This window comes from Mesorhizobium sp. M0751 (genome assembly GCF_040320265.1).
In the GTDB taxonomy this organism is placed as follows: domain Bacteria; phylum Pseudomonadota; class Alphaproteobacteria; order Rhizobiales; family Rhizobiaceae; genus Mesorhizobium.
Genome location: NZ_JAMYPH010000024.1, coordinates 1 through 80994 on the forward strand (window position 1 = coordinate 1; position 80994 = coordinate 80994).

The 80994-nt window shown below is 60.9% G+C and carries 77 protein-coding genes and 4 pseudogenes; 32 read left to right on the forward strand and 49 right to left on the reverse strand.

Annotated features, from left to right (window positions below; translation table 11 throughout):
• Window positions 1–267: 267 nt before the first annotated feature.
• Window positions 268–351: pseudogene (locus tag NKI19_RS27645) on the forward strand (DUF2905 family protein); the annotation flags it as partial.
• A 742-nt stretch (window positions 352–1093) separates the two neighbouring features.
• Here the strand turns inward: NKI19_RS27645 and NKI19_RS32925 are convergent.
• Window positions 1094–1492 (reverse strand): DUF3072 domain-containing protein, encoded by a 399-nt coding sequence (locus NKI19_RS32925; protein ID WP_502899345.1) that lies wholly within the window; start codon window positions 1490–1492, stop codon window positions 1094–1096.
• A gap of 418 nt (window positions 1493–1910) precedes the next feature.
• Here NKI19_RS32925 and NKI19_RS27655 point away from each other — a divergent pair.
• Window positions 1911–2662: pseudogene (locus NKI19_RS27655) on the forward strand (nucleotidyltransferase family protein).
• Between the two features lie 241 nt (window positions 2663–2903).
• On the opposite strand, the gene NKI19_RS27660 reads toward NKI19_RS27655, so the two are convergent.
• Both NKI19_RS27660 and NKI19_RS27665 read right to left on the reverse strand, forming a co-directional pair.
• On the reverse strand, window positions 2904–3161 hold the full coding sequence (locus NKI19_RS27660) for a type II toxin-antitoxin system VapB family antitoxin (protein WP_352492918.1): 258 nt from the start codon (window positions 3159–3161) through the stop codon (window positions 2904–2906).
• A gap of 78 nt (window positions 3162–3239) precedes the next feature.
• The gene (locus NKI19_RS27665) at window positions 3240–3431 is read right to left on the reverse strand and encodes a hypothetical protein (RefSeq protein WP_352492917.1); all 192 of its coding nucleotides are present in this window, start codon (window positions 3429–3431) and stop codon (window positions 3240–3242) included.
• A 273-nt stretch (window positions 3432–3704) separates the two neighbouring features.
• On the opposite strand from NKI19_RS27665, the gene trbB reads away from it, so the two are divergent.
• The 11 genes from trbB (at window position 3705) to NKI19_RS27720 (ending at window position 13503) form a co-directional block, all read left to right on the forward strand.
• On the forward strand, window positions 3705–4721 hold the full coding sequence (gene trbB / locus NKI19_RS27670) for a P-type conjugative transfer ATPase TrbB (RefSeq protein ID WP_352492916.1): 1017 nt from the start codon (window positions 3705–3707) through the stop codon (window positions 4719–4721).
• A gap of 74 nt (window positions 4722–4795) precedes the next feature.
• Window positions 4796–5059 carry a TrbC/VirB2 family type IV secretion system protein gene (locus NKI19_RS27675; RefSeq protein ID WP_352492921.1) on the forward strand — a complete coding sequence of 88 codons (264 nt, stop codon included), beginning with the start codon at window positions 4796–4798 and terminating at the stop codon, window positions 5057–5059.
• Window positions 5059–5322: a VirB3 family type IV secretion system protein gene (locus NKI19_RS27680; RefSeq protein ID WP_352492915.1), complete on the forward strand. Its 264-nt coding sequence runs from the start codon at window positions 5059–5061 to the stop codon at window positions 5320–5322. The genes NKI19_RS27675 and NKI19_RS27680 overlap by 1 nt, the downstream gene beginning before the upstream one ends.
• A 10-nt stretch (window positions 5323–5332) precedes the next feature.
• Window positions 5333–7840, forward strand: coding sequence for a conjugal transfer protein TrbE (gene trbE, locus NKI19_RS27685; RefSeq protein ID WP_352492914.1), 2508 nt, complete (start codon window positions 5333–5335; stop codon window positions 7838–7840).
• A 32-nt stretch (window positions 7841–7872) separates the two neighbouring features.
• On the forward strand, window positions 7873–8586 hold the full coding sequence (gene trbJ / locus NKI19_RS27690; RefSeq protein WP_352492913.1) for a P-type conjugative transfer protein TrbJ: 714 nt from the start codon (window positions 7873–7875) through the stop codon (window positions 8584–8586).
• Window positions 8587–8597: 11 nt separating this feature from the next.
• Complete coding sequence (gene trbK-alt / locus NKI19_RS27695; protein ID WP_352492912.1) at window positions 8598–8957, forward strand: putative entry exclusion protein TrbK-alt; 360 nt, start codon at window positions 8598–8600, stop codon at window positions 8955–8957.
• Window positions 8954–10324 (forward strand): P-type conjugative transfer protein TrbL, encoded by a 1371-nt coding sequence (gene trbL, locus NKI19_RS27700; RefSeq protein WP_352492911.1) that lies wholly within the window; start codon window positions 8954–8956, stop codon window positions 10322–10324. Before trbK-alt ends, trbL begins: the two co-directional genes overlap by 4 nt.
• Entirely contained in the window at window positions 10321–11007 is a 687-nt protein-coding gene (gene trbF, locus NKI19_RS27705; protein WP_352492910.1) for a conjugal transfer protein TrbF, read from the forward strand. Before trbL ends, trbF begins: the two co-directional genes overlap by 4 nt.
• Window positions 11004–12068, forward strand: coding sequence for a P-type conjugative transfer protein TrbG (trbG, locus tag NKI19_RS27710; protein WP_352492909.1), 1065 nt, complete (start codon window positions 11004–11006; stop codon window positions 12066–12068). The genes trbF and trbG overlap by 4 nt, the downstream gene beginning before the upstream one ends.
• Entirely contained in the window at window positions 12065–13279 is a 1215-nt protein-coding gene (locus tag NKI19_RS27715) for a TraB/TrbI/VirB10 family type IV secretion system protein (RefSeq protein WP_352566546.1), read from the forward strand. The genes trbG and NKI19_RS27715 overlap by 4 nt, the downstream gene beginning before the upstream one ends.
• A complete protein-coding gene (locus NKI19_RS27720; RefSeq protein WP_352492907.1) occupies window positions 13276–13503 on the forward strand; it encodes a DUF2274 domain-containing protein in 228 nt (75 codons plus the stop codon). The genes NKI19_RS27715 and NKI19_RS27720 overlap by 4 nt, the downstream gene beginning before the upstream one ends.
• Before the next feature lie 283 nt (window positions 13504–13786).
• Here NKI19_RS27720 and NKI19_RS27725 read toward each other — a convergent pair whose 3' ends face one another.
• Together NKI19_RS27725 and NKI19_RS27730 are read right to left on the reverse strand one after the other, a co-directional pair.
• Entirely contained in the window at window positions 13787–14857 is a 1071-nt protein-coding gene (locus NKI19_RS27725; protein ID WP_502899346.1) for an ATP-binding protein, read from the reverse strand.
• 308 nt (window positions 14858–15165) lie between these two features.
• Window positions 15166–16053 carry a LysR family transcriptional regulator gene (locus tag NKI19_RS27730; RefSeq protein ID WP_352566548.1) on the reverse strand — a complete coding sequence of 296 codons (888 nt, stop codon included), beginning with the start codon at window positions 16051–16053 and terminating at the stop codon, window positions 15166–15168.
• A 365-nt stretch (window positions 16054–16418) separates the two neighbouring features.
• On the opposite strand from NKI19_RS27730, the gene NKI19_RS27735 reads away from it, so the two are divergent.
• Together NKI19_RS27735 and NKI19_RS27740 are read left to right on the forward strand one after the other, a co-directional pair.
• The gene (locus NKI19_RS27735) at window positions 16419–17384 is read left to right on the forward strand and encodes a GHMP family kinase ATP-binding protein (protein WP_352566620.1); all 966 of its coding nucleotides are present in this window, start codon (window positions 16419–16421) and stop codon (window positions 17382–17384) included.
• Window positions 17381–18427 carry a PLP-dependent cysteine synthase family protein gene (locus NKI19_RS27740; protein ID WP_352492904.1) on the forward strand — a complete coding sequence of 349 codons (1047 nt, stop codon included), beginning with the start codon at window positions 17381–17383 and terminating at the stop codon, window positions 18425–18427. Before NKI19_RS27735 ends, NKI19_RS27740 begins: the two co-directional genes overlap by 4 nt.
• A gap of 44 nt (window positions 18428–18471) precedes the next feature.
• Here NKI19_RS27740 and NKI19_RS27745 read toward each other — a convergent pair whose 3' ends face one another.
• The 7 genes from NKI19_RS27745 to NKI19_RS27775 all read right to left on the reverse strand — a co-directional run bounded on the left by NKI19_RS27745 (window position 18472) and on the right by NKI19_RS27775 (window position 24113).
• Window positions 18472–19203, reverse strand: coding sequence for an amino acid ABC transporter ATP-binding protein (locus NKI19_RS27745; protein WP_352566550.1), 732 nt, complete (start codon window positions 19201–19203; stop codon window positions 18472–18474).
• Complete coding sequence (locus NKI19_RS27750; RefSeq protein WP_352492902.1) at window positions 19200–19856, reverse strand: amino acid ABC transporter permease; 657 nt, start codon at window positions 19854–19856, stop codon at window positions 19200–19202. Before NKI19_RS27750 ends, NKI19_RS27745 begins: the two co-directional genes overlap by 4 nt.
• Before the next feature lie 104 nt (window positions 19857–19960).
• Window positions 19961–20707 (reverse strand): substrate-binding periplasmic protein, encoded by a 747-nt coding sequence (locus NKI19_RS27755; protein ID WP_352566552.1) that lies wholly within the window; start codon window positions 20705–20707, stop codon window positions 19961–19963.
• A 160-nt stretch (window positions 20708–20867) separates the two neighbouring features.
• Window positions 20868–22160, reverse strand: coding sequence for a threonine synthase (locus tag NKI19_RS27760; protein ID WP_352566554.1), 1293 nt, complete (start codon window positions 22158–22160; stop codon window positions 20868–20870).
• Complete coding sequence (locus NKI19_RS27765) at window positions 22157–22780, reverse strand: M24 family metallopeptidase (protein WP_352951257.1); 624 nt, start codon at window positions 22778–22780, stop codon at window positions 22157–22159. The genes NKI19_RS27760 and NKI19_RS27765 overlap by 4 nt, the downstream gene beginning before the upstream one ends.
• Window positions 22781–22786: 6 nt before the next feature.
• Entirely contained in the window at window positions 22787–23350 is a 564-nt protein-coding gene (locus NKI19_RS27770) for an aminopeptidase P family N-terminal domain-containing protein (RefSeq protein ID WP_352951255.1), read from the reverse strand.
• A complete protein-coding gene (locus NKI19_RS27775; protein ID WP_352566558.1) occupies window positions 23340–24113 on the reverse strand; it encodes an IclR family transcriptional regulator in 774 nt (257 codons plus the stop codon). The genes NKI19_RS27770 and NKI19_RS27775 overlap by 11 nt, the downstream gene beginning before the upstream one ends.
• Window positions 24114–24259: 146 nt before the next feature.
• Here NKI19_RS27775 and NKI19_RS27780 point away from each other — a divergent pair, with 146 nt between their 5' ends.
• Complete coding sequence (locus NKI19_RS27780) at window positions 24260–24520, forward strand: helix-turn-helix domain-containing protein (RefSeq protein ID WP_352492898.1); 261 nt, start codon at window positions 24260–24262, stop codon at window positions 24518–24520.
• A 27-nt stretch (window positions 24521–24547) separates the two neighbouring features.
• On the opposite strand, the gene NKI19_RS27785 is transcribed toward NKI19_RS27780, so the two are convergent.
• Entirely contained in the window at window positions 24548–24763 is a 216-nt protein-coding gene (locus NKI19_RS27785) for a helix-turn-helix domain-containing protein (protein ID WP_292654544.1), read from the reverse strand.
• Window positions 24764–24890: 127 nt separating this feature from the next.
• Here NKI19_RS27785 and NKI19_RS27790 point away from each other — a divergent pair, with 127 nt between their 5' ends.
• Window positions 24891–25640: an autoinducer binding domain-containing protein gene (locus NKI19_RS27790; protein ID WP_352492897.1), complete on the forward strand. Its 750-nt coding sequence runs from the start codon at window positions 24891–24893 to the stop codon at window positions 25638–25640.
• Between the two features lie 73 nt (window positions 25641–25713).
• Window positions 25714–26346 carry an acyl-homoserine-lactone synthase gene (locus NKI19_RS27795; protein ID WP_352566560.1) on the forward strand — a complete coding sequence of 211 codons (633 nt, stop codon included), beginning with the start codon at window positions 25714–25716 and terminating at the stop codon, window positions 26344–26346.
• A gap of 202 nt (window positions 26347–26548) precedes the next feature.
• Here the strand turns inward: NKI19_RS27795 and NKI19_RS27800 are convergent, their stop codons facing one another.
• Window positions 26549–27022, reverse strand: a complete 474-nt coding sequence (locus tag NKI19_RS27800; RefSeq protein WP_352492895.1) for an Lrp/AsnC family transcriptional regulator — start codon at window positions 27020–27022, stop codon at window positions 26549–26551.
• A gap of 129 nt (window positions 27023–27151) precedes the next feature.
• Here NKI19_RS27800 and NKI19_RS27805 point away from each other — a divergent pair, with 129 nt between their 5' ends.
• Window positions 27152–29542, forward strand: coding sequence for a thiamine pyrophosphate-binding protein (locus NKI19_RS27805; protein WP_352566562.1), 2391 nt, complete (start codon window positions 27152–27154; stop codon window positions 29540–29542).
• Between the two features lie 167 nt (window positions 29543–29709).
• Here the strand turns inward: NKI19_RS27805 and NKI19_RS27810 are convergent, their stop codons facing one another.
• From NKI19_RS27810 to NKI19_RS27855, 10 genes and pseudogenes are all read right to left on the reverse strand, one after another.
• Entirely contained in the window at window positions 29710–29964 is a 255-nt protein-coding gene (locus NKI19_RS27810; RefSeq protein ID WP_352566564.1) for a DUF1344 domain-containing protein, read from the reverse strand.
• A gap of 192 nt (window positions 29965–30156) precedes the next feature.
• Window positions 30157–32808, reverse strand: coding sequence for an FtsX-like permease family protein (locus tag NKI19_RS27815; protein WP_352566566.1), 2652 nt, complete (start codon window positions 32806–32808; stop codon window positions 30157–30159).
• Window positions 32805–33485: an ABC transporter ATP-binding protein gene (locus NKI19_RS27820; RefSeq protein ID WP_352566568.1), complete on the reverse strand. Its 681-nt coding sequence runs from the start codon at window positions 33483–33485 to the stop codon at window positions 32805–32807. Before NKI19_RS27820 ends, NKI19_RS27815 begins: the two co-directional genes overlap by 4 nt.
• The gene (locus tag NKI19_RS27825; RefSeq protein WP_352566570.1) at window positions 33478–34140 is read right to left on the reverse strand and encodes an ABC transporter ATP-binding protein; all 663 of its coding nucleotides are present in this window, start codon (window positions 34138–34140) and stop codon (window positions 33478–33480) included. The genes NKI19_RS27820 and NKI19_RS27825 overlap by 8 nt, the downstream gene beginning before the upstream one ends.
• A gap of 1 nt (window position 34141) precedes the next feature.
• Window positions 34142–34747: a hypothetical protein gene (locus tag NKI19_RS27830; protein ID WP_352566571.1), complete on the reverse strand. Its 606-nt coding sequence runs from the start codon at window positions 34745–34747 to the stop codon at window positions 34142–34144.
• Between the two features lie 121 nt (window positions 34748–34868).
• Window positions 34869–36227, reverse strand: coding sequence for a sensor histidine kinase (locus tag NKI19_RS27835; protein ID WP_352566573.1), 1359 nt, complete (start codon window positions 36225–36227; stop codon window positions 34869–34871).
• Window positions 36214–36890, reverse strand: a pseudogene (locus tag NKI19_RS27840) (winged helix-turn-helix domain-containing protein). Before NKI19_RS27840 ends, NKI19_RS27835 begins: the two are co-directional and overlap by 14 nt.
• A gap of 697 nt (window positions 36891–37587) precedes the next feature.
• Window positions 37588–38097, reverse strand: coding sequence for a cytochrome b (locus tag NKI19_RS27845; protein ID WP_352492886.1), 510 nt, complete (start codon window positions 38095–38097; stop codon window positions 37588–37590).
• Between the two features lie 109 nt (window positions 38098–38206).
• A complete protein-coding gene (locus tag NKI19_RS27850; protein WP_352492885.1) occupies window positions 38207–39001 on the reverse strand; it encodes a COG4705 family protein in 795 nt (264 codons plus the stop codon).
• 36 nt (window positions 39002–39037) lie between these two features.
• On the reverse strand, window positions 39038–39295 hold the full coding sequence (locus tag NKI19_RS27855) for a hypothetical protein (RefSeq protein ID WP_352566575.1): 258 nt from the start codon (window positions 39293–39295) through the stop codon (window positions 39038–39040).
• A 240-nt stretch (window positions 39296–39535) separates the two neighbouring features.
• On the opposite strand from NKI19_RS27855, the gene NKI19_RS27860 reads away from it, so the two are divergent.
• The gene (locus NKI19_RS27860; RefSeq protein WP_352492883.1) at window positions 39536–40168 is read left to right on the forward strand and encodes a methyltransferase family protein; all 633 of its coding nucleotides are present in this window, start codon (window positions 39536–39538) and stop codon (window positions 40166–40168) included.
• Between the two features lie 255 nt (window positions 40169–40423).
• Window positions 40424–40675: a response regulator gene (locus NKI19_RS27865; protein WP_352566576.1), complete on the forward strand. Its 252-nt coding sequence runs from the start codon at window positions 40424–40426 to the stop codon at window positions 40673–40675.
• Window positions 40676–40679: 4 nt separating this feature from the next.
• On the opposite strand, the gene NKI19_RS27870 is transcribed toward NKI19_RS27865, so the two are convergent.
• Window positions 40680–41222 carry a phosphatase PAP2 family protein gene (locus tag NKI19_RS27870; RefSeq protein WP_352566578.1) on the reverse strand — a complete coding sequence of 181 codons (543 nt, stop codon included), beginning with the start codon at window positions 41220–41222 and terminating at the stop codon, window positions 40680–40682.
• A gap of 39 nt (window positions 41223–41261) precedes the next feature.
• Here NKI19_RS27870 and NKI19_RS27875 point away from each other — a divergent pair, with 39 nt between their 5' ends.
• Window positions 41262–41744 (forward strand): DUF2127 domain-containing protein, encoded by a 483-nt coding sequence (locus NKI19_RS27875; protein ID WP_352566580.1) that lies wholly within the window; start codon window positions 41262–41264, stop codon window positions 41742–41744.
• Window positions 41745–41754: 10 nt separating this feature from the next.
• Here the strand turns inward: NKI19_RS27875 and NKI19_RS27880 are convergent, their stop codons facing one another.
• Both NKI19_RS27880 and NKI19_RS27885 read right to left on the reverse strand, forming a co-directional pair.
• Entirely contained in the window at window positions 41755–41886 is a 132-nt protein-coding gene (locus tag NKI19_RS27880; RefSeq protein ID WP_352566582.1) for a phosphatase PAP2 family protein, read from the reverse strand.
• A gap of 5 nt (window positions 41887–41891) precedes the next feature.
• Complete coding sequence (locus tag NKI19_RS27885; RefSeq protein ID WP_352951256.1) at window positions 41892–42557, reverse strand: phosphatase PAP2 family protein; 666 nt, start codon at window positions 42555–42557, stop codon at window positions 41892–41894.
• 225 nt (window positions 42558–42782) lie between these two features.
• On the opposite strand from NKI19_RS27885, the gene NKI19_RS27890 reads away from it, so the two are divergent.
• From NKI19_RS27890 to NKI19_RS27900, 3 genes are all read left to right on the forward strand, one after another.
• Window positions 42783–43964 carry an acyltransferase family protein gene (locus NKI19_RS27890; protein ID WP_352492872.1) on the forward strand — a complete coding sequence of 394 codons (1182 nt, stop codon included), beginning with the start codon at window positions 42783–42785 and terminating at the stop codon, window positions 43962–43964.
• A 210-nt stretch (window positions 43965–44174) separates the two neighbouring features.
• Window positions 44175–44681, forward strand: coding sequence for a hypothetical protein (locus tag NKI19_RS27895; protein ID WP_352492871.1), 507 nt, complete (start codon window positions 44175–44177; stop codon window positions 44679–44681).
• A gap of 288 nt (window positions 44682–44969) precedes the next feature.
• A complete protein-coding gene (locus NKI19_RS27900) occupies window positions 44970–45158 on the forward strand; it encodes a hypothetical protein (RefSeq protein ID WP_352566586.1) in 189 nt (62 codons plus the stop codon).
• Window positions 45159–45161: 3 nt separating this feature from the next.
• Here NKI19_RS27900 and NKI19_RS27905 read toward each other — a convergent pair whose 3' ends face one another.
• The 7 genes from NKI19_RS27905 to NKI19_RS27935 form a co-directional block, all read right to left on the reverse strand.
• On the reverse strand, window positions 45162–45479 hold the full coding sequence (locus NKI19_RS27905; protein WP_352566588.1) for a YMGG-like glycine zipper-containing protein: 318 nt from the start codon (window positions 45477–45479) through the stop codon (window positions 45162–45164).
• Between the two features lie 194 nt (window positions 45480–45673).
• Entirely contained in the window at window positions 45674–46075 is a 402-nt protein-coding gene (locus NKI19_RS27910) for a type II toxin-antitoxin system HicB family antitoxin (RefSeq protein ID WP_352493300.1), read from the reverse strand.
• Between the two features lie 4 nt (window positions 46076–46079).
• Window positions 46080–46268 (reverse strand): type II toxin-antitoxin system HicA family toxin, encoded by a 189-nt coding sequence (locus NKI19_RS27915; RefSeq protein ID WP_352566590.1) that lies wholly within the window; start codon window positions 46266–46268, stop codon window positions 46080–46082.
• Between the two features lie 669 nt (window positions 46269–46937).
• A complete protein-coding gene (locus NKI19_RS27920; protein WP_352566592.1) occupies window positions 46938–47228 on the reverse strand; it encodes a hypothetical protein in 291 nt (96 codons plus the stop codon).
• Between the two features lie 151 nt (window positions 47229–47379).
• Window positions 47380–47706: a hypothetical protein gene (locus tag NKI19_RS27925; RefSeq protein WP_352566594.1), complete on the reverse strand. Its 327-nt coding sequence runs from the start codon at window positions 47704–47706 to the stop codon at window positions 47380–47382.
• A 162-nt stretch (window positions 47707–47868) separates the two neighbouring features.
• The gene (locus NKI19_RS27930; RefSeq protein ID WP_352566596.1) at window positions 47869–48078 is read right to left on the reverse strand and encodes a hypothetical protein; all 210 of its coding nucleotides are present in this window, start codon (window positions 48076–48078) and stop codon (window positions 47869–47871) included.
• Window positions 48053–48268 (reverse strand): hypothetical protein, encoded by a 216-nt coding sequence (locus NKI19_RS27935; protein ID WP_352493294.1) that lies wholly within the window; start codon window positions 48266–48268, stop codon window positions 48053–48055. The genes NKI19_RS27930 and NKI19_RS27935 overlap by 26 nt, the downstream gene beginning before the upstream one ends.
• 134 nt (window positions 48269–48402) lie before the next feature.
• Here NKI19_RS27935 and NKI19_RS27940 point away from each other — a divergent pair, with 134 nt between their 5' ends.
• Window positions 48403–48663, forward strand: a complete 261-nt coding sequence (locus tag NKI19_RS27940) for a hypothetical protein (RefSeq protein ID WP_352493293.1) — start codon at window positions 48403–48405, stop codon at window positions 48661–48663.
• A gap of 263 nt (window positions 48664–48926) precedes the next feature.
• On the opposite strand, the gene NKI19_RS27945 is transcribed toward NKI19_RS27940, so the two are convergent.
• From NKI19_RS27945 to NKI19_RS28005, 13 genes are all read right to left on the reverse strand, one after another.
• Window positions 48927–49469: a hypothetical protein gene (locus tag NKI19_RS27945; RefSeq protein WP_352493292.1), complete on the reverse strand. Its 543-nt coding sequence runs from the start codon at window positions 49467–49469 to the stop codon at window positions 48927–48929.
• Window positions 49470–49605: 136 nt separating this feature from the next.
• On the reverse strand, window positions 49606–56064 hold the full coding sequence (locus NKI19_RS27950; protein WP_352566598.1) for an RHS repeat-associated core domain-containing protein: 6459 nt from the start codon (window positions 56062–56064) through the stop codon (window positions 49606–49608).
• A 25-nt stretch (window positions 56065–56089) separates the two neighbouring features.
• Complete coding sequence (locus NKI19_RS27955; protein ID WP_352566600.1) at window positions 56090–58927, reverse strand: leucine-rich repeat domain-containing protein; 2838 nt, start codon at window positions 58925–58927, stop codon at window positions 56090–56092.
• A gap of 52 nt (window positions 58928–58979) precedes the next feature.
• Window positions 58980–61100, reverse strand: coding sequence for an RICIN domain-containing protein (locus tag NKI19_RS27960; RefSeq protein ID WP_352566602.1), 2121 nt, complete (start codon window positions 61098–61100; stop codon window positions 58980–58982).
• 19 nt (window positions 61101–61119) lie between these two features.
• On the reverse strand, window positions 61120–63165 hold the full coding sequence (locus tag NKI19_RS27965) for a hypothetical protein (RefSeq protein ID WP_352566604.1): 2046 nt from the start codon (window positions 63163–63165) through the stop codon (window positions 61120–61122).
• Window positions 63162–64502: a hypothetical protein gene (locus NKI19_RS27970; RefSeq protein ID WP_352493287.1), complete on the reverse strand. Its 1341-nt coding sequence runs from the start codon at window positions 64500–64502 to the stop codon at window positions 63162–63164. Before NKI19_RS27970 ends, NKI19_RS27965 begins: the two co-directional genes overlap by 4 nt.
• Window positions 64499–68347, reverse strand: coding sequence for a coiled-coil domain-containing protein (locus NKI19_RS27975; protein WP_352566606.1), 3849 nt, complete (start codon window positions 68345–68347; stop codon window positions 64499–64501). The genes NKI19_RS27970 and NKI19_RS27975 overlap by 4 nt, the downstream gene beginning before the upstream one ends.
• On the reverse strand, window positions 68344–69672 hold the full coding sequence (locus tag NKI19_RS27980; RefSeq protein ID WP_352566608.1) for a hypothetical protein: 1329 nt from the start codon (window positions 69670–69672) through the stop codon (window positions 68344–68346). Before NKI19_RS27980 ends, NKI19_RS27975 begins: the two co-directional genes overlap by 4 nt.
• Window positions 69669–70742 carry a hypothetical protein gene (locus tag NKI19_RS27985; protein WP_352566610.1) on the reverse strand — a complete coding sequence of 358 codons (1074 nt, stop codon included), beginning with the start codon at window positions 70740–70742 and terminating at the stop codon, window positions 69669–69671. The genes NKI19_RS27980 and NKI19_RS27985 overlap by 4 nt, the downstream gene beginning before the upstream one ends.
• Window positions 70743–71280: 538 nt before the next feature.
• A complete protein-coding gene (locus tag NKI19_RS27990; RefSeq protein ID WP_352566612.1) occupies window positions 71281–71880 on the reverse strand; it encodes an Lcl C-terminal domain-containing protein in 600 nt (199 codons plus the stop codon).
• Between the two features lie 295 nt (window positions 71881–72175).
• The gene (locus NKI19_RS27995) at window positions 72176–72889 is read right to left on the reverse strand and encodes an SOS response-associated peptidase (protein ID WP_352566614.1); all 714 of its coding nucleotides are present in this window, start codon (window positions 72887–72889) and stop codon (window positions 72176–72178) included.
• Window positions 72890–73412: 523 nt separating this feature from the next.
• Window positions 73413–73706 carry a DUF3606 domain-containing protein gene (locus NKI19_RS28000; protein ID WP_352566616.1) on the reverse strand — a complete coding sequence of 98 codons (294 nt, stop codon included), beginning with the start codon at window positions 73704–73706 and terminating at the stop codon, window positions 73413–73415.
• Window positions 73707–75619: 1913 nt separating this feature from the next.
• Window positions 75620–76045, reverse strand: coding sequence for a YidB family protein (locus tag NKI19_RS28005; protein WP_352492784.1), 426 nt, complete (start codon window positions 76043–76045; stop codon window positions 75620–75622).
• 1040 nt (window positions 76046–77085) lie between these two features.
• On the opposite strand from NKI19_RS28005, the gene NKI19_RS28010 reads away from it, so the two are divergent.
• The 5 genes from NKI19_RS28010 to NKI19_RS28030 all read left to right on the forward strand — a co-directional run bounded on the left by NKI19_RS28010 (window position 77086) and on the right by NKI19_RS28030 (window position 79478).
• Window positions 77086–77412 carry a hypothetical protein gene (locus tag NKI19_RS28010; protein ID WP_352492785.1) on the forward strand — a complete coding sequence of 109 codons (327 nt, stop codon included), beginning with the start codon at window positions 77086–77088 and terminating at the stop codon, window positions 77410–77412.
• A 423-nt stretch (window positions 77413–77835) separates the two neighbouring features.
• Window positions 77836–78084, forward strand: a complete 249-nt coding sequence (locus NKI19_RS28015; protein ID WP_352566618.1) for a hypothetical protein — start codon at window positions 77836–77838, stop codon at window positions 78082–78084.
• 154 nt (window positions 78085–78238) lie between these two features.
• Entirely contained in the window at window positions 78239–78577 is a 339-nt protein-coding gene (locus NKI19_RS28020) for a hypothetical protein (protein WP_352492786.1), read from the forward strand.
• A 32-nt stretch (window positions 78578–78609) separates the two neighbouring features.
• Window positions 78610–79062 carry an ATP-dependent DNA ligase gene (locus NKI19_RS28025; protein ID WP_352492787.1) on the forward strand — a complete coding sequence of 151 codons (453 nt, stop codon included), beginning with the start codon at window positions 78610–78612 and terminating at the stop codon, window positions 79060–79062.
• A gap of 158 nt (window positions 79063–79220) precedes the next feature.
• On the forward strand, window positions 79221–79478 hold the full coding sequence (locus NKI19_RS28030; protein ID WP_352492788.1) for a hypothetical protein: 258 nt from the start codon (window positions 79221–79223) through the stop codon (window positions 79476–79478).
• A gap of 303 nt (window positions 79479–79781) precedes the next feature.
• Here NKI19_RS28030 and NKI19_RS28035 read toward each other — a convergent pair whose 3' ends face one another.
• Both NKI19_RS28035 and NKI19_RS28040 read right to left on the reverse strand, forming a co-directional pair.
• A complete protein-coding gene (locus NKI19_RS28035) occupies window positions 79782–79994 on the reverse strand; it encodes a hypothetical protein (protein ID WP_352492789.1) in 213 nt (70 codons plus the stop codon).
• 444 nt (window positions 79995–80438) lie between these two features.
• Window positions 80439–80720 (reverse strand): helix-turn-helix transcriptional regulator, encoded by a 282-nt coding sequence (locus NKI19_RS28040; protein WP_352566619.1) that lies wholly within the window; start codon window positions 80718–80720, stop codon window positions 80439–80441.
• A 6-nt stretch (window positions 80721–80726) separates the two neighbouring features.
• Between NKI19_RS28040 and NKI19_RS28045 the strand changes: the two are divergent.
• Window positions 80727–80894 (forward strand): annotated as a pseudogene (locus NKI19_RS28045) (transposase); the annotation flags it as partial.
• Between the last annotated feature and the right edge of the window lie 100 nt (window positions 80895–80994).

Genomic DNA, 80994 nt, shown 5'->3' on the forward strand with positions numbered 1-80994 from the left:
TTCGGCGGCGACCGCCGTCTTTCAAACAAGCTTCGGCGGCAACCAAGACGAGCGAGAGCTTCCGGTTGCGAAGTATTCTATACAGAGCGTATTTATAGTTGTGCCGTCCGTGCTCCTCGCGTGCAATAGGTTGCCCTTATTCAACTCCTCTGGATCCAAGAACTGCAATCCATGAGAAATGTTTCACCGGCTCGATAAAAAGAATGGCGCTCCCGCCTCACATATGCCGCGACCGTTGACCAGGACCGGCGCAAGCTCCAACGTGAGAACTTCACGTTTTATGCTCCGATCGGCACCGGGATTCTGATCAGCATCGTGCTTTCGTTTGTTCTGTGGGCCCTCGACCGATAGCAAGCACGGCCAGCCCGCGTCGCCGGAGGATAAGAACGACGCGGGCCGATCGGAGATATCCGACCTGGCAGCAAAAATATGAGGGAAAGAGTTTGCTGCCGGGACAGAACTTTCCCTGCGCGCCGGTGTTCCATCGCGTGAATAAAAAAAGCCCGCCGCACAGTTTGATGCGGCGGGGCCGATCAAGCGCGGTTGCACCGGGCGGGGGCTCGGGGTCGGGCATGCCCTGTGCTCGCGGATCACGGGAACTTTAGATGCATCAGGTGCAATGCGTCCACCAACCGACGGTTGGAGTTTCATTCCGAGAGCTTTCTCACAGTGCGTTTACCGGGAACCCAGGCTTGGCACGGCACGTTGCTCAGTCGCCACCTTCGCAAAGGATGCATGCAATGGCGAAAGACATATCTCGGGAGGAAGAGCAACGCGGCACCGAAAAAGTTCTCTTCTGGGGCGCTGCAATGTCCTTTTTGTGTCTCTGCTGACCGTCGCGCTGATCGGGACGTCCTGATCTGTTTCGACAGCAGGATTAGACTGGCGGGCGCGAGGTCCTGGTGAGCTTAGGCGGATGCCGGGCTGCTGCACCCTAAAAGCCGCTCCCATCCGGCGTTCGTGGTCTCGATCGCGACGCGAGCAGCAGCGCGCTGAATTCAGAAAATTAATTGCGCGGGTCACAACGGCAGCAAAACTCTCCCAATTCGACCCGCGCTGTCCCTCGCTGGATACGAAACGCCACGAGCGGACGCTACAGGCCTAACTTCTCCCGGAGTGCATCAATGCGTTTAGAAGCTTCCGCCTTGCTGAGGCCGTCAGCATAGGCGTCAGGGTCGTCGGCCTGTTCGGCCAGAGTTTTCAAATACGAGGCTTGTGCGGGAGTCATTGGGTCATCTCCGCTGATCCAATCTTGCGGGTCCTTTTCGACATTTGCCGGAGTCTCGATTTTTGGGTTGTGCCGGTCGCCCATGCTCAATCTCCCTTGATGATTACCACAATGAGAAATGATCATGATTTGTTCCGCCACATTGGTGGGCCTTCTCAGACCGTTTGCACCGATTGGTCTGCGGATCGAATACCAGAGAAGGCCGCGTTCGAGCGGCGCTTTTGCTTCACTTGCGCTGACGTAGACAAGCTGCTTCGTCGTCATATTGTTTAATTAATGCAGCTACTTCAACAGTCACAATGGAATCATGTGAGAGCTGTTGCAATCGGCCGCTCCGCCGCCTTATTGTGTCTTGCAACAGATCGGAGTTGAACGTGTGGCAACTGTTGAATTGACTGATTTTGTTGAATTAAATAACGATCAGCGCCGGGAAAAAGTCAATTCCGTCCAACGCTTCATTGCGCTCAAAGAGGCCCAAAGGAAGGCGAAGAGCTTTCGGGGATCCCTCGTTTGGCACACCGTGAACGGCATCGACCATTTGATGCGAAGCTACTACGACGCCGCTGGCGTACGACACCAAAAGGCAGAGGGTCGGCGCTCGCCGGCGAGCGAAGCTGTCAAGGCGAATTGGGAAGCAGCTCGCGCGTCCGCCCAAGAAACGCTCTCTGCGCGACAGGAGAAGATGGAGCGCCAATCTGCTGTCAATCGCGCGCTCCGGCTTGGGCGTGTTCCCCTGATCGCCGCAAGAATTATCAGGGCAATCGATAACGCCGGTCTTCTCGGGGAAGGCATTCGTATTGCTGGCACGAATGCGATCTACGCCTATGAGGCGGCGGCCGGAGTGTTCGTGGAGCCCGGAATCACATCGACGCAAGATATCGATCTCCTCATGGACTCGCGCCAATCCCTCAGGATCATGTCTGGCGTCAACGTCGAAGATGGAGCGCTCATCAACCTTTTGCGCAAGGTCGATCGGTCTTTCGAGCGTTCGTCCGCCACGTTCCCCGCGCGGTGAACCGCGACGGATACCTCGTCGATCCGATCAGACCGCACGCAAACCCGGCGTGGAAGCCGAGCCGGGAAAGTATCGGAAAGGCAAACGACGAATTGGTGGCCGCCGAGATCGCCGACTTGGCATGGTTGGAAAATGCCCCTGCTTTCGAAGCAATCGCCATCGATGAAAAAGGCGGACCGTTACGGCTCGTGGTTCCCGATCCGCGTATTTTTGCCGTTCACCAATTCTGGGTCTCAAAACGAGCTGATCGCGAGCCAATCAAGCGCCGTCGCGACCTAGGCCAAGCGCAAGTGGTTGCCCGACTGACGACGCAGTATCTCGAGCATCTCGCCTACGAAGCAAGCGAGCTTCGGGTCCTACCAAGGGCCGTTTTCGACGAGGCCCATCATTTGTTCGCGCAACCAGCGTCGCGGCGGTGAATGTCCGAGCTACATGTTGGCCCGGCTGGATTGGCCCTCAACCTCCAACCGATCGAAGAGGCGGCCCAGCAGCGCCAGACCGGAGGGACGAGAGACGCCAGCTTGTTCTACTTTGGGACCAATTGGCGTGACACCCGTTGATGCAGGCCTAGCTGCCAGAATCGAAACTAATTGAACGCTGTTACAGGGCCCAAGCTGGAGCTCCGAAGGATCGCTACAACAGCTGAGGTATCGATCACCATCAGTTGGGGATTCCATGCTCGTCATACCCGATGATCTCCTCGTCGCTGCGACTATCCAGTTCAGGCAATCGTGCCACTCTTTCTCGGATGGCGCGCAATTCTGCCAGCAGACGCTCCTGAGCGGTCCCTCCAAAGCCCAAGCGATGCAGGCGCTCGCTAAGGGCCTGATGGATGGCTGCTGTCTTGCTGATACCCTGGCGGCGCGCGAGTTCATCAGCGAGAGCCACCGTAGCCGGATTTTTGATGTTCAGGGACATGAGAAACTCCAAAAATCTACCTTTCTGGCAATTTCCACCATAGTTCTCTAGGCTCTTCAACATACCTGCAAGCCTCGCCTACCCATGCGCCGGATTGACCACGACAATCGCCAGGCAGGCGCCTGCCAAGGTGGCGACCGCCAGTCTCTCGAAGCTGCCTGTCGACTCCAATCCGACAACGGCCGATGAAAGGGCTGCCAGCCGCCAAACCTCCACCCCGGCGTGGTCATTCTCCACCGAGAACGTCTCACCGGACGGCAAAACATGCACGCCGAGCCGATCCTTGGAAACCTCGATGCCAAAATGATTTCCTAAGCGGGTTCCGCTTGCGGACTAGATATAGCCGGCTGTTCTGCTGGAGCGGCGATGGCCAGTCGGGCACCGGGTTGCTGAGCTATCGCGGCCGCGGCACCGCATTTCGCAAGTCTCTGCACGTCACGCCACGATCGCCGGTTTTGCTTGTTGCAAGGCCGGCGTTCCTGCCTTTTCTAATGATCCCCGACCGCGCCACGAACCAGTTCGTGGTGAGAAACGGGGACCGGCATGGCGACCAACTATCAGACCAACAAGGGAGCGGCATCGCGCGGCGCGCGCATGCTGCGCACCGCCCTCGGCCCGGCCATCGCACGCTTCCTTGATGATCCAGCCATTGTCGAGGTGATGCTCAATCCCGACGGTCGCCTGTGGGTTGATCGTCTCAGGGAAGGGCTCGTTGCAAGCAATGAAATACTGATCGCGGCCGACGGCGAACGGATCGTCAGGCTGGTCGCGCACCATGTCGGTGCCGAGGTGCATTCGGGCTCGCCGCGTGTTTCGGCGGAACTGCCCGGGACCGGCGAACGGTTCGAGGGCCTGTTGCCGCCTGTTGTCACGGCGCCAACCTTCGCCATCCGCAAGCCGGCAGTCGCGGTGTTTACGCTTCAGGACTATGTCGCTGCCGGCATCATGACCGAAGGCCAGGCTGACTTCCTGCAGCTTGCCGTGGAGACACGGAAGAACGTGCTGGTGGCCGGCGGCACATCGACGGGCAAGACCACGCTGGTCAACGCGCTTTTGGCGGAGGTGGCTAAAACCGCCGAGCGCGTCGTGCTGATCGAGGATACGCGTGAGCTGCAGTGTGCTGCGCCCAATCTTGTAGCGCTGCGCACCAAGGACGGTGTCGCCTCGCTGTCCGATCTAGTGAAGTCATCATTGCGGCTTCGGCCCGACCGCATCCCGATCGGCGAGGTACGGGGCGCCGAAGCGCTCGATTTGCTGAAGGCCTGGGGCACCGGCCATCCCGGTGGCATCGGCACCATCCACGCCAATTCTGCCCTTGGCGCACTGCGGCGACTGGAGCAGCTGGTGCAGGAGGCCGTCGTTACGGTTCCGCGCGCACTTATTGGCGAAACCATAGATCTCATCGCAGTTCTCGCTGGCCGCGGCTCAGCGCGCCGGCTCGTCGAGATCGCCCTGGTCGACGGGCTCGATCCGACCACCGGCGACTACCGCACCTTGGAAGCAAATCTCGAGACCACACTGACCGTGAATCACCACCCGCCCTTTGGAGCTTCAGAATGACCCCGATCCGCTTCAATTCATTGGCTATCCGCAAACTTGCCGTCGAGCTTTCGTATGCGGCGACCGCCGCGATCATGACGATTGCGCCCGCCCATGCTGCCGGTTCCTCCATGCCCTGGGAGGAGCCCCTTCAGCAAATTCTCGAATCGATTGAGGGGCCAGTTGCCAAGATTGTGGCGGTAATCATCATCATCATCACCGGCTTGTCGCTCGCCTTCGGTGACACGTCAGGCGGATTTCGCCGGCTGATCCAGATCGTCTTCGGGCTGTCGATCGCTTTCGCGGCAAGTTCGTTCTTCCTGTCGTTTTTCTCCTTCGGCGGCGGAGCGCTGATCTGATGGAGGAGGAAGTCCGTGGCTTTTTCGCGCCGGTTCATCGCGCACTCACCGAACCGATCCTGCTCGGCGGCGCGCCGCGTGCAGTCGCGATTGCCAACGGCACGCTCGCCGGCGCGGTCGGATTGGGACTTCGTTTGTGGGTCGCCGGGCTTGTCATCTGGGCCGCCGGGCATCTCATGGCCGTCTGGGCGGCAAAGCGCGATGCGCAATTCGTCGATGTGGTTCGCCGGCACCTGCGCTACCCCGCGCATTTCGGATGTTGAGGTTTTCGCCATGATGAACCTCGCGGAATACCGAAAGAAGAGTGCCAGCCTCCCCGACTATCTGCCTTGGGCCGCCCTGGTGGCGCCGGGCGTGGTGCTTAACAAGGACGGCAGTTTTCAAAGAACGGCGCGTTTTCGCGGGCCGGATCTGGACTCCGCGACGCCGGCGGAGCTCGTCGGCACAACCGCGCGGCTCAACGGCGCGCTGCGCCGGCTCGGCTCCGGCTGGGCAATTTTTGTCGAAGCGCAGCGCAATCCCGCCAGCGGCTACCCGGAGAGCCGTTTCCCGGATTGCGCATCCGCACTTTTCGACATCGAGCGTCGCGAACAGTTCGAAGACTCCGGTGTGCTGTTTGAAAGCAGCTACTTCCTCACCTTCGTGTGGCTGCCTCCGGCCGAGGAAGCGTCGCGAATGGAGAGCTGGCTCTACGAAGGCCGGGAAAAGACCGGTGTCGATCCGTGGGAGCTCCTGAAAAGTTTTGTCGATCGCACCGACCGCGTGCTCAACCTCATCGAGGGCTTCGTTCCCGAAGCTGACTGGCTCGACGATGAAGAGACGCTGAGTTACCTGCACTCAACCATTTCGACCAAGCGGCATCGCGTTCGTGTGCCAGAAACGCCGATGCATCTCGATAGCCTGCTTGTCGATCAGCCGTTGGCCGGCGGGTTAGAGCCGAGGCTTGCCGATGCGCATTTGCGCACACTCACCATCACCGGGTTCCCGACGATGACCTTCCCGGGGATTCTCGACGACCTTAATCGCCTTGCCTTCCCCTACCGCTGGTCGACGCGGGCGATCATGCTCGACAAGACCGACGCAACCAAGTTGGTGACGAAGATACGCCGTCAGTGGTTCGCGAAACGGAAATCCGTCGCCGCGATCCTCAAGGAGGTGATGACCAACGAGGCGTCCGTCCTCGTCGATACGGATGCCGCCAACAAGGCGGCCGACGCCGACGCGGCGCTCCAGGATCTGGGCTCAGATCAGATCGGCGAAGCCTATGTCACCGCCACCGTGACTGTCTGGGATGCCGACCCCTCGATTGCCGACGAAAAGCTGCGTCAGGTTGAAAAGATCGTTCAGGGCAGGGACTTCACCTGCATCGCCGAAGGCGTCAACGCTGTCGAAGCTTGGCTGGGCGGCATCCCTGGCCACGTCTATGCCAATATTCGCCAGCCCCCGCTTTCGACGCTCAACCTCGCGCACATGATTCCACTGTCCGCGGTCTGGGCAGGTCCGATCGAGGACGACCATTTTGGCGCTCCGCCGCTGTTCTTCGCCAGAACGGAAGGTGCCACGCCGTTCCGGTTCAGCCTGCATGTTGGAGACGTCGGCCACACCCTCGTGGTCGGCCCAACGGGCGCCGGCAAGTCGGTCCTGTTGGCGATGATCGCGCTTCAGTTCCGGCGTTACAAAAACAACCAGGTCTTTGCCTTCGATTTCGGTGGCTCAATCCGCGCGGCCATGCTCGCCATGAATGGTGACTGGCACAATCTCGGAAGCAATACCGCAAGCGGGCAGGGGTCTGACGATCCATTGCCCTTGCTCACTTTGACCGATCTGTCGAACGACGTTGACACTGTGTCGCTACAGCCGCTTGCCCGCATCCATCATGCGCCAGAGCGGGCCTGGGCGGCCGACTGGCTTGTCGACATTCTGCTGCGCGAGGGCGTGACCATCGCGCCGCAGGTCAAGGAACATCTGTGGTCGGCACTGACATCGCTGGCTTCTGCGCCAGTCCAGGAGAGGACGCTGACTGGCCTGTCCGTGCTGCTGCAGTCGTCGCCGCTGAAACAGGCGCTTGGTCCCTACTGTATCGGCGGTGCTTATGGCCGGCTGCTTGATGCCGAGCATGAGCGTCTCGGCGAGGCCCCCGTCCAGGCGTTCGAAACCGAGGGCCTGATCGGCACAGGTGCTGCTCCCGCGGTGCTTGCCTATCTGTTCCACCGCATCGAGCAGAGGATGGACGGCCGGCCAACACTGCTGCTCATCGACGAGGGCTGGCTGGCGCTCGACGATGGCGGTTTCGCCGACCAGCTGCGCGAATGGCTGAAGACGCTGAGAAAGAAGAACGCCAGCGTGGTCTTCGCCACGCAGTCGCTTTCCGACATCGACGGATCGCCAATCGCGCCGGCAATAGTCGAAAGCTGCCCGACGCGGCTGTTCTTGCCAAACGAGCGCGCCATCGAGCCGCAGATCACCGAGATCTATCGACGCTTTGGGCTCAACGATCGCCAGATCGAGATCATCGCCCGGGCGATACCGAAGCGCGACTATTACTGTCAAAGCCGCCGCGGCAACCGTCTGTTCGAACTGGGGCTCGGTACGGTCGCGCTGGCGCTCTGCGCCACATCGTCCAAATCGGACCAGGCCGCGATCGATCGGATAATCGCCGAGGCCGGCCGAGACCATTTCCTCGAGGCCTGGCTAGCGGATCGCGGCCTCTCCTGGGCGGCCGACCTCATCCCAGGTCTCACCAACATGATCGACCAGTCCACCGAGGAGATTTCGTCATGAATTCCATTCTTGCACGCAGCCATATTGGTCGCATGGCGGCAGCCGGCGCCATCGCGGTCGCCACGGCGCTGTCATCGGCACCAGCATCGGCGCTGATCGTGTTCGATCCCAGGAACTATGCTGAGAACCTACTTTCGGCATCGCGCGCCCTGGAGCAGATCCAAAACCAGATCACCTCCCTGCAAAACGAAGCGCAGATGCTGATCAACCAGGCGAAGAATCTCACTTCGCTGCCGACCTCGCTGCTTGGCCAGATCGAGGGTAATTTTTCCCAGATGAAGAGCTTACTCGGCGAGGCCGAGAAGCTGGCCTATAGCGTCCAGGATATCGAGAGCCAGTTTGCCTCCACTTACGCGAATTTCGGTTCGGATCTCTCCAGCCAGCAGCTTGTCGAGGGGGCGCATCAGCGGTGGCAGACCTCGGTGTCTGCCTTCGAGCATTCACTGAAAACGGGCGCCGTCGCAGTCGACAACATCGCAGGGACACAGGAGCAAACGGGTGCTCTGGTCAGCGCCAGCCAGTCGGCTGTCGGCGTGCTGCAGGCGACGCAGGCCGGCAACCAGCTCCTCGCCGTCCAGGCCAAGCAAGTTGCTGATCTCACCGCGATGCTGGCGGCACAAGGAAGGGCCGAGGCCCTTGAGCAGGCGAGGAGGGCTGCCGCGCAGGAGCAGGCGCGGGAACAGTTCAGTCGTTTCATGACGGGCAGCAGCTACAGCGCTTCATCCGTAAAAATGTTCCACGACTGAGGCGAAGAGGCATGGATCTCAAGATCGCCGCCCGGATGACATCCGTTCTCGCCCTTGGCGCCGCCATGACCGCCGCCTTCATGGCGCTGCGCGGCGACGGCTCGCAGGACGCGTCCTCCCCGCGTTCGGCACATCCGGGCGGCGAGCCGGCAAGCGTTGAACTTGCCCGATGCCGGGACATCGGAATGGCGGCGATTGGTGACGAAGCCTGCAGGAAAGCCTGGGCTGAAGGCCGCCGACGCTTTTTGCGGCCATCTCGTCCCGTAGCGCCAAACGCGGCTCCGACGATCGAAAAGGACCCAGGTCGCCTGCCGCCGCTCCAACCGCCTCGCGCGGAAGACCGGCTCGATCCGGAAATGGTGGCGCCATGAACGACACCGGCGTCATTGACCGCTTCCTCGAGACTTTCACACGCTACATCGATTCCGGATTTGGCCTGCTCGGCGGCGAGGTGGCATTCCTGACCTCCACGCTGATCGTCATCGACGTTACGATTGCCGGGCTGTTCTGGGCCTGGGGTGCTGACGAGGACGTGCTGCACCGCCTCGTGAAGAAGACGCTCTATATCGGCTTCTTCGCCTTCATCATCGGCAACTTCAATCGTCTGGCCGGCATCGTCTTCGAGAGCTTTTCCGGGCTCGGCCTGAAGGCTGGAGGTTCGGCACTTTCAGGCTCGGCATTGCTGCAGCCGGGCCGCGTCGCGCAAGTCGGCATCGATGCCGGCAATCCGATCCTCGAGGCCGCAAGCCAGCTGATGGGCTACGTCTCGTTCTTCGAGAATTTCGTCCAGATCGTAGTGCTAATGATCGCCTGGGCGATCGTATTGATCGCGTTCTTTCTTCTGGCCGTCCAGATCTTCGTCACGCTGGTCGAATTCAAGCTGACGACGCTGGCCGGGTTTGTGCTGATCCCCTTTGCGCTGTTCAACCGGACCGCCTTCCTTGCCGAAAAAGTGCTTGGCAACATCGTTGCCTCCGGCGTGAAGATACTGGTCCTTGCCGTCATCGTCGGCATCGGCTCGGGCCTGTTCGGCGAGTTCACCCAAGGCTTCGGCGCCGAACAGCCCACAATCACGGATGCGCTGTCGCTTGTGCTCGGCGCTCTGTCGCTGATGGGGCTGTCGGTCTTCGGTCCTGGCATTGCGACGGGGCTGGTTTCTGGTGCCCCGCAACTGGGCGCAGGTGCCGCCGTTGGCACGAGCCTCGTCGCTGGCGGCCTTGGCGTGGCTGGCGCTATGGGTGCTCGCGCCGGATTGAGCGGCGCAGCAGGCGCACTCAATGCTGGTGCGCGTATGTCGGCAGCAGCCGCACGCGGCGGCGCGCATCTTGCCGGCAGCGCTTCGGGCGCCTGGGAGCTTGGCGCAGCGACATCTGGACGAGACGGTGCAGGCTCGGTCGCCGCTGGCATGGCAGGTGTCGCCAGGGCTGGCGCCAGAGCTGCCGTTCGACCGGTGAGGCAGGCCATGTCGCGCGCTGTGTCGGCGCTGTCCGACAGCTATGAGGCCGGCCGCTTTGCGGCTTGGACTGCGACGAGTGGAGAGCACTCGTCGGGCACCGCTTCCTCCGGTGACTGGCCGACCACCGAGGCCAGTACCGACTCTCCGCCGGCATGGGCAAAACGCATGAAACGTAGCCAGGCCATGAGCCATGGCGCCAGCATCGCCGCCCATTCGGTCCACTCGAGTGATGATGGCGGCGGCTCGATGAATGTTTCCCTCGATCAGGACGACCGCCGATGACCCCCTTTAGACGCCCTTTCGTTCGTTACGCCAAAACGCCTCAGCCCGAGACGCCATATCAGCGTGCAGCCCAGATTTGGGACGAGCGCATTGGCTCGGCTCGCGTCCAGGCGAAGAATTGGCGGCTGATGGCTTTCGGCTCGCTCGTCCTGGCCGGCGGTTTTGCATCTGCATTGGTCTGGCAATCGACGCGCGGTTCGGTGGTTCCCTGGGTAGTTCAGGTCGACAAGTTTGGTGAGGCGCAGCTTGTCGCCCCGGCCGCCGCCGACTATCGGCCGACCGACCCCCAGATCGCCTGGCATCTGGCCCGCTTCATCGAACAGGTCAGAAGCATTCCGGCCGACCCCGTTATCGTCCGTCAAAATTGGCTGCGCGCCTACGATTACACCACGGATCGTGGCGCCACTTCTCTCAATGATTACGCTCGCTTGAACGACCCTTTTGCCAAAGTGGGCAAACTCCAGATCGCGATCGAGGTTTCCAGCGTCATCCGTGCTTCGCCCGATTCCTTCCGCGTCGCCTGGATCGAGCGCCGCTACGAGAACGGCAACCTGGCCGGCACCGAGCGCTGGACCGCAATCCTCACGATCGTGATCCAACAACCCCGCAACGCCGACCGGCTGAAAGCCAATCCGCTCGGCGTCTATGTCAACGCCATCAGCTGGTCGAAGGAGCTTTCATGATGCGTGCGGCACGTACAAGAAGATCGGCGAGACCGGCCACGGGCAATGCGCCCAAGGCACGTATATTTGCCCTGGCACTCCTGTCGGCAACGGCGCTCGCCGGCTGTGCATCGAAGAAATACATTCCGCCGCAGATCGCCTATGACGATGCGGTGCCGGCCGTGCGCAAGGTCGACCTGCCTGGTCCGGTGAAGGTGGTGGAAGTGCCGAAATCGCTTCCGCTGCCGGGTCAGTTGAAACCGGTCGACGCCGCGAAAGTAAAGCCGGAGCCGACCGATCCGAAGCAGCGGATCAGCCAGGCGAACGAGGCGGCAAGAATGCAGCCGGTTCGCGACGGGTTCGTCAATGCCATCCAGCTCTATCCCTGGAGTGAGGGCGCGCTCTACCAGATCTATGCCGCGCCCGGCCAGGTCACCGACATCGCCTTGCAGCCCGGCGAGCAGCTTGTCGGCTCCGGGCCTGTGGCCGCCGGCGACACGGTGCGCTGGATCATTGGCGACACACAAAGCGGGGCAGGGGAGCGCCAACAGGTCCATATTCTTGTGAAGCCGACACGGCCGGATCTCCAGACCAATCTCGTCATCAACAGCGATCGCCGCACCTATCATCTCGAGCTGCGCTCGACCGAAAAGACCTACATGGCCTCGGTCTCCTGGCAGTATCCGCAGGACCAGCTGATTGCGCTGCGGCGGCAGAACGCGCAGGCTTCCGCCGCACAGCCGGTTGCGTCCGGCGTCGACATCCAGAAGCTGAATTTCCGCTACCGCATCGAAGGCGACGCAGCACCCTGGCGACCGCTTCGCGCCTTCGACGACGGTGCAAAAGTCTATATCGAGTTCCCGTCAGGCATAGGGCAGGGCGAAATGCCGCCGCTCTTCGTCATCGGCCCATCGGGCGGCTCGGAACTGGTCAACTACCGTGCTCGCCAGAATTACTATGTCGTGGATCGGCTGTTTGCCGCCGCTGAACTGAGGCTCGGCGACAAAACAAGTGAGAAGCGCGTCCGCATCGTGCGCACGGACGGCAAACGTACCTCGCCCAGCACGAGGCTTTTGCGATGAGCGACCCTGCAAACGCACCCAACCAGGACATTCGAGCGGAACTGCGCCTGCGGCCCGAACCGGCGAGCGTCACGCGACTGTCGCGCAAGGTGCTGATAGGCCTTGGTGGAGTTGCCAGCGCTGCGATCCTCGGCACGTTGATTTGGGCGCTCGACACCAGACAGCGTGGGACCGAACAGCCGCCCGAGCTCTTCACCACCGAAAACCGCTCAACGGCCGACGGGCTACAGAAGCTGCCGAAGGACTATGCCGGTGTTCCGCAACTCGGCCCCGCACTGCCTGGCGATTTGGGCCGGCCGATCTTGCGTGCCCAGGAACGCGGCCAGCCGGTTGGGGCATCCAATGTCAGTGGACCGCGCACCGATCCGGGGGAGCAGCGCCGACTTGCCGAGATCGAGGCCGCACGCGTGGCGAAGCTCTTCACCGATACGAGCACGAGAGCTGGTCCGGTACGACAGGGTGCTGGCAGCAGAGTCACGGAACCGGACACCCAATCTGGTCTGACTCTGCCTCCCCGGACGCCACCGATCGATCCTGGTGCCGCGCAAAACATGCAGGATGGCAAGCTCGCCTTCGTCAATGCCGAGCCAGACCGTCGCACTGTCAGCCCCGATCGGCTCGCCGAGAAGGCCTCGCCCTATGTGGTGCAAGCCGGCACCGTCATTCCGGCTGCCCTTATCACCGGCATCCGCTCCGACCTGCCTGGCGATATCACCGCTCAGGTTACGGAAAATGTCTACGACAGCCCGACAGGATCCCATCTCCTGATCCCGCAGGGTGCGAGGCTGATCGGCCAGTACGACAGCCACGTCGCCTTCGGCCAGTCGCGCGTGCTGCTGGTCTGGAACCGGCTGATCATGCCTGACGGCACTTCAATCGTTCTGGAGCGCCAGCAGGGCGCAGATGCTGAAGGATTTTCCGGACTTGAAGACGAGGTTGACCATCATTGGGGCCAGATGTTTCGTGCCGCTGCACTCTCGACATTGCTGGGCATTGGGACATCGCTTGGGTCCAGCGACGATGAAAGCGAAATCGCCAAGGCCATCCGCGAAAGCGCGCAGGGTTCCGCCTCCGATATTGGCCAGCAGCTCGTGCGAAATCAGCTCAACGTCCAGCCGACGCTCACCGTGCGGCCCGGTTTCCCGGTTCGCGTGATTGTCAATCGCGACCTTGTTCTTGTGCCTTACGGAACGCCGAAGGATCCATCATGACCAAGCTGAGACTCTCCGCCATTCCCGATGACCGTCCGGTCAAGATCACGGTCGAACTGCCTGCCGCCGTTCATCGCGACCTTGTCGCTTATGCCGACGTGCTTGGCCGTCAAAACGGCCAGGCAATCGCAGACCCGGCAAAGCTGATCGCGCCGATGCTGGCACGATTTATGGCAACGGACAGGGCATTCGGCCGAATGCGTTCCGACACGAAGTCAGGGTAATCAAAGGCAGCGATTGGCCTGAGGGTTGTCTGCTCGGCCTGACGGTTGTCCGCACTGAGAGCAACCCGCATCTGCTCAAGATCAGCATTGTGGTCCGCTGGCGATCAAGGGCGCATCGGATGGTCTATGAAACCGGCCAGACGAACACAAAGGCTGACCGACATGTAGGTGGCCTCATCGTCAGACAACAAATGAACCGTCGACCTCACCATCGCCTCGAGCGTGGGACGAGAGGGGTCTATTGAGCCTCCGCTCTGACGGGATGAATACGAAGGCCATTCTATCATGCTTCGCCAAGCAGCGCCCGGCCTAGATCTTGCAGCGGCACCGCTTCGACGCCGTGCTGGAGCGGAAAGCGCTCCGATCCGGGAAAGACGACGATGCGCCGTACCGGCGCAAGATCCTCGCATGCCTGATGAAAACCCTTCTCCACCTTCGGCGTCAGGCTACGCTTGACTTCGATTGCCCAGAGGCGTTGCCCCGGCAACGTGAGCAGCAGGTCGATCTCCGCGCCCGCAGCCGTTCGGTAGAAATTGCTCAGCGTACCGGCGGGCGCGGCCGCGGTGAGGGTCTCGATCACAAAGCCTTCCCAGGAGGCGCCGGCCACTGGGTGCCCAAGCACGTCTTCCTGCGTGGCGAGACCAAGCAGCGCATGGGTGATGCCGCTGTCGCGAACGTAGACGCGCGGGGATTTAATCAAGCGCTTGCCAACATTGGCATGCCAGGGCTCCAGCCGGCGAACCAACAGGAGATCAACGAGGAGGTTGAGATAGGATGCGACTGTCTTGGCGTCGACGCCGAGCGCGCGGGCGAACTCGGCAGCGTTGAGCAGGCTGGCTTGGCGGTGCGCCAGCATGGTCCAGAAGCGACGCAACGTCTCGGCAGGGATGCGCGGACCGAGGAGGGGAATGTCGCGTTCCAGATAGGTGCGGATGAAATCCAGCCGCCATCGCTGGCTGGCGCGGTCACTGGTGGCCAGAAAGCTGTCGGGGAAGCCGCCGCGTACCCATAGCGGCCCAAGGTCGGCAGCGCCGACCTCGAGACCGTCGATCGGATGCATTTCGAGATAGGCAATGCGGCCGGCAAGGGTCTCGCCGGACTGCCTCATGAGATCGATCGACGCCGAACCTAAGAGCAGGAAGCGGCCGGCTTTGCGACCGCCACGCCGACCGCGGTCGATCAGCCCGCGCAGGTTCTGGAACAGGTTCGGTAGCCGGTGGACCTCGTCCAGGATAACCAGCTTGTCCTGGTGCTCGGCCAGGTAAAGCTCCGGCTCGGCAAGCCGGGCGCGGTCGGCATCCGATTCGAGGTCGAGATAGATCGAAGGACGCCGTTCGGCTATTTCCAGCGCCAGGGTTGTCTTGCCGCCTGACGCGGCCCGAGTAGCGCCACAGCGGGCATGCTGTCCAGCATCTCAGTGAGTTCTGTGCTGACGCGGCGTTCAATCATCCTTGCAATTATGGAGTACAGTTCCAGTTTTGCAAGGAAGAGGTGCGACCCCGGCAGTTCAAGCCGAGCTGGGGAAGGGGCGTTAAAAGCACGCCTTGTCGAGATTGGCGCCGAACCGATTGCACCGATGCTGATTTATGACGACAGACAGAGAGTTTGTTCGCCAGACCCAACACACTCTGAAACCGGGTGACTGTTCGGGTCGGATGACTGTCAGGACGAATACCGATCACGCAGGAATGAGATGAAGGTCGGCAGGGCAGGATTGGCGTTGTCGGGGCGCCAACGGGCCAAACTGGAGATCTGGATTGGTTTGCCGCCGAGCCGCAGCTTGCGACAGACCGCATCATGAGGAACACTGTCGGCATCTCGATCATGGATCAGAGCGACTCCAAGCCCGTTGCCGACAAGGCGCAAAAGGATGCCCGCACTGACGTGGTGTTCGACGATTGGAGGAAGCTGCACGGCGCGTCCGACAGCGTCGGCGAGCTGAAACGCTTCGCCCCTGCGCACCAGCAACGTCTCCTGGTACAACTCGTGCCACTCGATCACGGAACGGCTGGCGAGAGGATGATTTGAGGCAACAACGACAGCCAGAGTGTCTTTCCACAGCGTCAATTCGAACGCGCCGCCGGTAAACCGGGAGGAGGAGGTCACGACCACGTCGACCTGGGTGGTACCCAGAGCAGCCTCGGGCGAAGGGTAAGGACTCTCTGTCAAGCTGACGGTCACATTGGGATGAGATTGCCCGAACTCGATGATTGCATCCAAGGCTCGCCCGGCGAGGATGATCCCGTTGGAGCCGATGGAAAGTTTTTCTTGGTCATCTTTGGTGCCGGACCTGGCCAGAGTGAGCGTGTTGTCGAGCTCAAGCAGCACCGAGCGCAGACGCTCCAGGAATCGCTCGCCGACCGGGGTTGGGCCGACGCCGCGAGCATGGCGATGAAATATCCTGGTACCCACCGCGTATTCGAGATCGCGGATGCGCCGGCTGAGCGCGGTGTGATCGATCCCTGTGCGTCGCGAGGCGCGAAGAAAGCTGCCCTCTTCCGCGACCACAAGTGCATAATTGAGGGTCGCAAGTTGGATGGAACTCCGCATCTCTGCTCAAAGTCAAGTTGGCGACAAGACGCGTTTGAGCGCTTTTGGCCGCTGCGGGCTATCGCCAAATCTCAGTATTGACACAGGGTGAGCAGTCCAACCCTCCTTACAAGAACAATAATGAAGACACGGTGCATGGCGCACTGGTTTCGGAACAGTTGTCCGCATGGCCAACCGCGCTCTGCGCGTGCTGCTGTATCTAGTCTAGTATTTGACGCACGAATTGGTGGGGCGATCTTGTCCGCATCTTTGCATGGATGCCCTGCCAGTGGCACTACCAAGATTTGGCGAGTGACAGCATGGATCAGTCATACGCATCATCTGTCAATTCCAGGCGAGGAGGTGACGTGGTGACAAAGTCGGGGATGCCGAAATCCGGCGATGGGACAAATTCGAGCAACATCAACAAGGAGACTATCAGGCTGCCTCTGGCGGTAGGAGTCGGACGAGCGCACGCCCATCATGGGGAGTTCCTCCAAGGCGTCTTTGAAGGGGAAAACGGAAGGCTTTGCCGCGGGCTCGTAACCCTGCCACTCACCTCTCAAGAGTCGCTAGCGACTTTCTGGCCGCATGAACAAATTGGGATTCGACCGCGGCCTGCAAACCGGACCAAAGCGGCACGCGCGGCGGCGCTCACGCTCGAGCATATCGGAGTAGCTGAAGGAGGTGGGGAACTTACGGTCGAAAGCCCTATTATGATCGGGCATGGCTATGGCTCCTCGACTGCAGACGTCATTGCTGCAATTCGTGCGGTGGCAGCTGCAGCGGGCCTCACACTGCGCCAGTCAACAATTGCGCGACTGGCGGTGGCCGCGGAAGGCGCAAGCGACGCCATTGCCTACGGCGACCAACCCCTCCTCTTCGCCCACCGGGAAGGCCGTACGATCGAACATTTCGGCAGCGAATTCCCGCCCCTTCTCTTGGTAGGTTTCAGGGACGGCAGTGCCCGGCCGATCGATACGCTGAGCATGCCGCGGGCACGCTATGATGGTGAGGAAATCGGGTTGTTCCGGGTTCTGCGGGGATTGGCGAACCGCTCAATCCGGCAACAAGATCCCCGCCTGCTTGGACGTGTCGCAACCATCAGCGCCAGTATCAGTCAGAGGCATCTTCCCAAGGCATCCTTCAACACCGTTTTGGAAATAGCGCGGGCGCATGACGCGTGCGGTGTGCAGGTGGCCCACAGCGGCACATTGATCGGCATCCTTCTGGACGCCGCTGCGCCCAGGGCGGCCACACGCGCTGCTGAGATCGCAAGGCAGGTGAGCGGCGCAGGCCTCCGAGGCGTCCATATGTTTGCCCTTAATGCCGAAACGGGGCTAATCCAGTGAGCGCGGCGCCAGACTATTTACGCGCCTATGAGACGCCGCGATTTGCCCAACTCGCACCTAATCTCAACGCCGCCTGTTTTTCCCTCATGAAGCTGATCCCCGCCCGGTTCATGGTCGATCAGGCGGAAGCGTCAGGGCGCCTCAGGCGGGAAGGTCACATCATCGAAACGACGTCGGGCACATTCGGCCTCGCCATCGCTATGCTGGCCGCTGTTCGTGGCTATGCGCTTACACTTGTCACGGCCTCCAGCCTCATCGACCTGAAACTCAGGCGGCGTCTGGAACAACTTGGTGCCAAAGTCACGGCCATCGACGATCCTCAGGGAGACGGCAATCAGCGCGGTCGGCTCGAGTATCTTCACCAGACCCTGCAAGATAGTCCGGGCACGTATTGGCCTCGCCAATACGACAGTCCGGAAAACCGCCTTGCCTACGCGCGCCTGGCAGACCTCGTTGTTCGATCATTCGGCCGTATCGATTGCCTCGTCGGGTGCGTGGGCACTGGGGGATCGCTCTGTGGAACCGGAGGCTTTCTTCGTGAGCTCTTTCCTGATCTCAGGATGATTGCTGTCGATACCCACAGAAGCATGCTCTTTGGCCAGCCTGTCGGACGTCGCATGCTGCGCGGGCTCGGCAACAGCGTTTTGCCGGACAATGTTCGTCATGAGATGATCGACGATATTCATTGGGTGGGCGCATTGCCGGCTTACGCGATGGCGCATGGGCTGTTTCGCGATCACGGGCTCTTCATGGGGCCGACCAGCGGCGCCGCAGCCTTGGTCGGCGCCTGGTTCGCCAGGCAAAATCCGGAAGCCTCCACCGTCGTGATAATGCCAGATGAAGGGCATCGTCATTCCGATACAGTCTACAATCCGGACTGGCTCGCCGGTTTGAAGGATTGGCCAATCTCAATTCCTCTTGAACCAACTGTTCTCACCCAAATTCGTCCGGCCGAAGAGACGGCTTGGACGAGATTCCCCTGGAACCGCAGAACTTTAAACGCCGTCCTCGCAGGGCTGGGCGGCCTGTCCCCTACGCAGTGACCGGACCGAATCCAGACTAGGCGACAAACCAACATCGGCAGGAGTCAGACAGGGTGCATGACCCGGTGAAGAAAATCCCTAGTGCGTTCGTGTTTCGGACTTCGAAGGAGCTCCTTGGCCGGGCCTTGCTCGACGATCCTGCCGCCGTCGAGAAAGAGGATGCTGTCGGAAACCTCTCGCGCGAACTGAATTTCGTGCGTAACCACGAGCATGGTCATGTTCTCGTCTGCCAGCGCGCGCATGACCTGCAGGACTTCGCCGACCGTTTCCGGGTCAAGTGCTGAGGTGGGCTCGTCGAAAAGAATGGCCTGCGGGCGCATCGCCAGGGCGCGGGCGATGGCCACGCGCTGCTGCTGGCCGCCCGACAATGACGCGGGATAGGCATTCGTCTTGTCGGCCAGCCCGACGCGATTGAGCAATGCCATGGCCCGCTCGCGGACCTGGTTCCTGTTTTCCTTCAGCACGTAGAGCGGCCCTTCCATGACGTTTTCCAGCGCTGTGCGATGCGGAAACAGGTTGAAGCGTTGGAAGACCATGGAAACACGGGTGCAGATGGCGTGAACCTGCGGCGAGGCGGCATCCACCACGGTGCCGTCGATGCTGATGCGACCGCGCTGATAGGTCTCAAGTCCGTTCACACATCGTAGAAGCGTCGATTTGCCGGAACCCGAGGGCCCGATCAAACATACGACCTGCCCCTTGGCGATCTCGGCGTTGATTCCCTTGAGGACTTCATGGGCGCCGAAGGACTTGTGCACGTCATCGAAGGTGATCATCCCGTCGCCCCAAGATAGCTCTCGACTCTGCGCATAAGCAGGTTCAGCGGAACCGTCAGGCACAGGTAAAGCAGTGCCACCAAGGTAAAAACTGTCATGTTGTCGAAAGTGGACGACGCAAGCATCTTACCCTGCATGGTCAACTCCTGAACCGAAATCACCGACACAAGCGAGGAGTCCTTCAGCAGCATGATCATGTTGTTGGCGTAAGGCGGCAGGATGATCTTGACCGCCTGCGGCAGCACGACGCGGCGCATCATCATCGGACGCTTCATCCCGATCGATTTTGCCGCTTCGACCTGACCCTTGTCGACCGCCTCGATGCCCGCGCGGAAGGTTTCCCCGAGATAGCAGGAGTGAGCCAGGCCCAGCCCGATCGTGCCGGCCTGGAGCGCGGTCAGGTTGATGCCGATCTCGGGCGCGACAAAGTAGATATAAAAGAGAACCACCAGCAGTGGTATGCCGCGCACGAAGTCGACAAGCAGCTGCGTCGGCACGGCGAGACAGCGTATCCCCGATGTCCTGAACAGCGCCCATACAAGGCCGAGCGCCGTCGCCAGACACAGCGCAAGAACGGTTATCATGACGGTCAGCCAAACGCCTTGAAGAAGAAGCGGTAGATATTCCCTTGCGTGCGCGATGAAATTGGTCATGGCCGGCTTCCTCTTGGCACGTTCCCGGCCGTCAGGGCCGGTCATTGCGATGCGATCCTATGGTCCTGCCAGCCGGTGCTTGTTTCGAGCTCGAGGGGATGGCTTCAGAGGCCATATTTGGAAAAAATTCGGCTTAATTCGCCGCTTTCCTTCAGCTTGGCGATGGAGGCATTCACCTTTTCGAGAAGCAGTGGATTTTCCTTGGCAACCGCCAACGCGACTTCGCCTTTTTTCATCGGCCGATAGCCGTCGACGAGGCGAACACCCAGGTCGGGGTTTTTTGAAAGCTGATAAGCGACGATCGGGGCGTCACCAAAGCCGGCCTTGATGCGGCCCAGGACTACATCACGCATCATGTCAGCGATTGAGTCGTAGAGCTTGACTTGACCGAAGACGCCAAGCGCTTCCAGAGCATCGGCGTAGGTCGAGCCGATCTGCGCCCCGACGGTCTCACCTCTCAGCTCTTCGATCGTGTAGTTCTTGCTGTCGCCGGCAGCAACAAACATCGCCTCGCCATAGGCGTAAATCGGCGTGCTGAAATTGATCACCTGCTTGCGCTTGTCGGTTATGAACATGCTGGCGGAAATCAGATTGATCTTGTCGGTCGTCAATGCCGGGATCAGGGCTGGAAAAGCGTTTACCTGGAAGTCGGCCGTCGTGCCAAGGTTTGCGGCAATCGCGCTTGCCAGATCGACCATCGCGCCAGTCGGCTTTCGGGTTGCGGTATCGACAAACGTGAACGGCACCCCGGTTGGCGTGACGCCGACCCTGAGGGTTTCCTCAGCCATCGCCTGAGTTGCGATTGCGACGCCGAGGGCTGCGAGCCAGCCGATGAGAGTTTTGCCAAGCATGAAAATTCCCCTTTCATTATTGAATCGAGGTTCCGCTCGCCAAGCGAGTTGAATTTGCCTCTCGTGGATAGCTTTTGGAAGTCGCAATACCGTCCGGTGGCGGACGGGATCATCAGTCGATCAGAAGTCGCATCCGTCCATGATCGCCTCTATCTCCTCTTCAGGACATCCTGGTCGCGCCTTGTTCATGAGAGGACGTGAAATAGTCACGGTCCCCGGCAAGGTGTTCCCAGGCTTCTGCAACTGACCGAAACGATTGTTGTGCTTGGTCAGGGCCGGTCGAACGATCCAAATCCTTGAGTCCGCTCGCGGTTACGATGGCAACGACGCTGTCCGACCGCGCGATCGTGCCCTCCCGTCTCAGGGATTCAATAGCCGCAAATGGCGTCACCGAGGCAAGCTCGGCAAAAACCCCCTCGGTGCCCGCAAGCTGCCGCTGCATGGCTATCAGGCCGAAATTGCCGACCGGCATCGCCATGCCACCAGATTCGCGCAGCGCGTTGAGCGCCTGAAACGTGCTTCGTGTGGTGCCGATCGAGATGGCCAGCGTGTCGAAGCCCGCGGGAACCTCGGCAACCAGATCGGCATTGCCGGCAAGCGCTTTGGCCAAAGATCCGTGCACTTCCGCCGCCACGAGTCTCGGCAACCGATCGATCCTGCCTTGGCTAAGAAGGTCCTTGAATCCCGCCCAGAGCCCGGCTAGCGCGTCGCCATAGCAAACAGGCAAGGCGCACCAGTCCGGCACGGCTCCGTGCATCTGTTCGACGATCTCGTAAGCCAGGGTCTTGTAGCCCTCGATCCCGACAGGATGGCTGCCCACCACGGGGCTGTGAAACGGCGACGTCGCAAACCATCCGAGGCGCTCGGTACCAGCGGCAAGTAATGGCCAGCGATGGGATTTGTCGGCCAGGGATACGACGCTGGCGCCGTATTTGCGGATCTGCGCCAACATTGCGCCGGCGGTGCCTGAGAATGTCACAACGACGCATTTCAGGCCCGCCCGTGCAGCATAGGCGGCAAGTGAGGCCCCGGCGTTGCCCGACGAAGCAGTCGCCACGACGCGTGCACCACTCAAACGTGCCATGGACACCGCCACGGTCGAGAAGCGGTCCTTGTGGGACCACGTGGGGTTCGCGCCCTCGTCCTTGATAAGAAGCTTGGGCACTCCGAGCTGCTTTCCCAGCCTCTCGGCGCTCAGCAGCGGCGTCAGACCCTCGCCCAGCGAGATTGCATCGCTGAGCCCGCAAGGAAGCATGTCGGCATAGCGCCACAGCGAGGGGAGCGCGCCAGCCCCTGCGGAAGCGGCCGATGTCGCTCCGGACGGATCGTAGACGACCTTAAGATTGGCTGGCGCTTCACCACAGCATATCAGGCAGCCGCGTGAGTCGATTTTGGTATCGCTCGGGAACAAGGCGCCGCATCGAATACAGGAAAAACCTGCCGCGCGGCTCATGACGGCACCCGGGTGATTGCATTGTGCGTCTCTGTCAGCCGCTCCACTCCGCCCTGGCGAACAACCACCATGTCCTCCACCTGGAGTCCCCAGCGGCCGATTTCGTAGTAAGGGGTCTCCACGCACAGCACCATTCCTTCTTCCAGGACGTCGGTACTCCCCGCCGAAAGCGTCGGCACATCGTAACCATCAAGGCCGATGCCGTGGCCGACGTGATCGCGCTCGTAGTGGGCAATTCCTTCGCGCTGAACCACACGCACGACCGCCTCGAAAAGCTGTGCTGCCGGCATGCCGGGCCGGATGATATCGCAGGCATGCTGAACGCCGCGCAGCAGCGCCTGCTGAAGCCGATGCGCCTGCGGCGGCGGCTCGCCCAGCGTGGCGATGCGGGCAATGTCGGCGCGGTAGTGCCGAAACCGGCCACCGACGTCGAAGCGGATGATTTCTCCAGCGCGCAACTTGCGGTCCGACGGCTGGACGTTCATGAGTGCGCTGCGCTCGCCAAAGCCGATGCATCCCAGTACGGGCAGGGCGCCTTCCTCAACCGTCCTGACGTGAAAAGCGCGCGCCAGATCTGCTTCGGTGGCGACTTCCTGAGCGACTGCGAGTGCTTCTTGAATGTAGCGTTAGTCAATCTGGGCAAATTGGCAGAGCCGTTCGATCTCATCTGCAGTCTTTACGGCACGAACCTCGCGAAGCAACGCGGTGGCTGGTAGGAACGACGCATTGAGAAAATGGGCTCTGAGGGCTTCCAGGTATCCTGGCGCGAGCCCCGCCTCGTCTATGCCGATCCGCCCGCGGCCGAGCTGGGCTTCTTCCAGTGCCGCGATCAGAGCCGTAATGGCATCGCGATGCCTCGGCAGCTCGCGAAGCTGGAGGTGCCGTTCACTGGCGCGGTCCATGGCGGTCGAGGAACCCACATCGGCGTAAAAGTCGCCATAGCGCCGCACCTTGCTTACCCAGACGTCCTGATCGGCAACGAGGTCGAGAGTGCTGGTGCTGGCGATGATTTCAGGCGTGCCCTTGTCAGGAGCCGGCCACACCACATAGGCCTGCGGGCCACGACGGATCCATTGCGGCAGAGCCCAGAAGCCGCTCATATAGGTCACGTTTTCCGGCGTCGTCGCTATAAGGGCATCAAGCCCGGCTGCCGACATGCGTTGTTTCAGGCGGGCCTCGTTAAGCAGCATGGTGGGAATCCCGAGCCTGTTTTGCCTCCGGAAAGCCGAGGCCCGCTGAGATGCGCGCCGCAGCCCCAATTACTGCCTCTCCCACCTCGGCGATCTCCACATGCGGCCCAACAGACCGGGGGTAGGCCACGCTTATCGCCGCGGTGATCATGCCCGATGCATCGCGAAGCGGCGCGCCGACCGCGATCAGCCCGGTAAAGTTCTCGTCCAGGGAGGTTGTGTAACCGATAGACTCGCACGCTCTGATCTGAGCCACGAGCTTGTGCGGATCAGTGACGGTGCGTACGGCAACCCGCTCGAGCGGACCCCGTCCGATAATCTCGATGACCGCTTCGCCGCTCAGCTCCATCAGGAGTGCCTTGCCCAAGGCGGTGGAGTGCAAGGGGAACGTTTCGCCGGGTGACGAGCGAATGACGACCGGACTCTTGCTTTGCACGGTCAGGAGATAAATACCGCGATTGCCTCGCCTGATGCCCAGGAACGCGTTGAAGCAACCCTCGGCGGCCAGCGCCTGCAGTTCGATTTCAGCCAAGCCGACGAGGCGATCTCTGCCCAGGACCTTCCGCGCCAGCGCCAGGACGGAATGCCCGAGCCGGTAGCGCCGCGAGTCTGGCGACTGCTCGACATAGCCCTGCTCTGCCAGGGTGTTGAGAATTCGCTGCACGGCGGGAGCACTCTGCTCAAGCCGGCGGGCGAGCTCGCGCACCCCGACCGCTTCGTCCGCGTCCTTGAGCACGTTGAGAACCGCAAGGCCGCGTTTCAACGAAAGATTTCCTGTCACCGGCGTTCCTTATTTCGGAATGGCGTTCCGCAATATGATGAGAAAAGCAGCAATGGCGGCGCCTGTCAATGAAGAATGTTCACTATAGTGTGTCGTCCTAAAGTGTACGCAGCGACGACCATGCCCTCATGGACCTACGGGTGGTTGTCGGTTTGAACGTACAGAGGATCCGGCGCGCACAAGCCCTCTCTCAAGAGGAACTGTCGTTCCGTTCAGGGTTCACGCGCGCCTATCTGAGTGGTCTCGAAGCCGGCCGGCGCAATCCCACAATTCTGTCGCTTGCAAAGCTTGCCACCGCATTAAGCGTTGACATCGAGGATTTGACCAAACGGCCAGGCAAAGACGCCCCAGCCCTGACGCCGCGTACGCGACGCAGCAGAAAATCCTGACGCTCCCGCCGCCTGCTGGCCGGTGGATCACGGCGCGTTGCGACGGATGAGCTGCTCCACGTCAACTTGCAACGCCAACGCCAGTACCTCCAAGGTATCGACGGTCGGTGAGTTCTCCTCCCGCTCCAGCTTGCCGACATAGTTGCGATCAAGGCCGGCAAGGTCCGCGAGCTGCTCCTGGGACAAGCCGGTACCTTGGCGAAGCAACCTTAGATTGCGAGCAAAAACCGACCTCAGCCTCATGCGGCGAGGCAGTCAGAATGCGCCCTTTAGTGCCACCTACTATAGTAGTCAAACGTCATGCCGCAGGTTGCGGTCGGGTCCAACTTATTTATTCTTTCTTTGTCTCAGTACATTGAAGGGGCGTGAAATGTCGGCGGTTCATGGGAGCGTCTTACAGCACCAGCTAACGCAAATCTTTGAAGCAACCGCGCTGATTGATCGTGCAAGCAGCGTCGCCGAAATCATTCGGCAACTGCGCAAGAGCATCGAACGTCACGGCTATGCAGCCTGTCTCGTCACCGAATTGCCACGCCAGGACACCGGATCACTGGATGGACACATCCTTGTTAACGGTTGGCCGGGGGAATGGTACAGCCACTACATGGCTGCCGGACACTATCGCCATGACCCTTGCGTTGCTTTGTGCCGTAGTGCGATTGGGCCGTTCCTTTGGAGGGACGTCCATCACGGCCTGACGAACGGCAATGCCAGGAAGGTGATGGATGAGGCAAAAGAGTTTGGGCTTTGGGACGGGATCTGCATTCCAATCCAAGCCTCATTCGGCGATCCGGCCTGTGTAACGGTTGCCGGACGCGAAATTGATTTGGCGCCGACGGTGCGCTGCACCGTTCATGCCCTTGCGCGCCATGCCTACTCGGCTGCCGAACGACTCGTTGGCAGCTCGCTCAGGCGGCCGAGACAAAAGCTTTCCCAACGGGAGCGTGAAATCCTGCAGTGGGTCGCTGGCGGGAAGACCGCATGGGAGGTTTCCCGAATACTTGGAATTTCGGAAAACACCGTGACGACCCACCTGCGCAACATCAAGCAGAAGCTCAGCACCGCCAATGTCGTGCACGCCATCGTCGAGGCTTATCGCAGGCGCGAAATCGAACTTTAATCCATCCTCAGATCTAGGTATTTCATGGGCAATCGTCACGTGGTCGGATGGGGTTCCATCTCGAGGAACCGCAATGATTCAGGTCCACGTCGTCGACGCGTCAAACAGCTTTGCCTATCGAGGCGATCTCGACAGTTACTTCCGTCTGCGACACGAAATCTATGTCGATGAACGTGGCTGGCACGAGCTGAGGCGCCCCGACAGTCGCGAGATCGACCCCTTTGATACACCAGAAGCGATTCATCTGCTCGGCATCCAGCCGGGAAGGGGTGTCGTTGCCGGATCCCGGCTGGTGCCCAGCCTAAGACCGCATCTGATGAGCGAAATCTTTCCGCAACTTGCCGAGGGTGGCGTGCCGCGCCGACCCGATATCTTTGAGTGGACCAGGTTTTTCGTGGCCCGGGATTTTCGCGACCCCGGCCGACCCTGTCAGGCCGCCGGCGTGATCTACTGCGGGATTCTGGAATTCTGCATTCAAAGAGGCATAAGCAATCTGACCATTGTCTGCGAGGACTACTGGTTCGACCGCTTGGCATCGATCGGCTGGTGTCCAAGGCAGCTTGGATCTTCATTCAAATGCGATGACATGACCATCATCGGCGTCATGGTCGACGTCGGCCCGTCTGCCTTGGCCGCGACGCGACAATTCTACCGCATAACCGACCCAGTGCTTTGGGCCGAAACGGCACTCAAGCGGCTGGCCTGACCGCGGGCCGTCCGTTTTTGGGCGTCACGCCTCGAACGAACATGCTGCCTGGCAGACAAGTTCGCGCACGCCAGCGATGGCGTATCCGCCCGTCAGCCAAAAAAACCAATCGCAAAACCGGCCGCTGCAGTCACCACCGGGCGAAATCGTGCTGTTCGAACCGGGGAACCTAAGCGATTGACTTGCCAACGTTTAGAAAAAATCATGTCTCGACCGGCAGCCGGTTCGACCGCTTGATCTGCGCAAGCGCGAAGCTGGACTCGATCGAGGAGACGCCATCGAGCCGCGTCAGCTTTTCCTTCAGGAAGCGCTCATAGGCGTGCAAATCGCGCACCACCACACGCAGCAGATAATCGCGCTGGCCAGTCATCAGATAGCAATCGACCACCTCCGGCCAGCGTGCGATCGCCGCATTGAACCGCTTCAGCTCGTTCTCGCGCTGGCGCTCCAGCTTGATCGAGGCGAACACCGAGATCGGCAGGTCGACCATGTCCTGGTCGATCAGGGCGGCATAGCCGGTGATGACCCCCATGTCCTCCATTAGCCGGACCCGGCGGGCGCAGGGCGAGGCCGAAAGACCGACCCGATCGGCAAGCTGCTGAGCCGTCATCCGGCCATCGACCTGCAGCGCGGCAATGATCTTTCGGTCGATATCGTCCAGTCGGCGTTTTGGCATGGATAGTTACTCCATTGGTCGATATTGCCGAAACCAGCTAACGCAAGTGCCAATCTCCTGCAAGTTTAGCGACAATCGGTTTTTGCTCAGCCCTATGATTGCGACGATCGCAACCGGGAGTCTTGCAGCATGGACAAACAAAAACTGGAGGCACTTTCGGCGCTGGAGAAGAAGGTGCTCTGGCTGTCGACTTGGATGATCCATAACGCCAATCACCTGCGCGAAAACACCGACGGCCTGAAGGTTGGCGGACACCAGGCGTCCTCGGCTTCGCTGGTGACGATCATGACCGCGCTGTATTTCTTGATGCTGAGGCCGGACGACCGAATCGCGGTGAAGCCGCACGCCTCGCCGGTGTTCCACGCCATCCAGTATCTTCTGGGCAATCAGACGAGGGAGAAGCTCGAAGGATTTCGCGCCTTCGGTGGCGCGCAAAGCTATCCGTCGCGGACCAAGGATGTCGATGACGTCGATTTCTCCACCGGCTCGGTAGGTCTCGGCGTCGCGCAGACGCTGTTTGCCTCCCTTGTGCAGGATTATCTCAGCGCTCGCGACGAAAGCATGCCCGAGGGCCGCATGGTGGCGCTGCTCGGCGATGCCGAGATGGACGAAGGCAACATCTTCGAGGCGCTGCTCGAAGGCTGGAAACATGGCCTGCGCAACTGCTGGTGGATCGTTGACTACAATCGCCAGAGCCTCGATGCCGTTGTGCGCGAAGGCCTTTGGGAACGCTTCGAAAACTTCTTCAGGAATTTCGGCTGGGATGTGGTCATCCTGAAATACGGCAAGCTGCTCGAAGCCGCTTTTGCCCAGCCGGGCGGCGAGGCGTTGAAGGCCTGGATCGACGGCTGCCCGAACCAGCTCTATTCGGCGCTGACCTTTCAAGGCGGCGGCGCCTGGCGCAAGCGGCTGTTTGCCGATATCGGCGAAAAGCCGGGCCTGAAATCACTTCTCGACCGGCGATCCGATGCTGAAGTCGCCGCACTGATGACAAATCTCGCTGGCCACGACCTGCAGTGCCTGATCGAAGCTTTCGAGAGGGCGCGCGGCCACGACCGGCCGACCTGCTTCATCGCCTATACGATAAAAGGTTTCGGCCTGCCGCTCGCTGGCCACAAAGACAATCATGCCGGGCTGATGACCAAGGATCAGATGGCCGTCTTTCGCGCCTCGATGTCGATCGGTGAGGGGCGGGAGTGGGATGCCTTCGAAGGCTTGGATATTGGCAAGGTTGATCTTCGACGTTTCCTCGATGCGGTACCTTTTGCCGCGAAAGGCCGACGCCGCCGGCACGCCCAACGCATCCTGGTCCCCGATCGCCTCGGCCCGGAAGCCAAGGGCAGCGTCTCCACCCAGATCGGATTCGGCAGGATCCTGGACGAGATTGCACGGACGGGCGGGCCGCTTGCCGACGCTATCGTCACGACATCGCCCGACGTCACTGTTTCGACCAATCTCGGACCCTGGGTCAACCGGCGCGGCCTGTTCGCGCGAAGCTCGCTTGCCGACACTTTCCGCAGCGAACGCATAGCCTCGGCGCAGAAATGGGAATTCGGCCCATCCGGCCAGCACATCGAACTCGGCATTGCCGAGAACAATCTGTTCATCCTGCTGTCGGCGCTAGGGCTGTCGCATTCGGTTTTCGGCAAACGGCTGTTGCCGATCGGCACGCTCTACGATCCGTTCATCCAGCGCGGTCTCGATGCGCTCAACTATGCCTGCTACCAGGATGCGCGCTTTCTCCTTGCAGCCACCCCGTCGGGCGTCACGCTGGCGCCGGAGGGTGGCGCGCATCAGTCGATCGCCACCCAGTTGATCGGCATGGCGCAGGACGGGCTTGCGGCTTACGAGCCGGCATTCGTCGATGAGTTGAGCGTCATAACGCGTTTTGCACTGGATTACCTGCAGCGCGACGGCGACGTCGTCCAGTCGGAGCGCACCTGGCTGCGCGACGAGACCGGCGGCTCGGTCTATCTGCGGCTCTCGACGCGCCCCATTGATCAGATCATTCGAACCATGACGCAGGACCTTGAGCAGGACATTGTCGACGGCGGCTATTGGCTGCGGCCCCCGGGTCCGAATGCGGAGGTGATCGTCGCCTATACAGGCGCCGTCGCGCCGGAAGCCATCGAGGCGGTCGGCATGATGGCGGAGGATCGTCGCGACGTCGGTCTTTTGGCAGTGACTTCGGCCGATCGGTTGAACGCAGGCTGGACGGCGGCAAGCCGCGCACGCGAACGCGGCCTTGTTCATGCCAGAAGCCATGTCGAACGGCTGTTCGAGGAGCTTCCAGCCCATTGTGCGATCGTCACGGTCGCCGACGGCCATCCGGCCGCGCTCGGCTGGCTGGGCTCGGTATACGGCCATCGCACGCGAAGTCTCGGCGTCGAGCACTTTGGCCAGTCCGGGACAATCGGTGATCTTTACCGGCACTTCGGAATCGACGCCAATTCCATAGCGACAGCCGCCGACCGGATTGCTGGTGGGCGCCCCATCCGCTATCTGCGCGCGCTGGATTGACGGAAGACATTCACGGCTGCTGCAGACCGGAAGGCGAATGTCCGCCGTGTGCATTCCGAGATGTGCCGCGCGGTACCCCAGGACCGTGCCGACTGGAATTTGCTGGCTGCCGGCAAGGAATCGGGCTGGCGGGCCAGCCCGATTGTAGGCATTTCGTCTGACACCTGTTACTTGGCCTGGTGAATACTGGAAACCACTAGTTTGCCGGCCTTGGCCGAATAGGTAACGACGACCTTTTCACCGACCTTGAGTGTCTCGGCCTCAATCCCTTCCGGCAAGATGAACGTCTTGCCGTCGGACAGAGTGATCGAATCGCCACTCTTATCGACACTCGCGATGGTGCCGGTGACCGCCTTGGCGAAGGCACCGCTCGAAGATGCGAGGGCCAGTACCATTGCGGTTGCGATGACTGATTTTTTCATTTGGTTTTCCCGGTTGGTTTCGTTGCGATGCCGAAAGGGCTGTTGGCGCCAGAGCGGCAACGGTGACGATCCGGAGCGGTAGGGCTTGCCGGATCATTTCCCTCAGCGAGAGAAGATGGGATCGAGCCTATGCGGCAGAGTTTTCGGTAAGATGGCCGGGACTTTACAAATGGGTAAGTCCGGCGCGGATTGTCATAGATCCCGCAGGTGCTCAGCGTCCTGTCCGGACGAGGGCCTGGCCGACCGGATCGCGGCGACGACCGAAGCGGCGACAAGGCCGAGCACGACCCCCAGATAAGCCCAGGGAACCGAGAGCCTCTCCGGCGGGGGGTCGAACACGCCGGTCAACAGCTTCACCAGCATCCACCCCGTCAGCAAGCCCGACAGAAGCCCGAATGCGAAACCACCGACGAGGATCAGGAGGCCTTCGCTCCACAGAAAGGTCGCCAATTGCCGAGGCTTGGCGCCGATGGCGCCCAGTATCGCGAAGGGCCGGCGGCGCTCGACGAAGCCCAGCGCCAGCATCAGCCCGCCGGCGGCCGCGGCCATGACGACGGAAAACGCCAGTTCGATCGTCGTCAGTCCGCCAAGATCGACCGCGGTCAGGCTCGAGCCGATGAGATGGGCAGCCTGGCCAATGTCGGCGACCTTCAGCGACGGATCGAAGGTGAGTGCCGAAGAAGCCTGCCGCGCCAGTGCTGCAGGATCGGCCTTGGCCCGCATCAGGACGTACTCGGATGTATCCGACCCGGTCATGCGGGCCACGTAGGCGGCGTTCGCAACGAGGAAGGAGTCCTTCGGTGCTGTCGGAAATTCGCGCGCGACGCCGATGAACTTGAAGGCGACGGGATGGTACTGGTGATCCCTTGCATCGATGAGCCGCAGATTGATCGTATCGCCTTGCTGAAGCTGGAAGTCCTGCACGGTCTCTTCCGAGACCAGGACACCGTCGGGCGTGGCGGCGAGCTGGTCGAGCATGCCGGCCGCGCCGGCGCCGCTGAAATAGGCGTCGGAAAGCTTCGTTGCCCGTTCGATACGCCATGGGTCGATGCCGTAGAGATCCTGCAGGTCGGCGCCGACATAGGCGAAACGATGCTGCATGGGTTCTGCCGCGGCCGCCTCGGGCAGCGCCGCCAGCGCCGCCAGATACGGTCCGGCCGGTCTGTCCGATGTGCCGAAGACGGTGACGTCGGACCCGTTGGTCAGTTCGGCATCGATGCGTGCCTGGGCATTGTAGGTGGTGTTGAAGATCGCGGTCGACGTGGCGAAGGAGATGGCCAGCGCTGTCATCGCGATGCCGATGGTCAGGCGCCCCGATTGCCGCGACAACGCGGCTGACACGACAGCCGCAAGAGGCCCGGCGACCGGCGCAATGATCGCTCGAAGACCCCTGCCGTTGCGCGCGATAATGGCGCCCGACAGCCGCACGGTCAGCAGCGCCATGCCCAGCCAGAACAGCGCCGGCGCGATGAACGCCTTGTAGTCCACGGAGATCGCGGCGACGCCTTCGGGCGCAAGAACGATCTGGTATCCGGTGCTCGCCGACTGCGACAAGAAAAGCCCTGCGGCCGCGAGCAAAATGATGTCGAGCCACAGGCGCCGCCAAAGCGGCGTCCACGCCCTGCTGACGGTACGCCGCGCGGCACTGACAGTCGCCCAGCGCGCGTCACGCCAGGCGGGAAACAGAAAGGCGATGAAACCGACAAGCAACCCGAACAAGGCTACAAGAAGCAATGTCGGACCGCTCATGCTCGCCGTCACGTGCAGGCCTGGAGCGATGCGGCCGAAGAGCAACGCCGCGGCGATGCCGAGCGCGGTTCCGCCGACTGCGGCGATTGCGGCCTCGGCAGCGGACAGGGACAGGATTGTTCTCGTCGTCGCGCCGCGGACGCGAAGCAGCGCCTGCTCCGTGCGCCGGCGCACCGCACCGGACGAAGTGACCGCAAAGGTGAGGGCAATGGCCAGCGCGATGCCGGGCAGGCCGAGAAACAGGAACAGGACGGACGCATAAAGCGCATCCTCCCGAACCGCCCCGAGACGGGAGCCGAGATTGTCGGCGACCAGAGCCTGACCGACGACCCGTTCCTCAAGATTCCTATGCGCGCCGGTGACAAAGGTATAGGCGCTGACCGGGTCCGGCGGCAGCGCCTCATGGGCGAGCCGCACGTGCCATTGCAGCCGGGCGGTGTCGGGCCGCATTTTCTGCTGCGGGTCGAAGAGTTGCTGCCAATCTTGCTGTGGCAGCACGAGCACGTTGTCGGGCGGCGCCTGCGGAGCAGCCTGGGGCGGCAGGCCGACCGCCTGGAACAGCGAATCCGCGTCGGGAAGATCGATCACGCCGGCGACCTTGACCTCTGCCGGCGGCAGGCCGATCCGCTTGATCGAGACTGTATCGCCCGGCCCGACATGAAGATTGGCCGCCGCCTGCTGGGCAATGAGCACGCCGTCGATGGCGCCGGAAAGCGGCCGGACTTCCGCCGGAAAGGTTTTCGAATAGCCATTGTCGAAAGCAATGACCTGGCCCGATCCGGTGGTCTGCGTCGTGCCGCCGGTCTGCGATTCGAACCCGGCAACATCCGCATAGCGGAGCTGATGAACGGCCTTGACCGGCGCGTCGGCCAGCGCCTTGCCGATCAGGTCAGGATCGGCACCGGAAATCACCTGAACCTGCCAGTCGATCGGCACGGCCGATATGGCGCGCTCCGTCATCGAGGTGCTGGCGTTGGCGAGAAAAAGCGCCATCGCCGCGAGAAGCGCCACGGTCAGCGCGACGCCTGCCATGGCACCGGCGACGCGCAGGAAACGGCGGGCGAGAACGCCGCGAACCCACAAGAGGAGCATCATGCCGCCTTGTTTCTCGGCCGACCTGCGATCAGCCGGCCGTGGTCCATCGTCCACCGTGTCGCCATCCGGGCGGCCACGGCTTCGTCATGCGTTGCCACAACCAAGGCTATGTCTGTCCCGTTCAGGCGATCCAGCACTGCGTCGAAGAAGAACTGCGCCGTGATGCTGTCGAGCTGCCCGGTCGGCTCGTCGGCAAGCACGAGTTTTGGCCCTATGGCTAAAGCGCGCGCCATGGCTATTCGTTGCGACTGCCCACCGGACAATTCCTCTGGCAGTTTGTCGCCAAGCTCGCCGAGGCCAAACGATTCCAGCAGTGCTGCCGCGGTTTCGTCCGCGGCGGCGCCTTTGCCGGCCAGGATCATGGGCAAGGCGACATTCTGAGCTGCGGTGAGCGCTGGGAACAGGCTGGGCGACTGGAACACAAATCCGATCAGACGCGGCCGCAGTTCCTCGAACGGACCAAGCCCCGGCCATTCGATGGTGCCGGCCGTCGGTCTGTCCAGCCCGCCAAGAATATGCAGCAGCGTTGTCTTGCCGCTGCCGGAAGGCCCGACCAGGGCAATGCGCGCGCCTGTCGCGATCTCGCAGTCGACGTCGAGCAGCACCGTGATCCGGCCGGCGTTTCCATCATGAAAGTCCCGGCCAAGGCCTTTGCCGACAACGAGCGTCTCACTCACTGTCGATCCTCCCGTCTTTCAACCTGATGATCCGGTCGGCTCTTTGCGCCAGCGCCTTGCTGTGGGTTGCGAGCAGCGTCGCCAGTCCGGCTTCGCGTCTCGCCTCGAACTGCCCGATCAGCCCGGATTCGGTGTCACGGTCGACCTCCGCGGTCGGCTCGTCGGCAACCAGGATCGGCGGGTCCGCGGCCAGCGCCACAGCAAGGCCCGCGCGCGCCGTCTCGCCGCCCGAGAGCTCGGTTGGAAATGCCTGCGCGCGATGCGAGAGGCCGACGCTTTCCAGCAAGGCGCCAATTCGCTTCTGGTCCAGCTTTCCCGCCAGAAGCATCTGCAAACGCAGGTTCTGTTCGACGCTCAGGTGGCCAAACAGGTTGCCGGACTGCAGCAGGATGCCGAAATTGGCGGCGCGAACGCGTGCACGCTCGGCCTCCGGTCGCCGGGTCAGGCGCAGGCCGGCCACCTCGACATGGCCACCATCCGGCTCGTCCAGCCCGGTCACGCAGAACAACAAGGTGGATTTGCCGCTGCCGGACGGTCCCGTCAGGGCGACGATCTCGCCAGCCGACACATGGATGCTGATGCCACGCAATGCGGCTGTCTCGTCGTCGCCGATGTGGAAGAACCGATAGAGTTCATGCGCGTCCAGCGCGTGCATTTCATTTCCACCGGAACGAGTTGGACATCAACTGCCACTGGTCGACATTGTCCGCGCCCTTTGGCGCGTAGAGTTCGAGCGTGATCAGCTTGCCGTCCTTGAAATAGAGGTACCGCTCGTTCTCCAGGCGGACCTGCTTGTTGGTCACCGCATTTGGTTCGGAGTTGGACGTATAGACAATGCGGATTGCCGGGCCCGCCGCCAGCTTGACCTGCTTGACCGCCGTCACCCGGACGGCTCGACCGGTGGATTGGAGCTTCGGAACATAATCCGCCTTGGCGCTTTCGACGGTCGGTGCGGCGTCCGCCTTTGCCGCGGAAACAACGACGCCGTCGAGCTTGTCGACGAAGCTTGCGCCGTCGGCATTGTCCGTGCGCGCCCACCCCTCCGGCACCTTCATGGTGAACCCTTGCGGTGAGGCATAGTCGATGAAGACTTGCGTATCGGGAATATCGCCGGGAGGGTTCTTTTCCGCGGGGACGACTTTCTCGGCCGCCAACGCCGGCAGATTTCCGAAATCTGGAACGAGCGCGCCGGCAGCGCCCAGACATGCCGCAACGGTAAGGATCGGCAGAATCCGGCTGATTTTTCGATGAGCGGACATCATTTGAGCGGCCTTTCGAGCTGAACGGCGAATTCACTCACTATCGCGCGTCAAGCTTACAGGCATGTCGCCTGGTTCATACGGATTGGTAAGCTTGGAGGGCGGTGCCTAGCCAGCCGACGATTTAGCAGCGGGGGAAACTGACCACCACCGCGAGGCCGGGATGGCGGTCTTCGAGGGTAATGGATGCGCCGTGCAGATCGGCAATGGCGCGCACCAGGCTAAGCCCAAGGCCGCTGCCGGGCGTCGTGCGGCTGTTGTCCAGCCGGTAGAGCCGTTGGAACACTTTTTCGCGCTCCTCGGTTGGAATCCCCGGGCCGTCATCGCCGACTTTTACAAGAATGCGGTCATCCCTAGGGATCACTGACAATTCGATCGCCGTGCCTGCCGGGCAATGCCGCAAGGCGTTCTCCACCAGATTGGCGAACATCTGCGTCAACAATTCCCGATCGCCGTGGATCTGGCATTGTGTGCCTTGAAGGATTTTTGCCGTCAGCGACTTTCCGTCATCCTCAGCAACGTCCGCATAGATTTCGGCAATGCTCTCGACTACGCCATTGACGTCCAGATCGATGAAGCGCGCCTTGCGCGCTCCAGCCTCGATCTGGGCGATGCGCAGCAAGGCATCGAACGTCTCATTGATCTGGAGCCCTTCCGCCCGCGCGTCCGCCAAATCATCGGAAACCTCCTCGCCCAGAGCGGTCTTGTCGGCGGCGGCTTCCAAAATCATCTGCAGGCGGTTCAGCGGCGTCTTCAAATCATGCGCGATGTTGGCGCTGACCTGCTTCATGCCTTCGACCAGGGCCGACAGCCGGTCGAGCGCGGCGTTGACCTGGGCGGAAACCCCGTCGATATCGTCGCCGTTGCCAACCAGGGGAATGCGGGCGTCAAGCCGCCCATGCGACACGTCGACCATGGTGGCAGCGATACCGTCGAGGCGGCGCTGGACACGGGATGCCAGCAAGGCGCCGCCGGCCACTGCCAGACCGGTGATGATGAGGGTTCCCCAGCCAAAGCTCATCAGCACGATGGTTTCCAACTCATCGGTCTCGGACAGGTTGAAGGCGACCGTCAGATTGTTTCCGCCAACCGAACCGGACCAGGCCCGGTAGACGGTGCCGGCCGGCACGCCGGGCATAGTGGCGTCAAACATCGAGAAGCCGTCGGGAAGGTCCCCCGCGGTAAAGTTGCCGGCAAGATGATTGCCGGCCGGACCGGTCAGCGAGAACAGCTGCTCTTTCTTGGCTGAGAGCGCGGCATGGCTGTCGACCGTCGCAACCAGATCCTCCAGATCGCTTTCGGCATAAGTCGCCGCCACCACCGAATAGGTCTCCTTGATGGAATCATCGAGCCGCTCGGCAAGGTCGGCGCTCATCAGCTGATAAACGATGGCGCCCGACAGGATAAAGGCAAGCACGAATAAGAAGGCGAAGGTCAGGGCAAGCCGAAAAGGCGTACTGCGTAGCAGATTAAACCGGCGCATGCAGGCTGTAGCCGGTGTTGCGGACAGTATGGATAAGCTGCGTTTCGAACGGCTTGTCGATCTTGGTTCTCAGCCTGCTGATATGGGTCTCGACGACGCTGGTCTTGGGATCGAAATGGAAATCCCAGACGCGCTCCAGCAACATGGTCCGGGTGATGACGCGGCCTTCGCCACGCATCAGCACTTCGAGCAGCCTGAATTCCCGCGGTTGCAGGTCGATCGCCTGACCTGCCTAGTGACCCGGTGCAAGAGCAGATCCATTTCAAGATCGGCGACGCGCAAGGCGGTCTTCTGTTCGTGTGCCGCCGGCCGGCGGCCAAGGGCGTTGACGCGGGCGAGCAACTCGGAAAAGGCGAATGGCTTGACGAGGTAGTCGTCGCCGCCGGCCTCGAGGCCCTCGACCCGGTCGTCGACGCCACCGACCGAGGTCAAAAAGATCGCCGGCGTTCGAACCCCGGCGGCACGCACCGCCTTGATCATCGACAGGCCGTCCAGACCGGGGATCATCCGATCCGCGATGATCACGTCATAGGCGTCGCGTGTCGCGGCAAACAGCGCGTCATGGCCATTGGGCAGCAGATCGCAAACATGCCCGGCTTCGCTCAGTCCCTTGACTACGTATTCGGCAGTCCGTGGGTCATCCTCAACAAGGAGAAGTCGCATCTCTGTTCCGGTCTGTTGCCGAGGCTTTGTCCGCGGTGCATGCTAGCGCCGGCAGCTGCCCGCTCCTAGAATACCTATTCCTGGAATATAGGATCATCAGCCGAAAAACCCCAGCAGCGAGTTCCTGGCTTCGAAAGTCTGATCCATTTCATAGGTCCTCAGAACCGGAATGGCGATATGGCCGCACCGGATAGAAAGCCGCGCCGCGGATTTTCCTCGCCGGCCGTTGCTATCGCGGCCAAATAGAGCGCCGCCAGTCCGCCTGCTATCGGAGCCGGCCTGGCAATGGATGAGGACAGGTTTCGGGCCGACTTCATCAGTGCAATCAAGGCGAGCGACTGGTGCTGCGCCAGGTCCCTGCGAGCCGACTCGATATGCCTGATGCCGAGATCCTTCGCCGCCCGCACCGCTGCGTCAGATCATGACCGACCAGGCGCTTTACCGCGCAGATTGATGATCGTGGCGATGTGGTACTCGTCGTGGTAGGCCCTCATCTCGTCCACCGACGGCCGGGCCGATCGATGGCTTCACCGGCAACGATTGCGTGAAAATTGTCATTAAGGTGGGACGCCCCCAGGGCGCAATCCAACTGGGAAGGCAATCACGGAAATCGAAGCTGTCACCCAGGCTTTGATTGCGAACTTGTCATTGGCTGCCTTTCCGTCACGGCTTGATGCCTTCGAATTTGGTTCGAAGGTCATCTGGCCGCATCGCGTGCGGGGACAAGCATCTTGCGCAGCACGGCGTCTTTCAGAATAAAATGATGGAAGAGTGCCGCACCGGCATGAATGCAGATGAGGACCATGAACACCGGCTTTGCCCAGGCATGGATATCGCCTATCCAGCCCCAGACATGAAAGGCCAGAAGCCCGGAAACAGGAACAGCGACGAGAAGGCCGTAGAACAGCGCATGCGTTGCGCGTGAGGCGAAAGCGATCCATTTCGGCATTGTCGATTGCGGCTTGGGCGCACCGATGAAGAGGCGCACGGCCAGTCGCACGAACACCAGCAACAGAAGCGCCAGGCCGACCCAGTAATGGGCGGATCCCATGGTCTGCTCGTAGGACGACAGTTGCCGTCCGTCCGCTGCCGCATCGACGTATGTTGTCATGCTTTCCCCGAACAGGAGTTGGAACAGGACAAGCGCCGCTATCGTCCAATGCAGGCTAATCTGAAGGCTGCTGTAGCCGGATCTCTTGGAGTTCATTTTCTGTCCATGAGGTGAGCGCTGTAGCTGCCGATGCGACCCAGGCAGGAATCCGTTGACGTATTGCCGCGTTCTCGCCGCGTGCGACGGGCGTGCAGATGCTCGATTCCTAATCGGATTCGAGCAGGATCTTGTCAGCCTCGTGGGCGTGCTTCTTCAGGCTCATATAGAGAACAAGGGTGACGATGCAGCAAAGGAAGAGCATGCTGGTCAAGGTGGTGCCGAAACCTAGGCCGCCATATTCGAAGGGTTGCGAGAGCAGGTCGCCGAACGAGGCGCCAAGCGGTCGCGTCAGGATATACGCGAGCCAGAAGGCGAGGATGCCGCCCAGCTTCAGCACGTAATAGGCAAATGCGATGAGCGCGATGACGCCGGCAAACAACAGGCCCGTGGTGAGGTAGCCCATATCGAAGCTCTCGGCTACCAGGTCGCCCGCCGCAGTGCCTAGCGAGAAGGTGAAGAGGATCGCCAACCAATAGAAGACCTCGCGTTTCGTCGTGACAATCGTATGGATCGACAGTGTCCTTTCGCTGGCAAACCAGACAGCGAAGGTCGCGGCGAGCACGATGGTGAAGCAAATCGTGGTTGTTTCTAGGCGCACGCCGAAATTGTCGACGAGATTGTCGGTGACCAGCGTGCCGACCACGCTTATCAACACTACCGCCAGCCAGTAGGCCCAGGGCACGTAGCGTTTCTGCGCGAATTGCAGGACAAGCGCGACAACTAGGATGGCGGTCATGATCAGCGAGGTGACGGTCAGGCCAAGACCGAGATTGACGGCCAGATAGTCGGCCGCCGTCTCGCCCATGGTCACCGCCAACAGCTTGATCAGCCAGAAATCGACAGTGACATCCGGAACCCGGTTAACAGCAGGCGCGACACGTTGGGCGGCTGGCGAGAACATTGCTGTATCCTGTCGTTTGATGAGACGTAGGGTGGACTACTTGCCCAAGATTTTCATTGCCTGAGCGAAGAAGTCGTCGGCGCGCTTGTCGTCGTCGGCATTGCAGCGCTCGATGCCCTTGGTCTCCAGCTCGGAAACCTTGGTCTTGTCCGTATCGCCAAGTTTCGCTTCAGCCTCTGCGGCGCGCAGGGTCTTGAGCGTTCCTTCGCAAGGCGCTGGTCCTGCGGAGGCTGATGACATCGGACTGGCGATGGCAACTGCACCGAGCGCGAGGGCGAGAACCAGTTTGTTCATATAACATTTTCCTGTGTGGCGCCGGTCTTTCCGGCAATGTCGGTCAAGCTCCGGCAACTCGACCGGGAGCAGGGACCATAGGGAGGCGAGTTCGCCGGCATCTGTCCGGTGGCTTACAATTTTGTAAGAATAAGAGGAAACCCTGTTGATTGCCTCGCCATCAGCCGGCGGAAAGGGTAGTTGGTTACGCGCAACGACATTTCGGCCCATCCATAGACTTGCCAGAGCTGGGGGAAACCAATGACCTACGCCTCTCTCAAGCCGTCACCGAAGGCATTCGACCAGCACAAGCGTCTGATCGTTGTCCAGGTGGTGGCAGTCCTGGCCATAGCGCTGCTGTTGTTTGCCAAGCCGTTCCTGCGCGAAGGGTCGAGCGAGCACGAGTTCATCGAACTGCTCGGCTGCGTACTCATCCTCGTCTGCGTCGGTGGCCGTCTGTGGAGCATTCTCTATGTCGGCGGCAAAAAGAACGAAGAGTTGATTTCCGCGGGGCCGTTTTCCATGACGCAGAACCCGCTGTATTTCTTCTCGACGATCGGCGCGGTGGGCATCGGGTTGATGTATGGATCCATCGTTGCAGCCTTGGCATTGGGCCTAGCCAGTTTCATCGTTTTCCGGGTGACGGCGCGCAAGGAGGCCGAATTCCTGCTCGGAAAGTTCGGCCCCGCCTACACGGCGTATGCAGAGCGGACGCCGCGCTTCTGGCCGAACCCGCTGCTGTTTGCCGACCAGCCCGAGCGGCAGTTTTCAACAGGTGCGCTGAGGCGGACATTTTATGACGGGCTTTATTTCCTCGCCATCTTCCCCGCGATCGAGACGATCGAGTATTTCAGGGCCAGCGGCTTTCTGCTCACGTTTTTCACGCTCTATTGATCAATGCATAAGTCTGCTGTCATTCGCCCACGCTAACCGCTATCAGCTGGACATAAGAGCACCGACTAAATTTTTGGCACATCGCGCAATGCAGAGCGGAATTTACGACATCGAATGGTCATTTACCGGGAAGGGCACTAAGCGGGACGGCGGTCCGCGGAAAACCCATCTCCCAACATTGGCCAAAGCATTTTTGCCGGACCATGATGTAAGCACTCTTTCGCGATGTGGCTATCGTGCGCTGAGACGGATTAAATGCGTATCTTACTTGCGGAAGACAATCGCGAATTGTCGACATGGCTGGCGCGCCTGCTGCGGCGCGACAATTACGTGATCGATTGCGTCTTTCGCGGCGATGATGCCGATGCCGCCCTAGCAAGCCAGGACTACGCCTTGGTGATCCTCGACCTGGCGTTGCCGCATCTCGACGGCATCGAGGTGCTGCGGCGGCTGCGAGGCCGCGGCACCACGACGCCGGTCATCATTCTCACCATTGTTGGCACATAAGGAGCTAGAGAATTCTTGTCACCAGATTGTCCAGCCGGGAGTTCTCGCGGTAAGCCAATCGCACCACAACGGCACCTAAGACGCCCGTGATGGCGCCCCCGATCACGTCGGTGACATAGTGGGTGCCGATATAAATTCTCGACCAGCAAATCAGGAATGCCATGATCATGAATGCCAGCGCCCGCCGAGGCAGAGCTTGCATCGCAAAGGCCGCAACGATTGCAACGCTCGCAGTCCCGTGATCGGAGGGGAATGACCAATCTGTGCTCGGCGCAATTAACAGATGCGTCACGCCGGCATCGTAGGGCCGTATCCGGTGCACGAACAGAAGAATGAACTGGTTGATCGCTAGACCGAGCAAGAACGCCAGACCGGCCGACAAGGCCGCGTGACGAACATGGTAGCGGTCGGCCTTCGCCCACCATTGCACAACCACAGCCAACACCATGAGCGGAACGCCGATTTGTGAGGCGCCAGTCATTGCTTTATCCAGAACCGGGTGAAGCCCAGCTGCAGCGTTGATCCAGTGAGTGAGACTTGCATCCATTCTTTGTTGCTTCCGTTATTGTCGATCGCGAGGTGAATTGTGAAAGCAGTCGACGAACGCCGGATTCATCAGATTTTTGAAGTCAGCGTCTGGCTCAAGGGTGCGCACGCCCTGATCGAATGCCTTGGCGGTGTCCTGCTTTATCTCGCTACCACAGACACCATTGCCTCGTGGGTCAATGCTTTCACCCAAGAGGAGTTGATCGAAGATCCGAACGATTTCATAGCTGGCTATCTGTCGCAGATGGCAAGCCATTTTTCGATCGCCAGCAAGGAGTTCTACGCCTTCTACCTGCTCAGCCACGGCCTGATAAAGCTGCTCTTGGTTATAGGCCTTTTGCGAGGCAAGCTGTGGGCGTATCCGGCCTCCCTCGTCGCGCTCGGCGCATTCATGGTCTACCAAGTCTACCGCTATTCCTACACCCATTCACCGGGCCTGCTCGTACTGACCGTCTTCGATGCGGTCGTCATGGTGCTGATCTGGCACGAATGGGGCATAATGCGGCGGCACAAGCCAGCATAGCGACGGATTATCAGCCTCGGCCCTGTTCAATGCGCCGGACCGCAGACCAGCACAGAATGGCCCAAGCGGAGCCGACACACCAACCTGCAAGAACGTCGGTGGGGTAGTGGACGCCGAGATAGACCCGGCTCAATCCGACCATAACCGTCAGAAACACCGCAAGCGAAACGAAATACGCTTTGACGCGGGGATCGGGGTTCGCCTTGTGGCCAGCAACGCTCCAAGGGTCAGGAAACTGACGGCGGAAAGCATGGCGTGCCCGCTCGGAAAGCTCGCTGTAAAGACCCTTGTCGTGTGTATGACATCGGGCCTCGGGCGATCGAAGGCGATCTTCAGTAGCGTGCTGATGGCCTCTCCGCCAGCCACGGCGGCCGCGACCAGCACGGCGTAACTCCGCTTTCCCGTAATCACTAGATAGCCCACTGCGGTGACCGACACGAGGAACGCAAAGCTGCCGAGAGACGTAACGTCGCGCCGTCCCATTTCCTCCAGCCAAGGCGGACCAATAGGGTTGGTTGGATCATCGGCGTTGCGAAACGCCATGAGCACGGCCCGATCGAAACCGCTCGTGTCTACCTCAATAACTTCTTCTGCCAGAAGGCCAAAGCCGAGGACAAGGCCACCGGCCACAAGCACAGGGGCGATCAACCACATGGCGAGTACGAGGCGGCCTGTTCCGTGGCCCTCGCCATGGACAAGGTTCTGCTGCTTTCCTGCCGCTCCAGCTACCCGCTGAAAGCAGACAGGGAATTGATCATTGATGCGGATCAAATGCTGACCGGGACGATTGCCTTCCAGCAGGGCAATTGGCATCCAGCATCCAGCTCACGTCCGATCGATGCTTAGGCGCGGCACGTCGTTCAAGAGCAGCTCGGATTAACTCGTTCTGTAACCGAGCCTAATCGCCAATGTTAGATGATGGCAGCCAACCCCACACGCAAATCATGGGCTTGCATGTTTTCCGTAACAACCAAGCGCAAATCGTGTTCCCTCCGCACGGTTGACATTCCTCCGTCAGCCGCCATGCTGCATTGCAACATGGCCATCGAAAAGTTCGGCATGACGGAAGCATCGCGCATCGAGTGCCTTGACGGGCTTCGGGCGCTCGCCGCGATCTGGGTGCTGATCGGGCACTGCCTGCTGTTGACCGGCTGGCAGATTCCCATCCTCGGCGAACCGGATCTCGGCGTCGATCTGTTCATCATGCTGTCCGGCTTCCTAATGGTGTTCCATTACCAGCTGCGCCAGGACAAGGAGCCCTGGCAAAGGCCGGAAACCTGGCTGAAATTCTGGACCCGCCGCTATTTCAGGATAGCGCCGCTGTTCTACGTCATGCTGTTCGCTGCCCTGGCGCTTGGCCCTTATCTCTACCAATCCAGGATGGTCATCGACGAGTTCCTGCTGCGGTCGCCGCAGGCGCCCGAGCGTTATCTCGACAGCGGCCTGAAGAATATCGGCGCCCATCTGCTGTTCCTGTTCGGCCTGGTGCCGAATTTCGCCTATCGCACACCGCTGCCGGACTGGAGCCTGGGGCTGGAGATGCAGTTCTACGCACTATTCCCGGCGGTCATGCTGCTGGTGCGCAGGCTTGACTGGATATGGAGCGCCATCCTTGTCGCCGCGATCGGCAGCGCGATCGTGTTCTTGATGGGACAATTATCGGTGCATTTTCCGATGCCGTCGTTCCTGCCGCTGAAGATGCAGATTTTCCTGTGCGGGATGCTGCTGGCAGGCGTCGTTCATCGAAGGCAGAAGCGGCCCTTCGCATATCTGGCATTGGCCATGGCTCTGGCGGCGCTGCCCTTCGGCGGCGGCTACGGGCTTGGCAAGTTTTTGATGCGCGAAGCGCTCGTCGTGGGTTTCTTTGCCCTGGTTCTCTACCGGATGCTGCCGGGAATGATGGGCATCGTGGCCAGAAAGATCGCCATGACGCTCGCCAACAGGTTCTTTCATTTGATGGGTGAGCTTTCCTTCAGCATCTATCTGATCCATCTGCTGGTTCTCCAGCCGGTGGCGGCTCTGGTCATCACCCAGTTCGGCAACGAATTGTCGGCGCCAGTGCGCTTTGCGATTGTTGTTGCCGTCGTCTTGCCGGTGGTCTGCCTGCTGTCCTGGATCACCTACACGCTGATCGAAGTGCCCGGCCAGAAGATGGGCCGTTTCGTCGTGCAGCGCTTTGGGCGGAGCCCGGCGCTCGAGGCGGTCAAGCCCGGCCCATGACCAGCCGCCAGACGGGTTCGAGCTGCACCAGCCCCCTGTTATTGGGGCTGCGGGCGACGTCAATCATGCGGGCCTTGTGGGTCAAGGGATGCGCCATCTTGATGGCGAGCGCCGCCACCAGCACTTCGCTGAACCGCGCGTCCCAATCGTTGGGCTCGGCGAATTCGCCACCGATGCCGAACTGGCACTGGCGGCAAACTGAGACCGCACGTGTCGAGCCTCAAGCACATGGCGTTCATCGCGCTGAAGACCACCGGGCATGATCGGGCGAGGGGCGATCGTCGGACGCCGCGCCCTTTCGGGACGCCAGGTCGGCTACTGTGGCGAATCCCAAGTTCACCCGCTGCGCTGCGCCGGAGTGATGTGAATTTTGGCGTTCGCTACGACATTCATGTTGCCCTTTGGCCAATCGACGGCACCAAACAGTTACAGGAAAGGACGATGCTGCCTGCCTCGGCAAGGGAGGTAACTATGAATATGAAGTACAAAACAGTTCAGGAGGTGCTCCGAAAAGCGGGCATCGTCATGAGCAAGAAAGGGGAGGTTCATCGCGTAAACTTCTTCAGCGGTCTGGAAGACACCGCCTACTACACGCCAAGCCTTCGGGATGCCCTGGACAAGGGCTTGGCTATGGCGGGAGGTGCCGGAAAGATGAAACCAACCGCCTTTGCCAAGTCAGCCCAAACAGGGATCTCGACCAGCGCACGCATCGGCTGACCCTATCCAGGCAAGACATCGCCGCGTTGCGCGGCGGTGTTGTGAAACTGCAATAGCCCAAACATTGCCGTCTTCCTTGCTCGAATGGGAAAAAGACGGCTTACGAAGCGTCTGCCGCGCCATTTCCTGACGGGCGGTTGGCGTCGTGACGGCGCATGCACGAGACGTGCAACGTTCCGCCCAGGCCAAAAATCACAAGAAATCCGCAGCCGCCTTGAAGCGGCTTTTTGCCGTGGAGGCACCATGCCCCGTTTTCCCCGACCAACCACACAGCCGGAGGCCTGAGCCATGGCCATCACCCCGCTCGACATCGCCAACATGGCGCTCGCCGTGCTCGACGAGGCGCCGATCGACAGCCTCGACCAGAGAGAGATTTGCCGACAGGCAGGTGAGGGCGGTGCGAGCATTTCAGAACTGCACTGCCCTCACCCCCATGTTGGGGCGTTGTCCCGTAATAGTGACGTGGAGAAGCGTTAACGGTCAATAATCGCCGTTGTAGTACCGGTCGTCGCAGGGGGCGGTGTAGATGCGGCCGCTCGTGCGGTCCTGATAGCGGCAAAGCTGTTCGCTGCGGGGTTGCGGGGTGGTGGCGTTGCCGACGACGGCGCCCAGCAAGGCGCCGGCTCCGGCACCGATGACCGTGCTCTTGGTGTTGCCGCCGATCGCCTGGCCGGCAAGCGCGCCGGCGCCGGCGCCGAGCAGCGCACCGGTGCTGGTTCTCTGCTGTGCTTCGGTCTGCGCGCAGCCCGCCAGCGCGGCGGTTACGAGCATGGCGGCAATCGCTTTGGACATGGTCATCGTCTGGAACTCCCTTGAAGCCTATGAACTAATACGCAGGCCGATTTTGCCAAGTACGGTGGCATTTGCGGCGGAACATAGGCACCGTGCCTCACGAAATGAGACATGGTTGTTTTTGTCTGACAACTCCGGTTTGGAAAGAAACGTAACCGAACAAGACCACAGAGCCTCATCCCAAGTCGACTTTCGAAGCGTTACGCTGCCTCGATCTGCATCACCTTTTTTGCCGCAGCGGTCAGAAATCCCGATCGGCTGTAGCCGTGGCGCACCGCATATTGGTCGATCTGGTCGAGGACATCTTCGGGAATGGTGACATTGACACGCACGACCTTCGCCGCTTCGGCCTTCAAGGGAACCAGAATGGCGACTCCGCTCAGATTGTCCTTGTCCGACATCACGTCCTCGAGGGACGACGGTTCGGGAATGGCCTCGCCGTCCTCGACCAAGCCCTCGACATGAAAGGCCAGTGCTTCCTCGGCCATGGCGCGGGCGTCGTCCAGGCTGAAGCCGGCTGTGACCAGCCCCGGAAAATCAGGAAAGGAGACGCCGAAGTCGCTGTCCGGTTCCTTGTGGATCAGTCCGATGTAATTGCGCATTTCTCTACCTCAGCTTCACGCCGGATTGTTTTTCGATGCTCTTGAGAGTGCCGATCGGGATGTCGCGCTTGGGGTGCGGTACTGTTACTCGGCCCGGCTTGGCATTGTGCTTGAACTGGGCCTGACTTCCTTTTCGAGCCACTTCGTACCAGCCATCCGCCAACAGCCTGTGAATGACATCGGCGCTCTTCATGTTGTGTATAGATACACATAGCCGATCCAAATGTCCATGAGAATTGCCGCAGGTTACATGCCGCAGTCCTCAAGCTGAACCGTTCCTCAAATCCTCAAAAACGGAGAAACCAAAACCAAATGAGCCGAGGCCTTCCCCGGACGCTTTCGCGTGCCGCCGCAGAGAAGCCAGCCTCGCCCCACCCAAGGCAGGGCTGATAGCCGGAACGACCGGACAAGGCGGCGCCTACCGAACCGTCTTCTCCTTCAATGCCATGCCGGTGCCGTTAGTTGTTGGGGAACTGGGGCGACAGTGCTTGAGGCCGCCCAATGGCGTTCCGTCGGACCAGAATGCCATAGGGTTTCGTCCACCAGATAGCCGACGGGGGCCGCAGCCATGGCCTGAAGTCGTCGGGGGTGTGTGCTGCGATGCAGGCTCGCGTTGTGCTTCGAGCGTGCTGGGAATCATCGAGCCGGTGTTCCTGAAATGGGCATACAGACTGCCGGTCGATATGTGGTACCGGCTTTGCGGCATATTGAACCGTTTGTAGAGTTTCTCCACCGGGCCGTTGGCGCCAAAGCCCGTTTATACCGATGAAAGTGCCAGTGGCGCATTCTTGTCGAGCATGACCTTGGCGGTCATCAGACCGTCGCTTCGCTTTTATGAGTTCCGCAGCCTAGCTGAGGGTAGTTACGCGCTCCCGTCCGTCTCGCTTTCCTCATCGATCGTCCGAACCGGCAAATAGGCATTGGTTTCCAGCCATTCTCGCAAAATGATCTGAATAAGGTCTGGCCTGCCGATTTTCATCTCGGCTGCTACGGAATCGAGTGCATCTGCGGTCGCGGGCTCCAGCGGCACACCACCGACGTTTCGAAGCATCAAAGCAGCGCGACGCAGGAGGATCTGCAAATCCGCGCGGGAGATGTCGCCTATGCGCTGAGCTGCGTGTTCGAGATCTTCAGTAACAGACTGGCGTGTCATTGGTGTCACCCGGTGCATGGCATCCGGCCTTCGCTCTGCTGCCCAACTGGACCGTGATTGGCCAAGGGTGCAGTTATCGTGGGTCGAAGGCAGTAAACAATCATTTTCCGTCCTTTTTGCAGAGGACAACTGGCCTTCGGTACGTCGTCCTTCATTTGCTGTTGCCGGGCCGGATGCATTGGGCTCGTCCGATGGCCAGAGCTACAGGGTCGCTTCGACTGAGTGAGCCTATTGCAGCGGTGCCGACTATGGGCACCATCGACGGCTCGTCATCTTGTACTTTCCCGGTTTTTAACTCAGCGATTTCCTCGTCACGCTTGGCAATGCGGCTTTCCAGATTGGCGAGACGCTCGGTCAACAAATAGCGGCCGACCGCAAATCCGCCTCCTCCTAAAAGAACCGCAAAACTGGCAAAGGCGGCCGGGTTGGCCAGCATCAGCGCGGAGTTGGCTTCCAAAAAGCTGATAAGATCCTGCATGGTCAACTTGACCCCGTCATGCCGCAAACAAGCGAGCTGTCGTCACCGGCTGGCCCGGGTTGGCATATTTGTCGCGAATCCTCCGGGCTCGAATATCCTGAGTCACTCGCCGTCATCACCATACCCGTCGTGCGACATGGCGGCCGTTCCGATATCCATGGCTCATCCCAAGATTGGCGGCGTGTCGTCGTAACCCAGCGCTACCAATCCTGGGTGCCGGTGAGCGAGGGCCAGAATTTGAGTCTCAAGCTCGCAGTTATACGCCATGAGCGCCTTTACAGTCTCAAGGGGGCTTTCGTATCGGGCGATGAGCTTGACCGCTTCAGAATGGAGTTCAGCTTTGGCTTCAGCGTCGAGGCGAATAATGCCCATTGTCGTTCCTCCTAATGTTTGCCCGACGCGGAGCCGAGAGTTCATCAAGCCGTTCATGCAAGTGTCCATTCAGCACGATCATCTCCTTCAATGCCTTCACCGCATCGCCCTTGTGCAATGCAATGAACTTGTCGGCGATGGCCTGAAGGGCCGCCTCCTGGCGGCTGTCCAGCGTCACGATGTGGTCCATGGCGATGCCTCCAATCGTTTCTGTTCAATTGAACAAAACGGGAACAAAAATGTCAAGAGCGAATTGACTCGACGAGGAATATGTTCCTATTTTGACGGCGTGTTGGGCGGGTGCTTATAGCCAAGGAGATACGCATGGGCAGACGAAAAGGCCGGTATGACAGACTGTTTGCTCGGGACGCTGAGGAGATCATAAGGGAGGCACTAGGCCTCCGCGACGCGGTGCTTTCTGCGCAACGCAACCTGAAAGCAAGCGGCCCCTTGTTTTGGCAACTTTGTGGGCTGGTCGACAAATTGCACGAGGTGCTGGCCATTGTCGCGGAGAAGGAGCCTGACTACCGCATGCCGAACCTTGGTCTTCTACCACTCCCGGAGGAATATTCCACGCGGAAGTGACCACAGCGGGCCGATGGACAGCTTGGGGCGCGCCAAGCCAACATGCTGCTCATCGTCGAGTGTGGCTGGTCTTAAGCGCTATCTTGCGATCATTCGCGTTAAGTCGCGATGCCCCGGCGGCACCTCCAGCTCGCCATATTGGTGATCTGTTAGACGGTAGAGTGCGCAGGTTGCCGAGCCAGCGAAGCCTGACTCAAGGCAGCAGGACGCGAGCGTCTGGGCCAGCCCAGACGCTCGCGGCTGTTGCTGCTACTCGTAGCTGCTTACCGCAAGTCCAGCTGCAACAGGCCGCTATAGTCCTCTGTCGTCAGGAAGAAGCCCTCGTCAATCGCCTTGGCTTTGAAAGCTGGATCGTCGCCGAGGTCGCGGAATTCCGGCTTCAATGTACCTGACGCGTTGAAGTAGCGGTCTCGAAAGGCGGCCCGTTCAAGGCCGGCATAGTCTACACCCTTGCCTGTGACCGTGCAGGATTTCAGTTCGGTTTGGTCGGCGGCCTCCGCCGGAAATGACGTCCTCGCAAAGTCCATCGGCCCGATGTCGGGCGCGATGCTCCTGGGATTTGAGGTGATGCATCGGACGGTCTTATCCGCGCCGGCGACAGACAGGTCGAAATAGGGCGGATTCAATCCCTTCGCCGCGAGGTAGGCGAAGCTGCGGATGCGGTTAACCGCCTTCAACGCCTCCACGTCTGTTGTTTCGAGCATGTCATTGCCGATTTTCACCCCGCCGGCGGCGCCGAGCGTAGCCATCTGTTGCTGCAGCCAAGCCGGATCGCGCTGGATCCATGTCAGGAAATCGAGCGGCACGGCCTGCGGTTCCTTGAGTTGCTTGCTCATGGATTGCGCCGCTGCCGTTGCCGCAAACATGAGCACGGAACCGGCGAGGATCGACGTAAGCTTCGGGAGTCGCATGTCAAAGTCTCCTCCTTGGTCGCTGTCTCGGTCACCAATGGACGCGCGGCTTGATGCCGAGCATATCGCGCAACTGGTTCTCCGTTATGTCGTCGGGTCGGCGTGTGCCGCCGACACCGATGGTACGTGCTTCCTCGTTGCGGAAAGCATATGACTTGCCATCGAGACCTACGTAGGGCGCATCCTTGAACCCCGAATGCTGGCCGGCCATGCGGTGCGTGGCGTGGATTTGCTCGTGACCGAGCACGATGCCAGGATCCGCCGGATTGGACGCAGTCGTGCCCGAGGACTTGTCGAACTCGACAGACGTGCGTGTGCGCGACGCAGCCGGGTCATAGCCGATGATCACGTCGCCCTTTGTCGATTCCGGGTTCACCAACGGATCCTTGTTGCGGGCCGCGGTGACGCCCGGCTCGTTCTGGATCGTCGTGGTTTGTGGGTCGGCGATGACCCGGCGCATCAACTCGCGGCCGCTGTCGAAGGAGTTGGATCCGACAAAGAAGTTCTTCACGTCCAGCCAGGCGCCATGCAGCCAATTTTGCGATACCTCGCCACTCTTACTGTCGACCCGTGCGGTCGGATCAATTCGCTGGATGTCCTCTTCGACCTGCCGTCGGTAGGCCGCGTCGCCGGCAACGATCTCCTTCAGGCCGGTCGGGTCGAGGAAGGCCATCGGATTGTTGTTGGCGTAGGCGAAGAGATTGCAGGACGTCGAATTGCCGGTACACTTCTCCGGATCGCCGACGTAAAGCGGATCGGGCGAAATGAACCGCCCCAATGCCGGATCGTAGTAGCGGGCGCCATAGTAGTAGAGCCCGGTATCGTCATCGAGATATTTGCCGGTGAAACGATGGTGGGTCTTCTCACGCGGCAGCTCCGCGGCGACATCCGTCAGGTGTTGGGCCCAGGCAGGGGCCAGCGTCTCCGGCCCATGTTCGGTGCCGTACGCCCGGTAGAGCATCTGCTCGACGGGAACGCCGTCGGAGGAGATGACATAGTCGCTGCTCTCGAGATGATCCTTTAGATAGTAGAACCATTTGCCGGTGCCGTGTTCCAGACGAACGAGCTTGCTGGAGGCGATGTTGACATAGCTCTCCTCGCCTTTCGGACCGATCTCGAACGTGTCGACCGGGTAGAGGTAAAGCTGCTCCGGACCCGATCCGTCGGTCGGGATGACCTTCTTGTAGAGGCGACGCCCCGTCTGATCGTAGCCGTAGAGCACTTCATTGGTCGCAGTCTGAGCGCGGATCAAGCGTCCGTTGATGTCGAACACCGTTCCGGTCAAGGTCGGCGATTTCGCAAGTTGGGCGAATCCGTCGAAGGAGTAGGGCTTCGATGCGCTGCCGGCCGGGATGAGGCCGGTCACGGCGCCGGCGGACGGCGCTATCCGCGCGCCGGGCTCGAGCTCGTCGTTGCGGGCAAACGTTCCCGCCGCCGAATAGCCGAATTCGGCCTGCTGGCCGTAACGAGCGATCCGCACGAGTTCGTTCTTGAAATTGTAGTGGAACGTTCCCGACCGGTCGACATGTCCGTCGCTGCCCGCGCCTTGCGCCAACGCGTCGACGATCTGGGTGATCGAGCCGTTGGCGTTGAAGGTCATGCTCAAATCCTGCAGCGGTTTGCCGCCGGCTTGCGTAACGATGTGGGTGAGGAACAGGGTGGCTGGATCGTAGGTCATCCGGGTGAATGCGCCCAGACGATAATCGACCCGCTCGATCTGTGATTCGGGATTGTAGGTGATATTCTCGATGATCTTCTCCGGTCCTGAAAAATCGGGATGCGTGACTGTCACCGACCGCAGGTTCTTGTCGGGCCCCAGCGCGAATTTCGACGCCAAGCCGCGCGGACCTTCGGACGAATCTATGCGGCCATCCAGCGTGTGGTGGAAATGATCGGCGTATTTCGCGCCATCGATCTCCACCTCATGGGTAACCATCCGGCCGTTCGCATTGTAGGCGTAGCGCTGGACGGCGTCGAATGCCCCGTTGGGATCGTGAATGATCACCTCGGTCGTCTTGTCGAGGGGCAGCGCTATCGGCGTTTCGAACCCGGCCGCGGAGGCGACTTGAACGGCGCGGTCATAGCGGTATTCGAGGTGAACCACGCCATCGTTCACCTCGGTTAGCTTGCGGTTGAGGAAGTCGTAGGTGAAGGTCTGGACCGACGTTTCGCCATTGCTGCCGACCCGCGCGATCACCGATTGGCGACCGCGCGCGTCGTAGAAGGCGTAGCGGTCGCCCATTCCCGGGATCGACTGGAATTCGATGTCGCCGACGGAGTTGTAGATCAGCCGCCGCGGCGTCGTCTCGCCCGGCAGCCAGATTTCGCTCAGGTAGCCGAAGGAATCGCGCACGAAGCGGGAGATATGCATCGTGCCGCCGCCATTGCTGGCGATGGATGCTGTCACGCCGTTCTCGTTCTTCAGCGAATATTCACTGCTTTGAACGGTGCCGTCGAACTGGTCGTTGTAGGTCGTGATCGTCAGCGTGCCCCACGGTTGGAAGGTCATGGCGGACACCTTGCCCGACGGATGGGTTTCGCGGACCATCCGGCCGGCTGGGTCATAGGTGTAGGCATTGCCGATTTCGTGATCGGGGCGCGGAACATCGCCAAGATCGAACACCTTCTGCAGGTTGAGATTGTCAACGCCGCCGAAGCTTTTCACCACAAAAGGCGTCCAGCGGAAGATCTGCTTTGCATTGCGGTTGTAGAGTGAGAAGTTATTGACCCGCACTCCACCCTCAGCGACGTTCTCCAGATCGGCGACCTTTTCGCTGCGCGCGTCATAGGCGGCGAGGTCCGCGATGAACTCGCTCTCGCCTTCCGGTGTCTCGGCAGCGCTCGCATAGCGGCGGCGCGCCGTAAGGATTAGCGACGGCAGCCCATGCTCGCCGATCTTGTAAGTGTAGAAGCGTTCGGCGCCGTCCGTGGCGGTTTCCCGGGTTTTGCGGCCGAGGGCGTCGTAGCTGTTCGTCACGACCATGCCCAAGGGCGTTGTCGTCGTCGCTATGGTGCCCTGGCGCGGCCCGTCATAGGTCATTTTCGTCATCTGATCGAGCTCGGCCGCACCGCCCGACGCCTTGGTGTAGCTGAGCGTCAAGGTACCGGTTGGGTCGTAGATCGCCGACTCGGTGATGCCGAGTTCGTCGGCGATCGAAATACTGTTACCGAAGACATCGTAACCCATAGTCTTCACCAGCTTTCGGCTGGCGTTGCGGAACTGTTCGAGCGCGGGCGGCAGGGCGCCAAGTCCCGACAGTACTTCCAGCGTTCGCGACCCCATCCGACCGCCGGAATTTGGCAGATAGGTGAAACTCTCGCGGCTGAGCAGCCGGGTTCCGGCCAGAATACGCTGCTCGGACGCCGCGTTGACGATGCCGAGCGCCGCCAGATCGGCGCGCGACTGTGTGTAGTCGGTCTGGGTTGTACGATTGAAGCCAGGAACCGTCAGGCGCTCCGGTCCCGGAATGTCGCGCACCCCGACCGTCTCCGACGTAGGCATGTTGAATTCGTCAAAACCGGCATAGGTCTGGGTCTTGACCGGATCCTTGCATTCGGGATCGGCCGCATCCTGCTGTTCGGCCTCGCCGGCGGAGTCGGTCAGCGTCTCCTTGACCTTCCTGAGATAGGACGAACCGTCGCCACGCGGAAATGCCTCCCACACCGACGATTCGCATTTCAGCATCATGCCGGTCGTCGGCAGCTTCTGGCTGCGTGTAGCGGTCGACAGCGAGTGCAGCGCTGCCGCTGACGGATCGAGCGTCTCGGTTGTCTCAGCGCTCGCGACGAGCGTCGCCTCCGGCTTTACTTCGTATGTCTTGCGGATCTTCAGTTTGCCGGCGAGGTTCAGGTCGGCCGCCCTTTCTGCGAAGGTGTAATACTGTTCGCGATCGAGGCTGGAACGCTGCGTGACGCGCTGGCCGGCCGCGTTCTCGTCGCCGTAAGCGACCTTCTCGACCTCCGAGAAGCCGATGAAGCGGCGATTGATCACGTCATAAAAGGGATTGTGGTAGAAATATTCGTCCGTCTGCACCTGGGCGCGAACCTGGCCTGGTATGCCCTGCGACGTGACGAGCTGCTTGGCGACGACAACGGGGAAATGCAGGTTGCGCGTCGGCTGGCCGTTGGCGCGGTCGCGCAGCATCTCGTCGATCGAGGTCGCGTAGCGAATGTCGTGCCGGCGGCCGGAATCGAAGTCGACGACCGTCAGCAGGTTCGCCTTGACGAGTTGCATAGTCGCGGTGCGGTTGAAGTCGATGACGACGACGGGCTTTACCTCGTCGCCGGACGGCTTCTGGAATACGATGATCTCGGTCTGGCCGTCGCCGTCGATGTCGGCGACGCGCGAGGCGAAGGTTTGCGTCGACGTCCCGAGTTGAACGCGCAGATTGAGCGCGATGCTGAGCGGATCCTTCAGATAGGTCCCATCGCCGAAGCCGAGCCAGATGCGCATCTGGTCGGTGCGCTCCCCCATCGACGCGAAATCGATGATGCCGTCGCCATTGGCGTCGATGTACCACATCGTGGCGAGGCTATCGCCGGACTGCATGCCCCCGATCTTTGAGAAGGTGCCGTGACCGCAGAGCGGATCGTTGATCGCGGCATCGCCGAACAGCAGCGCATTCGGGTCAGTCGAGAAGATGTTGCCCTCGTTCTCGTAGAGGCAGAAGCCCTGGTCGGCTGGACGGATGACGACGAGATCGGGCAGCCGGTCGCCGTTGATGTCGACCATCCGCACATTGTTGCGGCCGAGTATCTGGCCGTCCTGACTGTTGAATGGGAACGCCTTGGTCAGCGCGCCGAAATTGACGCTGTAACCGCCATCGGCCTGGCGCCGTGTGAGATTGAGGAATATCCGCCATTCGGTGCGCCCATCAGCGTTGAGGCGCGTCGTGACGATATCGGACTGGCTGTCCATATTGACGTCGGCGAAGCGGCCGTTGCCGCCCGCGAATGTCGTCGGCGAGACGCCGGGCAGCGGGATCGACCGGCCGAGATAGGGGAAGGTCCCGTCGGCCCTGCCGTCATAGACGTGCATCAACCCATCTTCGATTTCGACGATATCGACGAAGCTGTCACCAAGGATGTCGGCAAAAGCGAAGCGGTTGTCAGTGAGCCGGGGCGCGATCTGGCGCATCAGTCCAGCCTCGGTCGGACGCGACAGGACGAGCTGGGTCGTGTCGCCGAAGGCGCTGTTCAGGTCGCCGCTGCCAAGATGCACGGTCGCGCCATCATCCTTGCTTTGCACGATGTCGACCAGCGCATCCATATTGAGGTCGGCCAACTCGAAATTCTGCGGAGGGATGTCGCCAGCGAACGCCATCTTCGGGGCTTCGAATACGACGGAGCGCGACGCCAGCTCGGCGCTCGTCCACGACGAATAGCCGAAGTGGATATCCGGGAACTTCAGCGTCGATTGCGCCAGCGCCTCGCCGCCGGTATCGCCATATCGGTAGAGCACGCGCAGCTGGTCGAGCACGTTGACCGACTGCGTGTCGATGAGCGGTGTCAGGTCGGCCTGGGCCTTCGCGAGGCAGTCCGGATGCGCCCGGACGACGAATTTGGAGGTGTCATTCGTGTCACGGCCGACATATCCCATGCACCATTGGGCGTAGACGGTGTCCTTGAACTTGGCCGTCATCTTGCCGTAGAGCCGGGCGTTCTCCTGTTTGCTGCCATTGGTGTGGCTGACGAGCGTGGATTGCGTTTCGATCAGGTCGAACTGATAGCTGCTCTGGCCGCCGGCGAAGCTGGCCTTTGTGAGATAGCTGCGTCCACCGAAACGCTGGTATTCATAGCGGACGGCTTCGCGGTTGGCGTTGAGCTGCAGAACCAGCGGCCATTTCGTGACGTAGGGCGCGGCTACGTCGAAATTGCCCTCCGCCACGGAGCGATCGCCGCTGAAGATCAGCCGCGTTCCGTCGGCGTTTGTCACCTCGAAGCCTGAGGAGATGGTATCGGTGTGCAGCCCACCCGTCAGGTCGAGCGAAACGACGTCGAACGTGCCAGTGTGGTAGAGGATCTTGACGAAATCCTCGGCGTATTCCGGCTTGTACTCCCAGACGCCGTTCTGGTTTCCGACGAAGACGAGCCGCGCGCCCATGTACGATAGGCGGGAGAAGAAGTCGCCGCCGGGTTTGGTGCCGGGCAAGGCCGTGCCGAGATCGTCATTGACGGCGATCGCCTGGGTGTTGAACTGCCAGCCGATGCCGAGGCCGTTGCCGCTGTCACCCGCGAACTGGCTGTAGGTGAGACTCATTTGCGGCCCGAACTGGCCGCGCGTCGGCAGGTTGGGTAGCGGCAAAGTGAAGTTCGCCGATCCGGTGTTGTTGTTCAGCGTGAAGCTGCCTTCCTCCTGCGTGACGGTGCCGCCGGCCGCAGGTAACTGGACGATCGACGTCGCCGATTTGTCTTCGGCGTGTGCCGGGGAACCGAGCACTGCGGCGCTGGCGGTCAGGGCTGCGAGGATGGCAAAGGTCTTTGCGAACATGGGGCTACCTCTTCGGATGCAGGCATTACTGATGAATGTGCGGGCTCACGATGATGAGTTGTAAGCAGTTCGGCCGTGGACAGATGACCGAGGGCTGGACGGCAATCGCGTCTTGCAGGTGAATGTTTCCATCGAAGATGCGCAACGGCTCGCGCTTGCAGGCTTCGTTGACTTGCTGGAGGAGCGGCTGCGGGAACGAGCAGATCGGATTGTTACCGAGATAGGATTTTCCGATCACCGGATGGACGTGAGAGAAGTTTTCAATCCGGTTGCCCCTCAGATCGACGACCGACAGCGCCGGAAGCGAGCCGAGCGGCAGCGCATCGAAGACCCGATTGTTGCGCAGATCGACATCCGTCAACGCCTGCATGTTCGATAGATTGCCGACATTGCTGATCTGGTTGTCATTCAGGTAGATGTATTTGAGGCCGCTCGAGCCGAAGCGCGGAATCGCCGACAGCCGATTGGTGGCGAGGTTCAGTTTCTGAAGCTCCGTAAGCGATGCGATCGGCGAGGCGTCGGTGATCAGGTTGTCGAACAGGTTGAGTTCGCCCAGCGCCCGGAAATAGACCACAGGATTGACGGCGATAATCGACTTCTTGTTCAGCGACAGGCTGGTCAGTGACTGCGCCCAGTTCTGCGCTGCGTTGCAATCGGTGCTGTCGACATGCTCGGCCTGCATGCGGCTGTCGAGTGCCGCCATGAAACCGCGCGCGTCGCCGAGCGCGATCGAATCGAAGCGGTAGACGGTGCAGTATTCAGCGAAACTGGCGTACTGTAGCGGCAGGTTGCGCATGCCGGCATCGTCGAGCAACGGCAGGTCCGCCAACGGCGTTACTGATTGCACGTGCGTGTTCGAGAAATAGAGCTTGGTCAGCTTGTTGAGTACCCCGATGCCGATCAGGTTCGACACTGGATTGCCGTCGACGTTCAGTTGTTCGAGGCGGCGCAGTTGCAATATTCCCTGGATGGAGGTGATCTGGTTGTTGCGAATCCAAAGCTTTGTCAGTCCCGGTATCGCCGACAGCAGCGAGACATCGGACAGCTGGTTGTCGGACAGGTCGATGGAGGTCAGATTGCCCATCACCGGGAACAGCGAGACGCTGGTCAACCCACGGTTCTTCGCGTCGGCGAACTGGCGTGAGCTGAGATCGTCATAGGCTTTGCCGCAGACAGTCTTGCCTGAGATGGACAGCAGCGCGTTTACTTCGGCGGCTTGCGCGGGCGTCAGAAAGTCGGTCTGGTTGCGCATCAGGCATGCCGACAGGAAATCGGTCGCCTGTACAGGATTGTCGGAAAGATCGAGATTGATCAAGCCCGACAGCGCCGCCAGCGGTCGGACATTGGCGATCGAATTCTTCGACAGGTTGAGTATGCCGAGATTGGTCAAGCCGGCGAGCGGCGCGACGTCGGTGATGTTATTGCTCGAGAGGTTGAGCGAGGTGAGTTGCGGCAATGTGGCGAGCGGACGCAGGTCGCTGACGATCTTGGACGACAGGTCGAGCGCCGTGGTCGCCAGCAGCTTGTTGCCGACCGCCGAACATGTTCCGCCGCCCTCCAATTCGACCATGGCGCGAATGGTCTGCCCAAGCGGGGTCGCGGCGTCGCGGTGCAGCACGCATAGATCAACGAAGCTCTGCCCGCCGTCCGCTACGATTGGATTGCCGCTGAGATTGATGGCTAGCGTCGAGGGAAAGCTTCCGAGATTGGCGAAGGTCTCGATCTTGTTGTTGGCAAGGTTGAGGCTGGTCAGGCCGCCGAGCGCGCTGAGCGGTTCGAGCATGTCGCCTGCAAGGCCATTGTTGCCGATGGACAGTGTCGAGAGCGCCTGCAGGAATTGCAGCGGCTCAAGGTTGCCGATCTTGTTGTTGTCGAGTGTAAGGTTCGTGAGTAACGCCAGCGCTGACAGTGCGCGGATGTCGGTGATGTCGTTGTCGGAGAGGTCGGCTCGCGTCAGCGCGGTCAGTGGCGTCAGCGCGTTGATGTTGCTGATGTGATTGCCGGAAATGTCGAGGAAGGTCAGCGCCTTGAGCTTGGTTAGCGGCCCGAGGTCGGCGATCGAGTTCTCGGCAATCGACAGGCTGGCGAGGTTCGTCAGTACCGCAATCGGATCGAGCGACTGCACGCCCTTGCCGTTCAGATTTAGCGTCGTGATTGATTCCAGGAAGGTCTGTGCAGCGTCGCAGGCGGCGGGATTGCCAAGCGCCGATACCCCACCGGGCGTTGAATCGAGCACCGCCATTACGGTCGCCGTTTCTGCCGGCGTGCGGTCGCCCTTGACGCACCAGTTGGCGAAGGTCGTTGGCTTGTTGACCGGCGGCGCGCCGGAGAGGCATGCGATGGTGTGGATCTTGCCGGCGAAGAACGGCGTCGGGTCAGCGTTCAGAGCCTGGTCGAGGTTGAGCTTCAAGTCGGTGACCAGCAGCGAGCAGCCAGGAATGTAGAGCCGGTCAGAAAACGTCGTCGCGCCGAAGTCGGAGGGGAATTGCAGGTAATAGACGAGGCCGCTGCCATTATCGTGCGCGAACACCTTGATCGGATATGTCTCACCCGATGGGCACAGCAGCGGGTTGGCGGCGGGATCTGCCGCGACGATCGCGCTGTCGACGGCAGTTAGCACCTCCGAGGGAACCGTCGCGAAGCCAAGTCCACGGATCACTGCTTCTTCGTCCGCTTGGTCCTTGCAGCGGATACGGTAGCCGCGCCCGTCCGAGATAAGCAGCGGATAGTGCAACCGGTTTGCCTCCAGGGCCGGATCCTCGAACAACACAACCTTCGGTTCGTCCGCGCGGGCCGGGCCGGCGGCGGCGGTCACGAGCAGGACCGGGAGGAGAAGGAGCAGCGATCGGGCGATGCGGTTCATCTGGTTTCTCCTTTCGAGGCTCAGATGCGGATCAAGCGAGCCGCCAGCGACGCTATCTCGCGTCCGCCGGCTTGATGGTCCAATAGCGAGACGGATCGCGGTCGCAGGTGAACTGGAGGGCCGGGATGTTGTTCAAGTTGCTAACCCCGCCGGCAATCGTGAGGCACTTGCCCGTCTGGACGTTCTCTGCCTGAACTCCGTCCCGCGTCTCGATCAGATTCCAGCGGCGGGAAGGATCGTCGTCACAGTTGAACTGCAGGGCGGGAATGTTGTTGTCGGTGCTGACCCCGCCGGCAATCGTGAGGCACTTGCCGGTCTCCACGTTCGCCACCCGGAAACCGTCCCCTGCTTCAACCAGCCTCCAGCGCTGCCATTGACTGCCGTCGCAGTCGAATTGCACCGTCGGCGCGTTATTGTCGGTTCTTCCTTCCGCGACCGACAGGCACTTTTCGGTCTGCCTGTTCACCAGTACGACCTCGGGGTCGGCCGCCCGTATGCTCCAGAACCGTGCCGGATCGCGGTCGCAGTTGAACTGAAGGGCGGGGATGTCGTCGTCGGTGCTCACCCCGCCGGCGATCGTCAGGCATTTTTTCGTCAGCACGTTTTCGGCCTGAAAGCCGTCGCCGGTCGCGGTCAGCTTCCAGCGTCTCGAAGCGTCCCGGTCGCAGTTGAATTGGAGGGCCGGAACATTGTTTTCGGTGCTGACCCCGCCGGCAATCGTCAGGCATTTTCCAGTCCGCACGTTCTGCAACTGAAAACCGTCGTCCGTCTCGACCAGCTTCCAGCGGCGCCACCGGTCGCTGTCGCAGTCGAACTGTACTGCCGGCGCGTTGTTGTCGAGGCGCCCCTCGGCAACAGCCAGGCATTTGCCGGTCTGCATGTTTGCCAGCACCACGTCAGCCTCCTTGATTGCCGTAATGCAGGCTTCGAAAATCTTGCCCGAGGCCGCGGTTGGGTGCTCGGGCCGACTGATGCAGACCGCATTGCCGTCCAGCGAAGGATTGAATGGCAGGATAGCGCTGACAGACTGCACAGTGGCCAGGCGGTTCGCTCGCAGGTTAAGGGCGGTAAGCTTCGTCAGGCCCATCAAGGCGCGCGCATCTGCGATCCGGTTCTTAGACAGGTCGAGCGCCGTGAGTTCTTGGAGAAACCGCAGCGGTGACACGTCCGTCACCTTGTTGTTGGCCAGAACCAGCCGCGTCAAAGCCCGCGCCGAGGCGAGCGGTCGCAGATCGGCGATCTGGTTGGAACTGAGGTCGGCGTCGGTCAGCTTCTTCATTGCTGCCGCTACGTTGATGTTGCCGATCCTGTTTCGCGACAGATCGAGGAAGGTGAGCTCGGTCAGCTTTTCGAGATCGCGCGTGTCGGCAATTTCATTGCCGGACAAGGTCAGGCTCGTCAGATGGGTGAGTGTCGCCAGCGGCTCAAGGTTGGTCAGCCGTCGCCCGGCAAGGTCGAGCGTCGTGCTAGACGCGAGAAAATCCTGCGCGCTTGCGCACGCCGCCGGATTGCCCAGCGCGGAGGCACCGCCGGGTGTCAGGGCAAGCAATTCCTCGACTGTCGTCTGCTGAGCCGGATCGAGGTCATCCTTGATACACCAGCTGGCAAAGGTCGTCGGCCTGCCGACAAGCGGCGCGCCGGCGACGCATGCGATGGTATGAACCTTTCCGGCGAAGAATGGGGTGGGATCGGCGTTTATCGCCTGACTGAGGTTGAGTCTGAGTTCCGCGACAAGGGCCGCGCAGCCGGGAATGTAGAGTTGATCGGAAAAGGATGTTGACCCGAAATCGGTCGGGAACTGAAGGTAGTAGACGAGCCCACTGCCGCCGTCGTGCGCAAAGACCTTGATCGGGTAGTTCTCGTCGGACGGGCACAACAGCGGATTGGCGGCGGGGTCGGCCGCGATGACCGCATTGTCGACGGCCGTCAGCACTTGCGACGGAACGGTGGCGAAGCCCAGTCCACGGATCACCGCCTCTTCGTCAGCCTGGTCGTTGCAGCGGATGCGGTAGCCGCGTCCCTCGGTGATGAGCAGGGGATAGTGCAAGCGGCTGGCGTTCAGCGTCGGGTCCTCAAACAGGACGACCTTCGGCTCCTCGGCGCGGGCCGGACCGGCATCGATCGCCAGGAGCAGCGTCAGCAGGAGTAGCAGCGAGCCAGCGATGCGGTTCATCTGGTTTCTCCTTTCCGCTCTATTCGACCAGGGTGAAGCGGCCTGGCCCGCAAGCCCGGCTCGTATTGTCGCGTGCGATGTCGTTGCCCGGCAGCAGGAAGCTGGCGCTTGAGCCGCTGTCTGCGAAACTGACCGCACAGCGGAAGCCGGATACCGTCGAGGTGGTGAAATTCGCCGACGAACCACGCTCGAGCTGGATCGCAGAGCCGACCGCAAGGCCAGTGGCCGCGGGTGCGAAGCCAACCGAGCGGCCCGCCACGATCGCCCCGCGCAGAACCAGCGGATTGGCCGCGGAGACGTCGGTAGACTCCACCCGCATCAGGCTGTCGGAGGTAAGCACCGCGCCGAAGCGCGCGCGGACAATGCTGGAGCGGGCGGGCGTCTGGGCCGAGATCAGCAGCCGTGCCCTTACGCCTTGGATCGCCAGCATGTCTGCTTCCACCCTGAGGCCGCGCGCATAAAGATCGGCCAGGCACAGAGACACGCCACGCGCCACCGGCGACAACCCATCCGCCACGGTACCGATGGTCACATTGTCGAGCGCGACAGTGCCGTTCTGGGCGATCACGGCGACGACCTCGTCGGTCGTTTGATCGGCTGCCCGTGCCAGATCGATCCGCTCGAGCTCGAGCCGCGGCAATCCATCCGCGACGATGATGACGTCCGTCGCGGACAGGATGCATGACGAGGTTCCGCCCGGCACGCGGTTGGCGGTACCGACGACCCGCGTGCGGGTGACGCCGGGGGCCGGCGCCATGTGCACCGTCTTGAACGGCAGTCCTTTCAGGATCAGACTCTGCGGCACCTGGACCGCTGCGGGCAGTTCGAGCCTGAGATTGATCCGCCCGGCGCAATCGCCCTCGGCGGAGAATTGCGTCAGCGTCAGCGTGCCACCATCATTAATGCGGCGAATGCACGTATCGCTGGCCGAGCCGCGACAGTCGAAGCCGGTAGCCGGCGCCGGAGCGGATGTCAGCGCTCGATCGGTCTCGCCCATCCAATCGCCAATGCCGGGGGCAGACAGGCCGAGCGCCGAGGTGAGAAGCGGGCAGCCCGTGAAGGACAGGCTTCGCCCGTCCGCGAAGGTCCAGTCCAGCCGCGCATTGCCGAGGGAGTCAAGCGAGCTGATGGACGGGCCGGCTGGCAGCGGCGACAGGCCGAGGTCGATGCCCGGTTGCGCGAAGGCCGCGTGCTCGCGCTGATAGCCCTCGCAATTCGACAGACACAGGTCGACGAAGGGTGCCGAACGAAGCGCGGCGACCGCGTCGGCACCGAGTAGAGTTACGGCCTCGGCCTCGGCGATTCCGAAGAATGCCCGTAATTTCTTCTCTACCGCTTCCGCCGCAGCCGCATCGACGATGATGTCGCGCGTCGCCCTGCCGTCGAGGCGCACAATGGGCAGATAGGACGGCTGCACCCCTTCGCCGGGCGGCGTGTAGCGCACGACATAGACCGTGTCGCCGATGCTGTCGGCGCTGAGGAAGGTTTCAAACCGGTGCAGGCTCCAGCGGGCCGCGCTCGGCAGTGCCAGGTCCAACGGGCCGCCGAGATCGCCGCGCCCGCAATCGAGTACGAACGGTGTCCCCACGCTTGGCGGCGCGACGAAGCCCTGGAGCACCCCCGGCAGTTGCAGTCGCTCGCGGATGGCGAGCGCCGCCTTGATCTCCGCGCAGGCGGTAGGCACGGCGAAATAGCCGCTGCCCGAGGGGGAGGGGAGATAATAATTGCCCGATGCCGCGACATCGGCCCAGATCGCGGTTGTCGCCGGCCAGTCAATATCGAATGCGGTGCCAAGGCATGGCAGCCGTGGCTGCGCCCCGAAGCCGCTTTCGGCTTGAAGCTTGGCGAGCGTCGTCTGCGACACGGTGGCGGTGTCGGGCAGGTGCAGCAGCCGCTTCGCCTGGCCTGGGCTGGCGCAGCCGGCGAGTTCCACCGCCTTGCCGTCGAAAAGCGCGACATAGACGTCCTTGTTCTGGTCGGTCACGAAAGCGGCAAGCTGCGGCTCGGCGCTGGCCACCGAAGCGCCCGCGAGAAACAGGGCGAGCAAGGCGGCCGCCTGTTTCATCGCAATTCGCTCAGGCAGCTTGCTGCGCGGGCTGGATCCATGTTGACCTCGGTCATCAACGGATCGAGGCCAGCCGACTGGCACAACTCCTTGACCGAGATCGAGTGCGGCCCCTGGAAGTCGACCGTAAGATTTCCGCTGGTGATCTGCCCGTTTTGGCCGACGCACAGCGGATTGTTGGCCAGCGCGGGCCGGCGGCAGGTGCGGATGACGTCGGCCATCGCGCGGCGATTGGTCAGTTCGCAGAAGTAGATCCGGCAGAGCGCGGCGACAGTGGCGCGGTTCTCGGCGTCAGCATTGATGATGCGCTTGATGTCTGCGACCAGCGCGCCCGCCTTGGCTTCGAAGGCGAGGCCTTCGACGCGGGTCTTCTCGCCGGTGATCTCACCCGAACGTTCCGTGATCTTCGGCATCAGGTTGATGTTTTCCGAGGTTATGAACAGCCCGCCTTTCCAGCGGTCGAACTCGTCAAGGATCGAGGTCGCCCCGAGGATCGCCTCGCGGTAGGCGCTGTAGATCGGCCCCATCTTGGTGTCGCGCGCCGCCTCGTAGACCTGGTTCAGCGCGGCATACTCCTTGTTCACTGCGTCGGCACCGGCCTTGATGTCGTCGATGCCGGCGCGCGAACTCTGCATCAGGCCCTCGGCGCGCTTAAGCTTTCGGGAAAACATCGCCGTGATCGGGCTCTCGACGCTGGCGAAGTAGCTCTCGATCACCTTGCCCGCCGCCCCGTCGGCGAAGGCATCGATCTCGGTGTCGGACAGATTGGAGATCAGGCCGCACTGGGCGTCGAAATCGGCACTCAAGGGGCCGGCCTCGCAAGCGCTCATCTCGGCCAGCCTCTGGTCGAGCGTTCGGTTCGAACCGAGCCTTTCGGCATACTCGAACAACGCATGATTCCATTCAATCGCATTCAAGTCAGCCTGGCTGTGCCGCCGGTCGCGACAAAACAGCGTCTGTTCCATCCGGCTCTGGTTGCCCGAAGCGCGATAGGCGTCGAGGTGACGCGTCGCCTCGGCGCAGTTGGCCAAGCCCGAAATCAGACCGGCGAGCTGCTGGTGAACGGGCGGGAGTCCGCGTGTCTGCGCCTCTCGCATCAGGTTCGCCGCGCGTCGGCTGTCGTCGGGACTGCGGGCCGGGCGGTGGAAGACGCAGATGCCTTGCTCGAAGGTCTTCAGCGTGCCATCCGGAATGGCGGGCCCCTCGCAGTTGGGAGCGTCGAGAACGCGCGATTCGATCGTATAGCCGGCAAGATTGTCGACGAACAGGTCGCGCGCGACTGCTCCCGTCTCGCCAAGCGCCAGAGCAAGCGCTGCTGCGGCAACGACGGCTCTCACGGCGCGCTCGCGAAGATGAAATAGAGAGTGAACACAGCGCCATCGAACGGGCAGTCGCTCGGCTGGAGCGACAATCGGTACGAACCGATCAGCGGCGCGCCGAGATAGGGCAGGATCAGGCTCGTGTCGTTCGACGGTCCGGGCGCCCGCGGGAACTTGCGCGCCTGGTAGCGATCCTGAACCCAGTAGCGGATGATCCGGGTGATCTCGTCGCCGCTGTCGGCCTGGTTGAAAAAGGTCTGCAAAGCGACCCGCTCCGGCCCGACCGAAATGTCGGCGCGGACCTCGCTCGACCCCTTGGTCAGCGGCTTGAGGACGAAGCCGCTGCCGCGGTGTTGCAACGCGAAGCGGTTCCACTGCGTCCCTGTGCACTGGTAGTCGGTACCGACGAAGACGTCGATCAGGGTCAGGTTCTTGCGTTCACGGAATTTGTTGGGCGCCCACAGCGCGAAATAGCCGTTTGCCTTCATCAGCGCCTCGGTCGACGCGAAGGGCGAAACCTCGAACTCGACATTCTCGTCAAGCGCGAGCTTGCGGGCGAAGCCGGAATTGGCGGGCACAACGATCTGGGCGACATCGATATTGATCTGTCGCTCGTCGAAGAAGCGCTTGGCGACGATGTCGTCGATCATCGCCTGGAGCTGGGTTGCGTTACGCACATAGACCGCGGGCACAGTCGCCGCCTCGCCGGTGAAGGCCTGCACCACTTCGAAGCGACGGCGCATCAGGTGCATCAGCCGGTTGGCGGTCTCGAGCACGCGCCGCTTGGTCACCAGATATTCGGGGATGCCCTTCATCAGGTCGGCGACGGTCTCCTGGGTAGCGATGAACAGATTCTTGCGCGTCGCCGGATCGTCAATCTGGGTGACGAGCTTCGTCATGTCTTCCTGTTGCTTTGTCACCTCGGCCTGAACGTTGCTCTGGAACTTCAGGATGCTGTCCTGCAGCGCGCGGCTTTTGAGACCGAGGTCCTTGGCCTGGTTCAGGCCTGCGACGAGTTCCTCGGTGTTCCCGCGCGACTGTGTGATGCGCTGTTCGACGAAGGCGAGCTCGGCTTCGCTCAGCGCCAGCATCTTGTCCTTCTGCCGGTCGCGCAGTTCGTTGATCAGGTTGGTCGAGGCATTCGATTCCTCGGCGAGGCCGGTTACGGTCGTCTGCGCAGCACGCACGCGCTCGATGCGGCCGTTGGTTGCCGCGACCAGTTCTGCCACGCGCGCATTGTCCTGGTTGAGCTGAGCTTCCGAGAGGGACAGCTTGTCGAGTTCGAGGTTGAGGATGGCGATCTCGTTGGTCAGCCGGTCGATCGTGCGTTGCTGGTCGGTGACCTGGAAACTGAGCATGTCGTTTTCGCGGGCCTGAAGATCGAGTCCGGCGAGGATGCGTTCGTGGTCGGACTTGAGCCGCGCCACTTGCTCGTCGATGCTGAGATCTTGGCTCTGGCAATCGACCGCCGCCATCGAGCCTTGCAGCGCCAATTCCTTGATGTCCTGTGCCCCTTGCGCCAGCCGGCCGGCCAATTGGAAATGGGTGTCGACCAGCGCCCTTGCCTTGAGCGCCTTGTCGAGATCGAGTTGCGCGATCGCCTGGCGGAGCTGCGTGAGGCGCTGCTTCAGCGCGTTGATTTCATTTATATTCGCCTGAGTGATCTGGCCGGTGCTGATGATCGTCGACAGGATGGATTGGGCCGCTTCCAAGGCCGCCCTGATCGGTTTGGCGACGTCCACCACAGTCGCGACACCACTGCCCAAGCCGCAGGCGCAGGTGATGATCTCGGGCACCGCAGCGCCGATCGAGTATGCACCTTGCACCGAAGTCAGGATGACCTGCGCGGCCTGTGTGGTGCCGTTGAACGCGACGAACCAAGCGATCACTTCCGACAACTGGCCGTCGACCTGGTCACGCGCCTCCTCAAGGTCCGCCTTTCTCCTCGCATAGAGGTCCCGCTCAGCTTCGTAGAGTTTCTTGGCGAAGTCCGTTTCCGTCTGGGAAAAAGACCCGCAATCGACGTTCGCAAGTTCCTGCGGCAGCGAGATGTTCGATGTGATCATCTGCTGGTCGGCGATCAGCGGCTCGACATCGGCGAAGTCGGCGCTGCCGATAACGCACTTCATCAGGAATGCTTTCGCTTGTGTCTGCGAGTTCAGGAGCTGGGCCCTGAGACCCGACTGACCATCCGGGCCGCACATCTGGGCAACGTATTGGTTGCGCGTGAAGGCTGGCGTCACGGTCTGGCATGCCTGTTCGCCCGCGAGCAACGGCGTGAACGGATGGTCGGCCGTATCTCCGATCAGGGCGAGCTGATTCTCGATGCCGCAAAGCTGCTCGCGGTCGACGGCCCGGCGGCGTTGATAGAGATCGGTCTGGCGCAGTTGCAGTTCGGTAATTGCGTCGTTGGCGCGGGCGATCGCGCCTTGGTTGTTGGCGATCTGGGTTTGAAGGATCTGCCGCTGGCGAACTGCCTGTTCGAGCTGGTTGGCGTTGCGCTCGGTCTGGCGGGCATATTCGGTGATCTGGCTCTCGAGCGAGGAAATCTGCAGATCGAGGTTCATCTGCGTCATTTCCCAGTTCAGCAGCCAGCGCAGTTCGTTGCGCCGCTCGACTTCGGCCTCCTTGGAGAGGACGATCAGGTCGAGTTCCTGCCTGTCATTGATCTGACGGCGCTGGTTTTCGAACTCGGCGATCTTCGTGCCGAGCTCGATCTCCAGCGACCTGATCTGCTGGCGATAGCCGAACGTGTCCTTCTCGGCGTCGACCGCGTTGATCTCCTGCTGGACAGTGGTGGCGAAAGTCTGCGCCTCGTGTTCCAGCTTGCCGATCTTGTGGGCGATCAGGTTGACTTCCTGACTACGGATCGTCCGCTCCTCGTCGAGCGCGCGCGTGGCTTCCCCTTCCTTGTTGGCGTACCACCGTTCAACCAGCGCCTCGACATTGCGCTCGACCTCGGTCAACCGCTGCTCGCTCTCGGTTAGGGCCTGCTGCAGGTCCTCGAACGGGATCGTCGTGAACTGCATCGGGTCGATATTGAGGAAGAGGAAGCCCTTGCGTACGCTGTCCATGCGCGCATCGAGGTCGCTCTGCTGCAGCAGCAGGTCGGCGCGAAGGTCGTCGTAGGTGGACTCGCCCGGAATATCCATTTGCGTCTCGACCAGCACCCACATGGCGGCTTCGTAGTTGGTGTAGGCCTTGGAGAGGTTGGGTTGGCTGTCGAGACCAGCGCCTCCGACGGCGCCCAGTGTATCGCTGACCAGGAAGTCGAGCGCCTTGACGCGAGCCTCCGAGACGGTCTGATACCACACGTCGCCGGTGTTCATCAGCAGTTGGATCTTCAGCGAAGACAGCGCCGTGAGCTGCCGCACGAAGGTGCGGTAGCTCGCATCTTCTCCCGCCGCCGTGCCCTGATCACCGCCTTGTTGTCGGGCGAGAATGCGAAGGCCCCGGTCGACGATCTCGATGCCTTGCCGGCCGAATTCCTGCGCGGCCTGCGGCGAAACCGGCGTATCGTTGCGGCTGACGCCGCTCGCCGACGACAGGAAGGGCATGTCGGCGGCGAGGAACAGGCGATAGCGTCCGAGTTGCAGGTGGCAGTCGAAATCGCACACGATCGCCAGCCGTCCGGTCGTCTCGTCGCCGCAGGTCGTCAGGAACTGTTCAAGTTCGGTTGCGACTTCACCCATATATTTTACGTCGGCTCGGAAATTGGCGATCTTGAGCAGCGTCGTCAGCTCGCCGGCATGGCCGGCGGCCGCGTCGATGTCGAGCGCCATGCAATCTTGCGCGCGCGCCATTCCCGCAGTGCCGAAGACGATGCCGGCAACCAGTCCGCAAAGCAGCAAGAACTGTCTCATGGCTGCCCCGTCGTCAGAAAGATCTCGGAAATCTGGCGCACATGCCGGGCAAGTTCGGCCATCTGGGCCTTGGAAAGCGACGGATTCTGGAACCGTGCCACCACTGCGCGGGCATGGTTGATACAGTCCTCGTAGGGGCTGCTGATTTTCGCGGTCAGCGCGCCAGTGTCGAGCGTGAGGTCGAGCGCTGAATACGCTCCGCCCAGTCCTGCGCAGGAAGAAAGCTCAGCTGTGATCGCCGGATCGTCGACAACATGCGTGAGATCGGACAGGGCCGTCATCACCCCTTCGATCTGCCCGACGATCTGCGCCATCCTTGCCTTCCCCTCTTCGAACTCCTTCAGCGAATCCGGCTGGTTGAGGCTGGAGAGATCGACGGCTTGCAGCGTCGCGATCGTCTCGGCTGCCTTCAGCTGATCCGCCTTGACTAGCACCATATTGGCCTGCGCGTTGCCGAGCACACGCTCAAGCTCCATCACCTCGGCCGACTTGATCGACACGTCCATCTCGTTGACCAGCGACTGGTATTCGGTCGAAGCGGTGTTCATCAGGTTGAGCGTATCGTCGACCTTCGTCCTGACCGCCTTGACGATCTGGCCGCGCACCCGCGTCTCGATCAGCGCGGTCGTCTCAGCGCGCCCGCGCACTGGCTTGGCCGAACAGACCAGCTTCGCCAAGGCGTCCGAGCCGAGTCGTGCCCGCACGGCCTCGACGATCGGGAATAGCGGACGCCAGGCGGCAGGCAGCGCATCCGCGCTTGCGCCCGACAAAGGCCCGACATCGATCTCGTTCATTCTCGTCAGATGCCGGCATTTCTCCGGCAAGTCGGCCCCCGAGAAGTAGAGTCGCCCGGTGATCAGATAAGCCTCGACGGCGGCTGCGTATTGTCGGCCGACGAGGGCGGCGAGCTCTTCGGCACTATCGGTCGAAACTGGGGCGAAGAAGCGGTAGCGGCTGAGATAAATCTCCGCCCATGCGAGGCGGCGCATCAGTACCGAAGCATCGTCGGCCGAAAGCGGGATGACCGGAAAACCGACGCCGCGGCTGCCGCCCGAAGGGGCCGATGCCTCGCCGATTACCTCGCCGGCGAAGGGCAGGCCGAAATCGGGCTGTGTGGCCTCGTGACTTGGTTCGACGGCGGCGGGACCAGGGGCGAGCAGGCTGAACCGGGTCGTCTCGGGCGTCGCGCCAGAGAGCGTCGCGTTCCAGAAACTGTCGAGCTTCTCCGACGTGTAAGCGCGCTCCAGGATCGATGCGGCGCCGGCTTCGCCGGCCAGGACGCAACTGACGATCAGGAACAGCTCAAGGGCTCGGATGCTTGTCATCGGCAGTACCACACCCTGTCGGCCGCGCCAGCCTGGGCGCAAATTCCGGTCGCGGCGCCATGCGCTTTCCAGTCAGCCTTTATTTTGGCGAGATCGTTGAATGCGCCCTGTGCCGCATTGTCGGCATGAACCTCGGCGTCCAGTCGCCAGAAGGGTTTTGCCGGATCGGTCGGCAGCAGCACCCCGATCATGTTGATGTGGAACGCAGAGATTTTGAGAAAGTCCTCTGCGCTTGCGACAGTGTTGCGATTGAGATTGGCGTATTGCTCAGGTGTGACGTCGCCGAGCGCGCGCTTGAACTCCCCCTCCGAGACTTCGACGGAGCGCAGCATCTGCGTTGTCTTGGCCGCCAGCCCATCGAGGATCGAGGTGTTGGCGACCAGCGTAGCGCCCGCACCGCTCACCGGTCCGAATATCTCTGCAAAAATGGCGCGGATCGCCTTCAAGTGCGTATCGGCCGATTTGATCTCGACGCGGCGCAGAGCGATGCCTGTCTCGAGATCGGACGCTCGACTGACGAAGCTCCTCAGCGCCAGTTGCAGCGTGTCGAACGAGGAACGGGCTTCCGCCGGCGGCTGCAGGAACACCGAGCGCGCATAGCGCACGGCTTCGCTGCGGGCAATGTCCTCGACGGTAGCGCGTGTCAGCGCCGATTCGGGACAGCCGGTGACGCCGCCAAGGTCATTCAGCATCTGCGCGGCATGATAGATTTGATCCATCTGTCGCATGGTGCCGAAGAAGCCGCTGGTGGTGAACGCAGCCTCGACGCCGGACAGATAGTCGGTCAGGTATTCGCGCGCGAACTTCACCATCTCGCACTGCACGCCGGCGGCGCGTTCACGAATATGGCGTCCGTAGAACGACGCACCGACAAAGTATTTCTGGTCGGGCGTCGGTTCGAACCGCTCGACGAAGAGCGACTGGATAACGGTATCATATTCGCCGCACGCATAGGTGCGTTCAAGACATGCGGAGTCGGTCTGCAGGTCGCACTGCGATAGCGCGGAGCCGCACATTTGCTGGGCTGCCGCGAGGTCAACCCCTCCGCCGAGCACAAGAACCGCGGCCAAGATGATCGCTGTATTGAAGACGCATCTCTTCAACATAACGACCAAAGGAAAATGCACAAAAGCCTCCCCTTCCGCCGAAGCGGCGGCCCCATTGCTTTTTTACTGGCAATATCTAGCAGGCTACTTTTGGTATTTGCTCGTTACAGCGAAAATTGGCAGCCAAAGGCGTGGCCAATTCAACCTCACATTCGCTATAAAACGCCTCAATAAAGTAAGTTAAAACAGTTTCTCTGTCAACACACCTGGCTTTTTGCGTTCCATCCCGGAAAACCCGGCCTAAGTGTCGAGGCAGTTAACACATCGTAAAGAATTGTCTTTTCCGCTGGCTTGGCCTCGTCCAAGCGTCGCTCCGCCACCGTTCGAGTGCGGAAGGTCACGATCTGGCCTGAGAAACTGCGCTGAGGAAGAGCAGACGTCCAGCAATCGCCTGGCGGTCGCCAATTTGGCAACTTCATAACGACTCTATGATGCCTTCCACGATCGCCGAAACATTAGCTCGCATAAGAGCGATATGGTGCTCAATAGGTGACGCCAGCAGCTAGTCAACGCCCGTGGCGGTCACCCCAAAGACGCACCATGCGCTTGCCTTCTTGGTCGCTTCAAGCGGACGCACCAGCGTCGTGGGTGCACTGAATGTGACGACCGCGAAGGACCCTGCCAGCCCTGGCCATTCAGTGCGCGTCCAGTATTCGGTTTCGCTACGCGCGAGCGGTGGCAGCTTGTATTGCGCGAACGCCTCGCGCTGCCTTGGCCAGTCCGCCGAATCGAGGCTCGTCAATTCCGCCATCGTCGGAAGTTGCCAGCCCATATCGCCATACGGCCCGCCTTGTCCGAGCGTAGCGCAATAGCCCATCGCTTCGCTCAGCGTGGCGGGCTGATCAAGCCTGTCTATCCTGGCAACGAGGCAAGTGCGTTGGTCAACGAAGGCCCTGCCGCCATGTTCAGCGAGCAGCCAGAAATTTTGGTCATTCAGCGGCTGGCGGGCCTGCTTATGCACAATACCGCAAGGTGCGGCTTGGGACTGCGGCGCCGACATGGTTGCGAAAACGGCAAAGCCAATGCTGAAAGTCGCAAGGGTAGCAATCCGAAGCATGCCTTCCTCCTCCCTGCACACGCGTTCCGCGTGCCATCCGAACAAGCGTACTTGAACCGGCGAACAATTAAAAGTTCCTGCACTTCGAAGATGACAGGAACTTCCTTGAATCTACTGCCACCATGACGGACATCCCAGTTGGTGCTCGGCCGAAAATCTGCTGCAAGAGTTTTCCATACACGGGGAACTGGTTGCGTGGCGTATGCCAACAGCCTGGAAGCATATTGGCGAACAGCCGACCACAGCTAACTCACTAGACCACACCGGGGGCGCCAAAGCGCGAGCGCGACGGCGCGACAAGGCCCGTTCGCTTAAGTGCGGAGCGAGTGTTGATCTATACCTAAAACAGCGAACGTTGCGCCGGCGCCTGTTCAGGCGCTGCCGCGAACTTGATCTGTGTCGCCGGTTTTTCGACGATCACCAGCGCGTCATCGGGCGTCGTGCGCTGCAGGTGCCTTGCCTCCGACCACGGCGCGGTGAGCCAGGTCTCGGTTTCTTTCGGCGTGGTCAGGATCACCGGCATTGCCTTGTCGTGGATCGGCGCGATCAGCGCGTTGGGCCTGGTCGTCATGAAGCCATAGACCTGATGATCGGCGGGGCCGTCCTTGACCTTGCGAGTGCCATGCCAATGCGTCCACAGACCGGCAAAGAAGAACAGCGGGCGGTCCTCGCCGAGTGCAAACCAGTAGTTGCGCTGAATGCCGGTCTCGGGGTCCTTGTCACCGGGCGTCGGGCTGGGCTCGGCGAAGCTGGTGACGGGCACAACGCAGCGGTTCTCGATGCCGAGATATTGCTGCCAGTGGCCGTATTGCGGATTGCGGATATTGGTGGTGCCATAGTCGGCCTTGCCCTTCACCCGCTCCAGTGGCGTCGGCATGCCCCACAGCAGATTGGCCAATTCGCGTTCGCCGTCCGGCGTGTTGCGCACCACAGGGCCTGGCTGGTTGGGATAGATGTCTATGGAGGGTTCGAGATTGCCGAGGATATCGCGCAAGGCGCGGGTCCACTGGCGAATGGCCTCCTGGCTGGTCGTGATGTTGTAGAGATTGCACATGGCCTGGAATGTGCCCCAATCGCTGCTGTGTCGCAACGTCCACAGGGCAATAGCATGGCTTCCAAGTCCCCTGAAATGACTAGCAGAACTTTAGCAAGACTTGGCTCGGTGAAGCTCAGGCGTGCCCCTCCTAGCAGCGTTAGAATGCATTCGAGCGGTGTTGGGTGTCGCGACCTCCGACGAGGGCCGGCTCCGCCCGGCCTGATCTCTGCGCAAGAATATCGCGTATCTAAGGTGCGCCTTGGCACTTGAGCGCCGGCAGGAATTGTCGCGCATCTGCAATGGGCGATAATTCCATGCCGCACCTTGTCGGACAGCAGTTCACCGCCAGGTCAGAATCGGGAATACTTTCGCTTGCTCGGGATCAGGAATCCGCCCTTTAGCAGCTCCAGGGCGTCGAGTGCCTCTTCTCCCTGCAAATTTGTCAGAGCTACCCCGTCTATGAAGACAACCTCGTCGTCGTCTATATCATAGACTTCCCAAAACCCATTCGTGACTCTTCGCAGGGCGTGACGACGTTCCATCAGTAGATGCTAATTGAGTCGCGCAAAATGGAGGAAAAATTTTGAGAACTGGCGAAATTTGCAGTGGAAAAGCTGGACGCGGCGCGCAAGCTTGCCCTCCGAAGCCCACGCGCCATCTGCGCCTTGGCAGCTTCCCTCAGCGGGCTCGGGTCATTGCCGTGGGTCCTGATGAGCTGCCGAACCTGGTCTGGCGTCAGGCCATTCTGCTCGGCGAAATATTTCACCTCATGGATTTCGTGCGCCGATACGTGGGTGCGATCTCGGAAATCCGGCTTGCTGTAGCCGTCAGCCATCCTGGTCCCCCTTCAGCCTTGGATCAACGGCAACGCTGGCAACTACTTTCGTCGGGGAGCCGCGGAATCGCCTTCTGTGCCACGGCTAGACGCCCTAAAGATGCAGCCGGTGATCCATTGGTTCAAACCTGGCGTGAGAAGGCTGCGCGTCAAGTATCTTTCGTGGCCATCGCAGCCACATTCGCCCATAGCTCGGTTCAGGATTTCTGGCCGGACGAGTGATCCTGAGCTTACCCGCTTTCGATCTGAAGCGTGCACAAACAAGGGTCCGCGTGCCAGATCCAGCAATGGCCTGCGGCCCTGGTCAGCGCATGAGCGCTGTCCTGCGGCAATGGTGGCTTTTGGCAGCTCGTGGATGGGCGAGGCACATAGGGGCCCAAACACGGCCTCCACGCTCGACAAAACGCTGCGTGCTAGAGGAACGGTGCGGCCCGGCACCCACCCGGCGGGGCTGTCAGCAAGATGCCGGGCCTGACCGGCGGGGTTAGAGGGGCAGCGCCGGCTATCGAAATATTAGCTCACGCTAATTGAAGCGAAGCATGCGAATGAAGGACGCAAGGGCCAGTCGATGACGAACAGGCCTAGCCTGTCTTGTCGTGTAGGTGCGTTCTGCGCTGCTGTGGACGGTATTTCTCCACCAGGCGGACATTGTCCAGATCAACTGTCACCAGCGGTCCCAGATCGATCGTCACTTTCTCCTCATCAATCCGGGTAACTTTCTCCTTTAAGCTCGATTTGCTGGCCTCGCTTTAGCTTCGAGGTGCTGTCCTTGATGGAATGAGGGAATTTGTAGCCCGGGATAGAGACGCTTATGCGATCCTTCAAAACCCGACGCCGAACTGTAGCGGTTAGTGCCACCTCATCTCCTATGCTGATCCGCGCCATGGAATGAGGGTGGAGCGGCCTTGGTAGTAGTCAAGGTATTGCTAATATACGCGGGGCAAGCGATTCATGAACCGACAGGTATGGAACCGCCGGCTGCCACTGCCCGTTGCTGTCACATGACAAAGCACAAAAGCGGGATCAGCACGATGGACGGGCGCCAAGACAACACTTTTGAACTGTGCTGTCTCCTGGCCGTCCCACTGACACTGCTCCTTACGGTCCTATTGGCGGGATTCGTCCTGAGCTGACCACAACGCATCGGAACAGGTCGTATAAATATCGCCCACCGGATCGGCGTAAATCGTGGCGCGAGTGAGGTCTGTAGCTTAACTTTGCCCGTTTCTGAGTCATTTTGTCTGCAGCAATCGAGCCCCGGTGGGTAGCGTACGGTCTCTGCGCGCGCGCTTTCGCGGCTGCCTGGCCAATCCGTTGTGCCGTTCGAAAATTGCTAGCTTCTGCGGATAGGTGAGCCGCACCTTGGCTTTGCACCCGTCGCATATAAAGTGCGCGATCGTTCTTATCGCAGAGCCCTTCCTTACCATCGGATGCGAGCAATTCGGACATTCGAACGTGAGCGTAACGTCAGACAAATCCTGGGCCAAACCCATTTTTCATCTCCTGCGTTGCTGCGGCTAAACGCCAGCGAGTCTTGCTAGGCAACTCTGATGCCAATCCGATTGTGCCAAATCGGGAAATAGCCGCCTCACAACGCGGCGAGCTGGGCGCCCGCCAAGGACCGAAACTATCGGTCGGGACGTTAGGCTTGCCCAACAGGGTGCTCGGGCCAGCTCACATGACACTCGATTTGAGCTGAAGCTGCGCGTACGCTCGAGGAGGCGATTGCCGATATCGGCTCCAATATCGTCTCGCGCCCAGTCGTGGAGCGCCTGGAGCGACCCGACTTAAGGGCGAGCGCGCCAGTGTTCTGAGCAGTCTACTTAGCGACCACATTCGCAATCATTTCCCGTACCGCCTGGTTGCGAGCGATAGCGACGCGGGATGACCTGACCTCTCGTGGCGAGGTGGCGCTAAGTACGAGCAGTCGTTGGGACTTCGTCCAGGAGATTTGGACCTTTGCTCGCTGGCAACTGGCCGTCGGGAGTGAGCTTGTCCACTGCATCGGGGAGTTCTCGTGTGAGCCGGTCGAGAAGCTCGTCATGAGACAATCCGGTTTGCTCGGCCAGATCGTCCAACGTTTGCGGATCGATTGCTTTCTCAACCTGTTCGCGCTGAACGGGTCGGTTGGATCCCTTTCCTATCCAAGAATCCACCTGATCGCCCGCACCCACATTTCTGAGACGGTCCAGGATGTCGCCGAAGCCGCCGGGGGAGCCCGCGCTAGCGTTGGGGTCTGTCGATTTCCTGCCAGCGATCAACTCGCCGATTTTGTCCCTGTTCTTGTAGGCAAGCAGGCCAAGCAAGGCTATGGCGACCTTTCCTATGTCAAGGCTCATTTCGTATCTCCTTCCACAAGAAGGCAAAAGTCATGCGCGTTTGAAAGGTTCCACGGTTTGGGTCCGGAATTCCGGGCTAGCCGCGAACCAGTATATTAGCATCTCGGAACTTTCGGCCCTTTCGGGTGTTGGAACCTTGTACTCCGGCCAGACAGCAATTGTGTTCAGCTGTCGGGTCACACTGGCCCGTCGGCTTCGGTCGGCGGGCTTTTTGTTGTCTGGGGTGGAACACTCGCCTGTGACGATGGTTCGATCAGCAGTATCCACCTAGATCAGGCCACGCATAGGAGAACGCCGCTTGGCCACTTGGACCCAGAGAGATGAGAGACAGCAGCGCACGTCAGATGCTGCACGGTCATTAATCGATGTTGAACGCGCGGCCCGAGACGCAAAGACCGCTCGGCTCCGGGAGCAGCGGCTGAGCGCTGAAGACAAACCCTCCTTGGAAACACGCGATGGAACAGCTTCGCAGTGAAATGGCAGTCCTGGGGGACCTCGGCTTTTGGGTAGCGCTGGCGGTCGTGCTGGTGCCCTATGGGATCGGGGTTGCACTGCTTCTGTGGGTAGCCATTCCCCCGGCTCTGCAATAGGCTTCTCCGCCGTCGGGCTGGGCGCGCTGCAGCTGAAAAGGCCGGCCTCTTTCTGCGTTTATTGATCCCTCATTGCGTGGCAAAGGATCGAGACTAACTGGTCGAGCGGCCTTTCGTGAAGCGCGCCTTTCGGGCGTCTCACAAGGAAGTCGTCCACACTCATCCAGTCGACCGGATCTGAACTGACTTGGGGCCGAATTCGACATAGAGATGCAACTCTTCAGGCAAGAAGACGACCCGCCACGTTCCATTAGTATCGGCGGCAAGACTGCAGGTGAGACACGTCATGGCGAACTCCTTTTCGGACCGAGCTTGCCAGACCGCCTGGGGAATTCCATCGCAAGAAGGGGGTATTGACGCACCGAAAGGTGCGGCGATTTTGCCTTCGCCCTGGCTTGACTTGGCCATCTGATAATCTACGAAAATGGACCATCATTCGGGGAATCTGGGATGCGTTCTGGCATCGATGTTTCGGGCGTGCTGGCAGGCGATGAGGTCGACAGCTTCATCATCCTGCCACCGTTGGGACATCGGTCCGAACCGGTCTTGCGCGAAGTCGAGGCCTTCCTGAAAAGGTGTTTCCCCGAATACGACTTCTTCGCGAATGGTGACACGGAGCCTTTCGAGGGCGATTATCAGGCCCTGCCGATCTGCGGCGTTGGTGGCGACGAGCCGGGCACCCTGCGCGTTCTCGATCACCCGGAGCAATCAGTGATGATGGGCATCGCCGCGGCGCTGAAGGGTTTCAGGCCGGGACGGACGCCGGCGCTGAACTAAAACCGCCAGTTGGTGGACGCGTTACAGCTCATGCGCCTAAAATTGAGATGATCGCGCGCACCAGAGCAACCCCGAACTCCCTAAGCTTGGTGCAAGTCGCTTGATCGGGTCCCGCCGTCCGGGCAAGAGCGGCGGGACTTTTTTGTTGTCCGGCGGAACACTCGCCGCGACCATGGTTCCACCTCCCCTTCGCTACACATTTCGGGAAGAATAGGAAGGAAGGGCCTTGCCCTGTTTCGCGCCGGCGTCCTATCTAACCGACTACTTTCAGTTGTGGGGGACGGGTATGAAACAATTGGCCATTGGCTTTTGATATCGAGCATATCTCTGGCAGGGTGCACTACAGTTTCAACTAGCGGTGCGGATCGATGGCTTACGAAGTCAAATTTTGACGCGATTAACACCGCAATGGGGAAGAAAGGCATGATGCCCGCAGCCATCGACTGCCGGTTCGATAGCACAGGTCCGGGCGAAGCGGCCTATGGATCAAAAGTCACGTGGAAACCTGTCCCCCCCAGAGACATTCGCTGGCAAATGCATGTCGGCACTCCCGATTACGTTGCGAGCAGTGAAGCTAAATCACGCGCAATCGGCCTTCATCGCGTGTTTTCGAAAAAGGTTCGTGACAAGGCAACGGGTCAAGTAGTTCAGTGTTCGATCACGACGAATTGATCCTCTCAGCGGTGCGGGCCATCCGATAACCCAAAACAGCCCCGGTCCCGGTGGTCCGGCCTCGTCGCGCTGATTGTTGTTGCAGGAATCGGTCTTTCAGCGGTGCTCGCCTTTCCGCATACCCCTTTGATTTGAAAACGCGGCACAAGCCAAAGTGAGCAACTTCGATCCAAGCTTTTTGCTAGCGTGCCTGATTTGCGGCGGAATATTCTTTGCGTTTGTGTTCATTCACAGCAGATGGCTGCGTGAGCATACAAAAGACTGGGTGCGGTGCGCCGCTGAAGTTTTGGATCGTATTGAAGGCGGTGACGGCCCCGATCGCTACCTGCTCAAATACGAGTTTGATGGCACCGTCTACCGTGTCGAAACCAGCCCCTGGTTAGTGCCTGTGTGCACGGCCAAGGCGGGATCGCAAATTACCGTTCTCATCAATCCATACAACCCGCACCAATGTGCAAGCAGGCCGCGCGGAATCACGTTCCGTTCACTCTAGCTAATATAAGCTTTGTACCTAGTATTCACTGGGTGCGTAAAATTGTAAGTACCGGCGGCGGCCGTCTCGAGTTCATCCCGCCGATGGAGCCCAAGCTGGTCCCAAAGCCACCCGAGGGCGAGCACTGGATTCACGAGATCAAGCTCGACGGCTACCGCACGCAGATCGTCATCAACAGCCCCGACGATATTCGTGCCTTCACCAAAAGCGGCGCGGACTGGACGAGCAAATACACCGGCCTTGTCGAAGCGGCACGCGAGCTCGACGTCAAGAACGCGATCTTCGAGGGCGAGGCGGTGGTCACCAACGCAGCCGGCCTGCCCGACTTCGACGCGCTGCAGAAGGCGGTCCACAGCGATCCCTACGCCATGATCCTCGGCGCCTGCGACATCATGCATCTCGACGGCTACGGATATCGGCTGCAAAGCCCGCCGCGAGATCCTGTTCGGCATCATCAAGCCGAACATCCGCATCCAGTTCAGTGAGTCGATACCCGGCGATCCGAAGGCGATCTTCTATCTCGTCGACCAGGCGGGGATCGAGGGGATCGTTTCCAAGCTCGCGGACAGCCCATATCGGAGCGGCCCGACATCGAACTGGTTGAAGACGAAGAGCTTCACGGTCCAGGAATATGAACTGATGGGTGTCGAGCGAGCCTGGCAAGGCTGCATTTGCCTTGCTGGCGCAACCGGGCACCCGAAAATATGTCGGGTCAGCCTTCATCAGCCTGGGTCGCGACATGAAGGAACGGCTGTGGAAGCGGGTCCAGGACCATGCCGGCCCGCCTCCGCAGGGCATCAAGAAGCGACCGGCGACGCAGTGGGTAAAGCCGGAGGAGGTCAAGCGGCGCCCCAAGCACCTCCGCGGCGAGCACAAATATATACGCAGCGCTTCGCTGTAAGGTTTCGGCGGTGAACCACATGGCTAATCCGCCACGACAAGGACTGCATCTATGGAGAGAACGCCTGTGCTGAAGGACGCGACCATAAGCACTGGGCGTCGGGACATGGATATAAGCTGCTCGATCTGCAACCAGCATGAGAGAGGCGCCGAACTGCGGGTCGCTGCTGATGCCTCAGTCCCGGATCGTTTTGTGCTGTTCATCCCTGAGGAGGGAGCCACCTATCAGGCGGTGGTCCGGTGGCGGAAGAACGATCGCCTTGGTGTGCAACTGTACGGCACGGGAGCGGTAATTCGGCCTTGATCAGCGCGCCCGGTCAATTCGCCACGCGGTTAATCTCTCGACCGTTTCGATGATCGCCTTTGCAAGCGCCTCGCCCTCATGCACCGGCTCAGGCCCGTAAAGCAGCCACACGGCATCCTCGCTCGGCAACACGCCGGCCGGGCAGGTCAGCTCGATCGCCCTGCGCACGAGCTGCAGGCAGCTGCGCTCGCCATATTTGTAGTTTTCATCCATCCCCGGATTCTGGTGCGACTCCGGCGGCCGTCAAGCACCTAGTCAAGGGAACTGACCATTTGCAGGATCAGCGTCAGCAGGATAAATCCAAAGGCTGACCCAAACCTCCCGCCAAAAAAATGGTGCGTTCTTTTCGACGCATGGCCTCCCTCCCAGAAGTACCCCTTGAGGCCTTAAACCACGTTGTTTCGCTTTGGCGAATATGCGCCATCGACTTAGGTGCGGGCCTATGGATAAACATGGGGGACACCAAATTCGGTCTGGCCAAGGATGCGGGTCCAGTTCCCAAGGTGCCCCGAACGGGAGATAGGCTGTACCCTCCGGGAGCCAACTGGGATCCGGGGTTTGCGAACTTCTCGCTTGTTAGGGGACACCGCGAACGCCCCATGAAGTCAAAAGCGTTTCGGGACTGGCTGGTTGCTGAGATGGATCCAAACGACGCCCTTATGGCAAGACTGAAATGCGCCCAAGAAGAGCCACCAGTTCCGCCTGACGTTTCGTTTCGGTCTTGGCGAACAGCGAGGCAAGCTGGGAGCGGATCGTGGTGCGGCTGAGGCGCCAACTGCGGGCAATTTCCAAAGGTGCATCGCCCCGAGCCAAACGCAACGCGAGGTGCGTTTCCGCGCTCGTCAAGCCAAACATCTTTTGCGTAAGCGCGAATTTCCCCGCACCTTTTGCTGTTGAGTGCTCTGATGCATGCAGGTGTCCACCAAAATAGGTGGACACCAAGTGATGGAAGAAGATGAGCAGAAACTGCGGGTAAGGCTTGTCGGTCGGGACGGGCGACGCCGATACGACCCCGCATCGAAGGACCGTCTTGTCTCGGCCTGCCTTGAGCCTGGCGTGTCGGTATCGAGGCTCGCGCTCGAACATGGGGTCAATGCGAACCTTCGTAAGCGGTGTTTCCGGACCACCTTTCGGGAGTGGTCGCGATCTGTGAGGTTGCCGATCCTGTATTGGGATCGGAGATCGGCTTGTGTCTGGACTTGACCTTACGCTT

Coding starts and splice junctions, on each gene's coding strand:
- NKI19_RS27830 (WP_352566571.1), bottom strand. CDS start 34,747: ATGATGTCCGCTCATCGAAAAATCAGCCGGATTCTGCCGATCCTTACC.
- NKI19_RS27850 (WP_352492885.1), bottom strand. CDS start 39,001: ATGTTCTCGCCAGCCGCCCAACGTGTCGCGCCTGCTGTTAACCGGGTT.
- NKI19_RS27935 (WP_352493294.1), bottom strand. CDS start 48,268: ATGGACCACATCGTGACGCTGGACAGCCGCCAGGAGGCGGCCCTTCAG.
- NKI19_RS27720 (WP_352492907.1), top strand. CDS start 13,276: ATGACCAAGCTGAGACTCTCCGCCATTCCCGATGACCGTCCGGTCAAG.
- NKI19_RS27915 (WP_352566590.1), bottom strand. CDS start 46,268: ATGAAGAGCGCCGATGTCATTCACAGGCTGTTGGCGGATGGCTGGTAC.
- NKI19_RS27815 (WP_352566566.1), bottom strand. CDS start 32,808: ATGATGCTCCTCTTGTGGGTTCGCGGCGTTCTCGCCCGCCGTTTCCTG.
- NKI19_RS27770 (WP_352951255.1), bottom strand. CDS start 23,350: ATGCTGCTTAACGAGGCCCGCCTGAAACAACGCATGTCGGCAGCCGGG.
- trbF (WP_352492910.1), top strand. CDS start 10,321: ATGACCCCCTTTAGACGCCCTTTCGTTCGTTACGCCAAAACGCCTCAG.
- trbL (WP_352492911.1), top strand. CDS start 8,954: ATGAACGACACCGGCGTCATTGACCGCTTCCTCGAGACTTTCACACGC.
- NKI19_RS27960 (WP_352566602.1), bottom strand. CDS start 61,100: ATGAACCGCATCGCTGGCTCGCTGCTACTCCTGCTGACGCTGCTCCTG.
- NKI19_RS27825 (WP_352566570.1), bottom strand. CDS start 34,140: ATGCACGCGCTGGACGCGCATGAACTCTATCGGTTCTTCCACATCGGC.
- NKI19_RS27950 (WP_352566598.1), bottom strand. CDS start 56,064: ATGTTCGCAAAGACCTTTGCCATCCTCGCAGCCCTGACCGCCAGCGCC.
- NKI19_RS27660 (WP_352492918.1), bottom strand. CDS start 3,161: ATGTCCCTGAACATCAAAAATCCGGCTACGGTGGCTCTCGCTGATGAA.
- NKI19_RS27795 (WP_352566560.1), top strand. CDS start 25,714: ATGATTCAGGTCCACGTCGTCGACGCGTCAAACAGCTTTGCCTATCGA.
- NKI19_RS27800 (WP_352492895.1), bottom strand. CDS start 27,022: ATGCCAAAACGCCGACTGGACGATATCGACCGAAAGATCATTGCCGCG.
- trbK-alt (WP_352492912.1), top strand. CDS start 8,598: ATGGATCTCAAGATCGCCGCCCGGATGACATCCGTTCTCGCCCTTGGC.
- NKI19_RS27995 (WP_352566614.1), bottom strand. CDS start 72,889: ATGTGCAATCTCTACAACATCACGACCAGCCAGGAGGCCATTCGCCAG.
- trbE (WP_352492914.1), top strand. CDS start 5,333: ATGATGAACCTCGCGGAATACCGAAAGAAGAGTGCCAGCCTCCCCGAC.
- trbJ (WP_352492913.1), top strand. CDS start 7,873: ATGGCGGCAGCCGGCGCCATCGCGGTCGCCACGGCGCTGTCATCGGCA.
- NKI19_RS27735 (WP_352566620.1), top strand. CDS start 16,419: ATGCCGAAATCCGGCGATGGGACAAATTCGAGCAACATCAACAAGGAG.
- NKI19_RS27810 (WP_352566564.1), bottom strand. CDS start 29,964: ATGAAAAAATCAGTCATCGCAACCGCAATGGTACTGGCCCTCGCATCT.
- NKI19_RS27785 (WP_292654544.1), bottom strand. CDS start 24,763: ATGAGGCTGAGGTCGGTTTTTGCTCGCAATCTAAGGTTGCTTCGCCAA.
- NKI19_RS27715 (WP_352566546.1), top strand. CDS start 12,065: ATGAGCGACCCTGCAAACGCACCCAACCAGGACATTCGAGCGGAACTG.
- NKI19_RS27870 (WP_352566578.1), bottom strand. CDS start 41,222: ATGGATGCAAGTCTCACTCACTGGATCAACGCTGCAGCTGGGCTTCAC.
- NKI19_RS27955 (WP_352566600.1), bottom strand. CDS start 58,927: ATGAACCGCATCGCCCGATCGCTGCTCCTTCTCCTCCCGGTCCTGCTC.
- NKI19_RS27855 (WP_352566575.1), bottom strand. CDS start 39,295: ATGAACAAACTGGTTCTCGCCCTCGCGCTCGGTGCAGTTGCCATCGCC.
- NKI19_RS27930 (WP_352566596.1), bottom strand. CDS start 48,078: ATGGGCATTATTCGCCTCGACGCTGAAGCCAAAGCTGAACTCCATTCT.
- NKI19_RS27905 (WP_352566588.1), bottom strand. CDS start 45,479: ATGACCATGTCCAAAGCGATTGCCGCCATGCTCGTAACCGCCGCGCTG.
- NKI19_RS28010 (WP_352492785.1), top strand. CDS start 77,086: ATGCGTTCTGGCATCGATGTTTCGGGCGTGCTGGCAGGCGATGAGGTC.
- NKI19_RS32925 (WP_502899345.1), bottom strand. CDS start 1,492: ATGACGACGAAGCAGCTTGTCTACGTCAGCGCAAGTGAAGCAAAAGCG.
- NKI19_RS27965 (WP_352566604.1), bottom strand. CDS start 63,165: ATGAAACAGGCGGCCGCCTTGCTCGCCCTGTTTCTCGCGGGCGCTTCG.
- NKI19_RS27730 (WP_352566548.1), bottom strand. CDS start 16,053: ATGCGGAGTTCCATCCAACTTGCGACCCTCAATTATGCACTTGTGGTC.
- NKI19_RS28035 (WP_352492789.1), bottom strand. CDS start 79,994: ATGGATGAAAACTACAAATATGGCGAGCGCAGCTGCCTGCAGCTCGTG.
- NKI19_RS27890 (WP_352492872.1), top strand. CDS start 42,783: ATGGCCATCGAAAAGTTCGGCATGACGGAAGCATCGCGCATCGAGTGC.
- NKI19_RS27940 (WP_352493293.1), top strand. CDS start 48,403: ATGGGCAGACGAAAAGGCCGGTATGACAGACTGTTTGCTCGGGACGCT.
- NKI19_RS27835 (WP_352566573.1), bottom strand. CDS start 36,227: ATGCGCCGGTTTAATCTGCTACGCAGTACGCCTTTTCGGCTTGCCCTG.
- NKI19_RS27865 (WP_352566576.1), top strand. CDS start 40,424: ATGCGTATCTTACTTGCGGAAGACAATCGCGAATTGTCGACATGGCTG.
- NKI19_RS27755 (WP_352566552.1), bottom strand. CDS start 20,707: ATGCTTGGCAAAACTCTCATCGGCTGGCTCGCAGCCCTCGGCGTCGCA.
- NKI19_RS27750 (WP_352492902.1), bottom strand. CDS start 19,856: ATGACCAATTTCATCGCGCACGCAAGGGAATATCTACCGCTTCTTCTT.
- NKI19_RS27925 (WP_352566594.1), bottom strand. CDS start 47,706: ATGCAGGATCTTATCAGCTTTTTGGAAGCCAACTCCGCGCTGATGCTG.
- NKI19_RS28015 (WP_352566618.1), top strand. CDS start 77,836: ATGATGCCCGCAGCCATCGACTGCCGGTTCGATAGCACAGGTCCGGGC.
- NKI19_RS27980 (WP_352566608.1), bottom strand. CDS start 69,672: ATGACAAGCATCCGAGCCCTTGAGCTGTTCCTGATCGTCAGTTGCGTC.
- NKI19_RS27745 (WP_352566550.1), bottom strand. CDS start 19,203: ATGATCACCTTCGATGACGTGCACAAGTCCTTCGGCGCCCATGAAGTC.
- NKI19_RS27900 (WP_352566586.1), top strand. CDS start 44,970: ATGGCCATCACCCCGCTCGACATCGCCAACATGGCGCTCGCCGTGCTC.
- NKI19_RS27780 (WP_352492898.1), top strand. CDS start 24,260: ATGGACCTACGGGTGGTTGTCGGTTTGAACGTACAGAGGATCCGGCGC.
- NKI19_RS27680 (WP_352492915.1), top strand. CDS start 5,059: ATGGAGGAGGAAGTCCGTGGCTTTTTCGCGCCGGTTCATCGCGCACTC.
- NKI19_RS28000 (WP_352566616.1), bottom strand. CDS start 73,706: ATGGCTGACGGCTACAGCAAGCCGGATTTCCGAGATCGCACCCACGTA.
- NKI19_RS27975 (WP_352566606.1), bottom strand. CDS start 68,347: ATGAGACAGTTCTTGCTGCTTTGCGGACTGGTTGCCGGCATCGTCTTC.
- NKI19_RS27805 (WP_352566562.1), top strand. CDS start 27,152: ATGGACAAACAAAAACTGGAGGCACTTTCGGCGCTGGAGAAGAAGGTG.
- NKI19_RS27880 (WP_352566582.1), bottom strand. CDS start 41,886: ATGGTCGGATTGAGCCGGGTCTATCTCGGCGTCCACTACCCCACCGAC.
- NKI19_RS27920 (WP_352566592.1), bottom strand. CDS start 47,228: ATGACACGCCAGTCTGTTACTGAAGATCTCGAACACGCAGCTCAGCGC.
- trbG (WP_352492909.1), top strand. CDS start 11,004: ATGATGCGTGCGGCACGTACAAGAAGATCGGCGAGACCGGCCACGGGC.
- NKI19_RS28005 (WP_352492784.1), bottom strand. CDS start 76,045: ATGAGCCTTGACATAGGAAAGGTCGCCATAGCCTTGCTTGGCCTGCTT.
- NKI19_RS27845 (WP_352492886.1), bottom strand. CDS start 38,097: ATGAACTCCAAGAGATCCGGCTACAGCAGCCTTCAGATTAGCCTGCAT.
- NKI19_RS27760 (WP_352566554.1), bottom strand. CDS start 22,160: ATGAGCCGCGCGGCAGGTTTTTCCTGTATTCGATGCGGCGCCTTGTTC.
- NKI19_RS27910 (WP_352493300.1), bottom strand. CDS start 46,075: ATGCGCAATTACATCGGACTGATCCACAAGGAACCGGACAGCGACTTC.
- trbB (WP_352492916.1), top strand. CDS start 3,705: ATGGCGACCAACTATCAGACCAACAAGGGAGCGGCATCGCGCGGCGCG.
- NKI19_RS27860 (WP_352492883.1), top strand. CDS start 39,536: ATGACCTACGCCTCTCTCAAGCCGTCACCGAAGGCATTCGACCAGCAC.
- NKI19_RS27675 (WP_352492921.1), top strand. CDS start 4,796: ATGACGATTGCGCCCGCCCATGCTGCCGGTTCCTCCATGCCCTGGGAG.
- NKI19_RS27885 (WP_352951256.1), bottom strand. CDS start 42,557: ATGCCAATTGCCCTGCTGGAAGGCAATCGTCCCGGTCAGCATTTGATC.
- NKI19_RS27790 (WP_352492897.1), top strand. CDS start 24,891: ATGTCGGCGGTTCATGGGAGCGTCTTACAGCACCAGCTAACGCAAATC.